The following is a 111,171-nucleotide window of genomic DNA, read 5'->3' as shown; positions in this document are numbered from 1 at the left end:
TGTTCAGCCCTGCGACAATCAGCCTCATTAAATTATGTACCAACTTGTTAATTAGCAAGCTAAGGGCTTAAACTGCGCTCATTCCACCTGCTGAGATCCCTGGCATGAACGAAACACCGCGCGCCTCTGGCGCCACAACCATCATCCTGGTCGGCTTGGGCGTGATCGTCGCCCTGCTCGGCCTGCTCCTGGCCGCTGGCGGCGTCAAGCTCGCCGGCCTGGGCGGTTCCTGGTACTTCCTGATCGGCGGCCTGGCCATGGCCATCGCCGGTATTCTCATCGCTCGCCGCAAGCCGGCCGGCGCCTGGCTGTACGCGGCGTTTCTGGTCGGTACCGTGGTCTGGGCACTGATCGACGCCGGCCTGGTGTTCTGGCCACTGTTCTCGCGCCTGTTCATGTTCGGCGCAATCGGCATGGTGGTGGCGCTGGTCTACCCGATGCTCGCCCGCGCCAATGGCGCCAGCGCCGGCCGGGGTGCATACGGCATCGCCGGTGTGCTGGCCGTGCTGCTGGTGATCGCCGCAGGCAACATGTTCGTCGCCCACCCAAGCGTTGCCCCCACCGGCAAAGGCCCGGGCATCACCCCGGTCGAGGCCGGCAAGGAGCAGAAGGACTGGGCCCACTACGGCAACACCGAAGGGGGCAGCCGCTTCGCCGCGCTGGACCAGATCAACCGCGACAACGTCAACAAGCTCAAGGTGGCCTGGACCTACCACACCGGTGACGTCGCCATCAGTGACGGCAACGGCGCCGAAGACCAGCTGACCCCGCTGCAGATCGGCAACAAGGTGTTCATCTGCACCCCGCACAACAACCTGATCGCCCTCGACGCCGACACCGGCAAAGAGCTGTGGAAGAACGCGATCAACGCTCAGTCCAAGGTCTGGCAGCGTTGCCGTGGCATGGCGTACTTCGACGCCACCGCCGCGATCGCCCAGCCGACCCAGCCGAACAGTTCGCCGATCCCTGTCGCTAGCGTGCCGGCCGGTGCCAACTGCCAGCGTCGCCTGCTGACCAACACCATCGACGGCCGCCTGATCGCCGTTGACGCCGATAACGGCCAGTTCTGCCAAGGCTTCGGCAACAACGGCCAGGTCGACCTGAAGGCCGGCCTGGGTGACGTACCGGACTCCTACTACCAGCTGTCCTCCGCACCGTTGATGGCCGGCACCACCGTGGTGGTTGGTGGCCGTGTCGCCGACAACGTCCAGACCGACATGCCTGGCGGCGTGATCCGCGGTTTCGACGTGATCACCGGGGAAATGCGCTGGGCCTTCGACCCGGGCAACCCGGAAGACCGCAAGGCGCCGGCCGATGGCCGCACCTATGTGCGCAGCACGCCGAACAGCTGGGCGCCGATGTCCTACGACCCGGCGATGAACACCGTGTTCCTGCCGATGGGCTCGTCGTCCACCGACATCTATGGGGTTGAGCGCAGCAAGCTGGACCACACCTACGGCGCTTCCGTACTGGCCCTGGACGCCACCACCGGCAACCAGAAGTGGGTATTCCAGACCGTGCACAACGACCTCTGGGACTTCGACCTGCCGATGCAGCCGAGCCTGATCGACTTCACCAAGGAGGACGGCAAATCCGTGCCTGCGGTGGTGATCGGCACCAAGGCCGGGCAGATCTACGTGCTCGACCGCGCCACCGGCAAGCCGCTGACCCAGGTCGACGAGGTACCGGTCAAGGCAAGCAACATCCCCAACGAGCCGTATTCCCCGACCCAGCCGAAATCGGTAGGCATGCCGCAGATCGGCGCGCAGACCCTGACCGAGTCGGACATGTGGGGTGCCACACCGTATGACCAACTGCTGTGCCGTATCGACTTCAAGAAGATGCGCTACGACGGCCTGTACACTGCGCCGGGTACCGACCTGTCGCTGAGCTTCCCGGGTTCGCTGGGCGGCATGAACTGGGGCAGCCTGTCCACCGACCCGGTGCATGGCTTCATCTTCGTCAACGACATGCGCCTGGGCCTGTGGATCCAGATGATCCCGTCGCAGAACAAGGGCGACGCTGCCTCCGGCGGTGAAGCACTGAACACCGGCATGGGCGCCGTACCGCTCAAGGGCACCCCGTACGCGGTGAACAAGAACCGCTTCCTGTCGGTAGCCGGCATCCCATGCCAGGCCCCGCCATTCGGCACCCTGACCGCCATCGACATGAAGACCCGCCAGATTGCCTGGCAGGTACCGGTCGGCACCGTGGAAGACACCGGCCCCCTGGGCATCCGCATGCACCTGCCGATCAAGATTGGCCTGCCGACTCTTGGCGGCACCCTGTCGACCCAAGGCGGCCTGGTGTTCATCGCTGGCACCCAGGACTTCTACCTGCGCGCCTACGACAGCAGCAACGGTAACGAGATCTGGAAAGCCCGCCTGCCGGTAGGCAGCCAGGGTGGCCCGATGACCTACGTTTCGCCGAAGACCGGCAAGCAGTACGTGGTGATCACCGCTGGCGGTGCACGCCAGTCGACTGATCGTGGCGACTACGTGATTTCTTACGCCCTGCCGTAAGGCCGCGTCGCTGCATTCGCGGGCAAGCCCGCTCCCACAGGGTCTGCGCTGATCCTGATGAGAGCGGGCTTGATCGCGAATGGCCTCCCGAAAACAACACGAGACACAGCAATGCCATCCGCTATCCGCATTACCCCAACCCTGCTTCTGGCACTGGCCAGCACCCCTGCCCTGGCCGACGGCGACCTGCTCAACCGCAGCACCATGACCGGTGACTGGGGCGGCCTGCGTCACCAGCTCGAAGAAGACGGTGTCAAACTCACCGGCGACTACAGCGGTGAAACCGCCTACAACGCCAACGGCGGCCTGCACCGCTCGGCGCGCTACTCGCAGAACATCAAGCTCGGCGCACAGTTCGACCTGTCGAAACTGTACGGCCTGGAAAACGGCGGCAAGGTCCAGCTGACCATCAACGACCGCCGCGGCAATAGCGCCTCGGAAGACCTGGTCGGCAACCGCCTGCCGATTCAGGAAAACTACGGCGGCCTGTACACCCGTCTGACCGAACTGAGCTACGAGCGCACCCTGTTCACCCCAGCACTCAACGTCAAGCTCGGCTACATGGCCATGGGCAACGACCTCGGCGGCCTCGACAGCGGCATCCTGTGCAACTTCATGAATGCCGGCTTCTGCGGCCACCCGTTGAACATGTCCGGTGGCAGCGGCTGGACCAACTACCCCAACGCCCACCTCGGCGTGCGCGTGAAGTACGACCTGTCGCCGTCCTGGCAGCTGCGCGTGGCGGCGTTCAACGTCGACCCGGAAAGCAACGGCAACTCCAGCCGCGCCTGGCACCTGGGGCCCAAGCACACCACCGGTACCGTGGTGCCGGTGGAGCTGGTGTACAAGCTGCAGGGCGAACTGCCGGGTGAGTACAAGCTGGGCTACTACTACGACAGCTCCGACGTGAAGCGCGTCGACAGCAGCAAGGAAGTGTCCGGCCGCGGCGGCCACTACCTGTTGGTCGACCAGGCGGTGTGGAACGATGCCGGCTCGCCGGGGCGCAGCCTGCACGCGTTCGGCCAGTATTCGGCAGCGAGCGAGGCCGCCTCGCCATTCACCAAGTGGTATGGCGCCGGTGTGGTGCTGTACAAGCCGTTCGAAGGCCGCCCGCGCGACACCCTGGCCCTGGGCTATGGCCGCGCCGTGCCGAATCCGCGTAGCCGCGATGTGCTGGAAGACGCCGCATTCAATGCCGGGCAGCAGTTCCCCAACATCGACAATGCCGAGCAGTTGATCGAACTGAGCTATGGCTACCAGGCTACGCCATGGCTCAACCTGCGCCCGGATGTGCAGTACATCATCGAGCCAGGAGCGTTCTCGGGCAAAGACATCGACAACGCGCTGGTGGTTGGCCTGCAGGTCAAGGCGACCTTCTGACATCGCCGGGCCGCGCTGCGGCCCTTTCGCGGATCAATCCGCTCCTACAGGAGCGGATTGATCCGCGAAGAAGCCCATACCGTCATTCCTGCCTGAGGTAATCCACCAACCTCAACAACATCGCATCACAACCCTCAAGCTGTTCGACACTGACGAACTCATCCGGCTTGTGCCCCTGGTCCATGCTACCCGGCCCACACACCACGGTCGGTATCCCCGCCTGGTCGAACAGCCCACCCTCGGTGCCGAACGCCACGGTACCGAAATCCTCCGAGCCACTGAGCAATGCCACCAATCGCGCGGCCTCGCTGTCGGCGGGCGTGGCCAGCCCTGGATACGCACTCAACGGTTGCAGGCGAATCGCACTGGCCGCATTGACCTTGCGCATGCGTGGCAGCAACTCGGCCTCGGCGTAGGTCTGCAGCTGGTCGGCCACCGCCTGTGCTTCGAACCCCGGCAGCGCGCGCACCTCGAAATCGAACGTACACTCCTCCGGCACGATGTTCAGCGCCCTGCCCCCGTTGATCACCCCGGTCTGCACCGTGGAGAACGGCGGGTCGAAGCGCTCGTCGTGATGCGCCGGCAATGCCAGCGCATCACCGATCTCGCCCAGCTTGCCGATCAGCTTCGCGGCGTACTCGATGGCATTCACCCCGTAAGGTGCGTACGCCGAGTGACACGCCGCGCCATGCACCTCACAGCGCATCGCCAGCTTGCCCTTGTGGCCCAGCACCGGCTTCAGCTCGGTAGGCTCGCCGATCAGGCACAAGCGCGGTTTGTGCGGGCGCTGTTCCAGTGCAGCAAGCATGGAGCGCACGCCCAGGCAGCCGACTTCCTCGTCATAGGAAAACGCCAGGTGCACCGGCATGCGCAGCGGTTGCGCCAGGAACGCCGGCACTGCCGCCAGCACCGAGGCGATGAAGCCTTTCATGTCAGCGGTGCCACGGCCATACAGGCGCCCGTCGCGCTCGGTCAGGGCAAAGGCCGGCAGCGTCCAGGCCTGGCCGTCCACCGGCACCACGTCAGTGTGCCCGGACAAGACCACTCCGCCGACGTCCTTGGGGCCGATCGTGGCGAACAGGTTGGCCTTGGTGCCTTCCGGGTTGTGGAACAGCTCGCACTCCACCCCCAGCCCGGCCAGGTAGTCGCGGATGAAAGCGATCAGCTCAAGGTTGGAGTCGCGGCTGACCGTGGCAAAGCCGATCAGCCGTTCCAGCAAGGCGCGGCTGCTGACTTCACTCATCGCCCGGCACCCCGTAGCTGGGGGCCGCGGTCGGGTCGAGTGCGCGGGTGACGTAGTCCTGCATCTGCGGGCGGTACGCCTGCCACAGGCCGTCGAGCACGCCGATCGGGTCTTCATCGGCCCAGTCCACACGCAGGTCCACCAGCGGCCAGGTCAATTCACCGGCAATCTTCAGCGCCGCCGAATGCACCGGGCCGGCTTCACCGCCCGCCGCCATCGCCGCATGCATGGCTGCCAACAGGCGGTCGGCCAGATGCCCGCCTGCCTGTTCAAAGGCCTGCACCATGGCTTCGATCACCTGCTGCGAGGACAACAGGTTGCCAGCGGCCGCGCACTGCTCACCGGCCACAGCGTGATGCACGCCCAACGCTTCCTTGCCGGTGAACAGTGCCACCTGGCCCTGGCTGTCGATCACCGTGACCTGGCGATACTCGCTCCAGCCATTGGCGCTCAACACCCGGTCCAGTGCGGCGGCAGGCGGCAACTGGCCCTGCTCCAGGGCATCGAGGATTTGCGGGCCGAGGGCCGGCAAGGTGATGTTCTGGGTGGACACAGCACCGACGCCTGCCCGTACCCATGGGCAGCGGGCGCCCACGGCGATGCTCGACGAACTGATGGCGATACCGACCTGGCCGGTTTCCTGGCAGCGACCGATGATGGAGAAAGTCATGGTGGAGCTCCTGTTGTTCTGTGCGATGCCCGGCATTCTGGGCGGAACCTTCAGGGCCACGAAACCAACATTTTCCTGTGCCTTGAACAGGAAAAAACTAAGGCCGGCCCACAGCGCTCGGAAAGCCCGCAGAGCCCTGGCCGAGCCCAGGCAAGACACGGCCTTCGCCGTTTTATCGGCAAGCCCCAGCTAAATACTATTTTCGCGATTTTCCAGGCATCCCTAGTCTGGCCCCAGGCAACGGCGGTCCTCCAAACCGACCTGACAAAAACCGCCTGAAAAAGGGCTCGGACATGACACTGAACAACATCGAAATCGACACCCTCGTGGTGGGCGCCGGCCAGGCCGGCGTTGCAATGAGTGAACACTTGAGCAAGCTTGGCGTGCCGCACCTGGTGCTGGAGCGCAAGCGCATTGCCGAGGCCTGGCGCACCGGCCGCTGGGATTCCCTGGTAGCCAACGGCCCGGTCTGGCACGACCGCTTCCCTGGGCTGGAATTCAGCCTCGACGCCGATGCCTTCGCCGGCAAGGACCAGGTCGCCGACTACTTCGAGCAGTACGTACGCAAGTACAACCTGCCGGTACGCACCGGCATCGAAGTCAAGAAGGTGGTACGCAACGCCGACCGCCCTGGCTTCACCATCGAGACCAACGAAGGCGTGATCCGCGCCAACCGCGTGGTAGCTGCCACCGGCCCGTTCCAGAAACCGGTGATCCCGGCGATCGCGCCGAAAGATCCCAACCTGCACCAGATCCACTCCGCCGCCTACTACAACCCCGAGCAGCTGCCTGACGGCGCCGTGCTGGTGGTGGGCGCTGGTTCCTCCGGCGTGCAGATTGCCGAAGAGCTGATGCGTGCCGGGCGCCAGGTGTACCTGTCGGTCGGTGCCCACGACCGCCCGCCGCGATCCTACCGCAACCGCGACTTCTGCTGGTGGCTGGGCGTGCTCGGCGAATGGGACGCGGAAATCGCCAAGCCGGGCCGCGAGCATGTGACCATCGCCGTCAGCGGCGCCCGTGGCGGCCACACCGTGGACTTCCGCGCCCTCGCCCACCAGGGCATGACCCTGGTCGGCCTGACCCAGTCGTTCGAAAACGGCGTAGCCCACTTCCAGGACAACCTGGTCGACAACATCAACCGCGGCGACGAGAACTACCTGGCCTTGCTGGATGCCGCCGATGCCTACATCGAGCGCAACGGCCTGGACCTGCCGGAAGAACCCGAAGCGCGCAAGCGCCTGGCCGACCCCGACTGCATGGTCAACCCGCTGCAGCAACTGGACCTGGCCCAGGCCGGCGTCACCAGCATCATCTGGGCCACCGGCTACGGCGTGGACTTCAGCTGGTTGCAGGTCGACACCTTCGACGCCAACGGCAAGCCCCAGCACCAGCGTGGCGTAGCCCGCGAGCCGGGCGTGTACTTCCTCGGCCTGCCCTGGCTGTCGCGCCGCGGCTCGTCGTTCATCTGGGGCGTTTGGCATGACGCCAAGCACGTCGCCGGCCACATCGCCACGCAACGCACCTACCTGGCCTACCGCGACCGCGAGCAGCGCAAAGCGGATGAACAAGCAAACCCGATCAGCAACGTCAGCACCTTTGGAGCCCACTGATGCCTACCCATACTCGCATCCGCATGTTCAACACCAAGGAAACCTACCCCAACCAGACCCTGGACAACGACCTGTGCCAGGCGGTGCGGGCCGGTAACACGATCTATGTGCGCGGCCAGGTTGGTACCGATTTCGAAGGCAAACTGGTGGGCCTGGGTGACCCGCGGGCACAGGCCGAGCAGGCGATGAAGAACGTCAAGCAGCTGCTCGAAGAAGCCGGCTCCGACCTCTCGCACATCGTCAAGACCACCACCTACATCACTGACCCCCGCTTCCGTGAGCCGGTGTACAGGGAAGTCGGCAAGTGGCTCAAGGGAGTGTTCCCGATCTCCACCGGGCTGGTGGTGGCCGGCTTGGCCCAAGCCGAGTGGCTGATGGAAATCGACGTGATTGCAGTGGTGCCGGATCAGCAGTGATCCGTTTGAGATAGCTGGGGGCGCGCTGCGCCCCTTTCGCGGGTAAACCCGCTCCTACAGGCCTGCGCTGAACCTGTGGGAGCGGTTTTACCCGCGACGCTTTTTCAGAACCTGGCCAGTTCTTCGCGGCAGAACTCGACGAACAACTGCGCGGGCTTGGTCAGTTGCACCCGCTTCAGGTGCGCAGCCGCCAGCCCCGACAACGCCACCGGCTCGGCGATGTCGATCATCACCAGCTTCTGCCCGTCGTAGGTGCATTCCGAATGCGGCCGGGTCACCAGCAGCGAAAAGCCGAAGCCCTGCCCCACCATCCCGCGCACCATCTCGATCGACGGCGAACTGAAGACGATGTTCGGCGTCAGGCCCATTTCATTGAACAGGCTGACGAAGTAGGTCCGGCTTGGCGCCACGTCCAGCAAGATCATCGGCTCAGGGCACAGATCACGCAGCGAAACCTGCGCCTGGCCGGCGAAGCGGTGCTTCTCGGGCAACAGCACATAAGGCTTCTGCGGCGGCATCAACGGTTCGGCCTCGATGGTGCCGTCCAGGTCGTGGTCGTAGAGAAAGGCGAGGTCGAAGGTGCCGGCAGTCAGGCCCTGGATCAGGTCCTGCTGCTCGCCATCGCGCAAGCGAATGTCCACGCCCGGATAGCGTTCGCGGAAGCCGGCGATCAGCCGCGGCAGGTACAGCGGCGCTACGGTTTCAAAGCAGCCGATGTCGATCTGCCCGGCCACCGTGTCGTTGTCGGCCAGGGCGTTCTGCTCGAACTCATGGGCCATCTGCAGCAATGACTTGGTCTTGGCATAGAAGCGCTTGCCACTGGGGGTCAGCGACACGCCCTGGGCGTGGTGGCGGATGAACAGCTGCACACCGAAGCTTTCTTCCAGGCTCTTGATCGCCGTAGAGATCGATGGCTGGGCGATGTACAGCTGGCGCGAGGCCTCGGCAACGCTGCCGGCCTCGACGGTGGTGACGAAATACTTCAGTTGTCGCAGGGTGTAGGAAGCCACAGGCACCTCGGTGGCGCCGTTCGCGGGCGCCTTGGAATTTTCCTGTCACTTTACCTTGTGGCCTGATTCAGCGGGCTGCCGGTGATGAAGGATTTGCCTAAGGCTTGAACATAGTTTTCGTATGTTGCCGGTACGGGCAATCAATAACTGAAATCATGCCCCAACTGCCCCTGCATCCATGCCAGAAACCGCCTCACCCGCGGCAGCTCGGCATGCCCCCGCGGAAACACCAGGTGATGGGCACTGACCGGGCTTGCCTGCTCGGCGCCGAACACCGGTACCAGTTGCCCACGCGCCACATAGTCCTGCGCCAGCAGCGAACTTTCCAGAATGAACCCGTAGCCATGGCTGGCTGCCTCCAGGCTCATGTACGAGCGGTCGAAGCTCAAGGCAAACGGTGCCTGTGGCAGCGATACGCCCTGCTGGGCGAACCACAACGGCCATTGCACCAGCGCCGACTCGGAGAGGATCAGGTTCTGCCCCAGCAAGTCGGCTGGCTGGTCAATCGGCTGGCGTGCCAGCAGCGCCGGCGACGCCAGCACCGTGGCGCGCTCATGGCGGATGGTGCGTACCTCCAGGCTCGGCCAGTTGGGGTAGCCATGGCGGATATCGACGTCGATCTGGTGGCGGCCAAAGTGCAGCGATTCATAGGAGCACGACAGGTTGATCTGGATATCCGGGTGGCTGGCGCGAAACTGCTCCAGCCGCGGCAACAGCCAGAGCAGGCCGAAGCTCGGCGCCGAATGCAGGCGCAGGCAGTCGAAGCCGACCGCGCTACCGGCCCGCTCGGTGGCGGTGGCCAGGCTTTGCAAGATGCCGGAAACCTCGCGCAGGTACTGATCCCCCGCCGCCGTCAAGGTCACCCCCTTGGCCGTGCGCAGGAACAACGGCCGGCCGATCAGTGCCTCCAGGTTGGCGATCTGGTGGCTGACCGCCGAAGGGGTCAAGTTGAGCTGCTCAGCGGCGCGCGCGACGTTACCAAACCGTGCGGCCTGTTCGAAGGCCTGAATCGCTTTCAGCGGCGGCAGTTGCAAGGGCTTCTTGCCCGGATCGTGATTCATCGTATTCCTTGGGTGTCACGGGCCTCGAACGCGATCACGCCCTGCCCTGTGCTGAATTTTTTTCAGCATAGGCTGAAGCGCACTGCGTTGCCCAGCCCTCGTCCGGATACCAAGCTGTGCCCACAACAACAAACATCCGGAGTACACCCATGCTGCTCGAAGGTAAAATCGCAATCGTCACCGGCGCCGCCTCTGCCCGCGGTATCGGCCGCGCCACCGCCCAGGCCTTTGCCGCCCACGGCGCCAAGGTGGCCATCCTCGACCTCGACCTGCAAGCCGCCCGCGACGCCGCCGCGCAGCTGGGCGATGGCCACCTGGGTCTGGCCGCCAACGTCGCCGACGAAGCCCAGGTGCGTGATGCGGTGGCCGAGGTCCTGGCGCATTTCGGTCGCATCGATGTGCTGGTCAACAACGCGGGTATCACCCAACCGGTGAAAACCCTGGACATCACCGGCAAGGACTATGACCGCATCCTCGACGTAAATTTGCGCGGCACGCTGCTGATGTCCCAGGCCGTGATCCCGTCCATGCGTGCCCAGCGCTCAGGCAGTATCGTCTGCATGTCGTCAGTGTCGGCGCAGCGTGGCGGCGGCATCTTCGGCGGCCCGCACTACAGCGCCGCAAAGGCCGCCGTGCTGGGGCTGGGCAAGGCCATGGCCCGCGAACTGGGGCCGGACAATGTGCGGGTCAACGCCATCACGCCCGGCCTGATCCATACCGACATCACCGGCGGCCTGATGCAGGACGAGCGCCGCCACGCCATCATCGACGGTATCCCCCTGGGCCGCTTGGGCGAGGCCCGCGACGTGGCCAACGCCGCCCTGTTCCTGGCCAGCGACCTTTCCAGCTATCTCACCGGCATCACGCTGGACGTCAACGGGGGCATGCTGATTCACTGAGGCCCCCACGCACTCTGTATCGCATCTGAGCCTCGCCACGGCAGGGCAATCGATAACAACAAGAGATCAGATCGACATGACCACCCTAACCCTCGACGCGGCCACGGCCGCGCGCAGCAATGCCTATCGCAAGACGGCCTGGCGGCTTATGCCCTTTCTCATGCTGTGCTACCTGTGCGCCTATCTCGACCGGGTCAACGTCGGCTTCGCCAAGCTGCAGATGATGGATGACCTGGCCCTGTCCGAAGCGGTCTACGGCCTGGGCGCCGGGATGTTCTTCATCGGCTACTTCATCTGCGAAGTGCCGAGCAACATCATCCTGCACAAGGTCGGCGCACGGCGCTGGATCGCCCGCATCATGATTACCTGGGGCCTGATTTCGGCGCTGTTCGCCTTCGTCGAGACAGCCTGGCAGTTATATGTGCTGCGCTTCTTCCTCGGCGTCGCCGAAGCAGGGCTGGCACCCGGCCTGCTGCTGTACCTGACCTACTGGTTCCCGTCGTACCGGCGGGCGAAGATGACCGCCCTGTGGTTCATCGCCATCCCGCTCTCGGGCATGGTCGGCGGGCCACTGTCGGGCTGGATCATGGAGCGTTTCGCCGGCATGCACGGCTGGGCCGGCTGGCAGTGGATGTTCGTGCTCGAGGCGGTGCCGACCGTGCTGGTAGGCATCCTGGTGCTCAGTTACCTCAAGGATGGCGTGCACCAGGCGCACTGGCTCAACGACGAGGAAAAGGCCCTGCTGCGCAAGGAGCTGGCCGAGGACGAGCAGCACAAGGTGCAGCATGGCTCGGTGGCCGACTTCATCCGCGACCGCCGCCTGTGGCTGCTGGCCGGCATCTACTTCTGCGTGGTCATGGGCCAGTACGCGATCACCTTCTGGTTGCCGACCCTGGTGCGCAATGCCGGCGTCGCCGACCCGCTGCACATCGGCTTGCTGACCAGCCTGCCCTACCTCTGCGCCATCGGCGCCATGCTGCTGGCCGGGCGCAGCGGTGACCGCCACCGCGAACGGCGCTGGCACCTGGCGATCCCGATGCTGGCCGGGGCCCTGGGCCTGACCCTGGCGGCAGCGTTCGCCAGCCACCTGAGCCTGTCGATCCTCAGCCTGTGCCTGGCGGCGTCCGGCATCCTCTCGGCCTCGTCGCTGTTCTGGATGCTGCCGACCACGCTGCTTGGGGGGGTGTCGGCCGCCGCCGGCATCGCCGCAGTCAACAGCTTCGCCAACCTGGCCGGGTTCTGCTCACCCTTCCTGATCGGCTGGGTCACCAGCACCCTCGGTAACAACGCCATCGGCATGTACCTGATCACCGCCGTGCTGATCGTCGGTGCAGCACTGGTGTTCCGCGTGCCGGCGAGCCTGGTCAACCGTTAATTTCCCTCGTAAGGAGCTACCCCATGAATGCCGTACCCGCTACCCCGGGTGCGCGGCCTCTGGCTGCGCGCGCCTACAACATCCGCCGTAACGCCCTGCGCATGGGCCAGGTCCAGGGCCAGGGCTATATCGGCCAAGCCCTTGGGGCCGCCGACTTGCTGGCCGTGGCCTACTGCCACGCCCTGCGCCTGGACCCGGCCAACCCCGAGTGGGAACAGCGCGACCGTTTCTACCTGTCCATCGGCCACTACGCCATCGCCCTGTACGCCGCGCTGATCGAAGCCGGGGTAATCGCCGCGGATGAACTAGAAAGCTATGGATGCGACGACAGCCGCCTGCCGATGTCCGGTATGGCCGCCTATACCCCCGGCATGGAAATCACCGGCGGCTCGCTCGGCCATGGCCTGGGCATTGCCGTGGGCGCCTGCCTGGGCCTCAAGCGCAAGGGTTCGACCAGCTGGGTCTATAACCTGCTGTCCGATGGCGAACTGAACGAAGGCTCGACCTGGGAAGCGGCGATGTCCGCCAGCCACTGGCAGCTGGACAACCTGATCGCCATCATCGACGTCAACAACCAGCAGGCCGACGGCCATTCCAGTGAAATCCTCGCCTTCGAACCCATCGTCGACCGCTGGCAGGCCTTCGGTTGGTTCGTGCAACGGGTCGACGGCAATGACCTCGACGCCCTGGTCAAGGCGTTCGACCTGGCCCGCGCCCATACCGGCGCGCAACCGCGGGTGATCGTCTGCGACACGCGCATGGGCAAAGGCGTGCCCTTCCTCGAAAACCGCGACAAGACTCACTTCATCCGTGTCGACGAACACGAATGGGACCTCGCCCTGCAAGCACTGGACGCCGGGAGCCGCGCATGAACAACCCGACCGTAGCAGCAAAACGCCTTACCACCTCGGCGATGATCGCCTCGATTGCCGCCGAAGGCCAACCGACTCGCCCTGCGCCGTTCGGCCATGCCCTCGCCAGGCTGGCCGAGCAGCGCCACGACATCGTCGGGCTGAGCGCCGACCTGTCCAAATACACTGACCTGCATATATTCGCCAAAGCCCACCCGGAGCGCTTCTACCAGATGGGCATGGCCGAACAGCTGCTGATGAGCGCCGCAGCCGGTATGGCCCGCGAAGGCTTCACCCCGTTCGCCACCACCTATGCGGTGTTTGCCTCGCGGCGCGCCTACGACTTCATCTGCATGGCCATTGCCGAAGAAAACCTCAACGTCAAGATCGTCTGCGCACTGCCCGGTCTGACCACTGGTTATGGCCCCAGCCACCAGGCCACCGACGACCTGGCGATCATGCGCGCCATGCCCAACCTGATGGTGATCGACCCTTGCGACGCCCTGGAGATCGAACAGGCGGTACCGGCCATCGCCGCCCATCAGGGCCCGGTGTACATGCGCCTGCTGCGCGGCAACGTGCCCTTGGTGCTGGACCGCTACGACTACCGCTTCCAGCTGGGCAAGGCCCAGGTGGTACGCGGTGGCCATGACGTGCTGGTGATTGCCAGCGGGCTGATGACCATGCGCGCTCTGGAGGCCGCCGAACAGCTGCACAAGGATGGCGTGGATGTGTCGGTGCTGCATGTGCCGACCATCAAGCCGCTGGACGAAGCGACGATCCTGGCCGAGGCCCGCAAGCCGGGGCGGCTGGTGGTGACGGCGGAGAACCACTCGATCATCGGCGGGCTGGGTGAAGCGGTGGCCGGCGTGCTGCTGCGCAATGGCGTGACCCCGACCTTCCGCCAGATCGCCCTGCCGGACGCGTTCCTCGATGCCGGGGCGTTGCCGACCTTGCATGACCGCTATGGCATCTCCACCGAGGCGGTGGCGCGGCAGATCAAGGGCTGGCTGTAAGCAGCAAAGTCCCAGTCGCCGGCTTCCCGGTGACTGGGACATTTCAGTCAACACACTGCTGTAGTCGCAGAACTGCACACCAACGTGCCGAGGCCCATAACCCTATTTTCGATCGTCGTCACTCGAAGGGGATGTCGGCGACTACACAATCATCGCCAATCAACCTGTACCCGTGCTCGCACGGCATTCCTACTACCGGGGCAACGCCGCGTTTCTTTCGGGATAGTTTTTCCATCGCATCAGCATCCCTGCCATCGACGGCATCCGCCTGGAATGTTTTCAAATCGTCGATCTGGCTGCCGCCGTCACTGGTATTCAACTGCTGTTGTGCTTGCGCGAGGCCCGCAGCGAGCAGAAGTACAACCATGGCCCTGAACTTCATGTGCATCACTCCTTGCTGAGATGGGGTTGCTCGCCAAGGCTATCGCCGAGCAACCTATGCCCCCATCTGGAAATGCAGCAACGTAAAGGAGCCGGGCCAGGCCTCGCTGGTGAATTGAGCCAGAGCCGTCTTTACTGCTAGGTAACGACCCGCAGGTACGGTGTACGCCTATGAAGATCGTTGTCACCAGCATCCTCGTCGACGACCAGGCCAAGGCCCTGGCTTTCTACCACTACGTACTGGGCTTCGAGCCCAGGCACGACATCCCCATGGGCCAGCATCGCTGGCTGACGCTGACTTCACCCAACGACCCGAATGGTGTCGAGCTACTGCTGGAGCCCGATGCGCACCCTGCCGCCAAGGCCTACAAGCAAGCGCTGAAACAGGACGGCATTGCGGCCACCTCCTTCGGCGTGCGCGACATCCAGGCCGAGTACACCCGGTTGTGCAAAGCTGGCGTGACGTTCATCCAGGCGCCCACCAACCTGGGCCCGGTCACTGTCGCGGTGTTCGACGATACCTGCGGCAACCTGATTCAGATCGCTCAAAAACACTGAGCGGCGCCCATGGCAGCCAATGCTGCCATTGGCTACATTGCAGCTGTGTCCCGTGCGCCACAACAAGGAAAACAGATGCGCCACGAATTCAGCGAAGTGCTCAACGACCTGGTCGACTATTTCCTGCTGGGCGATATCCAGCTGCTCGATCGTTTCAAAGAAGAAAATCACCTGTCCGATGACCTGGCCCGTGAATTCACCAGCAACGACAGTGGCGACAAAGCCGTGGCCGAAGGCGTGGTGATACCCCTGGCAGGCGTCGACAACCTGCCCTATCACATCCTGTTCACCCTCGATGGCTATCCACCCGCCCTGCTCGAACCCGGCAGCCGTCTCAAGCACCGGCGCAACGGCTATGTGCTGCACGTGGAGAACCGTGCGCTGATGCTGTACACCTGGCGCATCCTGCAGCACTTCACCCCGAAGACGCTGGGTGACCTGCTAGCCCGTTATCAGGTGCCGGGGCGGCCGATGATCGAGCTGGAAAACGGCTGGTATGACGTCGAGGTGCTGGCGGGGGCGCTGATCAGGGACGGGTTGTACGAACCGGCGTTCGAGTTCGTGTTGACCAAACGCTGGAGCCGGGGTGAGGCCAAGGCGGTGGATACCGGGTATGCCTTCACCCTGCGTGGCTATTTCGATTGATGGGTACCTGTACCGCCCCCACAGGCCCTGCACTGCACCTGTGGGAGCGGCTTCAGCCGCGAACAGGCCGGACCTGCCTATGAGATATCCCGGTCCTTGGTCTCTGGCAGGAACAAGATCCCCAACACCGCCGTCATCACCGCAATCACGATGGGGTACCACAGCCCGTAGTAGATGTCCCCGGTCGCCGCCACCATGGCGAACGCCACTGTCGGCAGGAAACCACCGAACCAGCCGTTACCGATGTGGTACGGCAGCGACATCGAGGTGTAGCGGATGCGCGCCGGGAACAATTCAACCAGCCAGGCGGCGATCGGCCCGTAGACCATGGTCACGTAGATCACCAGCAGGGTCAGCAGCAACAGCACCATCGGGTAATGGATCTTCGCCGGGTCGGCCTTTTCCGGGTAACCCGCCTCCTTCAAGGCCCCGGCCATGGTCGCGGTGAAGGCATCGCCCTGGGTCTTGAAGTCAGCAGCCGCCAAGCTGCTGCCATCGAAGCTCGGAATCACCCGCTCACCGATACGAACCTGCGCCACGCTGCCAGGTTCGGCTGCCTGGTTGGTGTAGGGGATCGCGCGCTTGGCCAGGAGGCTCTTGGCAATGTCACACGAGCTGGTGAATTTGGCCTTGCCCACCGGGTCGAACTGGAACGCGCACTGGCCAGGGTCGGCGACCACCACCACCGGGTTCTGCTCCTGGGCGACGAACACGTCCGGGTTGCCGTACTCGGTCAGCGCCTTGAAGATCGGGAAGTAGGTCAGCGCAGCGATGATGCAGCCGGCCATGACGATCTTCTTGCGGCCGATGCGGTCCGACAGGCTGCCGAAGAAAATGAAGAACGGCGTGCCGATCAGCAAGGACCCGGCGATCAACAGGTTGGCGGTCTGCGGGTCGATCTTGAGCATCTGCAGCAGGAAGAACAGCGCATAGAACTGCCCGGTGTACCACACCACCGCCTGCCCGGCCGTGCCGCCCAGCAGCGACATGATCACCACCCTGAGGTTGTCCCAGCGGGCGAACGACTCGGTCAGCGGCGCCTTGGACGCCTTGCCCTCGGCCTTCATCTTCATGAACACCGGCGACTCGTTGAGCTGCATGCGGATATACACCGAAATCGCCAGCAGCACGATCGACAGCAGGAACGGCACTCGCCAGCCCCAGGCCTCGAACACTTCGGTACCCATGACGGTGCGGCAGGCCAGGATCACCAGCAACGACAGGAATAAGCCCAGCGTGGCGGTGGTCTGGATCCACGCCGTGAAGAAGCCACGCCGGCCTTTGGGCGCATGCTCGGCCACATAGGTGGCTGCACCACCATACTCGCCTCCCAGCGCCAACCCTTGAAGCAGGCGCAACGTGATCAGGATGACCGGAGCCGCCACGCCAATCGCCGCATAGCTGGGCAGCAACCCCACCACTGCGGTAGACAGGCCCATGATGACGATGGTGATGAGAAAGGTGTACTTGCGCCCGATCATGTCGCCCAGGCGGCCGAACACGATGGCGCCAAACGGCCGCACGGCAAAACCCGCGGCAAAGGCCAGCAAGGCAAAGATGAACGAGGTTGTTTCATTGACGCCGGCGAAGAAGTGCTTGGCGATGATCGCTGCCAGCGAGCCGTACAGGTAGAAGTCGTACCATTCGAACACGGTGCCCAGCGAGGAGGCGAAGATGACCTTGCGCTCCTCCTTGGTGATGCCCCGTTGGGGCGCGCTACTGCCCGTGGAAGCGCTGTCGAGAACCGCCATGGGTTGCCTCCGTCTTGTCGTTATCGCAGGCCGGAGTACCTCACTTCCCTTTAACCGTCGCACCCAGGCCCAAGGGCTACAATGGTTGCGCGAAGCACGACGAGGTCAGCCGCCTCGGATCGCAGCAAGGTAACTGAAGCATAATCGGCTTTGCGGCAATATCCACTTGCCAGCATCGCCAGATACCCTCGCCCCAGAAACCGCTGCACTTGCGCCGCCACGAAGTCCCATAGCCCGCTATTCGTTCACCAGGCGCTGTAGCAGCCCCCCCTCATGGCGAGCGAGAATGCGTAGAACCTGGTCGACCAGCGCCCGGTCCGGCGCCTCGAGATGGAAATGGTGCCCACCGGGGTGCCAGGACACCTTGGCATGGCCCGGCAAAGCCGCCTGGCGCTGCTCGAAACCGTGGCCGCTGAATGCACCCTGCCTGCCGAACATCAGGTACAACGGGCAGCGGATTTCCCGCAACAGGTGACACGCCTCGCGTTCGGTCAGCGGCATCGGCTCGGGCAGCACCAGCCGTGGGTCGTGGCGCCAACAGTAACCGTCGGGCAATTGCAGCAGGTCGCGCTGGGCCAGCAGGCGCGCGGCACCCTCACTCAGTTCGCCGTCCAGGCGCTTGCGCCGTTGTTCGAGCGCTGTTTCCAGATTGTCGAACCGGCTGCCATGGGGCTCGCCAAACCCCTGCAACTGGCTGCGCTGGACCATCTTCTTCAGCCGATACGCGCGGGCCAGGTGCTGTACACGATCATCCTCGGCCACGGTGAACGGCGCGCCGATGCCATCGAGGAAGATCATGCTGGCGATGCCACTGGTCATGGCCGCCAGCAGCGAGGCGATGCCGGTGCCCATGCCATGGGCAAGCACGTGAAACCGGGACAGGCCCAGGCTGTCGGTGACCGCCAGCATGTCCTCGGCATGCTCCCAGAGGTAATAGCCACTGTCGTGGCGGCGGTGATCGGAACGGCCATGGCCGACCAGGTCGGGGGCCACCACGAAGCAACCTTCCAGCAATGGCCCCAGGCGCTCGAACGAGGCCGCATTGTCCAGCCAGCCATGCAAGGCCAGCACCGGGATGCCGTCTTCTGGCCCCCAGGTGCGTACCGCAATTTCAATACCATCGAGGTCCAGCAAATGATCCTTGGGACTGCACAGCGAATGCATTGGAGTTCTCCCTGACAACATGCCGTTCCCCACCTTCCCTCAGTCCCCCCTCCCGCGCTGGCCTCTCCCCGACCCTTGCATGCACAGGACCGACCCGTGCACACATCTAGCTACCACCCTCTGCTGCCGCGCAGGCTGCCGAATGACGCTTCTTTCAACAGGAGTGCCATCACCATGACGACCCCACCCACGCCCTACCATCAAGCCCAGATTGACCGAAGCCTGCCCCTCTGGGCGCGCACGCTGCATCCTGAGCATACTCGCCGCATCGTGCAGGCCCTGCGCAAGGACTACCTGGATGAAAATGGCACGCCGTACAGCTGGTACGCGGCAGCCAGCCAGGACGACCAGGCGCTTGTGCGGCAACTCATTGACGATCGCGATACGGGGCTGAAGGCATTGCGCGGCGCGCTCAAGGGTCTCAAGCAGATCCATGAGTTCTGCAAACCGTTGCTGAGCCAGCAATTGGGCCTGGATGTCGAGGTGGACCAGGCCCAATACATCCACCAGCCCTACAAGGTGTTCACTGAGCAAACAAATCCGCCCGGCCTGGAGATTTCACTGGACCAGCCCCAACCCTTCATCACCAAACCCGACGGGCCGCCGCAACCACGCTCCCTGATGGAAGCCGCGCTGCATAATTTTGCGGCGTCTGAGGACGCAGGCCCCTACGACACCCTGACCCAAGGCCCTGGCAACAACACGATGCCCCGCGGCCTAACGCCACAGATGTTCATCGATCAATGCCGAGCGCTGGACCTGGGCCAGCGCTATCAGGACCACCTGCAAGCCATTTACAAGGGGTCCCGGCAAGCAGAAATCGAACAGCGATGGATTGAAGCAAGCCGCCAGGCGCTGAAAACCCAGGCAATGATTGCCTACCTCAAAGGCCTTTTGACGCTGAAGGGGCGCGATGCGCTGACCCAGCTATGCGATAACCACCCTGCACCGCACTATGCCGACGACACGCTTCACTGCTGGCGCTTCAGCCTGTTCGGCATCCCGCTGAATGATGTCCTGCTGATCGGCCCGGAGCGCTCCGACCAGGCCAACCCTTGCATGCTGTACATTCCCCAGGATCAGGCGCAACCACTCAGGGAATTCCCCTCGTTGCAGAAGGCTGGCGCGCATTTGCGCCAACGCTTGCTGCAAAGCACGTTTCGCCGCTACCTGATCGCATTCGCTGACCAGGACAGGCAAGCCGAACTCGCCAGCAAGCTGGAAAACGCCCTGTTCGAACAAACCCCTTCTGGGCGCAAGCCCGCTGTGAACCCCAACGTGAAGTTCGACTCCGCCAAGTTGTCGCTTCCCATCTGGCCGGTGCTTTACCGCAACCACACGCGGCGCCTGAAGGCCGATGCCCGAACGATTGCGGTTCCCACCGCCGATGTCGATGCCAAGGCACGCAAGGAACGGCTTGCGCAGTGGCTTGACGCTGGCAAGACCTTGCTGAATGTGGCTGCGTTTTTCGTGCCTGGGCTGGATGCCGTCATGCTCGGCGTATTTGCCTACGACATCATGGATTCGGTGTTCACAGGCTTTGAAGCCTGGGAGGACGGCGATACCCATGAAGCGTTGCTGCAGCTGGAATCGCTGGCCATCAATGCCGCCACGATCGGGGGCTTTGCAGTCGGTGCAAAACTGCTCAAGGCGTCGGGGTTTGTCGATGCACTGAAAAGCGTCTGGAAAGATGGCCGTCAAAGCCTTTGGCAGCCTGACATGCGGCCTTATGCCAGCGGCGAACTGCTGCCTGCAGACGCACAGCCCAACGACCTGGGGCTCTACGAAATCAGTGGCAAAGACCATGTACTGCTTGAGGAACAGCTGTACGAAGTGTTCGAAGGCACCGACGGTAAATGGCGTGTCCGCCATCCTCAAAACCCCGATGCCTATAGCCCGGCATTGCGCTATCTGGGTGACAAACGTTGGCAGCTGGATCATGACGACCCGCTCGAATGGGACGAAAGCAAGCTGTTGAACGGGCTTGGCCAGTTCAGCGACGGCCTTGAACCTGCGGAACAACTCACGGCCCTGCGCATTGCCGGTGGCGATGCAGACAGCCTGCGCCACAGCCAGATCAATGGCGCTCGCCCGCCAGCGTTGCTGGCCGATACCTTGCTGCGCCTGCGTCTGGATAACGAAACCCAGAGCATCATCACCCGGGTGCGCCACGGCCTGCCACTGGCGGCCTACAAGAATTTCGCGCTGCCGGAACTGACCAACATGCCGGGGTGGCCAGCGCGTTACCGATTGAAGGTGTTCACGGGACCTGAAAAGTGGGGGGATGCCATCTACTTCGGTGCTGATGACGCGCCCGATGCGTTATCCATCGAGATCGGCCGGGAAGACCTCGACTCAGGTAACCTGAGCACCGTCGTCGTCGAGCAGATGGACGAGCAAGCCTTGCAGCAGTTGCTGCCAGGCAGTGCCCCGGAGCAACGCGCACGCGCTCTGGATGAGCAATTGGCGAAGCGTTTGACGGAACGCCGCAGCGACGTCTTCGACAGCATGCTCAAGAGCCAACAAACGCCTCCCGGCGCCGCGGAACAGACGCTCGGCCGGCAGTTTCCCGGCTTGCCCGACAGCGCACTGAAAGAGCTGGTTGCCCATGCCGGCAGCAGCGAACGGCAACGCATGGCGAGCGGCCGCGTGCCCTTGCGTGTGGCAGAAGAAGCCCGCCACCTGCAAGCCCGCGCCCGCCTTGACCGCGCCTTGCTGGGCCTGTACCGGCCCAGCCTGGCCAATGCGGACAGCCAGCTGCTGCGCCACGCCCTGCAAACTGCCCACCCGCAAGCGAGCGAAGCCCAAGTGCTGGATATCGCGCTTGCCGACCGCCCAGGCTGTGCCAAGCTGCTTGGCCAACAACCGATCAAGCCCGGGTTTCGCACACCGATGCGCCTGGCCCATGGTCGCATCGGCTACCCGCTCAGCGGTCGCGGCGCGGCCAGCCGTAGTGCAGGCGTTGCTGCTCGGCGGCTGCGCTCACTTTTCCCGACTTTGGACAGTGGCGAGATTGCGGCCTTGCAGGCCGAGTTGAGCGAGACCGGCAACCTCGGCTCCGCGATCGGGGAATTGCAGAAAGAGCTGCACAACCTTGAACATGACCTGAACGAATGGATCGGGAGTGCGCAGGGCCTGGACGATCGTCTCGATCGACAGCAATGTGCCGAGCAACTGAAAAGAGCCTGGCGTCGGGAAGGTGGCAGCAATCAGCAGACGCTCGTGCTGGAACGCATGCGCTTACCGCATCTGCCCGCAATCAGAGCCCGGATGCCGCATATCCGGGAACTGAAGCTGACCGAGCTGGAACTGCACGATCTGAGTGAACAGTTCCTGTCCTGCTTCCCCAACCTGCAAGTACTGGAAGTGACCGGCAACCCGCAGATCAATACAGAGGCGCTGTACCTGGCTCTTCGATCAGTGCCCAGGTTGCGCACGCTGGACCTGACCAGCAATGCCCTGCAAGTCCTTTCACCCACGGCACAGCAGGTGCTGTCCGCGATGCCCGACCTGCGCCAGTTGAACCTGCGCCGTAACCGGCTGACGCTTGATGAAGGCACACTGGCATTCCTCTGCAAGCTGCCTCTGGATGTCCTGAGGCTGGGCAGCAACCGCATCACACTCGATGAAGGCCTCGCTGCAAGGTTCCAGGATATGGTCCACCCGCAACAGCTGGACCTGGACTTCAACCCTTTGCAACACGCACCCGACGTCAGTTTCATGGCTCGACTCCGCCATCTGGACTTGAACAACAGCGAGTTGCTGGCATGGCCCAACGGCCTCACCACCTTGATGAGCCAACCACAGTATCAGCTGCGTTATCTGGATCTGTCGTTCAACCGCATCCACCATATCCAGGACCTCGCCACCATACTCCGCACCCCGTATGCACGCGATGTGGCCGCCCGGTTGCCTGAACGCAACTGGATGTTCAACTACAACAATATCGAGGCGGAATCATCAAGGCGTTTGCGTGCCAGCGGTGTAAATGCCTTCGAGCACCCGCCCGAGAGGCCCGAGTGGCAGAGGTTCTGGCGCGACCAGGCATCCATGCGACAGGATCAGCTATGGGCCGACCTGTTCGACCAGAATGAAAACGGTGACCTGCAGGGCGTGATCGAACGCATGACAGACTCGAAGGAGGCACAAAGCGATCCCGAGGGCCTGCGCACGCGAGTATGGTCGTTGCTGGAGCAAGCCAGCGAAGACACTGCGCTGAGAGAGCGCCTGACGGAAGTGGCGAAACTCTACCCTCCCACCTGTGGGGATGCTGGCGCCGAGGCCTTCAGCGCTTTGGAGGTCGAATTGCTGGCCAATCGGGCAGCTGCCCAGGCACAGGGCAGCGCCAAACCGCTGGTAGACTTGTATCGCCAGTTGTATCGCCGGGAAATGGTCAACCAACTGGCTGATCGCATCAGCCTCAAGCGCAATCTGCGCAAACAGGCGCTGCAGGAAAATGTCATGGACGATGAGCTGCCAGCCTACGATGTGTTGGATTACCCCGCGGCCTTTCCCGACGTGGACCTGGAAACCGGCCTGGTCGACGACATAGAAGTCCGCCTGGCCCTGCGTCAGTCCTTGGCCGAGCATCTCGATTTTCCCGAGCCCAGCAGCGGCATGCTCTTTCGAAGTACTGCAAGGATCAACCAGACGATAATCGACAACGTAGGCGCTGCCGTGCTGAAGCTCGATGCCGATACTCATGCCCGGCAACAATGGATGGCCGGGCAACCGGTCTGGGTTGACTATCTGAAAGCCAGATATGCCAGCCAGTTCGAAGCCATAACCGATTTCTGGCGGCCCGGCGTCGACTATCTGTTTCATTGCCTGGATGAACAATACGAACCGGTTCCCCGGCTTGACAGCGGCATAACCCAGGTGTTGAGCGACGCCATGCCGGACTCGCCTTTGGACGAACGCGGCATGCTACGCCGCGTACCGCTAGAGCAGAAGGCTTTCAAGGATGCCATGGACGCGTTGACGCGCGAACAGAAACAGGTTGAGGACGGTCTCTTGCTGAGCCTTACCCGGCAAGTGGAAACCCTGGACGGGTGATCACTGGCCGCGCAGGTCTTCGAAGAAGGCCTGCCGGCCATCCACCTGGCTCGATGCGCGCGGCATCGAGCCAGCCTCGCCGTTGGCAGCCTCAACGTGCCAATAACAGTGTCGCACCGCGCGGGTCACAGCCACATAGGCCAGGCGCTGCACCTCTTCCTTCTGCGCCGTGTCGAATGGCTGCGCATCACCCGCTTTGCCCAGGCCAGCCTGGCGGTACACCTGGTTCTTGTACGGCGAGCTGGTCAGGTAGTGGCAATCGCCGAGCATGAACACCGCATCGGCCTGCAGGCCTTTGGCGCTGTGGTAGGTCAGCTGACGCAGGCGCCGTTGCTCGGCCGGCAGCCGGGCTTCAGCCTGCAGGACGCTTTGCAGGTGCTCGTTCATCAGCGCTTTGTCGCTGCCCTTGCGGTACAGCATCATCACCGACTCGCCGCGTTGGTAATGCTCGATCAGCGTCTCACCCAGCGCCGCCTCATCACGGTCGAAGACCCGCACCGGGGCACCCGGCAGCTCGGCCGCCGGTCCACTGGCGCGGGCCTTCTTGCCGGCAATCGCCGGCGTACCCCTGACCAGATGCTCAGCGGCATCAATCACCTGCTGTTGGCAGCGGTAGTTGTCGACCAGCATCACCCGGGTGTTGGCGGGCGACGGGAAGGCCTTGGTGAACTCCATGAAGTACTTTGGCGAACTGCCACGCCAGCCGTAGATCGATTGCCAGTCATCGCCCACGCACATCAGCGAAGAATGCCGAGCATTACGCCCAATGTGCATGGCCGGGCCACGCCGGCGGATTTCCGCAAGGCAGGCGCGCAGCCAGCTGACGATCTGCGGCGAAACGTCCTGAAACTCGTCGATCATCAGATGCGCCAGTGGCCGCAGCAGCGGGTCGGGCAGCAGCTGCAGGTTCTCCGGGTTGTTCTCGCCGAACAGGGCGAACATGCGGTTGTAGCTCATCACCGGTGGCGACTGGTCGAGCAAGTGCGCTTCCAGGGCTTTCCAGTACAGCGCCAATGCCTCGAAGAACAGCGCGTCGGTATCGCCGGGCGGGAAGCTCATGGCCGCAACGGCCGGGTTCACTTCAAGGCCAAGGTTCTCGATGAAGTTGGCGGCACCGACAAAGGCGTCGAGCAACGGTGCCGGGGCCAACTCGCCCTTGACCTTGTACTCGAATCCCGGCCCGGCCACGGCATCACCGGCCAGCGATGCGGCCAGGCGCCGGGCCATGGCGTAGTTGTCCAGCCAGATCAGCGGCTTGTCGCAGAACGCCTGCAGCAGGGTGCGCTTGACCGCCCACTCTGCACGTACCGCCAGCTTGGCGCCGGGGCGTTGGTACTGGGCACTTTCCGCGGGGTCGAAGCCCAGCACCACCCAGGCATCGAGGCCTTCCAGGCGGCCGTGAACATGGAAGCGGCTGCCGCGGATCTCGACCGTTTCGCGGCACGGCTCGATCCCCTTGATCGGCCAGGCGCCAGCAGCGAACCACAGGTCTTCGATCACGTCGCACAGTTCTTCGTCACGCTGGGCGGCCAGCTGGGTAACCTGCACCCGCTTTTGCACGTCCGGGTGGTCCGGGTCCAGCGGCTTGAGTTGGAGGGCCTCGCGGCGCAAGGTGGCGACGATTTCGGCGAAGCGCGGGCTTTCACCCAGCAACTGGCTGTAGCACTGGTTCAACTGTTGCCGCTGGGCATCGTTCAGGCGCAGGTCGAACGGGTTGCTGTCAGCCTCTGCTTCGCGGCCGGCCGGCATCTCGTTGCCCAGGGTCTCGAACGCGCGCACCTGGCCGAAACCCGGCAAGCTGCGCACCAGTGGCAGGATCCGTGAATGGAAGGTGCGCACCAGCTCGCGCGCCTTGGCCGGTTGCAGGTCGAGCTGCCACAGGGCGAACACCTGCACCAGGCGCTTGATGAAGTCCTTGCGCGACTCGCGGGTGAAGGTGACCACGGTCATCGCGTCCAGCTCGTAGCCCAGGTAATGACGCAACAGCAAGATGCGCAGCACCAGCGAGGTCGACTTGCCTGCCCCGGCGCCGGCCACCACACAGGTGGACGGTGTGTCGCTGAAGATCAGCTTCCACTGCGCAGCACTGGGTTGGGCCTCGGCGGGCAGGCGCTGGGCAACGTCGGCCTTGAAGCGCTTTTTCAGCTCGGCGCTCAAAGGCAGACGCCAATCGTCGAACAGATTGTCGTCCTGCCCAGGCACGGTGGCGGTATCCGGGCGGGCGTCACGGATCACCAGGACCTGGCGCCCGGCCTCAAAGCCTTCCGCTCGCCCGCGCTCGAACCCTTCGCGCAGGCCATCGGCATGGCCGCTGCGCTGGCCGGTGGCGTGGCCCAGGAACCAGGAGTCGCGATGTTGGGCCTGCAGGCGGGTCAAGCCCCGGCCCAGCAGGCGGGCCGCCAGGCGGCGCAACCAGGGTAATTGGGCGGGCGGGGTCAGTTCGGCGGGGGCCTGGGTTTGCTCGTGGGCCACGGTCACTCCGTTGAAAATCAAATCAGCAGGCAATGTTCGCCGCATCTGCCGAAAATCGCCAGCGAATGCTTGCATATCAGTGTATTAGGCGATGAATCGCATAATCCACATCGCCACTATCCATCTATTTACATGATGGTTATCAGCCGATATTTACGCTTATTTTCGATGTTTATTTGGCGCATCATGGTTTCATTCCACTGACTCAAGGAGCACGACCATGCTGCAACTGCGACCGTTCGAAGGCCTCGGCCACGCCAACCACGGCTGGCTCGACGCTCACCACCACTTCTCGTTCGCCGAATACTATGACCCGGCGCGCATGCACTGGGGCAACCTGCGGGTGTGGAACGATGACCTGATCGCCGCCGGCAGCGGCTTCCCACCACACCCGCACCGCGACATGGAAATCATCACCTACGTGCGTGAAGGCGCCATTACCCACCAGGACAGCCTCGGCAACAAAGGCCGCACCGAAGCTGGCGACGTGCAGGTGATGAGCGCGGGAAGCGGCATCGTGCACAGCGAGTACAACCTCGAAGAGGTCGACACCCGCATCTTCCAGATCTGGATCGTGCCGGAGAAGGTTGGCGATGCACCGTCGTGGGGCACCCGCCCGTTCCCCAAAGGTGAGCGCGGCGAGGGCTTCGTGACCCTGGCCAGCGGCCGAGCCGGTGATGAAGACAGCCTGCAGATCCGTACCGACGCACGGCTGGTGGCGGCGACATTGCGGGCTGGCGAAACCGCTGAATACCGCTTCGATGCCGGGCGCCGGGGTTACCTGGTGCCGGCCAAGGGGCTGGTGGAGGTCAATGGACTGCGTGCCAAGGGACGGGATGGCGTGGCGATCGAGCAGGAAGACCTGTTGCGAGTGACCGCGATCGAGGACAGCGAAATCGTCCTGGTCGATGTTGCATAACTGGAAGGGGCCGCACTGCGGCCCCTTTCATATCAATCAGGCAATCGCCGCATCCACCAGCACCTGCGCCTCTTCCACCAGGCGCTTGAGGTGCGCCTCGTCGACAAAGCTCTCGGCGTAGATCTTGTAGATGTCTTCCGTGCCCGAAGGCCGCGCAGCAAACCAGCCATTGGCGGTCATCACCTTCAGGCCACCAATCGCCTGGCCATTGCCCGGCGCCTGGCTGAGGATCTGCACGATCGGCTCTCCCGCCAGTTCGGTCGACTGCACCTGCTGCGGTGCCAGTTTGCTCAGGGCGGCCTTCTGCCGGGCATCGGCCTTGGCCTCGACGCGGGTGGCGTATGGCTTGCCCAGCGCCGCGGTCAAGTCGTTGTAGGCCTGGCTCGGGTTACGACCGGTGCGGGCGGTCATCTCGGCCGCCAGCAGCGCCGGGATCAGGCCGTCCTTGTCAGTTGCCCAGACCGTGCCGTCCTTGCGCAGGAACGAGGCACCGGCACTCTCCTCACCACCAAAGCCGAGCGAGCCGTCGAACAGGCCCTGGGCGAAGAACTTGAAGCCCACCGGCACTTCATACAGCTCACGGCCCAGGCGCTCGGTGACGCGGTCGATCAGGCCGCTGGACACCACGGTCTTGCCCACCGCTGCGTCGCTGCGCCATTGCGGGCGGTTGCGGTACAGGTAGTCGATGGCCACGGCCAGGTAGTTGTTCGGCTGCAACAGGCCATCGGCGGTGACGATACCGTGGCGGTCGTGGTCCGGGTCACAGGCGAAAGCCACGTCGAAGCGATCACGCAGACCAATCAGGCCCTGCATGGCGTAGGGCGAGGACGGATCCATGCGGATCTGCCCGTCCCAGTCCACGCTCATGAAGCGGAAGGTCGGGTCGACTTCGGTGTTCACCACTTCCAGGTTCAGCTGGTAGCGCTCGGCGATCGCCGACCAGTAGCGCACCCCTGCCCCACCCAGCGGATCGACGCCCAGGCGCAGGTTGGCGCCACGAATGACGTCGAAATCGATGACGTTTTCCAGGTCGGCCACGTAGTTGGCCACGTAGTCATGGCGCTGGGTGGTGGCAGCCTGCAGCGCCTGGGCATAGGCCATGCGCTTGACCCCGGCAAGGTTCGCAGCCAGCAGTTCGTTGGCCTTGGCCTCGATCCACTTGGTCACGTCGCTGTCGGCCGGGCCGCCGTTGGGCGGGTTGTACTTGAAGCCGCCACTCTGTGGCGGGTTGTGCGACGGGGTGATGACGATGCCATCGGCCAGGCCCTGGCTGCGGCCCCGGTTGTAGCAGAGGATGGCATGGGACACCGCGGGTGTCGGGGTGTATTCGTCATCCTTGGACAGCATCACCTGCACGCCATTGGCGGCCAGCACTTCCAGTGCACTGGCTGCGGCCGGCGCGGACAACGCGTGGGTGTCGGCGCCGATGAACAGCGGGCCGTCGATGCCCTTTTCCTGGCGGTACAGGCAGATGGCCTGGGTGATCGCCAGCACGTGGTGCTCGTTGAAACTCAGGTCGAACGAGCTGCCCCGGTGCCCCGAAGTGCCGAAGGCCACGCGCTGGGCCGCCACGGCGGCGTCGGGGCGGCCGGTGTAATAGGCGGTGAGCAGGCGGGGAATATCGACCAGCACGCTGGCCGGAGCCGGCTTGCCTGCCAAAGGACTGAGCGTCATGCAAAAACCTCGAGTTCAACGGATGTTGGTGTTGGAACACGCAGTGTACTGGGAGTTGCAGTGCCGTGCGATGGGGCCACCCGGGATTATTTAACGGCCACCTGCCACCATGCCGGAAACATCTGCTGCACCCGGGGCTCGGCGAAACGTTCGTCGATCAGCACCAGCACACCGCGGTCCTGATCGCCACGAATGACACGCCCGGCAGCCTGGATGACCTTGCGCACGCCGGGGTAAAGGTAGGCGTAGTCGAAACCGGCGCCAAACTGCCGCTGCAGACGTTGCCTGAACTGTTCGTTGACCGGGTTGACCTGGGGCAGGCCAAGGGTGGCGACGAAGGCGCCGATCAGGCGCGTGCCAGGCAAGTCGACACCTTCGCCGAACGCGCCACCGAGCACGGCAAAGCCTACGCCCTGCCCGTGCGCGACGAAGCGATCAAGAAAGCCCTGGCGCGCGCCTTCATCCATGCCCGGCGCCTGCGCCCAGAGCGGGATGCCCGGATAGCGCTCGGCGACCCGCTGGGCTACCTGCTGCAGGTATTCGAAACTGCTGAAGAACGCCAGGTAGTTACCTGGCTGGCGCTGATACTGCTCGGCAATCAGCTCGGTGATCGGCGCCAGTGAGGCCTGGCGTTCGCGATAGCGAGTCGAGACCTGGCTGGCGATGCGCACTTCGAGCTGCTCGGCACGGAACGGCGCCGCCACATCCAGCCAGGCGGAGTCCGCAGGCATGCCGAGCAGGTCGGCGTAGAATGGCCTCGGGCTCAAGGTGGCGGAAAACAGCGCCACACTGCGCGCGGCCTGCATGCGCGGCGCAAGCAACCGGGCCGGGGTGACGTTACGCAGGCACAGGCTGGCCAGGCGCCGTTTGCGCGAGCCCTCGCGCAGGCTGACGTCGAACAGGAAATCCTCGCCGAACAGTTCCGCCACCCGGCTGAACTGCAGCGCCTGGTAGAAAAACTGCAGCACCTGGGCATCGACTTCGGCCGGCTTTTCATTCATGCGCTCCTGGATCAACCCGATGCAGTGCTGCAGGGCACGCAGGAAGGTCTCCGGCAACTGGTCGCTGGCCTGGTAAGGCGCGCGCTGCTCCTTGTACAGCGCGTTCCACTGCCGGTTCAGCCGGTCCAGAGCACTGCCGAGCCCTTGCGGCTTGCTTTGGCGCAAGGCGAGCAACTGGCCCTGGTCAAGGCTGGCGCTGTACATGCTGCGGCCGCGCTCCACCAGGTTGTGCGCCTCGTCCACCAGCACCGCAACCCGCCACTGGTTGAGCTGGGTCAGGCTGAACAGCAACGCGTGGGCATCGAAATAGTAGTTGTAGTCGGCCACCAGTACGTCCACCCAACGGGCCATTTCCTGGCCGAGGTAGTACGGGCACATCTGATGCGCCAATGCCACTTCGCGCAAGCCGGCGCGGTCGAGCATGGGCCGCAAGGCCGCCGCCGCGCGTGCGGCCGGGAGGCGGTCGTAGAAGCCTTGGGCCAACGGGCAGGACTCGCCATGGCAGGCTTTGTCCGGGTATTCGCAGGCCTTGTCCCGGGCGATCAGCTCGAGGGTGCGCAAGGCCGGCTGCGGCGAACCCGCGCTGATCTGGCGCAGGGCGTCAAGCGCCAGCGCCCGCCCGGGGGTCTTTGCAGTGAGGAAGAACACCTTTTCCAGCTTCTGCGGGACCATCGCCTTGAGTAGCGGGAACACGGTGCCGAGGGTCTTGCCGATGCCGGTACTGGCCTGCGCCATCAGGCAGCGGCCAGTGCTGACCGCCTTGTACACGGTTTCGGCCAGTTGCCGCTGGCCCTGGCGAAACTGCGGGTAAGGAAAGCCCAACCCCAGCAAACCCTGGTCGCGCTCGGCAAGTCGCTGCTGTTGGGCCTGGGCCCAGCCGAGAAACCGTTGGCACTGGGTGTCGAAGAAGCGCTGCAGTTCATCGGCGCGACAGGACTCGCTGATCAACGTCTGGCTGTCGCTGTCGACCTCCAGGTAGACCAGCGCCACCTCGATGGCCGGCAACTGTCGGGCCTGGCACAGTAGCCAGGCATAGACCTTGGCCTGGGCCCAGTGCAGCTGCCGGTGATTGACGGGCTGGCGGGCCAGGTCGCCACGGTAGGTCTTGATTTCTTCCAGGCGATTGGCGGCCGGGTCGTAGCCATCGGCACGCCCGCGTACCAGCAGGCCCTGGTACTCACCCTCAAGAGCAATTTCCGCCTCATAGCCTGCTGCGCGCCGGGCGACCACCCGGCGATGCCCTTCGATACCTTCCTGGGCCGTGGGGGACGGGGTAAAGCGCAGGTCCAGGTCACCGACCTTGGCGCTGAACTCGCACAACGCCCGCACTGCCACGCGGTAGCTCATGGTGCCTCGCTCCAACGCACATGACAGACCGCAACCGGCAAACCCTGTTCGGCGCAGAACTCCAGCCAGCGCAGCTGATTGTCTTGCAGGCGATCACCCGGGCCCTTGACCTCGACCATCCGATAGCGCTGCTGCTCCGGCCAGAACTGGATCAGGTCAGGCATGCCGGCGCGGTTGTTGCGAATATCCTGCAACAGGCGCAGGAAACACTGCTTCAAGTGCGCGGCGGGCAGACACGCCAATGCTTCATCAAGCAGCACTTCGTTGAGCATGGGCCAGAACACGAACGGCGATTGCAGACCTTGCTTGGCCGCGTAGCAGTCGAGAATGGCCTGGCGATGGGAGCCATCGTCCAGGCGCCCCAGGCAGGCCAGGAACTGTTCCGCACGCCGGTGCTGGAAGTCGCTGTCATGCAAGTCCTGGGGCGCTGCCTGGAACGGGTTGAAGAAGGCCCCCGGAACCGGAGCGAAGATCGCCTCCCAGCACAACAAGCCGAACAGGCTGTTGAACAACGTGTTTTCCACGTAATGCGCCTGCCCTCCCGCTTGCGCCAGGTGTTGCCGCACGGCCTCCTCGACACCCAGCCCTGCCTGCTCGCGTGGCAGCTCCAGTTCGATCAGTTCCAGGGGGGCTGCGCGCCGGCGGCGCTGCGCCGGCCCGCCGAGCTTGCGTGCCAGCCGCGGCAACATGCGATCCAGCGCTTGCACTTCCAGGGCATTGGCCGGTGCAGCCGCCAGCTCACGTGCATAGGCGTAAGCCTGCTCCCAACGCTCGCTGCGCTCGAACACGCGAACCTGGCGGATACGCGCTTGCGCATGGCTGCTGCGGGCATACACCGCCAGGGCCTGGTCCCAGTCACCCAGGCGCTCGCACTGTTGGCCCAGGGCAAACAGCAGCCGGCCATAGCGCCGCGCCAGCCACGGATTGTCGAAGCTCAGGTCGGCCAGTGACGCGAGGATCGAAGCGGGGTCTTCCCCCCGCTCCAGACGCTCGCCACATTGGTGCAGCGCCATTGCCTGATCGACCTCGCTGCGCTGCTGCAGAGCGCGTGAGTCAGGGCTGAACGCGACCTGCTCGAAACGCAGCACACCCAGGTCGGCCAGCACAAACTCCGACCAGTCTTGATACAGGTTGCCGAAAAACAGCAGCCGCATGCGATCGCACAGTGGCTGCAGGCACCATTGCACGATAACCACCGGGGCCTGGGCAAACCACTCGCGCAACGGCCTGGGGGCCAGCGACAGCGGTCGCAGTTGCTCAAGCAGGTCACTTTTGGCCGCCCGCGGGCGGCTTAACAGCCCAGCGAAACCTGCGGCGAGTTCATCCTTGCGCAACAGCGCGAACAGCTGTTCAAGGCTCAGGACCTCGGGCTCGCGCACCCAACCCAATGCCAACAGCGGTTGCAAGGCAGCCATGCAGTCGCCGATCTCGGCATAGTCCAGGCGGTCACAGCGAAACAGCTCGCCCTTGCGCATCACCATGCGCACCATCAGCGCCTGGGCCGGCTGCGCCAGTTTGGCAAAGGCATGGAGAAAGGCCCGCTCCTGCTCGTCGAGCAGGTCGGCGTAACGTGAGTCGACCCACTGCAGTACCTGGCGGAAGTTGTGCAGGTAATACAGCGGGTCAGCGACAGGGTGAGCGATCACAAGACGGGGTCAGGCAGCCAGAGTGAACACTGTTTATACATACAGACCCCCTGCACAGGCAAGCACCCTGGTTGATTGCGGCGCTCTACCGACGAACGGTGTCAACCGCCAAAGCCAGCCCCAGGCGTTGCAGCGCCTCGATCAGTGTACCGGGCTGCTCGCCCAACCAGGTCAGCAGCAGAAATTGCCGATAACGCCCGTGGACGCTGAATTGCTCCCCGGTCAGCACCTGTAGTACCGAGCCCGCTGTCGCCGCCACGGCTCGAGCGCCCACACTTTCCGGGGACAAGCGCACCCACAAGGCGTACCCGCCATCAGGCATGTCGAACGCCACCTGCGCCCCCAACACCGCCCTCAAATGCTGGCAAAGTTGCGCCATACGCCCCTGCAGCACCCCGCGCATCCGCCCCAGGTGCTGGTCGATTTCGCCCGAACTGATCATCTGCGCCAGCGCCTGCTGGCGCAGCGGGGCAAGCTGGAAGGCTCGCTGGGAGACCGCATCGGCCAACGCCGGGTGGCACCCCAACAGATAGGCATAGGGTACCTCGGCCCCCAGGGTTGCCTCCAGCGAACCCAGTACCAGTAGCCGGCGCGGGTCAACCCAGTCACGCAGCCGAGCCCCCACAGGCAAGGAAAAACACAACTCGCTGTCGAGATCGTTCTCCAGCAGCCAGACCGGGTGCAACGCCAGCAGCTCGGCGATCTGCTGCTGGGCGTGCTGGGGCATCAGGCGCCCGGCAGGAAAACCCAGGCACGAAGGCATGATCATCATGCGCACCGGCTCACAGCCCAGCAGCGTGGACAGGCTGCCGATATCCGGACTGCCGCCGCTATCGAGCGGCAGTTCGAGGACCCGCATGTCACAGCGTTGCAGTACCCGCAGGATCCGCCAGCAGCAGGGTGAAGCGACCACCACGGCACAGCCACGCAGCCCCAACGCCAGCAGCAGCGTTTCCAGCAACGCCTGCACATCCGGGCCCAGGTGCACATCCTCAGGCCGCCAGTACTGACGCGAAGCGCGCGTATAGCGTTCGGCCAGGGCATCACGCAGGCGTGGCCCGCCCAGCCCCCGCGCGGGTTGCGTACGCAGCCGCCCCAGGCGCCGCTCATGGGCGAACAGTGCGCGCAGCAGCGGCTGCGCGGGCAGCGCCTGGGCCACGTCGGCCCGGCCGGCTTGCGGGCCAACCTGGGCGAAATAGCCGGATTTTGGCACCGAATGTACCCGCCCTTCATGCTCGAGCAGGCTGTAGGCCGCTTGCACCGTGGCCAACGAAACCCCCAGGCGTCTGGACAAGGCCCTCAGCGAAGGCAAGCGCGGCTGCCCTCCCCGCTCGGCTTCGTCGATCAAGGCGACCAGATAGCGGTACACCACCTGATAGGCGAATTCACGGCCCATCAGGATGAGGCCTTGAACGGCGCAGGACGGCTCAGCAACCGCAACTGCACATCGCGCCTTGCCAGGTTGGCGAGCAAACGCCGTACTCCCGTGCCCAACCGCCCCTTGTAGACCATGCGCAACTGTGCCAACTGCAAGCCGCTGGTGTTGACGATCCAGTCCTTGACGGCATCAGGGCAGGACTTGCCCTGCAAGGCCCGATGCAGGTAGGGCAACGCGACCAGCATGTCAGCGTGACAACACTGCAGAAACCGCTCCAGACCCGCCCCCTGGTCGCAAAACGGCCGGTACAACATACAGGCGACCTGGGTCTGCTCAAGCCCGTAGCCCTTGGCCAGGCGCCTCGGCTGCAGCGCCTGCGACCCGGCTGGGTCGCCCTGGCTGAACCGGGGCGCGTCAGGCGACTGTCCGCGAGCGCCTGTTTCTGGCAGCTGCGCCAGCGCCAGAGGGTCGACAAACGCCGCCAGCGGCGGGCCTTCCTGTATACCCTCGAGGCCGCAACCCAGGATCACGTCCAGCTGGCCGTCGCTGAGCAACTGGGCCAACAGATCGTCGATCACGATGACCCGCATCGGCAATGCCCTTGAGCGGGTGCTATCGGACACCGCGATGGCCACACCCGGTGAATCGGCGGCGGCATGCAACTGGCCCAGCCCCCTGGCCAGGCTATCGACGCATTGATGCGGCGAGCCAAGGCGGGTGGCACCTGCCAGGCGCAGGCTGCGCCGGGCCCAGGCCGCAAAGCGCCGTCGCTGACCGGCGGGCACGGCGGTGACCAGTGCATCGGCACCCGGGTACTCGGCCAGTGCCCGGCGAACGGCATCGGCCAGTTCCAGGTGGGTGCGGCTCCCCAGCAACGCTTGCGGGCGCGCATCGACCAGGTGACCGAACAAGAGCAACGCTTCGCGTGTCAACGGCGACTGCCGGGCTGCGGCATCGGCGCGGCGACAGAACGGCACCACGTCGGCGCCCTCGACCATCTGCAACAGCACCCGTGGGTCGTCATGCATGAACAAGGCGCTGAAGGTGCGCTCGTGCTGCTCCAGCACGGCGCTGCTGGCTGTCGGCAAACAGGCCACCAACACCCGTAACTTGAAGGTGACCGGTGCTCGCAAGGCAATGCTCAGCTGGGCGGCCCGCAAAATCGCCAATAGCCGGGCACTACGGCGATCCGCCCCGTGTACCACCAGCAACCTGAACGTACCGATATATTCCGGCCCGCCAGCGGCCACCAGCAATCGCTGTATCAATAACTGCAGGGATGCGCGTTGCTCCTTCGACATATGGCTCAACAGGCGTTCCAGCACCTGTTGGTAGATAAAGTGCATAGCCTGGTCGTGCACAATGCTCACGGCGTTACCTCACAACTTCATTTCACAACAAAACGCGCTGCTCAGGATTTAGTACAGCGGATTTAATTTGAGGAAACTTCCTACAAAAATTCGGGAAACTTCGAAGTTGTAATACGCTGTCGTTCCACTAACGCAAAACATGAACCCTTCCATGGACTTACCCTCGCCTTCAAACGCGCACTGCTGTGCCTGTTGTTCTCCACTGCACGCTCCTTGCGCCAACTATCGATACGCCATTATCGAGCGTTGACTAAGGATTTAAAGATACAGATCTTGCTGAAAACACCATTCAGAAATCGGCAAACACAACCCGCACAGCGCGGAAACGTCACTTGACAACACTGCCACGTTGCTTGAGGCAACATCTATTTACAAAGTTCATGGCCGCAGTCCAGGTAAATATAACCAGCCATCATGCAAAAAACCGGGCATCAGCCCGGTTTTATCATTACCAAACGTGCTTCAGGCCGTAGCCATGTCCAGCACCACCCGCCCGCCACATGGGCACTCGTCCATGTACCGATGGGCCTCGACCACCTTGGCGAATGGATACACCTTGATGATCTGCGGTGTCAGCAACTGATCGGCGGTGAACTGGTTGATATCGCGCAAGGCCCGTTGCAGCGCCACCTGATCCTGGCTGATGCCCAGTTCCGGCTTGCCGGTGAAGTTGCCGATACAGTGCACGTAAAACTGGATGTTCTTCTGGAACGCCGCGCAGGCCGGAAACGGTGTCTGGTTGCCCCCCTGCAGGCCATACAGCACCAGGCTGCCGCGCGGCGCCAGCACATCGCCCAGCAGCGACATCTGCGGCCCGCCCATGCCATCGAGGACCATGTCCACGCCGCGCCCATCGGTGTACTTGCCAACCTGCATGAGCAAGTCCTGCTCCTCGGTGACGATCACCTTGTCGGCCCCCAGGCCCAGCAGGTAGTCACGTTGCTCGGGCTCGCGGGTGGCGGCGAACACCTTGAGGCCGAGCGCCTTGCCCAGTTGCACGAAGGCCGGCCCGGCACAATGGCTGGCATCGGTGACCAGCGCGGTCTGCCCGGCCTTGGCGCGTGCCAGGTCGACGTAGGCGAAATAGGCGATCAAAAGCGGCGTGTAGTGCACGCTGGCCTCGATCGGCGAGAGCAGGTCCGGATAGCGGGTGATGGCGGTGCGCGGCAGCACGATGACGTCACCATACACCGGGTGATCGTTGGCGCTGGTGGCCGGGAAACTGGCGACCCGGTCGCCCACTGCGATGTCATCGACGCCTTCGCCGACCGCAGTCACCACACCGGCCATCTCGTGGCCGATCCCTGCCGGCAGACGGGCTTGGGAAGGCGCCAGGTTCTGCCGCCAGAGCACGTCATACCAGCTTACGCCGATCGCCTCGACGCGGATCTGCACCTCGCCGACGGCAGGTGACGGTTCGGCCTGCTCCTCGCAACGGAGCACATCGGCAGCGCCGAACTTGTGGAAACGGATCATGCGGGACATCGCATACCTCGCCTGTGTGAATCTCGTATTACCACGGACTTTATCCGGGCTTTTGCGGTTAGACCATCAGTGGCTATTAATAGTCGACATGCCTGTCATCGATTGGGCACCTGACTTTCCTGTGCATTGGCCCCCGGAAATCGGTGCAGGGTAACAGCCTTTGGCCTTAAGATTCACCCCTGCCCCACTTTAGGCGAAGCGCACCGATGAATCGAAACGACCTGCGTCGCGTAGACCTCAACCTGCTGATCGTGTTCGAAACCCTCATGCATGAGCGTAGCGTGACCCGCGCTGCCGAGAAGCTGTTCCTCGGCCAGCCGGCAATCAGCGCGGCCCTGTCGCGCCTGCGCAACCTGTTCGACGACCCACTGTTCGTGCGTACCGGCCGCAGCATGGAGCCGTCGGCACGCGCTCATGAAATCTTCGCCCTGCTGTCACCGGCGCTGGATTCGATCTCCACCGCCGTCAGCCGCGCCGCCGAGTTCGACCCGGCCACCAGCAACGCAGTGTTCCGCATCGGCCTGTCGGACGACGCCGAATTCGCCTTGCTGCCGCAATTGCTCAAGCGCATCCGGGCCGAAGCCCCCGGCATCGTCCTGGTGGTACGTCGGGTCAATTACCTGTTGATGCCAACCCTGCTGGCCTCGGGCGAAATCTCCGTGGGCGTCAGCTATACCAGCGAACTGCCAGCCAACGCCAAGCGCAAGGTGCTGCGGCGCAGCAAGCCCAAGCTGCTGCGCGCCGACAGCGTGCCGGGCAGCATCACCCTCGACGACTTCTGCGCGCGGCCGCATGCACTGGTGTCGTTTGCCGGGGACCTGTCGGGCTTCATCGACGAGGCGCTGGAGGAGATAGGCCGCAAGCGCCATGTGGTGCTGGCGGTACCGCAGTTCAATGGCCTGGGGAGTTTGCTGGCGGGGACCGATATCGTCGCCACGGTGCCGGACTATACGGCCGATGCCTTGACCTCGGCGGGAGGCTTGCGGGCTGAGGACCTGCCGCTGGACGTGCGCTCGTTCGAGCTGCACATGGCCTGGCGCGGGGCGCAGGACAACGACCCGGCGGAACGCTGGTTGAGGTCGAGGATACAAATGTTCTTTGGCGATCCCGATAGTCTGTGATCAAGCGCTATTGAGTACGCGCTGTTTTTTGCGCCGTTGAATCCTGAGCTGTTCTGGCAGACGAGGTGGTGTCCAGAAGCAAGCCCATCGATCAAAGGTCGAGGGCGCCACGGTGCAAGGCGTTCAGCATGCGCGCGGCGTCAGCGCTAGCCTCGTCCAGCAGACCCAGGGGGATTTCACTCAAGGCGGGCTGAGTATCGGCAAGCCCCTCGCCAACCAGGGCCAGCGGGCATTCGATTTCCATCTGCAACGTGCGCAAGCGCCTGGTCAAGGCGGGGCTCAGCGGGGCCTGGACTTTTATTACCAGAGCCGCAGGCCGCATCGCCGCACACACGATAGGGAGCTCATCCAGCGGCTGCCCGCAACCGAGCACTTCGATACGCTGCTGCGCACTGCTCAACAGTAGCCCGGCGCACAGGACCTTGAGTTCGGCTTGCCCCTCGGTAGCGGCCAGCAACACTCGCGGCGCATCGGCCTGGTTCATTTGCAGACGCAGCAGCAAGCGTGCGCGCAAGAACGTGTCGAGAAACAGCCATTGGCTGCGCTCACCTGGCGCAGCCCCTGCAGCCAAGTCGTGCCAAACCGGCATCAGCACTTGCCGCAGGACGGTGGCCGTGGGGAAAAGTGTGCACAACTGCCCATGTATGCCTTCAAGCGCCGTTGCATCGAAAGCCTTGGAGGCGCGCGCCACGCTGGCGCGCCATTGGTCAAAGGCCGGGAGCTGCTGGGCAGGGACCTCAGGCTGGCCTGCGAGCCTTTCGCCGACCCTGCTGATCGGCACGCCGTTGCCAGTCCAACGCAAGATGTCGCGTATGCGCTGGACATCCCGCGCCGTGTACAGGCGATGGCCGCCCTCGGTGCGCTGCGGACTGATCAAGCCATGGCGCCGCTCCCAGGCACGCAAGGTCACCGGGTTGACGCCGGTCAAGCTGACCACATCGCGCATCGGTAGCAGGTCGGGTGAAGTGGCGTCAGTCATAACGGGGGCATCCAGTGGGTGAAACATTCTAAACCCATATGCGCCTTCTGCGCTGAGCCGTCTTGGTTCATGATGCAACACACGTCGCCGAAACCTTCTGCATAGAAGCTACGCTGCGCATATCGCACACGAAACGCCTGTAGGGTGGCCCCATGATAAACGCGAAACTCCTGCAACTGATGGTTGAGCAGTCAAACGATGGCATCGTCGTCGCCGAGCAGGAAGGCGATGACAGCATCCTCATCTACGTCAACCCCGCTTTCCAGCAGCTCACCGGGTACTACGCGGACGACATCCTCTATCAGGACTGCCGCTTTCTTCAGGGCGAGGATCATGACCAGGAGAGCCTTGCAGTCATCCGCAAGGCGATCCGCGAAGGCAGGCCCTGCCGCCAGGTGCTGCGCAACTACCGCAAGGACGGTAGCCTGTTCTGGAACGAATTATCGATCACGCCCGTGCGCAACGAGGCGGACCAGCTGACGTACTACATCGGCATTCAGCGCGACGTCACAGCACAGATTTTCGCTGAGGAGAAGGTACGCGAGCTGGAAGCTGAAGTGGCTGAGTTGCGTCGGCAACTGGGGCAGGCCGAGCGCTGACTGAACATCCATACCCGGTCAGGGCAACCCGCTTTCTCATGGGGTTTGCGCGGCATCGAGCCGGGCCAACAGTACCTGGCCACGCTGCCACACCGCATCGCGACGGTCGGCCGACATGTGATCGAGGCTACGATAGACCAGCGCCAGCCTCGGATTGGCCGAGAGCTGAGGCCGATGTCGGATGAGGAAATGCCAGTAAAGGGCATTGAACGGGCAGGCCTCTTCCTCGATCACCTGGTCGACCCTGTAGCTGCACGCCTTGCAGTGATTGGACATGCGCTGGATGTAACGACCACTGGCGCAGTAGGGCTTGGACCCCAGGTAGCCGCCATCGGCATGCATTACCATGCCGAGCGTGTTGGGCAACTCCACCCAGTCGAAGGCATCCATGTAAACCGCCAGGTACCATTCACAAATCGCACTAGGCACGATACCGGCCAGCAATGCGAAGTTGCCGGTCACCATCAGCCGCTGGATATGGTGGGCGTACCCCAATCGCAGGGTCTGCCCGATAGCTTGCTCCATGCAGCGCATGCGGGTGCGCCCGGTCCAGTAGAATGCCGGCAGCGCACGCTCGTTGCCCAGGTGATTGAGCCCGGCATATTCCGGCATGCGCAGCCAGTAGATGCCCCGCACATACTCGCGCCAGCCGATCAACTGGCGGATGAAACCTTCGGCTGCATTGAGCGGCACCCGCCCCTCGCGCCAGGCTTTATCGACCTCTTGGCACAGGCAACGCAGATCCAGCAGCCCGATGTTGAGCGCCGCACTGATGCGGGCATGGAACAGGAAGGGTTCGCCTTCGGCCATAGCGTCCTGGTAGTCACCGAAGGCCGCCATCCCGAAGTCCAGAAAATGTTGCCACAGCTGACGTGCCTCGGCATGGGTCACCGGGTAGTCGAAGCCGTCGATGGCTCCATAGTGGTCGCTGAAGCGCTGACGTACCAGGGCGACCACCGCTGCCGTGATCCCGTCCTGCGCGAAATGCGCAGCGAACGGCCCGCGCAGCTGGCGCGGTAACGGCTTGCGGTTGTCGCCATCAAAATTCCAGGCCCCACCTGCCGGGCTGCCATCGGCCTCCATCAACAGGCCGGTTCGCTTGCGCATGCCACGGTAGAAGTGCTCCATACGCAGTTGGCGACGCGTGTCGGCCCAGCGCGCGAAGGCTTCGCGGGAGCATAGAAAACGCGTATCCCGATGCCACACCAGGGGCAAGCCGGCATCGCGCAAAGCCTGCTCCAGGCGCCACTCCCCGCATTCGGTCAGGTGAATGTGGGTGGCACCCAAGGCGTGTTGCCAGCGCCGCAACTCGCCAACGATGCTACCGCTGTTGCCGTCAGCATCGAGCTCGACATAATGCACTTGCCAACCCCGCTCCCGCAGGGCTTGGGCAAAGTGCCGCATGGCACTGAAGATCAGCACGATCTTCATCGGATGGTGCGGCACGTACCGGGCCTCACCCTCAACTTCCGCCATCAGGATCGCATCGCGGGCAGGGTCAAGCGTGGCCAGGCTCGCTAGGTCGAACGACAGCTGGTCACCCAGCACCAGGCCCAGGCGCATCGTTCAGGCTACCACTGGCTGGCGAGCGATATCGGCAGCCGCAGCGGCGCAATCGGGCCGTCACGTTGCCCGCACATCTCATCATGCACCACCTGCTGTACCAGCATGCACGGCACGGGGGGCAGGCCGCCGAGCAAATGCCTCAGTTCAGTCGTGGAGCGCACGCGAACGGGCTGCCCGAGGGCATCGCTCAAGGTCACGGGACCTACGTCAGTCAAGGCGCGCAGGAGGTAGAAGCCCCCTTCCAGCGACAGCAGTTCAAGTTCCTTTGCCTCGCCGGTCGAAACCAGTTGAGTGAGCGCGATCAAGTTCATGGTGTGCCCTCCGGCAGACGGCGGAAGAACAGGGTGATCTGCCCTATCTCCACGCCCAGTTTGCTCATGCTCGAGCGGTTGATCAGGGTGTCGTCATCCATGAGATACATCCAGTCGTCCAGGTCTACTTGCCAGTGGTTTCCGTCAACTGGCAGGTCCAGCTGGTAACGCCATCGCAGCGCGTTGCCTGCCACTTCGCCTCGCGCCTCACCGATCACGTCCCCCGCCGTTCCGCGCCAGCGGCCGGGGCCGTCAGGCACCAGCGTCCAGGTACGTTGCTGGCGTGTGCCATCGCTATAGAGAAACTGCTCGTCGAGAATCAGACGCTCACCTTCGCGGTGACTGTCGATGCGCACGTGGAAGCGCTTGACCACCTCGCCAGAACGCTTCTGGAACATCCCCCAGGCCTGCACCGGTCGCGAGAAGAACGCAGCCAGGTCCAGTTTGGGTTGCTGCTGGGCATACTGCTCGACACCGACATTGCCACAGCTGCCCAGAAGCACACAGAAAGCCAGCAACAGCGCCTTGTACATGTTCATGGTCCTCGGTCGTTGCCAGCCAGCCCAAGCAGGCGCTGACGCAGTTGGGTATCCCTGGCGCGGGGGTCGAGCCAGATGGCGAAGAACTGGCGAGCAAAGGCCGGGTCGGCAATTTCGCGGCTGAGCTTGCCATCGACGTAGAAGCGACAGCCCTGCCCCGGCAGGTACAGGCCCGTAATGCGCGTGCCGGCATGCACGTCGACGAATGCCTGCTCAATGGCATCGGTCCACGCGGCACGTTGCTGCGGCGTCATGCTGCCCGTGTCGAGGCGGCGCATTTCCTCGAGGCTGGCCTGCACCAAGGTGTCCCTGGACAGCGAGCGGTGGTACAGCAGCTCAAGGGCGAAAGGCTGGTTCCAGTCATGAACAGGACCTACTGTCCACAATTGAGCTGTGTAGAGACGCAGGCCAAACCAGGTGAACTCACCGGCACCCAGCCGTTGCGCAGCTGGCAATTCCGCCCGCCAGTCCGCCGCCGCTGACAAGGCAACCACTAGCAGGCAAAGCGCGGTCCAGCGAGCAGGGTGCGCCATACTGACCTCGAACACGTCGAAATACTGTACAACACTAGCACAATGTACAGATATTTTACTGGTCTTGTATAGATTTTAACATCGAAGGATGCTGTACGTAGCAGCGAAGCGGACAGGGTATTTTGCTGGCATGGATCACCCTCCTGCAGCACCGTTCCAGCTGCGCGCGGGCCACGCAGTTGTGACTGTCGGCCACGGCAATGTGGTGCGGCCAGTAGCGGGCTACGGAGGATGATCGTTCCGAGGTTCACGTTGTGTTTCTCGTCGACAGGAAGACTTCGACGATGCTGAACAGCCGTGCGCGTGCAGGCCTGATACAGGATTCAGGCGCCGGCCATGGCGATACTGGCTGGCGTGATGCAGCCAGCTGTCAACCGGGGAGAACGGTCCTAGTTCGTGGGCACGAGGATCACGAAGTTCTTTTTCATGTCTTCCAGCACGGTCCATTTACCCTTGGCGCCCGGTTCGATGATGAACGTATCGCCAGCGGCCAGTGTGACGGGGGCGCAACCCTCAAGCTCGATGACGCAGCGGCCACTCAGGACATGGCAAAACTCCCAGACTTTGTAGTCGATGCGCCACGCTCCGGTAGTGGCCTCCCATTCGCCGGAAATGCGACCTTGCTGTTCATCGTGATAGTAACTGGACGTCAGCGTATGGGGGCTGCCTTCCACGACCTCTGCAAAAAAAGGAAGGTCGCGCACCGGTTGGATATCCAGTTCGCGGAACACGGTGAGTTTCTGGTTCATGATTTTTTCTCGAGCACGTGGTGGTTGGGGCGATACATCAAATAGGCGTCACCGGTGACCCTCAGCATGGGGTGCGCAACGATCTGGCAGGTTTTCACAATCTGGAAACCGTGACGCTCGTAGAAGCGGCGCGCACCGTGGTTTTCTGCATAATCGATCAAGCACAGCCCATCCAGGCCAGCGCCCTCGGCGCGCTGCTGGGCATGGCGAAGAAACTGGGCGCCCAGGCCCTGGCTGCGCCAGCCCTCATCCAGGGCCAGGCTGGAGATGTACAAGGTGCCGGGTATTTCCATTTCGGAATAAGGCGCGAGGACCGGGTCTGTCTCGACAGGCCGCTCAGGCGTCTCGTGCAAGGCATAGCTGTGCATCATGCCGATTACCCGCCCTTCGGACGTGGCCATCAGGCAGTTCTTGTAGGAGAAGTCGCCCTGCTCCCTGGCATAGCGAGACGCACCAACGCTCAGCAGTGGTTCTCCGGGTGCGGCAAGCTTGCTCCATATGTAATCGGCCATGCCCTCCGATGTCAGTTGAAAGAAGCGCGCAATATCGTGCGCTTCCGAGGCTTGGGCAGGCCTGAAGTCGATAGACATGTACAGTGCTTCCATGGAATCGGGTGGCTGGTTTCAAGGATTACGCCCTTGACAGGCAGGCAGGGTAGCCAGGTGGCACGGTTCCCATCATGCTCGGGGCGAACACCGTCAGCACAGCACGCGACGCCGGGGCTCAGTTCAAAGGGCCGCGCCTGCTTGAGTGGCTTTGGTATCGGGGGTAACCGTCTGGCAGCGCGGGGTCTTGATACCGACACCCATCGACGGGCGCCTGCGCCTGGCCGTGAGCTTCGCGGTGGCCGCGCGCGACATGGCATATCTGACACCGTGGCACGCGACACGGCCATCGCTTGCTTTCGCGCCTACCGCGAGAATCTGCGCGTCTACTCGAAAATGAGCCCGCTTGAGGTCTGGTATTCGCGCCTGGACACCCAGACGCTGCTGGAGAACGCCGCGTATGGTTCGACCGCTAGCGCATGGTGGACGCTGCGCTGAAGGTCGTGGGCATCGGTAGTGTCGGCACTTGCTGCTTCATCGTGCTGATGTTCTCCGAGGGGAATGCCCCACTGATTCCTGCAGTTCAAGGAGTCCTGTCACTCGGTGCTGGCGCCGTATGCGGGCATGAGCCAGTATCACAACCAAGGGCAACGGGTGGTCATGGGTCTGCGGTTTGACCTTGGCGCGCGCACACGCCAAGCCCGGCGACGCTGCAACCATCAGCGGTAACCTGGGCAAGGGCGACGCCTTTGACCGGTCTGTGGGCGACTTCGCCCTGCTGTATGCAGACCAGACAGCCCGCGACCATGCGGTACTGGTCAAGGCAAGGCACAGCGGACGCGTGCACGTGCTGGTCGAGGAGCAATGAGAAATGGCCGAAACCACTGCGCATAAAAGACTCCACCTGCCCATTCTGCAAGGCTTGCTGCCGTTAGACCTGAAGCAGATTCCCGCTGAAGTTGTCGCCGGCCTCACCCTGGCAGCACTGGCGATTCCAGAGGTCATGGGTTACACGAAAATTTCCGGTACGCCCGTCGTTACCGGACTCTATACCATGCTCATCCCGACGGTGTTGTTTGCCCTGTTTGGCTCGTCACGACACCTGGTAGTTGGCGCCGACTCGGCGACCGCTGCAATTCTTTCGGCGGCACTGGTTGGACTCGCAGCGACTGGCACGGATGAATACCTGGCGCTTGCCCAGTTGCTTGCACTGATGGCTGCCGGCCTGTTGATTCTGGCCCGACTGGTGCGCCTGGGATTCATGGCGGACTTTCTGTCGCGCACCGTTCTCGTAGGTTTTTTGACAGGCGTAGGCATTCAAGTCGCGCTCGGACAGCTGGATGGAATGCTTGGCTTGCCGGAAGCGGGCCATGGTGTGCTGGGTAATCTCTGGTCAACGTTGCAACGGCTGAACCAGCTCAACGGACATGCAATTGCCGTGGCCCTGCTCGTGCTGGTCGTGATTCTCGGGAGCCGGAAACTGTCCCATAAAATTCCTGGAACGCTGATTGCCGTCGTTGGTGCGATTACGCTCAGTTGGCTGCTGAACTTCGCCGCCTACATGCCAGTCCTTGGCACGGTACCTGGCGGACTTCCACACTTCGGGATACCCAATGTGCAATGGAGCCTGGACCTGCTGAGCCAGCTGCTGCCAACGGCCTTTGCCATGTTCGTGGTGATTCTCGCGCAAAGCGCTGCCACCTCGCGCGCCTATGCCAGCCGCTATAACGAGGCCTTCAGTGAAGATACCGATCTGGTCGGTTTGACGCTGGCCAATCTAGGGGCCGCGCTGTCGGGAACTTTCGTGGTCAATGGCAGCCCGACCAAGACGCAGATGGTAGATAGCGCAGGCGGGCGCAGCCAACTGTCGTTATTGGTGACCGCGCTTATTGTACTGATGGTGCTGCTGTTCCTTACGGCGCCCTTGGCTTACATGCCGGAATCCGTCCTGGCAGCCGTCGTGTTCATGATCGGCATCGAGCTGACCGACTTCAAAGGCCTGAAAAATATCTATGTGGAGCGCCGGAATGAGTTTTGGGTTGCCCTGATTACCCTCCTGACTGTGATGTTCGTCGGGGTTAAACAGGGCATCATTCTGGCGATGGTGCTGTCGATCATTGACCATCTGCGCAGAGGCTATCATCCGAAGAACGTGCTGCTGGCATCTACCGGGACAGGCAAGCTGCACCCCGAAGTCTTGTCCAGTGGCGCCCAGGCACGACCTGGCCTGCTTATCTACCGCTTCACCCACAGCATGTACTACGCCAATAGTCGCCAGTTGGCTGAAGAAGTCACCCAACTGGTCACCCAGGCAGTATCTGGATTGCGCTGGTTCTGCATCGACTGTTCGGCGGTGGATGATGTCGACTATTCGGCAGCCGAAACGATCCGCAGCCTCGCTGCCACACTGAAGGCCCAAGGCGTACGCATGGTGCTCGTCAACGTCATGCCGGATGTTGCAAGCAGTTCGCAATACAACATCAGACAACTACTGGGTGATGATGCAATATTCTCGCGGTTTGACGATCTGCTAAGTGCGTACGACCTGCAAACCAAGGCCTCCCGGTGACCTTCCCTTCACTTGCAATGTAATCGTGCATTGTCTGGCCGATAGTGTCGATACTGCTGGTAGTCATGGCCCTGCTCGGTCCGGGCAGCTCGAGACGTCAGCTACGGTCCCGCGTCCCCGCGCCAAATGACTCCGGCAACATGCGCTTGAGGGTGTTGTCCTTGATCCAGTAGTGGTGCACCAGGCCTGCACAAGCATGCAGTCCGATCAGTGCATAGCCTGCATTGCCAACCCATTCATGCCAGTCCTTCAATGTCCTGGCCAGGGCGGGGTCTGCGGACAGTGGCGAAGGCAGACTGAAGCCCCAATACGGCAACGGCTTACCGGCAGCGCCGAGCATCAGCCAAGCCAGCAGCGGTGTAGCGATCATCAAACCATACAGCGCCAGATGGGTGGCGTTGGCCATCGCCGCCTGCCAGACGGGCGGCTTGGGCACAATGGGCGGTCGCGGGCTGAGGCGCCCCAACAAGCGCAGCCAGACCAACGCAAATACCGCAATGCCCAGCAACGCATGGCCACCCAGCAAAGGGCCTTTGAGCGCATGCCCCTTGGGTAACGCCCCGCGCAATTCGACACAGGCATAAATGCCGACGAACAGAACGACCATGCTCCAATGCATGATGATGGACAGGCGACCATAGCGGTCAACTGTTGATGCGCGCTGCATATCCATGACCTCAGAAAACCGAAAGGGGTATCCATTGCCACGCAGCGCGCTGGAGCGGCCATTGCCGGCAACCGGACAATGCCACGTTGCCAAGCGAAGCTTAAGGGAGTCTGAAGTGAGCGCGCCGGCTGCCTCAGGCCAGCGGCAGCGACATGGTGGCCGCCAAGCCGCCACTGACACGGTTTTCGAGATGCACGTGGCCGCCAAGCCGGTCGATGATGGTGGTCACGATGGACAATCCAAGGCCAGCCCCATTGGGGCTGTTACGGCTGTAGAAACGCTCGAAAACGCGCGATAACTCCGCCTCCTCGATACCCGGCCCCTCATCCTCGACGATCAGTTCGAAACGACTGTCCAGACGCCTGAGCAGCACCGTGATGCGCCCACCGGGTGGCGAATGTTCCACCGCGTTGGAAACCAGGTTCTGCAAGGCGATGGTCAGCGCACCGGCATCGATGGCCAGATGATGATCCCCTTCGCCAATATCCAGCGAAGGCTCCAGGCCACGGTCCAGTATCCAGGGGGTCAGCTCGGCCATGGTATCGGTCACCACCTCGGCAAGGTCGACCTGAGCGGTAGCGCGTTGCCCCAGGCGAGGCTCGACACGGGCCAGGGTCAGCAGTTGATTGACCACCCGGGTCAAGCGGTCGACCCCGCCGATGACAAAACCCAAGGCCTTGTGGCGCTCCGCCTCTTGAGTGGCCTCGAGCGCGTTCTGCGCGTGCAGGCGCAGCACCGCCAGCGGCGTACGCATCTCATGGGCGGCATCGGCAATGAAGCGATGCTCACGCCGCAGCAAGTCCTCGATCTGCGCCAACAGGCGGTTGATGGCCGCCTGCATGGGCTCAAGCTCCGATGGCAGCGGTACCAGTTGCAGCGGTTCCAGCGAATTGGCGTGCCGCCCACGGATGACATTGGCCATGTTCTGCAACGGCCGCAGCCCCCAGCCAATGGCGGCCCAGACCAACAGCGCCAGGGCCAGGCTACCAAGCAGGAACGGGAACACGGTGTGGCGGACGATCCGGTCGATCAGGTCGTAACGTACATCGTCACGCTCGCCGACCCAGATCAACCAGTTCTTTTCCGGTACCGGCAAGACGAAACCGCGCCATTGCTTGTCGCCACTGGCAAAGTCGTAGAAACCCGGGGCGCTCGGCATCGGATCAAGCCGGGGGGCGCTCGGCGTATGCACCAGCAGCACACCACCCTCCCCCCAGACTTGAAATGCCAGCTTGCTTTCGTAAGGGTGGCCGACCCCTCTGCGGCCGGCTTGCCCCAACGCTTCGTTGAAAGCGCGGTACATGTCGTCACGCGAGTTGCCTTGCACAGGCAGGCTCATGACCCCCTGAAGCAGGCGCGCGTTCTGGGCGAGGTGCGCGTCATACACTTCGTTAATTTCATGGCGGCTGTCGTGGTAGTTGTAGAGCACCAGCAGGCCAGTGCCGGCCAACAACAGGAACATGACCCGCCAGAGTGTGCGTTGACGCAGCGAACTCATGCCTTGCCCTCGACCAGATAGCCAATACCGCGGACCGTGCGGATCAGGCCATTGAAGAGTTTCTTGCGCAGGTGGTAGATGTTCACCTCCAGCGTATTGCTTTCGGGCTCCTCATCCCAACCGTACAGCAGCTGGGTAAGGCGTTCGCGGGTGAAGACCTTGCCAGGTTGGGCCAGCAACTCATGCAGCAGTCGATACTCCTTGGGGGTCAGGATGACTTCCACACCGTTGTAGTGCACTTGCCGGGTGGCAGGGTCGAGGCTCACACCGGCATGTTCGATCAGCACCGTCGCACGCCCGGCGCTTCGCCGCAGCAAGGCACGCAACCGGGCCTTCAGCTCGTTGAGGTCGAAAGGCTTCACCAGGTAATCATCGGCGCCTGCATCCAGCCCGGTGATACGATCATCGAGGCTGTCCCGGGCGGTGAGGATCAGCACCGGCAGGCTGTTACCCCCTGCCCTCACGCGCCGCAGCAGTTCGATACCATCGAGGCGGGGCAAGCCGAGATCCAGGATCACCAGGTCGAACCCCTCATGCTGCAACGCATGCAGGCCACTCACGCCATCACGCAACCAGTCGAGCGTGTAGCCCGCCTGGCGCAAGCCGTCGCAAATGCCCTCACCCAGTGCGGTATCGTCCTCAAGCAGCAGCAGCCGCATGTTCAGTCCTGTTTGTCCTTGATGGCCTTGAGTAAAGCATCGATATCGCCACGCCGGCCCTGGTCGGCCAGCTCGCGCCCTGGCCGGGGCGGCGCCTGCAAAGCCTTCTGCAAGGCGGCGGTGGCTTCAGGGTAGCGCTTTTGCCGATACAGATGATCGCCCCAGAAGTAGTTGCTGTCGATCCCATTGGGGTTGATCTGCAGGGCCTTGCGCAGCAGCTTGTCGGCCATTTCACTGTCGCCAAAACCGATCGGCCAGCCCGGGACCTGGTCATAGAGCGTGCCCAGACTGGTATAGGCCGAGCCCTGCAGGGCGTTGGGGTCGAGTTTCATGGCCTGTTCCAGGCTGGCCTTGGCCGCCTTGACCTTGCCCAGCGCGCCCAGGCCACCGACGGCGCCCGCCCAACTGCTGTTGATGATGCCTTCCCAGATCAGAGGCTCAGGCGTGCCGGGGTATTGATGCACGAACGCCGTGGCATCAGCGGCCAGCTTTTCGAATGCATCGGCACGTTTTTCTTTGGGTAACTGGTACTGGATCTGTGCCCAGCGTTGCTGCAAATCACTCAGGTGTTGCGTGCCTGCAGTGTCCAGTGCCCAGCTGAAGGGGGCGAAGGCCAGCAAGCTGGCGATGAGCAGACGCTTCATTTGCTCGACTCCTTGGTATGGCTACCGATATAGCGGCGAATAACTGGCAATTGCTTGCGCAGCGCACGGTCGACCACCCCCGGCAGCATGCCGTTGATGCGCACGAACAGCTTCTCTGGCCAACCCAGGTACAGTTCGCTGCGCTCGGACTGCACCGCCTCGAGCACGGCACGGGCGACATCGGCGGGGTCGTCCATGCCGACTTTCAGCGCCTGGTTGAGCGCTGTCGCAGCACTGCTGTTCATGGCTGTGCGGGTCGCCCGAGGCGCGGCATACACCACGTTCACCGGGGTGTCGGCCAACTCCCGCCGCAGCGCTTCGGAGAACCCTCGCAAGGCGAATTTGCTGGCGCAGTAGCTCGCGTAGCCGGGGTAGCCGATCGAGCCGTAGGTGGACCCGACATTGACCACCAGCGCCTTGGGTTGCTCGCGCAGCAGCGGCAGGCAGGCTCGGGTCAGCTGCAGTGGCGCCTTGAGGTTGATGTCCAGCAACTCGTCCAGCGCGTGTTCGTCCAGCTGGTCGAGCAAGGCGAAGCGGTTCACCCCCGCGGCGTTGATCAGCACATTGACCCCGCCCATCTCGCGGGCCCGGCTGACGACCTGCTCGCGCCCTTGCGCGGTACGCAGGTCGGCGGTCTGCCAGCGCAGGCGATCCGGGTAGCGGTTCATCAGGCCCGCCAGCTTGCCCAGGTGCCGGCTCACCGCGAGCACCCTGGCCCCGGCCGCGCACAGTTGCTCGGCCAGCTCCAGGCCAATGCCGCCGCTGGCGCCGGTCAATACCACCACCGACTCAGGCAAGCGCATGCTGCACCTCGGCCTGGCTCGCACGCGGCAAGCCTTCGAACATCTCGGTGTACAACCGGTACACCACCTTGGCGGCATGGATCACCGCCTGATGGTCATCCACCTCGTCCAGGCGGTCCATCAGCCGCTTGTAGGTCACCATGTGGTCCTGGTCCAGCGCGCCGTGGGAGCTGAGGTAGCTGAACGCGGTGTCCGGCAGCCCCAGGCTGCTCTGGATGGCGCCTGCGGCATGGGTGGCCAGGGCGATGCTGGTGCCCTCGAGGACGTTGACCATGCCGAACAGCCCCACCGGATTGCCCCGCGCGATCAGGTCGTACAGGTAGGCGACCATCAGCTCGATCGGCATTGCCGGCCGGCCATCGCGCACCGCCTCCCAGTCACCACCGCAGGCGTTGATATCGTTTAGGATCCACTGCTCGTGGCCGTATTCCTCCTCGATGTATTCGCAGACGGCGCCGCGCAACCATTCCAGGCGCGAGGGCAAGCGCGCGCCGCAGGCCATCATCAGCGGCACGGTGTGGCGCACGTGGTAGTAGGCCTGGGTCAGGAACGCGATATAGCCGTCGCGGCTGACCTGGCCGGCCAAAGCCTCACGAATCACCGGCACCGCGAACAGGGCCTGGCGCTCGTGGCTGGTTTGCAACTGAAGGGTATCGAAAAATGACATGACGGACCTCACAACTGGATGTCGGACAACAGGGTGTGATAACGCTGCAGGATCGCCTCGCGTCGCGGGCGGCCATTGGCGGTCAGGGTGTTTTCGCCGGCCGTCAAAGGGCCTGGCAGGCGCCGCCAGACATGCACCCTGGCGTAGTCGGGCAAGGTTGCATTGCTGCGCTGCACCGCCTGCTCGATGGCTTCGTCGCTGGTACCGGGGTCAAGCGGCCAGAGCAGCGCCAGGTTGCGCGGCAGGCCTTCACCGTGCACGAACGCCTGGGCGATCACACCGCTCTGGGTCAGCTCGGCTTCCACCCATTCAGGGTTGACGTTGCGCCCGAAGCTGGTGATGAACTGGTGTTTCTTGCGCCCATCGAGATACAGATACCCATCGTCATCGAAGTAACCCAGGTCACCCGTGGCCCACCAGGCCGACGAAGCGGGTGCTTCCCCCAGGTAGCCAAGCAGTACCGAACCGCTGACCAGTACTTCGCCATCCCCGGCGATACGCACCTGAACGTGGGGCAGTGGCCGGCCGACGCTGCCCCGGCGCATCGCCCCCGGACGGTTGAGCGCCACCACCGAGGCACACTCCGACAACCCATAGCCTTCGAAGACCGGCAAGCCGATGGCCTCGGCCCGCGCCAGCAGGCCAGGCGATACCCGCGCCCCGCCGACTGCGACGAAGCGCAGAGGGCCCACCTTCATCAGGCCGCGTTCGATCGCCGTGACCAGGCCCATCAACAGCTGCGGCACCAGGATCAGGCTCTGCGCGCCGCTCAAGGCGATGGCCCCGAGCAAGCGCTTGAAGTCGACCTGGCTGGCGCCGCCCATGCCCAGTTGCGCCTGGGGGTAGAGCAGCACCCTGGCCCCGGCCATGAGTGCGGCATAGACGCCCAGGTTTTCCAGCAGTACGCCCAGCGGCAACACCGCCAGGTAGCGCTGCGGCTCGGTGGGCCGGCTGGCGAGCTCCAGTTCATGCGCGACACGCAGCATGGCATCGGCGCCCAGGCAAACGCCTTTGGGCGTGCCCGTGCTGCCGGAGGTATAGGTGACCTTGGCGGTGCCCGCAGGCAGCACCACCGGCGCTGCCAGATCGCGTGTCCAGAATGACTCCTGCTGGACGAAGCCCAGCTGGTTGAATACGCCCTCCCAGGCCGGCTGGCAAAGCACCAGGCTTGCGCCGCACTGTTCGATGCAGTGCTGCACCTGCGCCGTGCTGAAGAAGGTTGGCACGATCACGCAGGTCCGCTCCGAGACCAGCGCCGCCAAGTCCCAGAACAGCAACTCCGGGCCGTTATCCAGCGCCAGGGCCAACACGCCTGGCGGGTGCGCGCTCAAGGCCTTGGCGCGCAGCCAGACCTCGGCGAGCACCTGCTTGTAGGTGAACCGCTCGGTGTCTCCCTCCACCGCCAGGGCATCGCCGCGCTCACGGCCGAGGTCAAGCAGCAATTGCCTGAAGCGTTCCAGTTCATGCGGCATGGCCGGTCTCCTCGTCAAGCACGGGCAGCCCCAGGCGCCGGAACACACCGGCCGACTCCAGGCGCTCGAAGCCATGGCGGATATTGCCGACGAACACCTGCGGATGCTGGTCGTAATAGTGCCCCCATTGCTGCGCCGCCTCGTCCAGGCGCGCGGGGTCGGCCTGCGCCACCACCGTCGGCACCAGCCCCAGGCGCTGGAAACTGTTGATCAGGGTCGGTGCGCCAGTGAATGCCACCCACTGCAGCCCTCGGGTGGCGAGCAGCCAGGTCACGGTGGCGATCATGATCCGGGCGCTGCCGGCGCTGAGCGAGGCCAGGTTGCCAACTTCGACCATGCACTCGCGCCCCAGCGTCACGCCCGCCACCCTGGAGATCGCGTTTTCCAGGGGCTCATCCAGGTAGCCTTCGAGAAACAGCGACCCGCTGCTGGCCGGGCGCATTCCGGCCGCAGCCATCAGCCGCCCGTGGCTGTCGCGCAGGGCCAGTAGCTCTGGCAGGTAATGGTGGACATCGGCCTGGTGAACGTTTGCGAAACACTGATGAATGAAATGCTCCAGCTCGCCACGCCCCTGCTCGCCCTGCAGGTGCAGGGACAAATGGGCATGATGCTCAGCATGGGTGCCGATGGGTAATGGGAGCAGGCTGCTCCACAGGGCTTGAGTCATGAAGCTCCCCCCGAATGGGTTGGTCAGGGGGAGTATCCGTGGCGAATCTGAAGGAAATCTGAAGAGGTTTTCGAATCAACGCGATGATTTGATCAAAACCAAACGCAGGGTCCGCGCAACGCTCAATGTGGCTATATGGAACCGCTGCCTCAGAAAACCCGGCAGCTTATGGCAAGGAGCGGCTCTTCCACACCTGGATTCGGACCTGCACCCCTCGCCAGCCATGTCGCGCGCCCAAGCCCTGGCCAAGGCCACAGGCGCCACGTTGCACCTGGTGGTGCTGAGCCAACTACCATCACGCCTGATCACCCTTGACCAAATGCTGCGCAGCAGTGCCCGCAAGCAAGACGCCGAGCACCGCAAGGCTTGGCTGCACGAGCAGGCGCAAGCGCTTGGCGAACAGGGCATTACCGCCTACCCCGAAACGCTGGACGACGATGACCCGCTCAAGGATCTGATCCGTCTGGCGCAGCTGCACCGCGTGGAAATGCTGATCAAGGATATCCGCCACGAGACCGTCGTCAGCCGTGCCCTGCTCACGCCACTGGACTGGCAGTTGCTGCGCCGCTGCCCGATACCGTTGCACCTGGTGGCTCAAGCTGAGGCGGCGCTGCCTGCACGGGTGCTGGCTGCGGTGGACCTGGTCGAGCACGACGCTGCGGTGCACAGGTGCAACGACCATGTCCTGCAGGCTGCACAGGTACTTGCGCAGCGCTGCAAGGCACAACTGCATGTGCTTCAGGCCTATGAACCGAGCCCCAGCTTCATGGCCTATGCCGCTGCACCAGTGGCCTGGACCGATGAGGTGATCGAAGAAGTCACAGGCAGGGCACGGGAACGCCTGACCCGCTTCGCCGGCCATTACGGCATCAAGCCGGACCATTTGCACCTGATACGCGGGGCTGCCCGGAGTGTCGTCAGCGAATACGCCAATCAGCATGGCTTCGATGTGGTCGTCATGGGCACCATTTACCACGAAGGCTTGGCCAAGGTCATCGGCAGTACCACCGAGCAAACCCTGTACAAAGTGCATTCGAGCCTTCTGGCGATCCACGGTTGATTGAATGCCGGGTTGCCAGGCTCCGTGCCGTGGGCAAACCGGCGGCCCACCTCAATCGCGATGCCACTCGACGCTCAGGTACCGCTCACTGTCGCTGTAGCGATAGCTGCAGGTGCCGTCATAAGCGGCTTCCAGGTCATGTCCGATACGGTTGGCCAGCTACTTGCGTCTGGCTTGCTGGCGTAGTTGCTGCACCTCGTCCTGAGCCTGGATCGCCCGCCGTAGCGCCTCGTTGGCAGTCTGCTCGACCAGATCGATGCGGTAGCACACTTGATCGGCGCGCAACCGTGCAGTGGCGGCATTGTCCTCCGCCGACTCCAGGCGCGCATCGTATTCCTCGGCGCGCCACGCCGTGCAACCGGACGCGCTAACCAGCAGCAGGCCGGCCAACCCGCAAAGCACATAACGTCGCATGTCGGTACCCTCGTGCATACCCAGGACACGCTGAGTATCCGGGGCGGCGTGCGCCCGAGCCTGACATTTGTCAACCGCGAGCGGCCTGTTCACCGGGTTTGACCTTTATCAATCGCGCTGCGGGGCACAAGGGTAGAAACAAGGACTCAGGGCACTTGAGCCCTCCCCTGTCCGCTACCGGAGCCGATCATGAACGACCTTGACCTGCGAGACCTTGTGCTCGAAGAGCTGGAATTCAAACCGGATATCAATGCCGCCAGCATCGGAGTGACGGTGCAGAACGGTGTGGTCACCCTCTCCGGGCACGTCAACAGCTACGCCCAGAAAGTCAGTGCCGAGCGCACGGTCAAGGCCATGAAAGGCGTGCGCGGGCTGGCCGAGGAGAGATGGCCATGAACAAGGATCAGCCCTGGAAGCTCTACTTCCTGGCAGTCGGCCTGGCGGTGCTCGCTGCCGTGCAGTTCGGCCTGTTCAGCCAGCCGGCCGTGCAAGCCATTCCCTACAGCCAGTTCCTGCAATTGCTCGATCAGCAGAAGGTCAACGACCTGCATGTCGAGCACGAGCGTATTCTCGGCAGGCTGCAGGAGCCGATCGATGGCCACTCGGTGTTCTCCACCGTGCGCGTCGACCCGGCACTGAGCGAGCAGCTGGGGCGCTCCGGGGTGGCTTTCTCTGGCGTCGTCGAGGACAGCACGGTAGCGACCGTGGTGGGCGCGTTGATGCCGCTGCTGATGATGCTGGTGCTGTGGTACTTCCTGTTTCACGGGCTGGGGCAGAAACAGGGGCTGGGCGGGTTGATGGGGGTGGGCAAGTCGCGCGCGCGGGTCTATTTCGAACATGACACCCAGGTGACCTTCGCCGACGTGGCCGGTATCGACGACGTCAAGGGCGAGCTGACCGAGATCGTGTCCTTCCTGAAAAACAAGGCGTGGTATGCGCGCCTGGGCGCACACGTGCCCAAGGGCACCTTGCTGGTAGGCCCACCGGGCACCGGCAAGACCCTGGTCGCCAAGGCCATCGCCGGGGAAGCGGCAGTGCCATTCTTCTCGATTTCCGGCTCGGAGTTCGTGGAGATGTTCGTGGGCGTGGGCGCCGCGCGGGTGCGTGACCTCTTCGAGCAGGCCCGCCAGGCTGCACCGTGCATCATTTTCATCGACGAGCTCGATGCTCTGGGCAAGATGCGCGGGGTCGGCAGTTTTGGCGGCAATGACGAGAAAGAACAGACCCTCAATCAGTTGCTCGCCGAGCTCGACGGCTTCGACCCGCGTGAAGGCGTGGTGCTGTTGGCAGCGACCAATCGCCCGGAAGTGCTGGACCCGGCGCTGCTGCGTGCCGGGCGCTTCGACCGGCAGATCCTCATCGACCGGCCCGACCGCAAGGGCCGCCTGGCGATCCTGAAAGTCCACCTGCACAAGATCATCTACAAGAACGACCTGGACTGCGAGCGGATTGCCGAAATCACCCCGGGCCTGACGGGCGCCGACCTGGCCAACCTGGTCAACGAGGCTGCCATCGTCGCTACCCGGCGCTCCAGCCAGTGGGTCGAGTTGGAGGACTTTACCGCTGCGGTCGAGCGCCTGGTGGCGGGTGTCGAGCGCAAAGGCAGCGTCTTGCGCAGTGACGAACGCCAGGTGGTGGCCTACCACGAAATGGGCCATGCCCTGGCCGCCAGCAGCCTGCCGGCCATGGACCCGGTGCACAAGGTGTCGATCATTCCCCGCGCTGCGGGTTCACTGGGTTACACCCTGCAGCGGCCGACCGATGACCGCTTCCTGATCAGCGCGCAGATGCTGCGCGACCGCCTGGTCGTGCTGATGGCCGGGCGCGCCGCCGAGCACCTTGCGTTCGGCCAGGTCTCCACGGGCGCCGCCGACGACCTGGGGCGCGCCACCGACATTGCCCGCCAGCTGGTCACCCGCTTCGGCATGAATCCGGTGTTGGGCCAGGCGGTACTGGAGCGGCAACAGGCCGGTTTTCTGGGCGACTCGATACTGCACCAGGCGCACAAGGACTACTCCGAGCAGACTGCGCGCGAGATCGACCTGGCCATCCGCGGTTTGCTGGAAGAAGCCTATGGCCGTGCCCGCTCTTTGCTGGAGCAGCGCCGCAGCGACCTGGATGCAGGCGCGCGCCTGTTGCTGGCCAAGGAGACCATCACCCCCGAAGAGTTCCCGGCGTTGCGACCACAGGCCGCTGAGCCCGCCACCTATGTGCTGGTCAATGCCACGAAGTGAACCGTCAATCCTGGCCAGGGTACCTGCCATGCTCTCTGTGACACTGATCAACATGCTGGTGGTGATCCTGGTGGTGATCATTCATTACGAATGCCTGCTGCGCCTGAATGACTGGCTGCCTCGGCTCAAGGTCTGGAGCCGCTTTCGCATCGTGGCAGGCGTATTCGGTGCACTGCTGGCCCACGCCGTGGAGGTGTGGTGCTTTGCCCTGGCCTATTACCTGATGGCCAATGCTCCAGGCTGGGGCACGCTCAGCGGCAATTTCGACGGGAGTTTCCTCGACTGCGTGTATTTTTCCTTCACCACCTATACCACGATAGGTTTCGGTGACATCGCGCCTACCGGCCACCTGAAGTACCTCACCGGCCTGCAGGCCCTGACGGGCCTGGTGCTGATCACCTGGACCGCGTCTTTCCTGTTCCTGGAAATGCAGAAGTACTGGAAGGCCAAGTAAGGTAACGGTCCAGGTTGTCGCGCCCAAGCGCGCTCAAAGGTCTTCGCCGCGAAGATCTTCCTCCCGCCGGCTCTGTTGGCGGATCAGCAGTGACAGCTCGTGCAGGTGGTCCGACAGCAGGCCCACCAGGTCGTCCGCCGTGGCGATTCCGACCAGCAGGCCGAAATCATCGACTACCGGAATGCGTCGGATATTGGCGCGGCGCATATTGAGGATCACCTCGAACAGGTCCTCGTTCTGGTTGGCGGTGATCAGAGGCCGGGGCAGCACATCGACTGCCTGCAGGTCTTCCTGATCCGGTGGGTTGCGCGCAATGATGCGCAACGCCAGGTCGCGATCGGTGATCAGGCCGATAGGCCGACAACGCTCGCGGTCGACATGTTCGGCCAGCACCAGATCGCCGACATGGTACTGATTCATCATGCGCGCCGCGGCATAGATGGAGATACCGGGCGGTGCGGTGACCACGTCCCGGTTGCAGTATTTGCCAATGGACATCATGTTCTACCTCCACAGGCGGAGCTTCCTTGCTCCTCGATACAGTAAAAAGGGGTGATCATTTACCACTCTTGATCGGAATCACCTTTTCCGGATGGATGGCTTCGGCGCGTTTGGGCAGGTGCACCAGCAGCACGCCCTTGTTGAACTGGGCGTTGATCTTCTCGGCGTCGACTTCACGGGGCAGCTGGAAGACCCGTTCGAAGCTGCCGTAATGGCGCTCGGACAGGTGATATTCCTTGCGTTTTTCGTCCACTTCTTCGTGTTTCTCACCGCGGATCACCAGGTTGCCATTGGCGAGCTTGATCTCGATGTCCTTGTCATCCACGCCGGGCAACTCGGCACTAATGCGGTACTCCTCGGCCAGCTCGCTGATGTCCATGGCCGGCATGCCGTGGCTGAACAGGTCACGCCGCCAGAAAGGCTCTAGATCGAACGGTGTGTGGCTGAACGGCATGCGCATCGGCCGCCGTCCGAAATCCTCGAACAGGCTGTCGATCTGACGGCGCAATTGCTGGAAGGGTCGCCACAGCTCCGAGGGTTCGACGCTGGGCGGCGAAGCGTTGGCGGGCTGGGTGGCGACCGGGGTAACAGGCACTTTTTTGGCAACTTCTGACATGGCGACCTCCTAGAATGAGTAATGCCTCCCAGGGAGACCCCTCGAATGTGCGCCGTCGGGCAAAGCACCGTTTGATCTTTATCAACCACGAGGCGCCCCCTGCGCCAGCCGGTTTGATCCTGATCAAGATGCCGCAGCGGCCACGACCTAGGCTGGTATCAGCAAGATATGCTTACAGTGCGAGGCAGCCATGAATCAGGATGGCGGTGCCAGTGTCCGCTTGCTGCAAACGTTGCCAGGCCCAGGTATCCAGCAGTTCGTGCGCCTGGCCCTGTGCCGCCAGCCGTGCAGCGAGGCAATGGCAGGCCAGTACTGCCTGCTCGGCCGTGGTACCGAATGCTGGCCGTGCAGCTACGTGACCCTGCCTGGTGTCGCCGGGCAATTCATCGTCAGCATCCATCATGCACAGCCATTGGGTAAGCTGGGGGAACAGTTCGATTATTCCGGGCCGCTTGGCAGCGCCTGGCCGCTGCCCCTGCAAAGCGAACGGTTGCTGGCCATCAGTCGCGCCGACGGCCTGCTGCCCTTGCTGGGCGCGCTGGATGAGATCCGCTGCTGGCTGCCCCGGGTCCAGGTGCAGCTGTCACATGACGGCATTGCCGCCGAACTGCTGCCAGAGGAGTGCCAAACCTGGCTGGCAGCGCTTTCGCCAGTGCCGCGCGACAACAGCGGTGGCGGATGGCAAACCCGGCGCTTGCTGACCCACTTTGCCCCGGACACGGTGTACTGTTGCGCACCGTCACAGGTGGCGCGCCAGGTGGCCCGGCTGTGCTGGCAAACAGGCGTGGCACCGCAGCGCATCTGGATACGCACGGCTCATCTGCCACGCCCGATCGGGGCGGGGCACCTCGCCGGAGGCTGGCCGGTGCAACGCTATGACCGGCTGCTTGCTGCACTCAAGTGGGCTCCTCCAGGCGAGTCAGGTTGACCAGGCCTTGCATGTCGGTGAGCCTGACCTCACGCCCGGCGCACTGCATGAAACCTGCATGGATGAAGCGGCTGAACAATCGGCTGACCGTTTCCAGCGTGAGGTCCAGGTAGTTGGCGATATCGCCGCGGGACATGGGCAGGGTGAACATATCTGCCCGCAGCCCGCGTGCCTGGTAGCGCGTGGACATGCCCAGCAGAAAGATCGCCAGCCGCTGATCGGCACGCCCGTGACAGCAGCGCAGGTGCTCGTCCTTGCCCTGGATCCCCAGGCTGGGCATGTGCAGCAACTGGTAGCGCAGCCCCGGGATCTGGCCGGACAGGTCCACCAGCTGATCCAGCCTGATCGAGCACACCAGCGAGAGTTCCAGGGCAATGGCAAAGCTTCGGTAATGACCGGCACCGATAGCGTCCAGCCCGAGCATCTCGCCCGGCAGGAGGAAGCCGGTGACCCGCTCGCTGCCCTCGGCATCGAGCATAAAATTCTTGATCGCCCCGGAGCACAAGGCAAATACGTGCTCCATGGGTTCGTTGGCCTTGAACAGGTACTCACCCCGCTTCAACGGCCGGTTACGGCGGACAATTCGCTCCAGCTTGTCCACTTCGTCGGCACTGAGGCTGGCGGGCAGGCAAAGCCGACTCAACGAGCACGCAAGGCACTTCACATGGGGCCTTGCCCCCATTTCCGCAGAGCCTGACATGACGATGCCTCCGCTTTTTTTGCAGGCGGGCATCTATTCAAGTTAGCGGCTCCACTGAACGCTGGCCGTCCGTCCGACCAAGGGTGGCACGCTACCTGATGCGACTTGATGAAGATCAAGCCGCCCCTTGCCCGTGCCCGCATGCTCAAGCATCGAACGCTTCGTTGCAGCCCGACTGTTTGCCGGGGCGCTATCTGCCAAAAAGGTGAAAGAGCATGCAAATCAGTAAGTTGCTGGTAATTGTGGGCGACGAGGATCGTTATGATCCGGCTATCGAACAGGCGGTGGAGCTGGCGCTGGCCATCGGCGCCTCGGTGACTTTGGCCATCCAGCCAGCGCCTGCTGCGCAGGCCAGGCACACTGACAACCTGAGCCGGCAGAAAAGCCTGGCCAAAGGTTTCCTCGACCGCGGCATGCACGTGGAGCCCGAGGTCAGGCGAATCAAGCCCTCGGCCAAAGCGCTGGTCAAGCTGGCCAGGGCATGCGACGCCGACCTGGTGATCCTGCAAGCTCAAGTGAACGGGGACGTCAGTTTCGACCTCGAACTCATGCGGCTTGCGCCCTGCCCCGTGTTGTTCGCACGGGAACGAGCAGCGCCTGGCCAAGCCAAGCTGTTCGTCGCGGCGCCAGCCAGTTGCGAAGACCTGGACGACGGCGTCGCGAACGCCGAGGTCGTCGAAACCGCGAGGCTCATAAGCCATGCGCGCAAGGCGAAGATGCATCTGTTCTCCGTCTATGACCAGGCCGCCTTGCTGCGTCACAGTGAGCACTACAGCCTGGCGGAAATCCCCTCGTACGAAACCCTGGCAAGCGCATGCAAACGTTTCGCTGCGCAGCTGGGGGTACCTAACGTTCATCACCACCTTATCGTCGGCTCATGCGCACACACCCTCTGTGCCTATGCCAACCGCTGCGGCTACGACACCGTGGTGATCACCAGCCCTCACCGCGCCTGGCAGTTCGCGACCCTCGAATACCTGCTGGCCAGCCTCACCTGCAGCTTGCTGGTGGTCCACGCCAAGGCGCGCCAGCAGCAGTTGGCCATACCGAGATCGCAGGCATCGCGCGACCCGCTTGTTCTGTCGCTGTGACAGGTGATGAGTGAAGCAATTGACAAGTGTCAAGTCAGCGAATGGCCCGCTGCCGACACTGAACTTCCTGGTTCATTCGACATAGAGGACATTGCCATGGCGCCCGCCGAGACTTCCCGTGTGCACACAACGCCTTCGTTCCCCAAGCCTTCGGGTGAACACTGGATCGAAGCCCTTGAAAACGGCGTTCACGTGTTGATCAGGCCCTTGCAGGCCCAGGACCGTGAACGCGAAAAAGCCTTCATCGAACGGCTATCGCCCGAATCACGGCATTTCCGCTTCCTGTGCCAGCTCAGGGAGCCCGGTGAAGCCATGCTCGACCAGCTGATGAAGGTCGACCAGGATCGCCAGGCGGCCTACGTCGCCCTCGCCCACGTGGATGGCGAATTGCAGGAAGTGGGCATTTCCCGCTACGCCACCGCCAGCGGCAAGGACGAGTGCGAATGTGCCGTTACCGTCATGGACAGCTGGCAGCACCATGGCCTGGGTCGCCTGCTGCTCAAGCATCTGATCGATCATGCCCGAGCCAAGGGCTTGCGGCAGATGTATTCGGTCGACGCGGCAGCCAACCATGCGATGCGCGACCTGGCCAAGGCGGCGGGGTTCACCACCGCCGCCGACCCGGATGACCCCAGCCAGGTCATCCACCGGCTCTCGCTGATCTGACCCTGGGCCGCCGCACTCTGATGCCCATTGGCTGCACGGGCAAAACCGCCTGCTGCCCACCGACCACCGCGTGGAATTTCGCGGCCTGGATGTCTCTACCTCCCGCGCCGCGGTGGGCGCCTGTCATTGCAGCATCCGCTTGGGGGCAGTGAGGGTTTCAAGGCGTGACTGCACGTCCCTCCTCGGGCAACAGGTCGAACTGCGCGAGGCAACGCTGCTCATCCGCGGGGGTCACCGCCTTCAGGCCGCTCACCTCCTGCAGGGGCGTTTCGAACAGGGCCAGGCGCAGCACCCCGTTGCGCTCCAGAAAGGTCTGAGCCATGCACGTGCACACGGGTTTGCCGACCAGCGCCGCGAGCTTCTCATCCTCGGGCACGTCGACCTGGGCCTGCAGGTTGGCCGTGCAGTTTTCCACGATCTGCGCCACGGAGCGCCCGGCCAGCCACACGGTGCCAGTACCGAGCAGGACCAGCAGCAGCAACACACTCATCAACCGGTTCGATTCCTGGGTAATCGAACGGAGCAACGCCAACCTGGCCTGCCACCCCGTATCCTGGCCATTGAAAATGGCCTTGCCGACCGTGCGTCTGAAGCCCCGCTGCACCGCCCACCCCAGCGCGACACTCAACGCCAGCAGGCTCAGGAGCACCGCCGGATCGCGCATGGGCATGCGCCAGCTGGGGCTCGATGCGCGGTACACCGACGCGGCGACGAGCAATGCCACGATGGCCACGATCCAGCCCAGGCTGCCCTTGGGCCTGTGCATCCAGGCCCGCAGTTTCGCCCTTGCTTGCGTACTCATGATTCACCTCCCGCGCCTGGCTAGCGCACCGGGTCGATGGCGACGGTTTCCTGATATTCCGGCACGCAGACCTGCCAGCCGAGTTCGAGGCTGATGCGCCGGCGCAAGGTGTCGGCAGCGTGCGGCTCGCCATGAATGACATAGGTCTGCCGCGGCGGCCGGGCAAAGCCACGCAACCACTCCATGATTTCATCGGCGTCGGCATGCGCGGAGAGGTTCTCCATGGCATGCACCTGCGCCCTGATCGGCACGTCTTCGCCGTGCAGGCGCACGCTGCGCGCACCGGCGACGATATCGGCCCCCCGCGTGCCGCCGGCCTGGAAGCCCGAGAACAGGATGCTGTTGCGTGGGTTGGGGGCCAGTGCCTTGAGGTGGTGCAGCACCCGGCCACCGGTGGCCATGCCGCTGGCGGCAATGATCACCGCAGGCTCGCGCAGCTGGTCCAGGTGCCTGGACTCATCGACCGTACGCACGATATGCGTGCCTTGGCACATGGCGGCGCATTCGGCTGCAGTCAGCCGATGTTCGCTGCGGTACTGCTGGTAAAGGGCGGTGGCGTCGGTGGCCATCGGGCTGTTCAGGTAGACCGGGATATCCGGGATCAGCCGGTCGCGCTTGAGCGTGTACAGGTAATACATCAGCAACTGGGCGCGGCCGACGGCAAACGATGGGACCAGGGTGATGCCATGGCGCAACAGCGTTTCATTGATGACCTTGGCCAGGTACTGTGCGGTCGACTCGTCAGGGTGCTGGCGATCACCGTAGGTTGACTCGATCAGCAGTACGTCGGCCGTCCTGACCAGCTCAGGCGCACGCATGATCGGGTCCTGAGGGCGCCCCAGGTCCCCCGAGAACAGCACGGTCTGGCCTTCGGCGCTGATCTGCACCGTCGCCGCACCGAGGATATGCCCGGCGGTGCGCATCAGCAGCTGCATGCCATCGGCGATCGGCAACGGCTGATGCAGTTCCACTGGCTGCAACAGGGCCAGGGCCTGCCTGGCATCCTGCTCGGTATAGAGGGGGCGCGCTGGCGTGTGCTTGGAGTAGCCATGGCGATTGGCATGCTCGGCCTGCTCCTCCTGCAAGCGCGCACTGTCCAGCAACAGGATCTGCGCCAGGGCACAGGTGGCCGGGGTGGCGTAGATCGGCCCGCGGTAGCCCTCCCGCGCCAGCACCGGCAGATAGCCGCTGTGGTCAAGGTGGGCGTGGGTCAGCACCACCGCATCGAGCGCACGCAGGGCCGGTGACAGCGGCTCCCAGTTGCGCAGGCGCAGTTGCTTGAAGCCCTGGAACAGCCCGCAGTCGACCAGTACCCGCGTGCTGTCGCGGGTCAGCAGGAATTTGCTACCGGTCACGGTTCCGGTGCCGCCAAGAAAGGTCAATTGCATGGCTCAAGGCTCCCACTGTTCGGCTACGTCGGGGTGCACCGCAAGGACACTGCAGGGCGGGTGGCTGACGATCCGTTCGGTGGTATCGCCCAACAGCTTGTCCAGCCCTTTGGGCTGCACGACGCCCATCACCAACGCATCGATATCCAGCGCAGCCACCTGTTCACGGATGACCTGCACCGGCCCGCCTTCCATGAAATGCCTGCGCTCCGGCGCGACGCCCTCGGCGTCGGCCAAGGCCTCGAAGGGTTCCTGCAGCGCTGCGCGCATCTCGTCGATCCAGGCCTGGGTGACATGCATGTCGGCGGCAAACACGCCCGCCAGGTTGTAGGCCGACACCAGGTGCAAGGGCGCATCGCACTGCAGCGCCAATGCCTGGGCGGCGCGGATGAGCCCACGGTTGAAGTGTTCCTGCAGCGCAGGCGTCTCGCTGAACGCGGTATCCACGCAAACCAGGATCCGCCGCGGCAGCGTCACGGCGTCGCGCGGCACGAAGTGGGTGATGACCTTCACGCTGCGCATCAAGGCACAGTCCAGCGGCGTGCCGAACAGCCGCGCCAGGGCCGAGGCATTTTCGCTGTCCTTGAGCAGCATGTCAGGCTGCAGTTCGCTGATGTAGTCAATGGCCGTGCTTCGGATATCGTCGGCGTTCAGGCTATCGACCGTCAGCGTGATGCCACTGCCACGATGATGCTCGACCAGGCTCTCCAGCCTTGCCCGATAGCGTTCGTACTGGCGCTTGATGTCGGCTTCGTTGAGGCGCTCCTCGCGCAGCAGGTGCTCCTCGGTCGGTTCGAACAGCCCCAGCACATGCACGCTGGCGCCACTGACGTGCGCCAGGGCCAGGGCCCTGCGCAGCGCCGCTGAATGCGCATCGACCTCGGTGAGCAGCACCAGCAGTTGTCGGTATTGACCCATGATGAACCTCCGCGCTTGCGCAACTGGGGAGTGATGCAGGCGATGTTCCGCGCCCAGCCGCGCTGGCGCTTGATGCAGATCAGAAAACCGCCATCGGCGCTGAACTTGACCATTGTCAGAACCGAACCGGTCGGCCACGTTACAACGGCTGCACCAGTTACCGATCGGGCCAGCGGGAGGCAGCATGAACGAGCAGCAGATCGAACAGGCGCAAGCCGGTGAACATTGGGTCGAAACGCTTGACGACGGTGCAGCCGTGCTGATCCGCCCGCTGCGCGAGGACGACCACGAACGGGACAAGCGCTTTCTGAGCACCATCGCCTACGAGGCCAGGCGCTTTCGTTTCATCGCCGGGCTCAGTGGTGCAATGCCCAGCCTCGACCCGCGCTGGATGCCGGTCGATCAGCATCAGCGCATGGCCTACGTCGCACTCGCCCATGTGGACGGCAAGTTGCAGCAGGTCGGCGTCAGCCGTTATGCCGGCATGGCGGGCAGCCTGAGCTGCGAATGCGCGGTGGCGGTAAGCGAGGGCTGGCAGCGCAAAGGCCTGGGCCGGCGCCTGCTGCAGCACCTGATCGAGGCGGCACGGCGCAATGGCTACCAGAGCATGGTATCCCGGGACCTGGCGAGCAACTACGCCATGCACCGCCTGACCAAGGCGCTAGGCTTCACCTCGCGTTACCTGGGCGGCGACGTCAGCGAAATCATCCATGAGCTGGACCTCAACGCCTGAGCGACAAGGCCCTGAAGGGCCTTGTGCGTCATCCCTGTGAATGCTCGGGCGAGATCACCAGCACACTGCTGGACAACCGGTGCATGACACGCTCCGCGGTACTGCCGATGAACCAGCCGATACCATGGTGGTGATAGCTGCCCATCACCAGCACGTCGATGTCATGGCTATCCATGAACAAGGCCAGGACCTTGGCTGGATCGCCCACGTGCATGTGGCGGTGCTCGCTGGCGATGCCATTGCGCTCGGCCAGCGCCTGGAAGGCCTCACTCTGGGCTTCGTGAAGGGTCTGGGCGAGGTTGGAGTCGAATACGAACGAATGCTCGCGGCTACCGCCGGCGTCCAGGTACATCGACCCCAGGTCGTAGACGTAGAGCAAGTCGATCTGGGCGTTGCACTGCAAGGCCAGTTTCAGTGCCTCGCTGATGATCTGGTCATTGAAGCCTTCATACTGGTCTTCGGGCCTGGACAGGTCGACGGCCGCCAGTATCCTGCGCGGCAAGGCGTGGCTGGCCTTGTGTACCAGGTGCAACGGTATGCGCGTATCGCGCAACAGCTGGACATCCAGCGAGGTGAACATGGCGCGTATCCACCAGGGCTCGTGCTCGAACTCCTTGATCAGCATGGCAAACGGTTGCTCGCGCAAATGCACCAGGATCTCGTTCAGCGGATGCAGCACCCAGACCACTTCGGTGGTGACCGTGATGCCGGTGCGCCGCATTGGTAGCGCCTGGCTTTCCAGCCACTCGCGGTGCTGGCGCACATAACCATCGCGCATCACCGCCAGGGCCTGGTCATTGACCAGGCCCGCCGTGGCCAGCCCCTCGACGTAGTCGAAAGCGACGATGTGCAACGCCATGCCCTTGGCCTTGGCCAATGCTGCAGCGCGATCATAGACCGGGGTTCGGCGCATCAGGGGCGACGCGATCAGCAAGAGTCGTTGCGGGTTGTCCATGGCACACCTCTGCAGTTGGGAAGCGTGCCTCGATGATCTGCCATCGTTTTGAGCGCGACTTGATGTTTATCAACTCACGCTCCGTGTCGACGAACGGTGATTCAGCCCAAGCGGGAACTTGATGCGGATCAACCTTTCATGGCAAATCCGGCGCACGCTGACCTTGGACCAACAAAAAATTACTGAGCCTCGGTACACCTGCCCTGGCCCTCATGTAATCGCCAGGGAGGCCTTCGTTTTGCAGTGCCCGCAGTTGTCTGGCGGATCGAGGCTCCGATGAACGTCTACGTCGAGAAAAACACCGAACACAACCGCTGGTGGGTACGCCTGGATGACTGCCGGGTGAGCTTCAATACGGCCACTGAAGCCGAACAATTCGCCGAGCGATTGCTTGCCCGCATCAACGCCCCCCACTCGCTTGACAGGCTAGCCCCCTCCTTCAGCCGCACTGGCTCGGCTGAACGCCGATGCGCGAAGGGGGCCTGACGATGTCTGGGCAACTGAAGGTCACGCTGCTCGATCAACCCGATGCGTCGCACGCGGCCACCCCCATACACCTGAGGCCGCTGACGTCCCTGTGCAAGGACTGCCGCGTCAGCGGCCTGTGCCTGCCCACCGGCTTGCCGCTTAACGACAACAGTTGCCTGGGCACGCTGATTGGTCCCCGTATGCGTATTCGCAAGGGCGCCGCGCTGTTCAATGCCGAGGTCCCTCTCACCACGCTCTATGCGGTGCGCTGCGGCAGTTTCAAGACCAGCCTCAACACCATCGAAGGCCAGGGCGTGGTGATCAATTTCTGGATGCCGGGTGACGTGCTCGGCCTCGATGCCATTGCCACCGAACGCCATGTCTGCGACGCCATAGCCCTGGAAGACAGCGAAGTTTGCCCGGTGTCCTACCGCCGCCTGCAAACCCTGGCGCGGGCCTATCCCGACCTGCAGCAAAGCCTGAATCGCTTGATGAGCAGGGAAATCGTACGTGAGCACCAGCGCGTACTGATGCTGTGCAACCTCACCGCCGAACAACGGCTGGCCAACTTCCTGGTGGGGCTGTCCAGATGCTTCGTCAGCCGCGGTTACTCGGCCCATGGCTTCATGTTGCGCATGTCTCGCGAGGACATGGCCTCGTACCTGGGTTTGCGCCTGGAAACCGTGTGCCGCTCTGTCGCCCGCCTGCGCGCACTGCACATCGTCAGCCTGCGAGGCAGGCTGGTGGAGATACTCGACATGCCTGCGCTGATGGCGCTGCAGCAGGGCGGCGCTGACAGCGTAAGCGCGGACAAGCCGAAGCCACCCTGCCAGACCCCGTGAATGTGGGCCATGGCGACGCGGCCCGGGGCATTGGCCTGCTCAGCCCTTGTGTGACGTGCTGCCCTGTCACAGTGATTCAAGTGGGCTCAGGCTGAAAGCGTTCGCCAGGGACGCGATGGTAGTCCGCGCCAGCTATGGCTTTTAGAAATGCACGGTCGGCGAGCCGCCGTAGGTCCCGCCACTCGCGCCAGCCAATGAGTCCCAATCGGTCCATCTCGTCGGCCTGGCCAAGCAGCGCTTCGTGGTGGCTGCTTGGGCAATGACGCCTGCGCTCGACATCGTCATACACCATGAACCAACGGTTCACTGCAACCAGACGGCGCTGTTCCTGGCTGATCTGCTGGTTGATCGCGTTCATCTCGCCTGCCCTCGCACGCTTTGACTGTCGAGCACGCAGCTGTGAATAGGTTCAGCCGGGACAGGTCAACGGTGTGACCGCCTGGCACCTCAGTGCATGCTGGGGCTGGCTAAACGCTGGACAATCCATTCTTTACGCTTTGACTCGACCTGCATGTGTGTTCTGCCGTGTCCATGATCACCACTGAACAACTTGGTCTGAACTTTGCCCGCCCATGAGGCTTCCCCTGCATACCCCCACGATTTTTTGTGATGCAGGAGCGAACAGCATGAGAGCACTGACTTACCACGGCGCTAACGATGTCAGGGTCGATACCGTCCCTGACCCGATCATCACCGAAGCGGACGACATCATCCTGAGGGTGACCGCCACCGCCATCTGCGGATCCGACCTTCACCTCTATCACGGCAAGATCCCGGCAACGGAGCACGGCGACATCTTCGGCCACGAGTTCATGGGCATCGTCGAAGAGGTCGGCAAAGACGTGACCAACCTGCAGGTTGGCGACCGCGTCGTGATCCCGTTCGTCATCGCATGTGGCAGCTGCTTCTTCTGCCAGCACGATCTGTTTGCCGCCTGCGAAACCACCAACACCGGGCGGGGAGCGATCCTCAACAAGAAGGGGATTCCACCCGGCGCAGCACTGTTTGGCTACAGCCACCTGTACGGCGGCGTGCCGGGAGGCCAAGCCGATTATGTCAGGGTGCCGAAGGGTAATGTCGGGCCGTTCAAAGTCCCGACGAGCCTCGCTGATGACAAGGTGCTGTTCCTCTCCGACATCCTGCCCACCGCCTGGCAAGCTGTGGTCAATGCCCAGATCGGCCAAGGCTCGTCGGTGGCGATCTATGGTGCGGGGCCGGTGGGGCTGCTGAGTGCCGCCTGCGCACGGATGCTGGGCGCTCACACCATTTTCATGGTGGATGACAACGACTACCGGCTGGCCTATGCCCAGGATGCCTACGGCGTCATCCCGATCAATTTCGAAAAGGATGACGACCCTGCCGACAGCATCATCCGCCAGACACCCGGTATGCGCGGCGTCGACGCGGTCATCGATGCCGTCGGGTTCGAAGCCAAGGGCAGCACCACGGAAACCGTCATGACGGCCCTGAAGCTGGAGGGCAGCAGCGGCAAGGCGCTGCGTCAGAGCATTGCAGCGGTGCGGCGTGGCGGCGTGGTCAGCGTGCCAGGTGTGTATGCCGGGTTCATCCACGGCTTCCTGTTCGGCGATGCGTTTGACAAGGGCCTGACCTTCAAGATGGGGCAAACCCATGTCCAAAAGTACCTTCCCGAGCTGCTCGAGCATATCGAAGCGGGACGGCTGCAGCCGGAATTGATCGTGACCCATCGCCTCGCGCTGGAAGAGGCAGCCTTGGGCTACAAGATGTTCGATCAAAAAGAGGATGACTGCCGCAAGGTGATCCTGGTTCCAGGGGCGGCATCCGGGACGCTCGGCCCCGACCACATTTAACTTCACAGGAGCTTGCAGCATGATTGATCAAGCGACAGGAATGAAGCCAGGTGAGCGCTATTGTGTCGAAAACATCGAGCGGGCCCATCAGTTCCCCGGCTTCTTTCAGGATGGCAAGTATTACCTGGGCCCGGAGCTGTTGACGGCGGTTGGATGGCTGGAGGGTGACCGGTTCATCTACGACAGTCTGGATGCTCAGGGAGAGCCCATATTCCCCGATCGGGTGGCCGGCACCATCAGCAACCTGACGTTGAACCTGGTGGACGGCACCACTCTCCAGCTGTCGCCCATTGAGGACAGTGAGCCCTTCACGGCGCCGATCAACCCCTCCGTCGCACCCGACCAGCCACCGCCACTGACCGGCTCGCCGATCAAGGGCCCGCTGCGTGGCAAGGTGGTTGTGATCACCGGCGCGTCCAGCGGCATAGGGCGAGCCGCTGCCCATGCCTTTGCCTGTAAAGGCGCTCGTCTGGTGCTGGCGGCACGGGATGAGGAAGCGCTGTTCGAAACGCTGGACGAATGCACCGATTGCGGCACCGACGCGGTGGCCGTGACCACCGACATGACCCAAAGCGACCAGGTACAAGCCTTGGCAGCCCGCGCTGCCGAATTTGGCGATGGGCGCATAGACATCTGGGTGAACAATGCAGGTGTGGGAGCGGTGGGCAGTTTCGAGGAGACACCGCTTGAAGCGCACGAGCAGGTGATCCAGACCGATTTGCTGGGCTACCTTCGAGGGGCTCACGTTGCACTGCCCTACTTCAAGCAGCAAGGCAGCGGCATACTGATAAACACCCTGTCATTGGGCAGCTGGCTTGCCCAACCCTACGCCGCCGCCTATTCGGCCAGCAAGTTCGGCTTGCGCGGGCTCACCGAGGCACTGCGGGGCGAGCTTACCGAGTTCCCCGATATCCACGTCTGCGACATCTACCCCGCCGTGATGGATACCCCCGGCTTCCGCGACGGTGGCAACTACACCGGTCATGCCCTCAAACCGCCGGGGCCAATCTACGACCCGGAGCGAGTGGCCAAGGCCATGGTGGCCTGCGCGATCGCTCCTCGCGCCAACACGACCGTCGGCGCAAGCGCCCGCATCGCCCATTTGGCCAGCTACCTGGTGCCCGGGCTGCCGGCACTGTCCGGGTGGCTTGCGCGCAGGGGCCTGCAGCGCAGTCCCAGCGCAGAAAAGTCCGCAGGCAATCTGTTCGAGCCGCCCAGTGGCCGTCGAAGTGTCGAAGGCGGATGGCGAACGCCAAAAGATAAAACCCCGCTGCTGCTCAGCGCAGCGGTTATCGGTTTCCTTGCAGGCTTCGTCATTACCCGTTCGCAACGCCGGCGCGGCTGAATGATCCCGACGAACTGACCCTACCATTGAGAACGGAGAATCAACGATGAGCACACCATTGAACGGCAAGCGCGTGGCCTTTCTGGTCACCGATGGTTTCGAACAGGTCGAGCTGACCGGGCCGCGTGACGCCTTGATAGAAAGCGGAGCTGTGGTCGACATCCTGGCTGACAAGGAAGGAACGGTACGCGGCTGGAACCACGACAAGCCTGCGGACGCGTTTGAGGTGGATGCCACCTTTGACAGTGCCCACCTCGATCTTTACGACGCGATCGTGTTGCCTGGCGGCGTACAGAATTCCGACACGATCCGGCTGATTCCGGGGGCACAGAAGCTGGTGAAAAGTCACCACTCGGCCGGCAAGCCGCTGGCGGTGATCTGCCACGGTGCCTGGCTGCTGGTGTCGACGGGCCTGACACAGGGCAAGCGGATGACCAGTTACAAGACATTGCAGGACGACATCCGCAACGCAGGCGGCAACTGGGTGGATGAGCAAGTGGTGGTGGATGGCAACCTGATCAGCAGCCGCCAGCCGGACGATATCCCGGCCTTCAATGAACAATTGATCAAGGCCCTGGCCAGCTGAGCCCCTTCTGCATTCGGCCCCTTGTCGTGCAGGGTTTGCATCGACAACGGGGCCTTGCCCTGCCGCTTCAAGCCAGCTGAATGTAGACCGAGTAGCTGCCCAGCACGATCCAGAAACAAAGAAATATCCACGGCGTGCGCAAGGAAAACAGCAGCGATTTGCGGTGGCCTGCCTGCGAAGTCTCGACCTCGCAAAACAGCGGTGACTCGTCGTAAGCCAGCCCCATCAACGGTTCACTGCGCAGCAGATGGCTCTGTTTCAGCTGCCAGTGTTCAATGATGCGATAAGCAGCACGAATGCCTGGCCACGCGTTGAGCGAACTCAGCACGCCGAGCAACGCGAGAAAGGCGGGTACGACCAGGGTGAACATCTCACCCCACCCTTGGTTGAGGTTGCCCATCGAAGACACGAACGCGATGACCAGGAACGACTGGGCCGCCAGGTAGGCGTCTGTCCGGTTGGCCAGGATGCTGGTCTCGTACTGGATTTCCTTGCGGTAGAAATCCAGGCGCTCCTTGGGCGAACCGAACATCCTGGCGTTACGCTCCTCCTGCTCGTGCTCGGGTGTGCTGGGCGTGATGATACGGGGCACTCGATTCCTCCTGGGTCAGCGACGGCGTACTGAGAAGACTGGTATCTCTCAGGTAGAGCTGAGCCCTTTGTCGAAAATTCAGTGCAATTCGCAGAACACTCCGTCCGTCGCGGCGACAACCAATTACGTCCAACACTTTGCTCGGTGCTGTTTCAAACGGAGACATCCGTTCGTTAATGCAGGAGCTATGACCATGAGTGAATACCCCACCCCGCCCTTCCCTTCACAACCGCAAGCGGTGCCCGGATCGCAGCGCCGGATGGATCCGTATCCGGACTGCGGCGAACAGACCTACACAGGGCATGACCGGCTTGCCGGCAAGGTCGCCTTGATCACGGGTGCCGACAGCGGTATCGGCCGCGCTGTAGCCATCGCCTACGCTCGCGAAGGCGCTGATGTCGCCATCGCCTACCTCGATGAGCATGACGATGCTCAAGAGACCGCCCGCTGGGTAGAGGCCGCGGGTCGCAAATGCCTTTTGCTCCCCGGTGACCTGGCGCAGAAGCAGCACTGCTATGACATCGTCGACAAGACCGTCGAGCAGTTCGGCCGCATCGATGTGCTGGTCAACAATGCTGCGTTCCAGATGTCGCACGAAAGCCTCGATGAAATCGACGACGATGAATGGCTGATGACCTTCAACGTCAACATCACGGCCATCTTCCGCATCTGCCAACGGGCGTTGCCCTCGATGCCCAAAGGCAGCTCGATCATCAATACCAGCTCGGTGAATTCGGATGATCCTTCGCCGCAACTGCTGGCGTACGCCACGACCAAAGGTGCCATCGCCAACTTCACGGCTGGCCTGGCCCAGCTTCTGGGCAAGCAGGGCATACGGGTGAACTGCGTGGCGCCGGGCCCGATCTGGACGCCTTTGATCCCCGCGACCATGCCGGATGAGGCGGTCAAGAATTTCGGTTCCAGCTACCCCATGGGGCGGCCTGGCCAACCGGTCGAAGTCGCGCCGATTTACGTTCTGCTTGCCTCGGATGAGGCCAGCTACATCAGCGGGTCACGCTATGCCGTCACGGGCGGCAAACCGATCCTCTAGCCCAAAAAAGGGCTCGCCTCGCGGCGAGCCCTGCCCGCTACCCTTTGCTGTGTTCGGGTGAGGTCGGCCCCGTGCCGCGCTTGATCCCACGCGGGCCAGCGACGCCCCATATGGCAAGCCCGACGACGGGCAGCACGATAAGTATCAGCGACCACATCACCTTGACTGCGTCAGATTTGTCGCTGCGAAACACACTGACAATCGCCCATAGATCGACCAGCAGAATGATGGCCGCCACGGCAATCCAGAAATACGTTGCGAGATCGCCCATTTGCTTGTCTCCATTTTCCATTTGAGTAGCCGCAGCGTTTTGATACCGGTTTATGAAGGTCCGCTGCCCCTAAACAAGTGAAGGCAGCAAGCCGGACAAAGTTCAGGCCAGGTGTCAGGCTTGGGACAGGCGGGGCGAACAAGGGCTGAACCATTAGCGCAACGGCTGCGTCAACAGCAAAAGAACAAGCGAGTCGAAACCCTCATGACGTCCGATCCTGTACTGGCCGCGATTGGCTATCTCAAAGACCATCAGTTGATCCTTTCCACTGCTGAATCGTGCACGGCAGGTTGCATGGTGGCCATGTTGGCCGCAGTCCCCGGCACCGGCGAGGTGCTGGAAAGCGGTTATGTCGTGTATTCGCCCAGTGCAAAAAAGCGCTTGTTGGGCGTCAGTGGCGAAACGATCGAGCGCTACGGACTGACCAGCGAGCCGGTGGCCTGGGAAATGGCCCTGGGTGCGTTGCGAGACAGCGATGCCAATGTGGTGATTGCCACCACCGGCGTCGCCGGGCCCGGCCCTGAGTCCGGGGTGCCACCCGGGACGATGTGCTTTGCCTGGGCCTTTGCCGGCGAGCCTGTCGCGGTCTTTACCCGTACCCAGCGCTTCTTTGGCGAGAGGACGGATGTGATGCGCCAGGGCGCGCAATTCGGCCTCACGCGCCTGGCTCACTACCACCAACGCTGGCTTCGCGGCGAACGTGCCTGAGGGCCAGTGAAATGGCGGACGATGAACTGTGGTCCAGGCGTCACCCCGTCCAAGAGAACATGCGGATGCAGCAGCGCGTCTGGCGCTTCGAACGTGTGGGTTGGTATGTGCTGCTGATCATCGTCGTGCTTGCCTTGGCTGGGCTGTTTGGTAACGGCCCGTTGAGCGATGCCGAGGCGGTAAGCCAGGATGGCCGCGTGAAGGTCGAGTACCAGCGCCTCAGCCGCAGCGGTACGACCGACAGCCTGTTCATCACCGTCCAAGGCGTACCGGGCAAACCGGTCATGGTCGAACTGGCGGGGTCACTGCTTCGCCAAGCCAGCATCGAGACGATGCAGCCCGAGCCGCAGGTCTCGATGTCCCATGGCCCCGCCCTGCTCTTGCAACTGGGTACGACCAGTGATGGCGTGGCCACCCTGTACCTGACGCTACGCAGCGAGCACGTCGGAACTTTGCAGGGCGTCGTGAGGGCAGGCTCGCAGACTGAAGTCCATTTTTCCACATTCCTCTACCCCTAGGAGTGCGTCATGGATTCGATCCTCCGCGCAGCCGGGATGTACCTCGCCCTGATGCTGCTGTTCCGCATAGCCGGGCGGCGCTCGCTGGCCGACCTGACCACCTTCGATTTCGTCTTGCTGCTGATCATTGGCGAGGCTACCCAGCAGGCGCTCCTGGGCGAAGACTTTTCGTTCACCAATGCCATACTGGTGATCGCCACATTGATCGTGCTGGATGTTGGCCTGTCGCTGGCCAAACTGAACGCCCGCCCGCTTGCACGCTTGCTGGATGGCCACGCAACCCTGGTGGTCGAGCATGGGCAATTTCTGCACCAGCGAATGCGCCGGGCCCGGTTGACCGAGGACGACATTCTGGAATCAGCTCGTGACAGCCAAGGACTGGAATCGGTGCAACAGATCAAGTTTGCGATCGTGGAGCGAAACGGAAAAATATCGATAATCGCAAACGAATGACCGCCTCCGGTTATCGCATCAATATCGCTTGATGGGGTTCTATGGTAGGCACCGCTGCGACATTACGACACGTGCCAAGCCAGAGCCTCATTTTTTCTGCATCGAAGATCTGGCCCTCCTCCATCATCGAGGCAATGAGCGCCTGGGACATTCGGTAACACCCACAGCGGGGGCAGTTTCGCTCTTCCCAGCCGACCGTACATTGGACAGACACCGCACTTCCTGCGCAGATAAGGCAGCTCATAAAGCCCCCGTGTTTATTGTGGTTGGAAATAACTTCGATCGGTCAAAATCTATGAGAATTCCATGCCAATATTGCGTGAAGACGAGCGGCTCTGGCTCAATCAAGAATATTCGCCAGGGCGACGGATCGGCCCTGGCCACTGCAACGATCAGTCAAGAGTGGGTTGAGAACTTCTTGACGTCCACTGGCGGAGCGACAAACTCCGGGCCTTCCCCGGCAGCTCGCCATTTCACATTGGAAATGCCATAGCGCTCTGCCATGGGCCGGCTGACCTTCTTGATCTTGTGCTGGCCAAAACGAGGAATGATGCCGACCCCGGCATCACAGCTCGCCCAATGCCACGCTTCGGCGTTATCCATCTTGTCCAGCCGGATGATGAATGTGCGGTATTCACTCCTGAGCGCATACTCGATCACGAAAAGTTGCTGACCTGCCATCGGACTCTCCTTTTACGATTCACGATCTAGGAGCAGCGCATGCAAGAAAAGATTCAGTGAAAGTGCACGACCGGATACGTCGCATATTATCCAGCGTCCGATACTGGCCGAGCGCGTCATACCCAGGATCGAAGTGGCCGAACACCCCGTCCAGCCAGTGCGCTGATCAATTGCATTGAACCCCGCCGCTTGTGGCCCACTCCATCGAAGGCAACCGTGATTTTTCCCAGCCCCCTGAAGAGGTGTCCCATGAACGCGATCGAACTGCTGATCCAGGACCATCAACTGGTGAAGAAACTGCTCGAGGAACTGTCCTCGACCACTGAACGTGCGGTGAAGAAACGGGCCGAGCTGCTGGAACGCATCAAGCAGGAAGTCACCATCCATACGGCCCTGGAAGAAGAGATCCTGTACCCGGCGATCAAGCAGGCTGGCGGCAAGGAAGAGGCAAAGATGTACTACGAGGCCAAGGAGGAACACCGCACGGTCGACTCGCTGGTCCTGCCCGACCTGCTGGAGACCGAGACCGGAAGCGTGGAATTCGCCGGCCGGGTCAAAGTGATGAAAGAGCTGCTGGAACACCATATCGAGGAAGAAGAGAGCGAGTTGTTCCCCACCGCTCGCAAGCTGCTGGGCAAGCAGCAACTGGAGGACATGGGCCAGGCCATGGAAGCCCAGAAGAAACTGCTCAAGGGTGAACAGCGCGCCGCCTGACCAACCCCCAGCGCGCCCCTCCGGGCGCGCTGGCCCAGGCTTACCGGGTGGGCAACTCAGCGCTGGGCAATTCACATCGAAACGCAATCGCTTGGATGTCGCAGGATGAATGACTGGATCGACTTTCTCGAATGGCCCGCCATGGCCCTCACCGTGCTGGCTGCCTGGTGCATCGGCTCACGGCGCCCAGGCCGACGCAAGCTGGGGTTCTGCTGCTTCATTGCCAGCAATGTGCTGTGGGGAGTGTGGGGCTGGCAGGCACAGGCCTGGGCGTTGATCATCCTTCAGGTCTGCCTGTGCGTGATGAACCTGCGGGGTTGGAAAAAGAACACGGCGATGCAAACGGGCTGAACGCCCGGCCCCATCGCCGGGCCTTCAGCCACACGCTTACGGCCCTGCTGCTTCGACCCTTGCCACCTCGCCCTCGCTAGCTAAACGCCGGGCATAGCCAACGCCTCAGACCAGTGCCCGGCTCATGGTTTCGCCGGGGCGCTGATGATAGACCCGTTCACATAGCATCGATCCGTCTGCCCGATAGACGCCGATGAACAGCTGGGTGGCGCCTGTCCGTGACAAACGCGACTGCACCTCAAGGCAGACCCCGTTGTCGAGTGCTTCCTCATGGGTCTGGTGGTGCAAGATCGGGTCGCACCACTGCCGATAGGTTTCGCCTCGTCGTTTCATCTGCTTGTCCTCTGCACGGTTGTCAGCGGTAGATCACCTGCCGTGCGCCAACACTCCAAATCAAATGCCAGTGTCGGACGGCCGGCCAGATGCGCTGATCCCGGCCACGAAACCTGGAATTTGCCGAAACCGAGAAATCCGATCGACCTGTGGGGCCCGTTGGGCGTCCCAACAAGAGAACCTGGCTAATCAATCGGGCAAACCAGAGGTGAGGCTCACATGAACGAACGCATCATCGCCTTTTTCACCGATACCACCGTATTCGGTATTTCCATCCTCAACCTGCTGCTGGCACTGACCGTGGCCATCCTGACCTTCCTGGTCTCCCGCGCCGCGATCAGTTTTTTGCTGCACCGGGTGAGGCGCTGGTCCGAGCATGACGGCGCGTTGAGCCAGGTGCTGGCCAAGGTGCTGTCAGGCACCAGCAATTTCCTCCTGTTCCTGGCCTCGCTGCTGGTGGGGTTGGGCATGCTCGACCTGCCCGAGCGCTGGCTGACCCGGGTCGGCAGCCTGTGGTTCGTGGTCGCTGCATTGCAGATCGGCCTTTGGGCCAACCGCGCCATCGGCCTGGGCCTGGGCCACTACTTCGCCCGCCACCGCGCCGCTGGCCTGAACCAGGGCAGCGCACTGGCCACGCTGTCAGCCTGGGGCGCGCGGGTGCTGCTGTGGTCGGTGGTGCTGCTGGCAATGCTGTCCAACCTGGGTGTGAACATCACCGCGTTCGTCGCCAGCCTGGGCGTGGGAGGCATCGCGGTGGCGCTGGCCGTGCAGAACATCCTCGGCGACCTGTTCGCTTCGTTGTCGATCGCCGTGGACAAGCCCTTCGAGGTCGGCGACTTCATCGTCATCGGGCCGCTGGCCGGTAGCGTCGAGCACGTCGGCCTGAAGACCACACGCATCCGCAGCCTCGGCGGCGAGCAGATCGTCATGGCCAACGCCAGCATGATCAGCAGCACCATCCAGAACTACAAACGCCTGCAGGAGCGACGCATCGTCTTCGAGTTCGGCCTGTCCTACGACACGCCCACCGAGGCGGTGAAGAAAGCGCCGGGCATTGTCGAAGAGGCCATCAAGGCCCAGGAACAGGTGCGTTTCGACCGCGCCCACCTGCGCGGTTTCGGCAAGGAGGCGCTGGAATTCGAATGCGTGTACATCGTCAAGGACCCTGGCTACAACCTGTACATGGACATACAGCAGGCAATCAACTTCAGGCTGCTCGAACGCTTCTCGAAAATCGGCGCCAAGTTCGCAGTCCCGGTGCGCGCGATCAAGGTCACCGCATTGCCACACGAGGCCGACGTGCAGGGCCAGGGGCGCGACAGCCTCGGTATCAGAGGGGCCTGACTCCGTGGCCTCCGCTCGTCGGCGCCATCGCACAGGTTGCCCCGCAGGCAGGCCCAACCAGAGGTAAACCCCTTAATGGAGACAGACCATGAAGATCATCAAGCCTCATTCGTTGTTACTGGCGCTGTGTCTTGGCGCCAGCGCCCCGCTGGTACTGGCGGCGACTGACCTGAACGACCAACGCGCCCCAGGTACGCAGACCCAGGACAGCGGCCACATGAATGGCAACGGCGGGGCCACCGGCTCCGGTACGCCTGGGGATGGCATGGGTACCGGTTCTGGGGGTACCGATAGCAATGGCACGGACAATACCGGGGGTGACGGCACTACCAACGGCTCAGGTACCGGCAGCGGTACCGGCGGTGGCAACGGCAGTGGCGGCTCGGGCACTGGCGGCTCAGGTGGCGCATCAGGTGGCAGTAGCTCCGGCGGTTGACGGCAATGGGATTGCAGACACGACAAGATGGGCCAGCGAGCAGCGAGCGCCTGTCAGCCCGCTGAGCCCATGCCGGTCAGGAAGCCGTCACCACCCGCCTGGCGTCCCTGCGCACGGCTTGCGGAGGGACGCCATAGCCGCGCATGAAGGCCTCGCGCATGTGCCGCCGATCCCTGAAGCCGGCCTCCTTCGCCACCACGTCCAGGCTGTGCCTGCTCTGCTCGATCAGCAGCCTGGCCGCTTCAAGCCGCAAGCTCTCCACGGCCTTGGCCGGTGACTGTCCGGTCTCGGCGGTGAATACACGCGTGAACTGCCGGGGGCTCAAATGCACGGCTTCGGCGAGCTCCTCGACACTCAACGGCCGACTCAGGTGCTTGCGCGCATAATCCAGGGCGCTCTGAATCCGATCCGACTTTGGCGAAAGGGTCAGCAGCTCGGAATGTTGCGATTGCCCACCCGAGCGGCGTTGATGCATCACCAGCTTGCGTGCCACTGACCTGGCCATGTCGGTTCCCAGGTCCTTTTCCACCATGCCAAGCGCCATATCCAGAGCGGCGGTCATGCCAGCCGAGGTCCAGATCTGCCCATCGACAATGAAGATCCGATCGTCCTCCACTTCAATTTTCGGATGCAGCTCACGCAGCTTTTTTGCATAAGCCCAGTGCGTCGTGGCTCGCCGGTTATCCAGCACGCCCGCCTGGGCCAGGATGAAACAACCGGTACACAGGCCTGCGGTACGTCGAGCGCCGTCGACGAAGCCTCGCACGCTGGCCAGCACTTGCTCACTCGGCGGCGTCAGCGGGGTCAAGGTCCCGGTGATCATCCAGGTGTCGGCCAGACCAGGCGCGCCCAACGGGAGCGTGTCCATGTACATCCCCAGCGAAGAGCGCACCGTGCCACCCTCGATGGAAAAGTTCTGGATCTTGTAAACCGCTTCGCCCGCGACGATGTTCGCGAACTCGAATACCGACTGCGTCGCCAGCGACATGATCTGGAACCCTTCGGTGATGAGGTAGCCGACCCGGTGCATGATTAGCGCTCCTTGTTCAATGTCTTGAAAACGTACCATATACGTCGTTCAAGACAAAAGCGACCTGTTCCATCATGGCGCTACACCCAACCAGGAGCACCACCATGACACAGCCATTCAAAGGCACCGCCCTCATCACCGGCGCTTCCACCGGCATTGGTTCGATCTACGCGGAACGTTTGGCACGCCGAGGTTACGACCTGGTGCTGGTCGCACGGAACCGCGAACGCCTCAACACACTGGCCAGCCGGCTCACCACGCAAACCCGACAGAACGTGGAGGTGTTCCCGGCAGATCTGGGCAACGCCGCTGACCTGGCCAGGGTGGAACGCAAACTGCGTGAGGACGCCAGCATCAGCCTGCTGGTGAACAACGCGGGCATCGGCACTCACACCAGCCTGCTGGAAAGTGATGTCGAGCGCATGGCCGAAATGATCAGCCTCAACGTCACCGCCCTCACCCGCCTCACCTATGCGGCCGTCCCAGGCTTCGTGGCGCGCAAGCAAGGCGCCATCATCAACATCTCGTCGATCGTCAGCCTGGCGCCGGAGCTGCTCAACGGCGTGTACGGCGCCAGCAAGGCCTATGTCACCGCCTTTACCCAGTCGCTGCACAAGGAGCTTGCGGACCAGGGCATCAGGATCCAGGCAGTCCTGCCCGGGGCCACAGCGACCGACTTCTGGCAGATCGGCGGCCTGCCGGTCGAGAACCTGGACCCCGCCATCGTCATGTCGGCCCAGGACCTGGTGGACGGTGCCTTGCAGGACTTCGACGACGATGTGCTGATTTCCATCCCCTCGCTGCATGACCTGCAATCGTTCGAACGCTATGAAGCCAGCCGAAAGGCCCTGCTCGGTCAGCTGTCCAGCAACCAGCTTGCTCCTCGCTACAACGCCAGGTGATCCCCCGTTCACCGGGTGAAGCCAGCCAGACGTGGCTGCTTCACCCCGATTTTCATCCCAAGCGATAAAGGCTTACTCCATTCAGGTTGTGTCTTGAATGAATCGAAACCCATAGCCTGCACGTACTTTTCACATCACTGGAGGTAGTGCCCATGAAAGCCGTCGTTTATAACCAGCCCGGTTTGCCTATCCATGACCCGCAATCGCTCTACGACGCGGAACTCCCCGCGCCCAAACCGGGTGCCCGGGACCTGCTGGTGGAGGTCAAGGCGATTGCCGTAAACCCTGTCGATACGAAAATCCGCGCAAGCCGTGGCGGTGAGCTGCCGCAGGTTCTGGGCTGGGATGCAGTTGGCGTCGTCCGCGAGACAGGCGCAGAGGTGACGTTGTTCCAACCGGGTGATGAGGTGTTCTACGCCGGCGCCATCGATCGCCCCGGCAGCTACAGCGAGCTGCATGTCGTCGATGAGCGCATCGTCGGGCGCAAACCGCGCAGCCTGGACAACGCAAGCGCCGCGGCCTTGCCGCTGACCTCCATCACCGCATGGGAATTGCTGTTCGACCGCCTGGGTATCGAAGAGAACGCGGGCAAAGGCCAACGTCTGCTGGTTATCGGAGCTGCCGGTGGTGTCGGTTCGATCCTCGTTCAGTTGGCCCGCAAGCTCACGCAACTGACCGTCATCGGCACCGCCTCACGGCCTGAAACCCAAGCGTGGGTGAAGGAACTGGGCGCCCATCACGTCATCGACCACGCCCAGTCGATCCCGCTCCAGCTCGAAGCGCTCAAGCTCAACCCGGTCGACTATGTAATCAGCCTGACGCACACCGACAGCTACCTTACCCAGTTGGTCGAAGTGCTGCGGCCCCAAGGCAAGCTCGCACTGATCGACGACCCCGCGCAGCTGGATGTGATGCCGCTCAAACGCAAGTCGCTTTCGTTGCACTGGGAGCTCATGTTCACGCGATCGCTGTACAAGACCGAGGACATGATCAAGCAGCACCAGCTGCTCGAGCGTGTTTCGCAGCTGGTTGACCTGGGTGACATCAAAACCACCCTCGGCGAACATTTCGGTACGATCAGCGCCGAGAACCTCAAGCGCGCCCATGGCTTGATCGAAAGCGGTAAAGCCAAAGGGAAAATCGTGCTGGAAGGTTTCTGACCCGCTACGCACATAGCCAAAAGTGGGGCTGTCGCGAGCGCGGTCAGCCCTCCCACAGGCGCGATCGGTTACCTGAAAGCGTCGCGCAGCAGCGAACGCCCGCGCCTCGATGGAAGGCGCACGATAAAATTGTACAAAAATATTCGGCTGTATAGATTTTTCCAGGCGCTTGCACTATACCTTGTACAATAATTACATTTTGTACAGGTATTGCGCATGTCCGACTACCTGCAACATTTCACCGAACGCTTTGCCACGCTGGGTCCAGACAATCTCGAGCTGCTCGGCGAGTTGTACAGCGACGATGTGAATTTCCGCGATCCACTGCATCACATCAGTGGGCTCTCGGCCTTGCGTGGCTATTTCGCACAGCTCTATGCCAATGTCTCCGAGGTCGGCTACCGCTTCGAAGGGCTCGATGAGCCAACGCCGGGGCACGGCTACATCCGCTGGATCATGCACTACCGCCATCCGCGCCTGGCCGGCGGCCAGCCGATCAGCCTGCAGGGCTGTAGTCACCTGCGCTGGCGTGGGCGGGTGTACTTTCATCAGGACTACTTCGACGCTGGCGCCTTGCTCTATGAACATGTTCCGATCCTGGGCGGCGCGGTTCGCTGGCTCAAGGGCAGGCTGGCATGAGCCGCTGCTGGTTGACCGGTGCCAGCAGCGGCATCGGCGCAGCACTGGCGCAGCGCCTGCTGGAGCAAGGCCACCAGGTAGCGCTTGGGGCGCGGCAAGCCGAGCGGCTGGCAGGCCTGGCCGAACAGTTTGCCGGCCAGGTGCTGTTGGCCGTCGGCGATGTCGACCAGCCTGAGCAGGTAGCACGTATCGCCGCACAGATCGAGCAGGCCTGGGGTTCGCTGGACCTGGTGATCCTCAATGCCGGCACCTGCGAATACCTCGAGCCGGGGCAATTCGACCCGGCGCTGGTCGAGCGGGTCATGCGCACCAACCTGATCGGCACCAGCCATTGTCTGGCGGCCGCCCTGCCCTTGCTGCGCCGCAGCGAGCGGCCACATCTGGTGGTGATCGGCAGCTCGGTCAGCTGGTTGGCCTTGCCGCGGGCCGGTGCCTATGGGGCGTCCAAGGCAGCGCTGCGCTACCTGGTCGAATCCCTGCGCCTGGACCTGTCCCGCGAGAACATCGATGTCACCCTGGTCAGCCCCGGCTTCGTCGATACCCCGCTGACCCGACGCAACGACTTCCCCATGCCCCAGCTGTGGAGTGCCGAGCGCGCCGCCAGGCACATTGTCGCGCGCCTGCCCCGTCGCCCGCTGGAGATCACATTCCCCGCCACCTTCACCCTGTTGCTGCGCCTGCTCGGCGCATTGCCGGCACGCTGGCGCCTGAAGCTGGGCCAGCGCCTGGCGCGACAACCCGAGGACTGACCCATGCGCATCGCCATCATCGGCAGCGGTATCGCTGGCCTCACCTGCGCCCACTTGTTGTCACGCCAGCATGCCGTCACCGTTTTCGAAGCGGCCGACCGGGTGGGCGGGCACACCCATACCGTCGATGTGCAGTGGCGCGACCAGCAGTTTGCGGTGGACACCGGCTTCATTGTCTTCAACGACTGGACCTACCCGCAGTTCATCCGCCTGCTGCACCACTTGGGCGTCGGCTCGCGGGTGACCGAGATGAGCTTTTCGGTGCACGACCCGCGTAGCGGCTTCGAATACAACGGGCACGACCTGCTCAGCCTGTTCGCCCAACGGCGCAACCTGCTGTCGCCCGGCTTCTGGGGCATGCTGCGCGATGTGCTGCGTTTCAACCGCCAGGCCCTGGCCGACCTGGACCAGCAGCGCATCGATGGCGCGACCACCTTGGGCAGCTACTTGCGGGATAACCGCTACGGCCAGCGCTTCATCGAGCATTACATCGTGCCCATGGGCTCGGCCATCTGGTCGATGTCACGGGCCGACATGCTGCATTTCCCGTTGCAGTTCTTCGTGCGCTTCTGCCGTAACCACGGCCTGCTGTCAGTCAACCAGCGCCCGCAGTGGCGGGTGATCGAGGGCGGTTCCCGCAGCTACCTGGCGCCACTGTGCCAGCCCTTTGCCGAGCACATTCGCCTCAACTGCCCGGTGCAACGGGTAAGCCGCGACGATGAGGGTGTTAACGTGACCTGGGCCGCTGGCAGCGAGCGCTTCGACAAAGTGGTCTTCGCCTGCCACAGCGACCAGGCGCTGGCGCTGCTGGACGCCCCCAGCGAACAGGAACAGGCGATCCTGGGTGCCATCCGCTACGCCAGCAACGACGTGGTGCTGCACACCGACACCCGCCTGCTGCCCCGCCGGCGCAGGGCCTGGGCCAGCTGGAACTACCGCCTGGGTGGCAGCGAACAGGCCCCCGCTGCACTCACCTACGACATGAACATCCTGCAGGGCATCGATGCACCGGTGACGTTCTGCGTCAGCCTCAACCAGACAGCACTGATAGACCCGGCACAGATACTCGCCCGCTTCGAGTACGCACATCCCCAGTACAGCCTCGCCGCCGTAGCCGCCCAGGCCCGCCAGGGCGAACTGCAGGGCCCGCTGCACAGCTACTACTGCGGCGCCTATTGGGCCAACGGCTTTCACGAAGACGGCGTGCTCAGTGCACTGAACGTCGCCAGGCACTTCGGAGAGCAGCTGTGAACAGCAGCCTGTGCCACGGCTGGCTCAGCCACCGGCGCCTGACGCCCAGGCCGCACGCGTTCCGCTATCGCATCGGCCTGTTCTACCTGGACCTCGACGAACTGCCGCGCCTGCTGAGCCTGTCCCGTTGGCTCGGGCGTTCGCGCCTGGCGCCGTTGTGCTGGCGCGAAACCGACTACCTGCCGGCGCTGACTCGCCAGGGCAAGCCCTTGGGCGAGGCCGTGCGCCTGCTGGTCGGCCAGGCCACCGGGCAAGTGCCCGAAGGCGCCGTGCACCTGCTGACGCAACCGCGCTGCTGGGGGCTGTCGTTCAACCCGGTGAGCATCTATTTCTGCCACGACCGCCAAGGGCAGGTCACCAGCGTGCTGCTGGAGGTACGTAACACACCCTGGCGCGAGCGCTTCCACTACGTGCTTCCAGTACAGGGCGACCTGGCCCGCCCATTTACCGTGGCCAAGGCCTTCCATGTCTCGCCGTTCATGCCCATGGACATGGACTATCGGCTGCGCTTCGCCGTCGATGGGCAACGCGTGCGTGTGCACATGGAAAACTGGCAAGCCGGGCGGCTGGTGTTCACCGCGGACCTCGCCGTGCAGCGCCAGCCGCTCGACCGCGCCAGCCTGCAGCGGCACCTGCTGGCCTTCCCTTGGATGAGCCTGCGCACCGTCGCCGGTATCTACTGGCAAGCCCTGCGCCTGCTGCTCAAACGCTCCCCTGTCTACGACCACACCGCCAGCCAGCACGACCTGTCGCTTGGCCATGCCATACACGAGGACCCCGATCATGCCCGACCCGACCCTGAGCGTTAGCAAATCAGCCAGCATCGCGCCGCTGTTCGGCGGGCTGGCAAGGCGTGCGGTACTGGCACAGCTGCGCCACCTGAGCCGTGGCCACCTGCGCCTGATCAGCCAGGGCCGGCAATGGACCTTCGGCGACGTCGCCAGCCCGCTCTATGCGGAAGTGGAGATTGTCGACGACGCAGCCTGGGGCCTGGTGGCCGGCAATGGCTCGATCGGCGCAGGCGAAGGCTACATCCACGGCTACTGGCGCAGCCCGGACCTGGCCGCGGTGACCCGCCTGTTCGTCGCCAACCTCGAAGTGCTGGACGCCATGGAAGGCGGCCTGGCGCGCCTGGCCCGCCCGGCCCTGCGCCTGCTGCACCACTTCAACCGCAACAGCCGGCGCGGCGCGCGGCGCAACATCCTGGCCCACTATGACCTCGGCAATGCGCTGTTCGAACGGCTGCTCGATCCGACCATGATGTATTCCGCTGCGCAGTTCGACAGCGCCGAACAAACCCTGGAACAGGCGCAGTCGAACAAGCTCCGGCAGATCTGCCAGAAGCTCGAACTCAAGCCCGGCGAGCACCTGCTGGAAATTGGCAGCGGCTGGGGTAGCCTGGCCATCCACGCGGCCTTGCAGCACGGTTGCCGGGTGACCACCACGACCCTCTCTGCCGCGCAATACGCCCACACCCTGCAGCGGGTCAAGGCGCTGGGCCTGGATCGGCAAGTCACCGTGCTGCACGAAGACTACCGCGACCTGCGCGGGCGCTTCGACAAGCTGGTGTCCATCGAGATGATCGAGGCGGTCGGCCACCGCTACCTGCCCACCTACTTTCGACAATGCGCCACGCTGCTCAAGGACGACGGCCTGATGCTGCTGCAGGCCATCACCATCCGCGACCAACGCTACGCCCAGGCCCGTCGCTCGGTGGACTTCATCCAGCGCTACATCTTCCCCGGTGGTGCGCTGCCTTCGTTGAGCGTCCTGCTCGACACCGCCAGCCGCCAGACGGAGCTGAACCTGGTGCACCTGGAGGATTTCGGCCTGGACTATGCGCGCACCCTGCGCCATTGGCGCGACAACTTGCGCCATTCACGCACGGAACTGGCCAGGCTCGGTTATGACGACACCTTCCAGCGCCTGTGGGAGTTCTACCTGTGCTATTGCCAGGGCGGCTTCGAGGAACGGACCATAGGCGTCGCCCAGTTGTTGTGGGCCGGCCCCCAGGCGCGGCGGGCACCGCTACCGGATGCCTGAACATGGGCCGCCGTGTCTGGTTGCTCGGCAACGCGTTGTGGCTGCAAGCCGCCTGGTGGCTGTGTGTGCTGGGGGCGCATAAGCCGTGGCTGTTGCTGATGGTGGTGAGCGGCCTGCTGCTGCACCTGCGGCTGAGCCCAAGCGGCGAGCTGCGCGTGTTGCTGTGGGTGGCGCTGGCCGGCTGCCTGCTGGACAGTACGTTGGGCCTGCTCGGTGTGTTCAGTTTCGCTCAGTGGCCGCTGCCACTGTGGCTGGCACTGCTGTGGCTGGTGTTGGCCAGTGGCATGCGCCACAGCCTGGCAGGGCTCGGCCAACCCGCGTGGCGGGCGGTGCTGCTGGGCCTGTTCGGTGGCCCGCTGGCCTATCTGGCTGGCGCCCGGCTGGCCGGTATCGAGCTGCCACTCGGGCGCCTGGAGACCGCGCTGATCCTGGCACCGGTCTGGGCACTGGCGCTGCCACTGGCCTTGCGCTTCGCAGCACGGGGCTGATCAGCAAAGCGTCCGCTTCGGCCGCATCCTTTCAGCTGGCTAGGCGTGCAGCCACAGCTGTCGCCATCTCCCTGAACACCCGCGCCGCAGCGCTCTGGTAGGCACCTTTGCGTTGCATCAGCACGGCCGTGCGCTGCAGGCGGACCGGGTCGAGCGCAATGGCTGCCAGCTCGTCATGGGCCAGCGCGACCGTGGCAGGCAGCAGGGTCGACAGCGTCGTACGACGCACGATCTCGGTCACCGCGCTGATGGTGTTGGCCTCCATCCGCACCTGCGGGTGAATGCCATGTTGCTGGCAAAAACGGTCGATCTGTTCGCGGGTGGCAAACTCACCGCTGAGCAGCACCAGCGATTCTGCGCTCAAGGCCTCCAGCCCGATGGACGTTGCCTTGGCCAAGGGGTGGTGGCGGTTGACCACCAGCGCCAGCGTCTCGACCAGCAGCGGGCTGGCCTCGATGTCCTCGGCCTGGCCCCCCTCGAAGGCGATCCCCACGTCCAGCTCATCCGCGAGCAGCAGTGCCTCCATGCGCTCCTGGGACATCTCGCGCACGTTCAGGGTGATGTTCCCATAACGCGTGTGGAAGGCTTCGACCAAGGGGCCGACCAGGTAGGTGGTAAATGTCGGTGTCACCGCGACCCGCAGCGAACCGCGGCTGAGGTCGCTGACGTCGTGGATGGCGCGCCTGGCCTCCTCCAGCTCCTGCGCGGCACGGCGTGCATAGGCCAGGTAGACTTCCCCGGCATCGGTCAGCCGCGTGGTGCGCCCCGAGCGATCGAACAGCTGGGCGCCAAGGCTTTCTTCCAGCTGACGGACCTGTTGCGACAGCGCCGGCTGGGAGACATGCAGGGCCGCGGCGGCCTTGGTGAAGCTGTGATGCGCCGCCACGGCGAGGAAGTACTGGATGTGTCGGGCAAGCATGGTCTCTCACATAATCTAATCTGATCGACACGATCATAAATCAGACTTTTACCTTATGCCACGTGCCCCCTAACCTCTGCCCGACCGGCTCGCCGCGCCACAGCGGCGGGCCTCACCCGGTATGAGGAGCAACACCCCATGGATATCATCTTTCGAAACGTGCGCATCGATGACGCACAACCGCTGCAGGACGTGGCCGTACACAACGGCAGGATCGTGGAAATCGCACCGGCGATTGCCGCACGCGCGGCGCAGGAAGTCCAAGGCAACGGCAACGTACTGATTCCAGGGTTCGTCGAAGGCCACCTGCACCTGGAAAAGGCCAACGTCATGCAGCGCAAGGCCAATCGCTCCGGCACCCTGAAGGAAGCGATCGAGGTCACCGCCGCGCTCAAGCCGACGCTCACCCGCGAGGACATCCTCGAGCGCTCGACTCAGGTGCTGCGCGCCCTCGTGCAGGCAGGCAGCACCCATGTCCGCGCCCACGCCGAGTTCGACCCGGTGCAGGGCTTTACCGGCCTCGACGTGGTACTGGAACTGCGTGAGAAGTTTCGCCAGATCATCGACATCCAGGTGGTTGCCTTCCCCCAGGAAGGCATCCTTAAACTGCCAGGCATGCGGGCCATGATGGTCGAGGCCATGGAGAAAGGCGCCGATGTCGTGGGTGGCATCCCCTACAACGACGTGTCGCCCTTCGATCACATCGACTTCGTGTTCGACCTGGCCAAGCGCTACGGCAAGGACATCGACTTGCACCAGGACTTCGCCGATGACGCCGAGCAGATGACCATCGAGCATGTGGCCCGCCGCACCCTCGCCGAGGGCTACCAAGGCCGCGTCTGCGTCGGCCACCTGACCAGCCTGGCCGCGGTCGAACCCGAGCGGCAGGCGCGTATCATCGAGCTGCTGCGCGAAGCCGACATCAGTGTGATGTGCCTGCCGGCCACCGACCTGCACCTGGGAGCTCGAGGCGACAACTACAACGTACGGCGTAGCCTGACCCCGGTGCGGGCGTTGCGCGATGGGGGCGTGAACGTGTGCCTGGCCACCAACAACATTCGCAATGCGTTCACCCCGTATGGTACCGGCGACCTGCTGAACATCGCACAACTGGCCCTGCCGGCCTGCCACCTGGGCGGTGCCGACGACCAGGCTACGGTGCTGTCGATGCTCACCACCGGCCCGGCCAAGGCCCTGGGCTTGCAGCATTATGGCCTGGCCGTGGGCAAGGACGCCGACCTGGTGCTGATGGATACCCAGGCGGTCAGCGATGTGATTCTCGACCTGCCAGCGCGGCTGATGGTGCTCAAGCGGGGCAACGTGGTGGCGACCACGGAGCATCGGCGCTCCGTGGTTTTCTAGCCGCTCGCCCTAGCGGAGCATCGCTCAGCTGAGCGTCTGCGTAACCCTGGCGCCAGCGGCCTGCAGAGCATTTTCATATGACTGGAGCATATTTTTACTAATTTCCCCCGCCGCAGCTGTGGCGCACCATCCCCCAGGTGAGTGACAACCGCCTTCCAGTCATTTCCACCCAGCGCCTCGCGATACGCACTCACCACAACAACAAGAAAACCACTGCGCACACCGCTGCGCAGTGGGCTCGGGCCGACTGGCTCAACTGCCTCGACAAAACAACACAACCACAAGCAATGAGGGAGTTTTCCATGCGTATCATCGCCGCATCGCTCAGCTTTGCACTGCTTTCAGGTTTCAGCCTGTGCGCCGTAGCCAATGAAGCCAGCCTCACCATCATCTCCTTCGGCGGGGCCACCAAGGCGGCCCAACAGTCGGCGTACTTCCAGCCGTTCGAGAAGAGCGGTGCTGCCAGGGTGGTGGCGGGTGAGTACAACGGCGAACTGTCCAAGATCAAAGCCATGGTGGACGTTGGCCATGTCTCCTGGGACGTGGTGGAGGTTGAAAGCCCCGAACTGATCCGCGGCTGCGAAGCGGGCCTGTTCGAACATATGGACCCCGGCATTCTCGGCGAGCAGTCCGGCTACCTGTCCGGGACTGTCAGCGAGTGCGGCGTAGCCAGCTATGTCTGGTCGATGGTGCTGGCCTACAACCCTCAGAAGCTCAGCGTCGGGCCCGCCTCCTGGGCAGACTTCTGGGATACCACGCGCTTCCCAGGCAAGCGCGGCCTGCGCAAGGGCGCCAAGTACACCCTCGAAGTCGCGCTGCTCGCCGATGGCGTTTCCCGCGCGGACCTGTACCAGGTACTGAGTACACCCGAGGGCGTCAACCGCGCGTTCCACAAGCTGGACCAAATCAAGCAGAGCATCCAGTGGTGGGAAGCCGGTGCGCAGCCACCCCAGTGGCTGGTGGCAGGCGATGTGGTGATGTCCGCCGCCTACAACGGGCGCATCGCTGCTGCACAGAAGGAAGGCTCACCACTGCGCATCGTGTGGCCGGGCAGCCTGTACGACCCCGATCACTGGGCGATCGTGCGCGGCACTGCCAACAAGGACCTGGCAGAGCAATTCATCAGGTTCGCGAGCCAGGTCGGGCCGCAGAAGACTTTCTCCACGCAAATCCCCTACGGCCCGGTACGTACGGAAGCGCTGGCGCAGCTGCCTGAGGGCGTCCAGCAACAGCTGCCTACCGCACCGGGCAATATGGCCGAGGCGCAGCTGGTGAACGCCGAGTTCTGGGTCGACCATGGCGAAGAGCTCGAGGAGCGCTTCAACGCCTGGGCCGCTCGTTGAACTGACCGGAGCCGGCGGCCCCCGCCGGCTCCTCGGCATCGAGGAAGGGCTGATCAACAGCCTGGGCATCGATAGCCAGGGCGCGCCGCAGGGTATGCCTGGGGACCGCGCTGGCTGCGCCACAGCCACCGAGCGCCTGTCTGTGGAGCCGTATCCAGCGCAGCCTGAACGAACTGAAAGTGATATGACCGATAGCCGGGGCCGGCGCTTCGGCTAACTACTCCCTGGCAACCCTCAAATGAAATAAATCAACAGTTGCTTGACCAGGGAGAACGATCGTTCTACTCTGGCTACATGAACAAGCCAATGACCGATACACGCGAAAAAATCCTCACGACTGCCGAGAAGCTGATTTACGAAAACGGGATTCACGCCACGGGCATGGACCTTTTGGTAAAGACTTCAGGCGTAGCCCGTAAGAGTATCTATCGCTATTTCGCAACCAAAGACGATGTCGCCGCAGCGGCACTCAATGCACGCGATGTACGCTGGATGCAGTGGTTCAGGAGTGAGTGCGAAAAAGCCCCAACGCCGCAAGCGCGCATTCTTGGCATTTTTGATGTGCTTGGAAGTTGGTTCGAGTCTGACGGTTTTCGGGGCTGCGCATTCATCAATACCGCCGGCGAGGTGGGCGACGCAGACGACCCTATTCGGCAGATCGCAAAACTGCACAAGCAAAAGCTTCTGGATTACACACTGGAGCTGACCCGCCAGTTGCAGGTCAACGATCCGATCAAGTTGGCCAGGCAACTCTTCGTGCTGATAGAGGGCACGATAACCGTCGCCCGCGTGATGGGTGATTTTACGGCGCTCGACAGTGCACGGGATATCGCCAGGTTACTGCTTGAACAACAGTGCGTAAGCGCCTGACACCCCGGCAATACCCACTCGACTGATTCATCCAATAGATTGGAGGCACCACCATGTCCAACGAACAGGCTCGCCCGCCACTTCCTCCTTTCACTCGCGAGTCGGCGATTGAAAAGGTCCGACTCGCTGAAGACGGTTGGAATACTCGCAATCCTGAAAAAATTGCGCTTGCTTATACATTGAACACCCAATGGCGTAACCGAGCCGAATTTGCAAACAATCGCGAAGAAGCTCAGGCGTTCCTGACCCGCAAGTGGAAGAAGGAACTGGACTACCGCCTGATCAAGGAGCTGTGGGCCTTCACCGATAACCGCATCGCCGTCCGCTACGCCTATGAGTGGCACGACGATTCGGGTAACTGGTTCCGCTCCTACGGCAATGAAAACTGGGAGTTTGAAGCCGACGGCCTGATGCAACGCCGATTCGCCTGCATCAACGACATGCCCATCAAGGAAAGCGAGCGTAAGTTCCACTGGCCGCTGGGGCGCCGTCCGGATGACCACCCAGGCCTGACTGAACTGGGCCTTTAATTCATGCCGAACCTGATCCTGCTTTGATGCAGGATCAGGTTTTTGTTCAGCTGGCGTTTATCATCCCCGTTCCAGGTTCTTTGCAATCCATAAGCCCCCATTGGCCCTCAAACAGCCAATGGGGGCTTTCTTTTCAGTGTCCCCTCTCCCGCTGCCTGACATGGCCACCCTGCCGAGGGCATTCGCCTTCGCCGTAGCAACCGATGCACGCCCAGTTCATCGAGCCCGCATGTCCCACCCATAAGATAATCTGATCCGTTTCATAATAATTGAGACTTTTACCTTATTACATGCACTGCTTAATCTTTGTCTCACACCCAGCGACATAGAGACAGCAACCATGAAAGCGATCATCGACGGATTTCTGAAGTTTCAAAAAAACGCCTTCCCTGAGCGGGTCAAACTGTTCAAGGACCTGGCCAATCAACAGGCCCCCAAGGCGCTCTTCATCTCCTGCTCGGACAGCCGACTGGTGCCTGAACTGGTCACCCAGCGCGAGCCAGGTGATCTGTTTGTCATCCGCAACGCCGGCAACATCGTGCCGTCGTATGGGCCAGAGCCAGGTGGCGTGTCGGCCTCCGTCGAATACGCGGTCGCCGGGCTAGACGTTGCAGACATCGTGATCTGCGGCCACTCCGACTGCGGCGCGATGACGGCCATTGCCAGCTGCAAGTGCCTCGATCACATGCCCGCGGTGGCTGGATGGTTGCGCTATGCCGACTCGGCCAAGGTCGTCAACGAGGCCCGCCAGCACGTGGACATGCCGAGCAAAGTCGCCTCCATGGTGCGCGAAAACGTCATCGCGCAACTGGCCAACATCCAGACCCACCCATCCGTACGCCTGGCGCTCGAAGAAGGCCGCGTGACCTTGCATGGCTGGATCTATGACATCGAGAGCGGACGTATCGACGCCTTTGATGGCAGTACCGGCACCTTCGTGTCGCTTGCAGAAAACCCGGAAGTCCACGCTGTTTCCCAACACGCCAGGCACGTTGCCTGAAAACTGTACCTGCACCTCTACTTACCCAGGAGATTCACCATGATCCAGACTCAAGCCACCCGTACCGCTCGCCAGGAACTGACCGAAGTGATCATTCAGGCCAAGGCTCGCAAGGACTTGTCATTTGCACAGATCGTTGACGGCACTGGCCTGTCCGAAGCCTTTGTCACCGCTGCCCTGCTTGGCCAGCACCCTCTGCCGGAAAGCGCCGCGAAGGTGGTGGGCGAAAAACTCGACCTCGATGCCGATCAAGTGGCACTGCTGCAATCGATGCCGATCCGCGGCAGCTTCTTCGACGGCGTGCCGAGCGACCCTACCATCTACCGCTTCTACGAAATGATGTCGGTGTATGGCACCACCCTCAAAGCGCTGGTCCACGAGAAGTTCGGTGACGGCATCATCAGTGCCATCAACTTCAAGCTGGACATCAAGAAGGTCGAAGATCCCGAGGGTGGCCACCGTGCCGTGATCACCCTGGATGGCAAATACCTGCCCACCAAGCCTTTCTGATGCAGCCCAGCCCGGCACCTGACGGCGCCGGGCCACCCTCCAACCTTCATGACGACTGAGCACCGCTCGGGTGCTCTGGCGTTCTTGCGCCTCACTTCAGGTGATTACCATGAAACTGTTATCCCTATTGCTCCTGGGCTGCCTGGGTTCTGTTGCGCTGGCCGATGAACCGGTTACCCAGGCCACACAGGTTGCGGTCGAACCCTATCGCTACGCTCAACACCTGGATATCGCGCACGTGGTGGCTGTGACGCCGGTGCCCGATGTCTGCGACGTGGTGCCGATGCAGCTGACCTACGATGACTCCAATGGCGAGCGGCATGTCATGGAGTACCGCATCATGGGAAATGGTTGTTCCAACAACTGATGCTTGGCTAAGACAGTTCGGTGCGCTGGCCGCGCTTGTCCATCAAGGTCAGCTGCCCTGAACGCAGCAGATGCGCATGACCGAAACCGTGCTCCCCGTGAACGGGCGTGATGCCACAGAATCCACCTTGGTGAAACGTGGACGCGCTATCTACCCGCCTGCTGCGCATCGAAGCGTCCGCCCCTTGCCTACAGTCGAAACGATTGCCGCATCGCCCGCGCCAGCAAAGTCACGGCGGCGTCCCCGCCCGATGCCGGGCTGCGCACGAAAAGGATGTCATGGTCGGGAATAGCCGGTAGCCCGTCGAGGATCTGCATGCGCTCGGTGACCTTGGCCCGGTCGATCACACTGATGGCCAACCCGGCCTCCACACAGGCTTTGACGGCCTGGTTGGAGTGGCTTTCAAGGACGATCCGCGAGCGGCGTCCCGAGGCCTTGAGTGATTCGGTCATGGCCTCACGATAGGGGCATTGCAGCGCATGGGCAGCCAGCGGCAACGGGTCATGAAGTACCGCCGCCGCGTTCATCGGCCCGACCCAGACCGGCGTGGTCGACAGCAGTCGCTCGGCATTGGGCCCGAGCGTGCCTTCGGCCTGGGCGACAACTGCTGCCTGCAGTTTGCCGCGCCGGACCAGATCCCTCAGGGCATGGCTCGGCCCGGTCCTCAGTTCGAGCACCACATTCGGCCAGGCCGCGCTGAACATCGGCAAGATGTCGCGAATCACATGGGCTGCGTATTCGTCAGGGACACCGAGCGTGATACGCCCGGCCAGATCCGGCCCGTGCAGCTCTGCCAGCACCTGATCGTGGGTGCGTAACAGCTCGGCAGTCGAATTAAGCAGCCGTCGGCCCAGGGCCGTCAACGATATGGACTGGTTGTCGCGATTGAGCAGCCTGCCGCCGGCGACGGCCTCCAGGCGTTGAATGTGAACGCTGACCGCCGCCGGGCTTTTGTGCAGCTGCTCGGCCGCAGCGCTGAATTTGCCAACACGCACCACGGCATGGAAGGTACGCAGGAGGTCGATATCGAGCGTGGTCGCCATAGTTCAATATCCGTAAAGAACTACTGCAGTTAATTTTGATTTATCAGATTACTCCGATTTCGTAGTGTCGGGGGTATGAACCAGCACCTGCCGACTCCGCCTTCCATGCAGACCCGTCGCCCCTGGCGGCGGGCCTTGCCGCTGCCCTTGCTTGAAGCCGCACTGCTGCTGACCTGGAGTTCCGGGTTCATCGGCGCACGCTTTTCCATCGATCATGCCCCCGCCCTGCTGGTAGTGTTCTGGCGCTGCCTCGTGGTCAGCCTCCTGTTGTCCCCGTTCGTCTGGCGCACCCTGCGCCAGACGCCGTTTGCCGTGTTGCTGAGGCACGCGGGCATCGGCCTGCTGGCCATGGCGGGCTACCTCACCGGCGTGACGCAGGGCATTGCCCTGGGTGTGCCCGCCGGCCTTGCCGCGTTATGCGCCGACCTGTTGCCGCTGGGCATGGCGCTGCTCGCGGCGCTGCTGCTGGGCGAGCGCCTGCCGCTGCAGGTGTGGGTCGGCCTGGTCGTCGGGCTGCTGGGGATGCTGTGGGTGACCCACGATGCGCTGACGCTGGGCACAGCACCGATGTGGGCCTATGGCCTGCCCGTGGCCGGCATGTGCTCGCTGGCGGTCGCCACGTTGTGGCAAAAACGCAGCACGGTGCAGGCCATGGGCCTGTTGCCGAACCTTTGGCTGCAGTGTTTCGTCTCTAGTTTCGCCTTCGCGGCCCTCGAAGGCAGCCAACGCAGCCTGGCACCGGTTGCCAGCGCAGGCTTTGCACTGAGCGTGTCGTGGACCGTAGTTCTGTCGACGCTTGGTGGCTATGGCTTGTACTGGGTCTGCCTGCGCAGGTCCTCGGCCACCCGCGTCGCCAGCGTGCTTTATCTCAGCCCACCGATCACCCTGCTCTGGGCCTGGGCGATGTTCGATGAGCCATTGTCCTGGCAGATGGCAGCGGGGATGGCGCTATCGGCGGTCGGGATCTGCCTGGTGGTACGCGCCGAGGCCCGACGATCCAGCCGCGATGAGCGCGAGCCCAACCACCCTACCCCTCGCTGAGGTGATGACGCCACTGACAGCAATGAACCTTGCCCGTGCAGTTTCGTAAGGCGCGCGCCGGGATGAGATTCCCTAGAGTGTGGCCCATCGGCCAAGGCACGAGCGGGCAATAGCCAGGCTCCATGAAACCTGGCCTGCCCGCGTTTCGAACCGGAGTTGCCACACAGGATGCCCGTCATGTCTCGAATCGAAAGTGAAGCCACCGAACCCCGGCGCTGGTTGATGTTCGCCATCTTGCTGGTCGGCGCGTTTCTACCGCCGCTGGATTTCTTCATCGTCAACGTTGCGCTGCCCTCGATACAGGCGGACCTGGGCACAGGCCCCTCTGCCGAGCAGTTGGTGATCGCGTCCTATGCCACGCTCTATGCCGTGACGCTGATCACCGGCGGGCGCCTTGGCGACCTGTATGGACGCGGGCGGATGTTTTTCATCGGCCTGCTGGGCTTCGCCGCTGCTTCGCTGCTGTGCGGAGTGGCGACTGCGCCCTGGGTACTGGTGCTCGGGCGCGCCTTGCAGGGCGTGAGCGCCGCCGTGATGGCGCCGCAGGCACTCGCCTCGGTGCAGACGATTTTTCCGGCAGCGCAAAGGCCATTGGCCCTGAGCCTGTACGGGGCCGTGTTTGGCCTGGCGTCAGTGATCGGCCAGGCGCTGGGTGGCGTGCTGATCGCGCTCGACCTGTTCGGCATGGGCTGGCGCGCGATATTCCTGGTCAACCTGCCGATCGCATTGCTGGTGATTGCACTCGGTATTCCCGTGCTCAAGGACACCCGTGTGCTGCGGGCGAGCAAGCTGGACCTGGTGGGTACGGCGTTGTCGATACTGGCCCTCGGCGCTCTGGTCGTGCCGCTGATCGAGGGGCGCGAAGCGGGATGGCCGTGGTGGGCGTGGCTGTCACTCGCCGCTGCGCCTGTACTGGGGGCGTTGTTCTGGCGCTATGAGGCGCGCTTGCACCGCGCCGGCGGAACCCCTTTGCTGGCGCCGGCCGCTCTGCAAGCCCCCGGGCTGGGCCGGGCGTTATCCATAGCGCTGTGCTTCTACGCGATCGGCGTGTTCTTCCTGCTGTTTTCGATCTATCTGCAAGGCGCATTGCAGATGAGCGCACTGGATGCCGGCCTGGTCTTCCTGCCGTTCGGTGCCGGCTTCCTCATCGGCCCGCTCTCGGTTCCCCTTCTCAGGCGCGTGCTCGGCGGTTACGTGAACCCGTCAGGCATGGCGCTGGAGGTCATTGGCTTGCTCTGGCTGGGTTGGCTGGTGTCAGTGACCCCGCCTGGCCTTGCCCCGCCCTTCACGTTCCTGGCGGTCAGCCTGTTCCTGATCGGGCTGGGACAGGGCCTGGCGTTGCCGACGTTGATGCGCCTGGTCACGGGCCGGGTCGCGCCGGCGTATGCCGGGATGATCGCAGGCATCACCAGCGCGACCTTGCAGATCAGTACCTCGCTGAGCGTGGCCGTCATCGGCGGCGTGTTCTACACCGTGCTGGGGGACCCGGTAACGGAAGCTCGTATCAGCCACGCCTTCGTGGTCGCCGTTCTGTACATGGCCGCCTGCCTGGCCGTAGGGGTTGCGCTGAGCCTGACATTAGCGCGGCAGCCGGCACCGCTGGCGGAGGCAGCGGCGATGCGCCCGAGCTGAGCGCCGCAACCTGCTACCCTGCGCCGATCATGCTGGAGGCAAGGTTGGCCAGGGCGCGCAGCCGGTCCAGCTGACGCATGTCGCGGTGATAGCCCATCCAGATGTCCCGCCCCGGTGGTGGCTGATGCTCGTCCAGCAGCCGCAGGCCGGGCACCGAGTCGCCGAGCACCCGTGGCAACACAGCAACCCCAAGCCCTTGCGCGCACATCTGTGCCTGGACCGTCCGGCTGCTGCTGGTGAACACGGTGCGAGACTGCGGGTAGCGCTGCTGCAGCCAGTGCACATCCGGGTAATGGGCCTGGGCAACGTTCATCAGGATCAACCCCAGCCCCTCGCCGTCCGGGTGTGGCGCCGGGGCATGCACTGAGGTGTAGAGCCCGTAAGGCAAGGTCGTCAGTTTGCGCTGGACAATGTCAGGCTCGGTGAAGGGCACGATCCGGAAAGCGATGTCGGCATCGCGACGGGCGAGGTCGAACAGCCGATGCCCGGCAATGACTTCGGGCACGATCAATGGATACCGTCGTGCCAGTTCGGCCAGCACCGGCGACAGCACATGACAGGCGAACCAGTCGGCCGAGGAAATGCGCAACAGCCCTTCAGGCTGATCGCCATGCCCCGCCAGACGACGTTCGATGGCCAGCGCACTGTGCTCCATGGCGAGCGCCAGGTCGAGAATCCGCTCACCATTATCGGTGAGTACCAGCCCCTGGGCAGTGCGCAGGAAGAACGCTTGTCCACTGGCCTGTTCGAGCACCTGCAAGCGCCGCCCGACGGTCGGGTGACTGACCCCTAACGCCTTGGCGGCCCCTCCCAGCGAGCCACTGCGGGCGATCGCCAGGAAGATCCGCATGTCACTCCAGTCCATACTGCCCTCTCGTGCCAGAATGAGCGATGAGGTTGCAACAATGATGGCGTGGCTGCAATCCCAAAGCGGGCTTTCCGGCGAGGCTGGTAGTGACCACAGAGGCTCGGGCAGATATCCACTTTAGGTCGAAAGCTGGCCCACACGACAGGCCGCTATCAACCCATGGCGCCCGTTCGTGAACGTCCGCTTACGACCCATAGCAGACGTTCAGGCCAAATATGCTTGCCTAACACATATGGAAATCCGTATATTTGATTTTCCATATGTACAGGTATAGTCATGATTACCCCGCCAGATGTGTTCAAGAGCCTGTCCGACGAGACCCGTGTCCGCGCCACCCTGCTGATCGCTAGCCTTGGTGAGCTATGTGTCTGCGAACTGATGTGCGCGCTGAACGACAGCCAACCCAAGATAAGCCGCCACCTCGCGCAGCTGCGCAGCAATGGCATTCTGTTGGATCGTCGCCAGGGGCAATGGGTGTATTACCGCCTGAACCCGGATCTGCCCGCTTGGGTGCATGAAATGTTGCAGGTGACCTTGCGGGCTAATTCACAGTGGTTGGCAGACAACTCTCTTCGGCTGAAGAACATGGACGGCCGCCCCGTTCGTGACGCTGCCTGCTGCTGATCATCACCGAGCGAGATCTTCATGCTGGTCGCCATTGCCGTCTTTGTTTTCACCCTCATTCTGGTTATCTGGCAGCCGAAGGGGCTTGGCGTTGGCTGGAGTGCCGCGCTCGGTGCCCTCATCGCCTTGGCGGCGGGTGCCGTTTCGCTGCACGACATCCCGACCGTGTGGGCGATTGTCTGGAACGCCACCGCCACCTTCATCGCCGTCATCATCATCAGCCTGTTGCTGGACGAGGCCGGTTTCTTCGAGTGGGCCGCGCTCCACGTGGCGCGCTGGGCAAACGGCTGCGGCTACCGCCTGTTCGCCTTCTGCGTGCTGCTCGGTGCTGCCGTGTCGGCGCTGTTCGCTAACGATGGTGCGGCGCTGATACTCACGCCCATCGTCATGTCGATGCTTCTCGCGCTGCGTTTTTCTCCTGCCGCGACGCTGGCTTTCGTCATGGCCGCCGGCTTCATTGCCGATACGGCGAGCCTGCCGCTGGTAGTCTCCAACCTGGTGAACATCGTCTCGGCCGACTACTTCAGGCTGGGTTTCAGCGAGTATGCCTCGGTGATGGTGCCGGTGAACTTCGCCAGCGTGGCCGCAACGCTGCTGGTGCTATTCCTGTTCTTCCGCCGTGACATCCCGAAGCAATACACGGTCGGGGCCTTGAAGGTCCCAAGCGAGGCGATTCATGACCGCGCAACCTTCAACGTCGGTGGCTGGGTGCTGGTGGTGCTGTTGATCGGCCTGTTCGCCCTGGAACCACTGGGTATCCCGATCAGTGCGGTAGCCGCAGCCTGTGCGGCAATCCTCTTTGCCGTCGCCGCTCGCGGGCATCGCATCTCGACCCGCAAGGTACTGCGCGAAGCGCCCTGGCAGGTGGTGATCTTCTCTCTTGGCATGTACCTGGTGGTCTACGGGCTGAAAAATGCCGGCCTCACCGACATGCTCACCCAGCTGCTGGATCGCCTCGCGCAGCAAGGGCTTTGGAGTGCCGCCATTGGCACCGGGTTGATTGCTGCATTGCTGTCCTCGGTCATGAACAACATGCCCAGCGTGCTGGTTGGCGCTCTGTCGATCCAGGCCAGCGAGGCGCAAGGGCTGGTGCGTGAGGCGATGATCTACGCCAACGTCATCGGCTGCGACCTCGGCCCGAAAATCACGCCCATCGGCAGCCTCGCCACGCTGCTCTGGCTGCACGTGCTGGAGCGCAAAGGCGTGCGCATCACCTGGGGTTACTACTTCAAGGTCGGCATCCTGCTGACGCTGCCGGTTCTGTTGATCACCCTTTCGGCCCTGGCATTGCGCCTGAGCCTCTGACATCCGCCACGAAGCGGAGGAGCCCCCATGCGAGTCCTGTTCATGTGCACGGCCAACAGCTGCCGCAGCATCCTTTCCGAAGCCATGTTCAATCACTTGGCGCCTCACGGATTTGAAGCCGTCAGTTCCGGCAGTTTTCCGAAGGGCCAAGTGTTGCCTCGCAGCCTGACCACCTTGCAGCATGCCGGTATCTCAACCGATGGGCTGTGCAGCAAGGGCAACGACGCGTTCGTCGACTGCCCTCCTGATATCGTCATCACGGTGTGCGACAAGGCAGCCGGCGAAGCTTGCCCGGTGTATTTCGGCCCTGCACTGAAGACGCACTGGGGGTTGGAGGATCCGTCCGATGTCGTGGCTGACGAGGCGTCGGTGGACGCAGCATTCTGCGCCACGCTGGCCCGCATCGAGGCTCGCTGCCAGGCCTTCTTCGCACTGCCTTTCGATCACCTCGACCGTGATCAGCTCAAGCATGAGCTGGATCGCATCGGTACGCTTTGAGCAGGAGCAAACATGTCCGAGCAATTGCCTAATCTCGACCTCGCGCTGTTCGATGTGCCACCAGCAGCAACCCGTTCCAGCGAGCACAAACCACGCATTCTGTTGCTATACGGATCGACTCGCGAGCGCTCGTTCAGCCGCCTGCTGATCGAAGAAGCAGCGCGCCTGCTGGAGCACTTCGGAGCCGAGACTCGCATTTTCAATCCCTCTGGCCTGCCGCTACCTGACGACGTGCCGGTGGAGCATCCGAAGGTGCAAGAGCTGCGTGATCTGGTGCAGTGGTCGGAAGGCCAGGTCTGGTGCTCGCCTGAGCGTCATGGAGCGATGTCTGCCGTGTTCAAGGCGCAGATCGACTGGGTTCCCCTGGCGCTGGGTGCGCTTCGCCCCACCCAAGGCAAGACCTTGGCAGTCATGCAGGTATGTGGCGGCTCGCAGTCGTTCAACGTCGTCAACCAGCTGCGTGTGCTTGGCCGCTGGATGCGGATGTTTACCATCCCGAACCAGTCCTCGGTACCCAAGGCCTACCTGGAGTTCGACGACTCTGGGCGGATGAAGCCTTCGCCGTATTATGACCGCGTGGTGGATGTTATGGAGGAGCTAGTGAAGTTCACCATGCTGCTGCGTGACCGCCAGGAATTCCTGGTGGATCGCTATTCGGAGCGGAAGGAAAACGCCGAGCAGCTATCTGCTCGTGTGAACCAGCGCTCGATCTAAGCGCTATGCCCGGAATGTCCGCTATGGGTCGAAAGCAGCCGGTCACTTAGACCGCTTTCTACCCGAAGCGGACCGTCGCTACGCCTTGCCTTTTGGGCTGGCGCTATCCACCCTGATGGTGGGTCTATTTAGATAACGATGTGCTGAGGGTAAATTTGCACGCTTTCAAATTGCTCTGAGTTATCGTGCAGACGTAGTCTGAACTCTTCACTTAGGCAGATCTCCAACACCCTCTCATCAATCACGCTGTAGCTGGTCACGGAGACGTTCAGGAGCCTTTGGAAATTACTGCTAGTCCAATTGACGTCTTCATCCCAAGTTGCAATTAGCTCGTCGCCATGAAATACCTCTATCAGGCTCTGGACAGCGATGCAGCTGCCTGAGCCAAATAGCAACTGAACGTCGTATCGCCCCATGCGAATCTGCCGTATTTCCTCTCCTAGGATACCTTCGATCTTCAGATCCTTGGCAAAGCCGTACATCTCATCTCCTCCTGTGTACGTGCCGAGCCGATGAGTTCGGACTGGATCGCAAGCATACCTACATTGAGGTGGCCGCGCAGAGTCATTACCGGGATGGCTGCGAATTGTGTGGCCGCTCCTTGCCGATTTCTGCCCTTCGTGAACGGCAGCTTCGGGTCGGAAGCAGCCGCTCACCAACGGCCGATTTCGACCCATAGCCGACGTTCGAGAAGGGCGGAAATCGGCCAATAGCGTTCAGTTATGTGTAGTCATCTGCGTTAGCCCATCAACTCGATCATCACCTGATCAACGCGTTGGGTCATATTGAGCCCTGAGAAGCGCTCAGACTTGCAACAGCGTCTTGATTGCCCGGCGCTCGTCCATCGCCTTGTAGCCCTCAGCCACATCGCTGAGCGGCACCGTCAGATCGAAGACCTTGCCGGGGTTGATCTTGCGCGACAGGATCAGATCCAGCAGATGCGGCAGGAAGCGCCGCACCGGCGCGGGGCCGCCGAGCATGCCGGCCTGGGTGAAGAACAGCTTCTGGCCGTCGAACTGCACGCCGTGTGGCACGCCGACATAGCCGATCATCGAGCCCGGGCGCGCCACGGCCAGCGCCTGCTTCATCGAGTCGGCGGTGCCGACACATTCGAGCACCGCATCGGCACCGATCTGGTTGGTGAGCTGCTTGATCTTGGCGATACCCTCATCACCACGGGCCGCCACGATGTCGGTCGCGCCGTACTCCAGCGCCAGGTCCTGGCGCGCCTTGTGTCGGCTCATCGCAATGATGCGTTCGGCGCCCATCTGCTTGGCCGCCAGCACACCCATCAGGCCGACCGCGCCGTCACCGACCACCACCGCCGTGCAACCCGGCTGTACGCGGGCCGCGTCGGCGGCATACCAGCCGGTGCCGAGCACATCAGAAGCCGCCAGCAGGCTGGGGATCAAATCAGCAACGGGCTGCTCGTCGAGCGCCACCAGGGTACCATCGGCCAGCTGTACGCGGGCGTACTCTGCCTGCGCGCCGGTCATGAACTCGCGCTGCATGCACGACGACTGGAAGCCGAAGCGGCAATGCGGGCAGGTGTTGTCCGACAGGCAGAACGAGCCGACCACAAATTGCCCTGGCTTCACCGAGGTAACAGCGCTGCCGACTTCGACCACCGTGCCGCAGTATTCGTGGCCCATGTTCAGCGGAGCTTCCACCTGATTGAGCCCACGATAGGGCCACAGGTCAGAGCCACAGACGCAGGTGGCGGCGAGCTTGATGATGGCGTCGGTCGGTTTGAGGATCGTCGGCTCGGGCATCTCTTCGATGCGCACATCACCGGGGGCATAGAGCTTGGTTCCCAACATAGCTGTGGTCTCCGTGGAGCTGAAAGGATGATTAGTAGAACGGTGAGCTCAGACGACTGAAGCTACTCACTCACCGCTCTGGTACTGCGCATCGCTGACCTGCTCCAGCCAGTCGACTACCTTACCGTCCTGGGCTTCGGCAATGGCGATGTGGCTCATCGCAGTTTCTGCCGTGGCGCCGTGCCAGTGCTTGGCACCCGGCGGAATCCACACCACGTCACCGGGGCGAATCTGCTGCACGGGCTCGCCCCATTGCTGCACCAGGCCGACGCCGGTGGTGACGATCAGCGTCTGGCCGAGCGGATGGGTGTGCCAGGCGGTGCGGGCGCCTGGCTCGAAGGTGACGGTGGCGCCGCCGATGCGTGCCGGTGCCGAGCCCTGGAACGGTGAGTCGACCCGCACCGTGCCGGTGAAATACTGGTCCGAACCGACCTGGGACGGCTGCGAGCCGACGCGGTTGATCTCGATCATGGGAAGCTCCTCGGCCAAGGCCAGTGGGGCGGCCAGCAGTGCGGCCACCATCAAAGGATTTTTCATCGCCTCACTCTCCCGCAGGAAAATCGGTGGAAGCCGCCAGTTCCGTCTGTGTCTCGAAGTCGGCGACGCGCTTGCGCAAGGTCTCCAGCGTGCTCTGCAGCGCCTGCGCGCCAAGCACCATGCGCAGTGGCGCGGGTTCGATCTCCACGCTTTCTATGATGCGCGCGGCCATGCGGGCGGGGTCGCCGGGCGCCAGGCCGTTATCCGGATCGAGCATGCGCAGGAAGGCATGCGCCGGCGTGGCGTCGTATTCCGGCATCAGCTCGGCGACCTGGGCGCTGCCGTAGCGGAACTCGGTGCGCGCACCGCCCGGCTCGACGATGGTCATGCCGATGCCGAATGGTGCCACTTCCTGGGCCACCGACTCGACGAAGCCCTCGATGCCCCACTTGGTCGCGTGGTACAGCGAGTTACCAGCGAAGGCGACCTGGCCGCCGTAGGAGGAAATCTGGATCACCCGGCCGCCGCCCTGGGCACGCAGATGCGGCAGCGCGGCGCGGATCAGCTGGATCGAGCCGGTCAGGTTGGTGGCGATCATGCGCTCGATCTGCTCGTCGCTCAGCTCCTCGGCGGCGCCGAACAGGCCGTAGCCGGCATTGCTGATCAGCACGTCGATGCGCCCGAAGCGGGCGAAGGCGCCCTCCACCACCCGGCGCACGGCGGGCACGTCGGTGACGTCCAGTTGCTCGACGCTGAGTGTCTCGGGATAGCGCGTAATCAGATCAACGACCTTGGCGGTGTCGCGCACGGTGCCCAGCACGCGGTCGCCACGGGCCAGCAGTTGCTCGCTCAACTCGCGGCCGAAACCGCTACTGATGCCAGTAATAAGCCAGGTACGTGGGTTCATCTGCTTGTCCTCTGTCGATCTCGATTCGCTGGTGCTGCGGGCAGCGCCAGGGCATGGGAACCACTTTAGGGGCAGATCGAGCTCATGATTAGAGGGTAAAAAACGCTTGGAGCCATGAGCTCTGCTCATCAATCGCGGCGGTAACGCAGTGCCTCGATCAGCACCGCCATGGCCTTGGAGGATTGCCGGCGGCTGGGGTAGTACAGGTGATAGCCGGGAAAGCTCGGGCACCAGTCCTCCATCACGGCTACCAGGCGGCCTTCGGCGACATGCTCGGTGACCAGGTCGCTGGGCAGGTAAGCCAGGCCGAAACCGGCCAGCGCGGCCTTGAGAATCTGCGTGCTGTTGTTGAAGGTGAGCTGGCCGTCGACGCGTACCTTGTGCTCGCGGCCGTCCTTCTCCAGCTCCCAGGCCATCAGGCCACCGTGGGTCGGCAGGCGCAGGTTGAGGCAGTCGTGCTCGGCCAGTTCCTGCGGAGTGGTCGGTGCCGCGCGCCCTGCCAGGTAGGCCGGCGAGGCGACCACCGCCATGCGCATGTCCGGGGCGATGCGCACGGCGATCATGTCCTTGGCCACCTGGTCGCCTAGGCGCACGCCGGCGTCGAAACGCTGGGCGACGATATCGGTCAGGCCGTAGTCGATGGTGATCTCGACCTTGATCCCCGGATACTGCGGCAGCAGTTTTTCCAGCGCCGGCCACAGCACGGTGTTGGCCGCGTGCTCGGCGGCAGTCAGGCGCAGGCTGCCGACCGGCTCGCCGCGCAGGCTCTTCAGTTCGGCCAGCTCGGCCTCGATCTCCTCGAAGCGCGGCGCCAGGGTTTGCAGCAGGCGGTCGCCTGCATCGGTGGGCGAAACGCTGCGCGTGGTGCGGGTCAACAAACGCAGGTCAAGACGTGCTTCGAGGCCACGAATGGTGTGGCTCAGAGCTGACTGCGAGACACCCAGCTGGGCGGCTGCGCGGGTGAAACTGCCTTCCCGGGCCACGACGACGAAGGCCATCAGGTCATTGTAGTTCTCACGCGGCATGCTGCGATCCTTGTCCAATGGAATGCGGCAGATAATGCCTCCACCGCCACTCCGATGCACCCTTTGCCCCACTCAAAGCCAAGCGGATGACTTGGTCAGTGGCAACAGGGTATGTCGGACAGGACCTGCGTTCAGGGCTGCTGCTCGGCCACTCGCAGCGCATCGCCATTGGCGATGCCATCCGGCGGGCTGTCGATCACCCGATCCGATTCGGCAAGCCCCTCGGCCAGAGCCACCATGTTGCCCAGGTCGCGGGCGATGGTGACTTGCTTGAGGCGTGCCTTGCCCTCGGCATCCAGCGTGGCGATCTGCACGCCCCGCTTGTCGATGATCAGCGCGCTGGGCGGCAATCCCAGTGCCGCCTGCCCCTGGGCAGCGTCGAACTGCACCGTGGCATAGGCGCCGGGCAACAGCTCACCAGCGGCATTGTCCACCGACAGCTGTATGCGCATGGTGCCGGAACCGGCGTCGATGGCCTGGGCCAGCGATTGCACGGTGGCGGTATACGCCTTGCCCGGCCGTTCCGGCACCCGCAGCTGGGCTCGATTGCCAGCCTGCAGGCCGGCGACCATGCGCTGCGGCACATTCACATACACACGCAGGCGGCTCACGTCAGACACCACGAACAGCTCGCTACCGGGGGTCATACCGACATTGATCAGCGAGCCCACATCGGTATTGCGTGCGGTGACGATGCCGGTGAACGGCGCCTCCAGGTGCTTGAACTGCTGCAGCGCCTGCACCCGCTCGACATTGGCCTGCGCGGCATTCACCGCCGAACGCTTGGCCGCCTGGTCGGCGGTGCGCTCCTCGACCTCCTGACGCGACACCGCGTTGCTGTTGAGCAGCGACTGCCAGCGCCGCGCGGTGATGTCGGCCAGGTTCGCGTCGGTGCGCGCCCGCTCCAGCTCGGCGCGGGCCTGCAGAAGCTCCTGGTCGAGATCGGGAGTCTCGATCTCGGCGAGCGCCTGCCCAGCCTTGACCGGCTGGCCGATATCGACCTGCCAGGACTTCAGATAACCGCTGACCCGTGCATAGATCGGCGCCCGCGACCAGGCCTCGATGCGCCCTGGTAACTCCATGGTCTGAGCGCTGATTGGCGTTGGCGCGACCAACGCCACGGCGCGCACGCTCTGCTGGGCGGCGCTGTCGCGCAATTGCTCGGCGCGGCTACAGCGCGTGCTCAGGCCGCCAACCACGATGGCCACGGCCAGCACGAACAGGCCGAGCAGCGGCAGGTGGCGGCGAATGGGGGATTGGCTAGTCATGTCAGGACACTCCGAGAGTCGGTTGCGCAGCGGCAGCGGCGCGGGAAGAGGTACGGCCGTGCACCAGGCTGAACAGCACCGGCACGAACACCAGGGTGGCGAAGGTGGCGAACAGCAGGCCGCCGATCACCGCGCGGCCGAGCGGCGCGTTCTGCTCGCCGCCCTCACCCACGCCGAGAGCCATCGGCAGCATGCCGATGATCATGGCCAGGGCCGTCATCAATACCGGACGGAAGCGCACGAAGCCGGCCTCCAGCGCGGCGGCGGTGGCGTCGCCCAGCTCCGCCAGGCGCTCGCGGGCGAAGCTGATCACCAGCACGCTGTTGGCGGTGGCCACGCCCATACACATGATCGCCCCGGTCAGCGCCGGCACCGACAGCGTGGTATCGGTGGCGAACAGCATCCAGACGATACCTGCCAGCGCCGCCGACAATGCCGAGACGATCACCGCAGGGTCGAGCCAGGACTGGAAGTTGACCACGATCAGCAGGTAGATCAGCACGATGGCGCCGAGCAGGCCCAACAGCAGGCCGGAGAAGGCCTTCTCCATAGTTTCCACCTGCCCCATGAGGTGCACCGCGGAACCACGCGGAACCTCTCCGGTGGTCTCGGCCAGCACCTGACGAATGTCGGCGGCTACCGCCGCCAAGTCACGGTCCTGGGTGGCGGCGTGGATCTGCACCATCGGCTGGATGTTGTACTGGCTGACCAGCGCGTTGCCGAGGTTGCGCTGGAAGCTGGCCACGCCGCCCAGGGTGGTTTCAGCGGCATTGTCGCCATTGCCCACCGGCAGGTTGGCCAGCGCCGACAGCGAATCGAGCTGGTACTGCGGCGCCTGGATGACGATGGGATAGCTCACGCCGTTGCTCGGGTTGAGCCAGTGAGTCGGTGCCACCTGGCTGCTGCCGGCGAGATTCACCACCAGGCTGTTGGTCACGTCACGGGTGGTCAGCCCCAGCTGCTGGGCCTGGGTGCGGTCCAGCGCCACGTCGAACACTGGCGCCTTGTCCGACTGCTGGATGCGCGCATCGACCACGCCGGGAATGGCGCGGATGCGTTTGAGCAGTTGGCGGGCATAGGCGAAGTTGCCCTCGATGTTGGCGCCACGCACCTGGATGTCGATGGGCGCCGGCGCGCCGAAGTTGAGGATCTGGCTGACGATGTCCGCCGGTGGGAAGGAGAAAGTGGTGTCTGGGAACTGCTCGGGCAGCACCTCACGCAGCCGGCGCACGTACTCGGCGGTGGGCGCATGACCGTCGCGCAGGGCGATCTGGAAGTCGCCGTCCTGCGAACCCATCACCCCGGTGTTGTTGTAGGTGGTGTTGGTCGGGCTCGGCGGCAGGCCGATGTTGTCCACCAGCGTCTCGATCTCCTCGGCCGGAATCACCTGGCGAATCGCATCCTCGATGCGTGCGAAGCGGCTGGCGGTCTCCTCGACCCGCGTGCCCACCGGCACGCGCACATGCATCAGCACCTGGCCGGAGTCCACCGAGGGGAAGAAGTTGCTGCCGAGAAACGGCACTAGGCCGAACGACAGCAGCACCACCGCCATGAAGCCCACCAAAAATGCCTTGCGCCGTGCCAGGGCTCGCTCCAGCACGCCGCAATAGCCGGCGCGCAGGCATTCGAAACGCTGCTCGAAACGACGCTGGAAGCGCACCAGCGGGTTGCGTGACTCGCTGTCGTGCCCCGCTTCGTTGTGCGGCTTGAGCAGATAGTTGGCCAGGGTCGGCACCAGGGTGCGCGAGAGGATGAAGGAGCAGACCATGGCGAAGATCACCGCCTCGGCCATCGGCACGAAGAGGAAACTCGACACGCCTTCGAGGAAGAACATCGGCACGAAGGCGATGCAGATGCACAGCAGCGAGACGAAAGCCGGCGTGACGATCTGTTGGGCGCCGTCGATGATCGCCGACTCCACGTCCTTGCCCTGCTCCAAGTGCCAGTTGACGTTCTCGATGGTCACCGTGGCGTCGTCCACCAAGATGCCGATGGCCAGCGCCAGGCCGCCCAGGGTCATCAGGTTGAGGGTTTCACCGATGGCCGCCAGGGCGATGATCGAGCCCATGATCGACAGCGGAATGGACACCGCGATGATCACCGTCGAGCGCCAGCTGCCGAGGAACAGCAGGATCATCACACTGGTCAGCGCGGCGGCGATGGCGCCTTCCAGTACCACGCCCTTGACCGCGGCGCGGACGAACACCGACTGGTCGTTGATCGGCACCACGTTGAGCGCCTCCGGCAGCGCATCGCGCATGTCGTCGAGCTTCTGGCGGATGCCGTCGACGATCGCCAGGGTCGAAGCCGAGCCGTTCTTGAGCACCGACATCAACACCGAACGACCGCCATCGACATGCACGATGTTGCTCTGCGGCGCGCTGCCGTCGCGCACGTCCGCCACGTCACCGAGGTAGATGGTGGCGCCATCGACCACCTTGACCGGCAACCGGGCGATGTCGTCGATCAGCGACGGTGCGCTGTTGAGCTTGAGGGTGTACTCCAGCTCGTCGATCTTCTGCGTACCGATCGGCGTAAGCACGTTGTGTGCCGCCAACGCGGCGGAGATGTCCTGGGCGGACAGGCCACGGGCCTGCAGCGCCTCCTGGCGCACGTCGATCTGCACCTGGCGCTGCTTGCCACCGTAGGGCAACGGGATCACCGCGCCGGGCACGGTGATCAGCTGAGTGCGCACGGTGTTCATCGCCAGGTCGAACAGGTTCTGCTCGCTCAGGCCCTTGCCGGCCAGCGCCAGCTGCACGATGGGCACCGTGGCGGCGTTGTAGTTGAGGATCAGCGGCGGCTGGATGCCCGCCGGCATCTGCCGCAGCGCTACCTGGGACACCGCAGTGACCTGAGCATTGGCTACGGCGATGTTCACGCCCGGCTGGAAGAAGATCTTGACGATGCTGATGCCCGGATAGGTATTGGCCTCGATGTGCTCGATGTCGTTGACCGTCGAGGTCAGCGTGCGCTGGAACACCGTGGAAATGCGCCCGGCCATGTCATCCGGCGGCAGGCCGGTGTACTGCCAGGCAATTGCGATCACCGGAATGCGGATCTCGGGAAAGATGTCTGTTGGGGTACGGGTCATGGTCAGCACTCCGCCGATCAGCAGCAGCAACGCCATGACGACGAAGGTGTAGGGGCGACGCAGGGCGATGAGGACGACGCGCATCAACATGGCTGGGCTCCGGTCATGTTGGTGGAGGCAGGGATTCACTACCGGCTGGCGCAACGAACGCACAGCAGTGGCAGCAAAAATCTAACCGTGCCCAATCCAAATGATTAGCGGCCCTGACACGCATGCCGATATG

At 63.3% G+C, this 111,171-nt stretch carries 109 protein-coding genes and 3 pseudogenes; 59 read left to right on the top strand and 53 right to left on the bottom strand.

The genetic code is table 11. The annotated features are described in order from the left end of the window. Positions 1 to 104: 104 nt before the first annotated feature. Entirely contained in the window at positions 105 to 2,522 is a 2,418-nt protein-coding gene (locus HU738_RS12585) for a glucose/quinate/shikimate family membrane-bound PQQ-dependent dehydrogenase (RefSeq protein ID WP_186602655.1), read from the top strand. A gap of 111 nt (positions 2,523 to 2,633) precedes the next feature. Continuing rightward, positions 2,634 to 3,902, top strand: coding sequence for a carbohydrate porin (locus HU738_RS12580; RefSeq protein WP_186602656.1), 1,269 nt, complete (start codon positions 2,634 to 2,636; stop codon positions 3,900 to 3,902). Between the two features lie 82 nt (positions 3,903 to 3,984). Here HU738_RS12580 and argE read toward each other — a convergent pair whose 3' ends face one another. Both argE and HU738_RS12570 read right to left on the bottom strand, forming a co-directional pair. Further along, on the bottom strand, positions 3,985 to 5,145 hold the full coding sequence (gene argE, locus HU738_RS12575; protein ID WP_186602658.1) for an acetylornithine deacetylase: 1,161 nt from the start codon (positions 5,143 to 5,145) through the stop codon (positions 3,985 to 3,987). Continuing rightward, a complete protein-coding gene (locus HU738_RS12570; RefSeq protein ID WP_186602661.1) occupies positions 5,138 to 5,815 on the bottom strand; it encodes a DUF1028 domain-containing protein in 678 nt (225 codons plus the stop codon). The genes argE and HU738_RS12570 overlap by 8 nt, the downstream gene beginning before the upstream one ends. A 293-nt stretch (positions 5,816 to 6,108) precedes the next feature. Here HU738_RS12570 and HU738_RS12565 point away from each other — a divergent pair, with 293 nt between their 5' ends. Further along, positions 6,109 to 7,425: a flavin-containing monooxygenase gene (locus HU738_RS12565; RefSeq protein WP_186602663.1), complete on the top strand. Its 1,317-nt coding sequence runs from the start codon at positions 6,109 to 6,111 to the stop codon at positions 7,423 to 7,425. Continuing rightward, the gene (locus tag HU738_RS12560) at positions 7,425 to 7,841 is read left to right on the top strand and encodes a RidA family protein (protein ID WP_186602665.1); all 417 of its coding nucleotides are present in this window, start codon (positions 7,425 to 7,427) and stop codon (positions 7,839 to 7,841) included. The genes HU738_RS12565 and HU738_RS12560 overlap by 1 nt, the downstream gene beginning before the upstream one ends. Before the next feature lie 104 nt (positions 7,842 to 7,945). On the opposite strand, the gene HU738_RS12555 is transcribed toward HU738_RS12560, so the two are convergent. Then, complete coding sequence (locus tag HU738_RS12555) at positions 7,946 to 8,851, bottom strand: LysR family transcriptional regulator (RefSeq protein ID WP_176506696.1); 906 nt, start codon at positions 8,849 to 8,851, stop codon at positions 7,946 to 7,948. Between the two features lie 140 nt (positions 8,852 to 8,991). Beyond that, a complete protein-coding gene (locus HU738_RS12550) occupies positions 8,992 to 9,912 on the bottom strand; it encodes a LysR substrate-binding domain-containing protein (RefSeq protein ID WP_176506697.1) in 921 nt (306 codons plus the stop codon). A gap of 149 nt (positions 9,913 to 10,061) precedes the next feature. Between HU738_RS12550 and HU738_RS12545 the strand changes: the two genes are divergently transcribed. The 4 genes from HU738_RS12545 (at position 10,062) to HU738_RS12530 (ending at position 14,053) form a co-directional block, all read left to right on the top strand. Continuing rightward, the gene (locus HU738_RS12545; RefSeq protein ID WP_176506698.1) at positions 10,062 to 10,811 is read left to right on the top strand and encodes an SDR family NAD(P)-dependent oxidoreductase; all 750 of its coding nucleotides are present in this window, start codon (positions 10,062 to 10,064) and stop codon (positions 10,809 to 10,811) included. Between the two features lie 76 nt (positions 10,812 to 10,887). Next, positions 10,888 to 12,186, top strand: a complete 1,299-nt coding sequence (locus HU738_RS12540; protein ID WP_186602666.1) for an MFS transporter — start codon at positions 10,888 to 10,890, stop codon at positions 12,184 to 12,186. 23 nt (positions 12,187 to 12,209) lie between these two features. After that, positions 12,210 to 13,058 (top strand): transketolase, encoded by an 849-nt coding sequence (locus HU738_RS12535; protein WP_186602668.1) that lies wholly within the window; start codon positions 12,210 to 12,212, stop codon positions 13,056 to 13,058. Next, positions 13,055 to 14,053: a transketolase family protein gene (locus HU738_RS12530; RefSeq protein ID WP_186602670.1), complete on the top strand. Its 999-nt coding sequence runs from the start codon at positions 13,055 to 13,057 to the stop codon at positions 14,051 to 14,053. Before HU738_RS12535 ends, HU738_RS12530 begins: the two co-directional genes overlap by 4 nt. Before the next feature lie 118 nt (positions 14,054 to 14,171). On the opposite strand, the gene HU738_RS12525 is transcribed toward HU738_RS12530, so the two are convergent. Then, positions 14,172 to 14,435, bottom strand: coding sequence for a hypothetical protein (locus HU738_RS12525; RefSeq protein WP_186602672.1), 264 nt, complete (start codon positions 14,433 to 14,435; stop codon positions 14,172 to 14,174). Between the two features lie 170 nt (positions 14,436 to 14,605). On the opposite strand from HU738_RS12525, the gene HU738_RS12520 reads away from it, so the two are divergent. Then, positions 14,606 to 14,992 (top strand): VOC family protein, encoded by a 387-nt coding sequence (locus HU738_RS12520; RefSeq protein WP_186602673.1) that lies wholly within the window; start codon positions 14,606 to 14,608, stop codon positions 14,990 to 14,992. A gap of 75 nt (positions 14,993 to 15,067) precedes the next feature. After that, positions 15,068 to 15,637, top strand: coding sequence for a hypothetical protein (locus HU738_RS12515; RefSeq protein ID WP_176506704.1), 570 nt, complete (start codon positions 15,068 to 15,070; stop codon positions 15,635 to 15,637). A gap of 77 nt (positions 15,638 to 15,714) precedes the next feature. Here HU738_RS12515 and HU738_RS12510 read toward each other — a convergent pair whose 3' ends face one another. Together HU738_RS12510 and HU738_RS12505 are read right to left on the bottom strand one after the other, a co-directional pair. After that, positions 15,715 to 17,388 (bottom strand): MFS transporter, encoded by a 1,674-nt coding sequence (locus tag HU738_RS12510; protein WP_186602675.1) that lies wholly within the window; start codon positions 17,386 to 17,388, stop codon positions 15,715 to 15,717. A gap of 237 nt (positions 17,389 to 17,625) precedes the next feature. Beyond that, a complete protein-coding gene (locus HU738_RS12505) occupies positions 17,626 to 18,552 on the bottom strand; it encodes an alpha/beta fold hydrolase (RefSeq protein WP_186602677.1) in 927 nt (308 codons plus the stop codon). A 174-nt stretch (positions 18,553 to 18,726) separates the two neighbouring features. Here HU738_RS12505 and HU738_RS12500 point away from each other — a divergent pair, with 174 nt between their 5' ends. After that, positions 18,727 to 23,607 carry an NEL-type E3 ubiquitin ligase domain-containing protein gene (locus tag HU738_RS12500; RefSeq protein ID WP_189660591.1) on the top strand — a complete coding sequence of 1,627 codons (4,881 nt, stop codon included), beginning with the start codon at positions 18,727 to 18,729 and terminating at the stop codon, positions 23,605 to 23,607. Here HU738_RS12500 and HU738_RS12495 read toward each other — a convergent pair whose 3' ends face one another. Then, a complete protein-coding gene (locus HU738_RS12495) occupies positions 23,608 to 26,112 on the bottom strand; it encodes a UvrD-helicase domain-containing protein (protein ID WP_186602679.1) in 2,505 nt (834 codons plus the stop codon). A 187-nt stretch (positions 26,113 to 26,299) separates the two neighbouring features. On the opposite strand from HU738_RS12495, the gene HU738_RS12490 reads away from it, so the two are divergent. Continuing rightward, a complete protein-coding gene (locus HU738_RS12490) occupies positions 26,300 to 26,998 on the top strand; it encodes a pirin family protein (protein ID WP_176506708.1) in 699 nt (232 codons plus the stop codon). Positions 26,999 to 27,034: 36 nt separating this feature from the next. Here HU738_RS12490 and pgm read toward each other — a convergent pair whose 3' ends face one another. The 6 genes from pgm to HU738_RS12460 form a co-directional block, all read right to left on the bottom strand. Then, positions 27,035 to 28,672 carry a phosphoglucomutase (alpha-D-glucose-1,6-bisphosphate-dependent) gene (gene pgm, locus HU738_RS12485; RefSeq protein WP_186602681.1) on the bottom strand — a complete coding sequence of 546 codons (1,638 nt, stop codon included), beginning with the start codon at positions 28,670 to 28,672 and terminating at the stop codon, positions 27,035 to 27,037. An 86-nt stretch (positions 28,673 to 28,758) separates the two neighbouring features. Beyond that, positions 28,759 to 31,020, bottom strand: coding sequence for an ATP-dependent DNA helicase (locus HU738_RS12480; RefSeq protein WP_186602683.1), 2,262 nt, complete (start codon positions 31,018 to 31,020; stop codon positions 28,759 to 28,761). Further along, a complete protein-coding gene (locus HU738_RS12475) occupies positions 31,017 to 32,666 on the bottom strand; it encodes a VRR-NUC domain-containing protein (protein ID WP_186602685.1) in 1,650 nt (549 codons plus the stop codon). The genes HU738_RS12480 and HU738_RS12475 overlap by 4 nt, the downstream gene beginning before the upstream one ends. A gap of 85 nt (positions 32,667 to 32,751) precedes the next feature. Continuing rightward, positions 32,752 to 34,062: an aminotransferase class I/II-fold pyridoxal phosphate-dependent enzyme gene (locus HU738_RS12470; protein ID WP_186602687.1), complete on the bottom strand. Its 1,311-nt coding sequence runs from the start codon at positions 34,060 to 34,062 to the stop codon at positions 32,752 to 32,754. Continuing rightward, a complete protein-coding gene (locus HU738_RS12465) occupies positions 34,062 to 35,414 on the bottom strand; it encodes a hypothetical protein (protein WP_186602689.1) in 1,353 nt (450 codons plus the stop codon). Before HU738_RS12465 ends, HU738_RS12470 begins: the two co-directional genes overlap by 1 nt. Positions 35,415 to 35,876: 462 nt before the next feature. Beyond that, positions 35,877 to 36,899: a zinc-dependent alcohol dehydrogenase family protein gene (locus HU738_RS12460; protein WP_054887706.1), complete on the bottom strand. Its 1,023-nt coding sequence runs from the start codon at positions 36,897 to 36,899 to the stop codon at positions 35,877 to 35,879. A gap of 206 nt (positions 36,900 to 37,105) precedes the next feature. Between HU738_RS12460 and HU738_RS12455 the strand changes: the two genes are divergently transcribed. Continuing rightward, complete coding sequence (locus tag HU738_RS12455) at positions 37,106 to 38,020, top strand: LysR family transcriptional regulator (protein WP_225923451.1); 915 nt, start codon at positions 37,106 to 37,108, stop codon at positions 38,018 to 38,020. A 91-nt stretch (positions 38,021 to 38,111) separates the two neighbouring features. On the opposite strand, the gene HU738_RS12450 is transcribed toward HU738_RS12455, so the two are convergent. Continuing rightward, on the bottom strand, positions 38,112 to 38,999 hold the full coding sequence (locus HU738_RS12450; RefSeq protein WP_186602691.1) for a MerR family transcriptional regulator: 888 nt from the start codon (positions 38,997 to 38,999) through the stop codon (positions 38,112 to 38,114). Positions 39,000 to 39,151: 152 nt separating this feature from the next. On the opposite strand from HU738_RS12450, the gene HU738_RS12445 reads away from it, so the two are divergent. Continuing rightward, positions 39,152 to 39,598 (top strand): PAS domain S-box protein, encoded by a 447-nt coding sequence (locus HU738_RS12445; RefSeq protein ID WP_186602693.1) that lies wholly within the window; start codon positions 39,152 to 39,154, stop codon positions 39,596 to 39,598. Positions 39,599 to 39,634: 36 nt separating this feature from the next. Here the strand turns inward: HU738_RS12445 and HU738_RS12440 are convergent, their stop codons facing one another. From HU738_RS12440 to HU738_RS12415, 6 genes are all read right to left on the bottom strand, one after another. After that, positions 39,635 to 41,161 carry a cryptochrome/photolyase family protein gene (locus HU738_RS12440; protein WP_186602695.1) on the bottom strand — a complete coding sequence of 509 codons (1,527 nt, stop codon included), beginning with the start codon at positions 41,159 to 41,161 and terminating at the stop codon, positions 39,635 to 39,637. An 8-nt stretch (positions 41,162 to 41,169) separates the two neighbouring features. Beyond that, positions 41,170 to 41,475, bottom strand: a complete 306-nt coding sequence (locus HU738_RS12435) for a DUF6482 family protein (protein ID WP_152958277.1) — start codon at positions 41,473 to 41,475, stop codon at positions 41,170 to 41,172. Beyond that, positions 41,472 to 42,008, bottom strand: coding sequence for a DUF3833 domain-containing protein (locus HU738_RS12430; RefSeq protein WP_176506755.1), 537 nt, complete (start codon positions 42,006 to 42,008; stop codon positions 41,472 to 41,474). Before HU738_RS12430 ends, HU738_RS12435 begins: the two co-directional genes overlap by 4 nt. A gap of 2 nt (positions 42,009 to 42,010) precedes the next feature. Next, entirely contained in the window at positions 42,011 to 42,547 is a 537-nt protein-coding gene (locus HU738_RS12425; RefSeq protein ID WP_186602697.1) for a chalcone isomerase family protein, read from the bottom strand. 389 nt (positions 42,548 to 42,936) lie between these two features. Further along, a complete protein-coding gene (locus HU738_RS12420; RefSeq protein ID WP_186602699.1) occupies positions 42,937 to 43,296 on the bottom strand; it encodes a cupin domain-containing protein in 360 nt (119 codons plus the stop codon). Beyond that, positions 43,293 to 43,886 (bottom strand): GNAT family N-acetyltransferase, encoded by a 594-nt coding sequence (locus tag HU738_RS12415; RefSeq protein WP_225923450.1) that lies wholly within the window; start codon positions 43,884 to 43,886, stop codon positions 43,293 to 43,295. The genes HU738_RS12420 and HU738_RS12415 overlap by 4 nt, the downstream gene beginning before the upstream one ends. 434 nt (positions 43,887 to 44,320) lie before the next feature. On the opposite strand from HU738_RS12415, the pseudogene HU738_RS26200 reads away from it, so the two are divergent. From HU738_RS26200 to HU738_RS12405, 3 genes and pseudogenes are all read left to right on the top strand, one after another. After that, positions 44,321 to 44,371 (top strand): annotated as a pseudogene (locus tag HU738_RS26200) (hypothetical protein); the annotation flags it as partial. Between the two features lie 94 nt (positions 44,372 to 44,465). After that, a pseudogene (locus HU738_RS25985) lies at positions 44,466 to 44,709 on the top strand (DUF2252 family protein). A gap of 3 nt (positions 44,710 to 44,712) precedes the next feature. After that, positions 44,713 to 46,410 (top strand): SulP family inorganic anion transporter, encoded by a 1,698-nt coding sequence (locus HU738_RS12405; RefSeq protein ID WP_186602703.1) that lies wholly within the window; start codon positions 44,713 to 44,715, stop codon positions 46,408 to 46,410. Positions 46,411 to 46,507: 97 nt separating this feature from the next. Here the strand turns inward: HU738_RS12405 and HU738_RS12400 are convergent, their stop codons facing one another. The 8 genes from HU738_RS12400 to HU738_RS12365 form a co-directional block, all read right to left on the bottom strand. Then, positions 46,508 to 47,077, bottom strand: coding sequence for a cytochrome b (locus HU738_RS12400; RefSeq protein WP_186602705.1), 570 nt, complete (start codon positions 47,075 to 47,077; stop codon positions 46,508 to 46,510). Positions 47,078 to 47,210: 133 nt separating this feature from the next. Next, positions 47,211 to 48,575, bottom strand: coding sequence for a sensor histidine kinase (locus HU738_RS12395; protein WP_186602706.1), 1,365 nt, complete (start codon positions 48,573 to 48,575; stop codon positions 47,211 to 47,213). Further along, positions 48,572 to 49,234 (bottom strand): response regulator, encoded by a 663-nt coding sequence (locus tag HU738_RS12390; RefSeq protein ID WP_054887717.1) that lies wholly within the window; start codon positions 49,232 to 49,234, stop codon positions 48,572 to 48,574. Before HU738_RS12390 ends, HU738_RS12395 begins: the two co-directional genes overlap by 4 nt. A gap of 2 nt (positions 49,235 to 49,236) precedes the next feature. Further along, positions 49,237 to 49,878 (bottom strand): hypothetical protein, encoded by a 642-nt coding sequence (locus HU738_RS12385; protein WP_054887718.1) that lies wholly within the window; start codon positions 49,876 to 49,878, stop codon positions 49,237 to 49,239. Next, positions 49,875 to 50,681 (bottom strand): SDR family oxidoreductase, encoded by an 807-nt coding sequence (locus HU738_RS12380; RefSeq protein ID WP_186602707.1) that lies wholly within the window; start codon positions 50,679 to 50,681, stop codon positions 49,875 to 49,877. The genes HU738_RS12385 and HU738_RS12380 overlap by 4 nt, the downstream gene beginning before the upstream one ends. Continuing rightward, complete coding sequence (locus HU738_RS12375; protein ID WP_186602708.1) at positions 50,668 to 51,348, bottom strand: iron-containing redox enzyme family protein; 681 nt, start codon at positions 51,346 to 51,348, stop codon at positions 50,668 to 50,670. Before HU738_RS12375 ends, HU738_RS12380 begins: the two co-directional genes overlap by 14 nt. A gap of 8 nt (positions 51,349 to 51,356) precedes the next feature. Beyond that, positions 51,357 to 52,820, bottom strand: a complete 1,464-nt coding sequence (locus HU738_RS12370) for an AMP-binding protein (RefSeq protein WP_186602709.1) — start codon at positions 52,818 to 52,820, stop codon at positions 51,357 to 51,359. Beyond that, positions 52,810 to 53,487, bottom strand: coding sequence for a thermostable hemolysin (locus HU738_RS12365; RefSeq protein WP_186602710.1), 678 nt, complete (start codon positions 53,485 to 53,487; stop codon positions 52,810 to 52,812). Before HU738_RS12365 ends, HU738_RS12370 begins: the two co-directional genes overlap by 11 nt. A gap of 223 nt (positions 53,488 to 53,710) precedes the next feature. Here HU738_RS12365 and HU738_RS12360 point away from each other — a divergent pair, with 223 nt between their 5' ends. Beyond that, positions 53,711 to 54,547 carry a universal stress protein gene (locus HU738_RS12360; RefSeq protein ID WP_186602711.1) on the top strand — a complete coding sequence of 279 codons (837 nt, stop codon included), beginning with the start codon at positions 53,711 to 53,713 and terminating at the stop codon, positions 54,545 to 54,547. Positions 54,548 to 54,706: 159 nt separating this feature from the next. Here HU738_RS12360 and HU738_RS12355 read toward each other — a convergent pair whose 3' ends face one another. Next, the gene (locus HU738_RS12355) at positions 54,707 to 54,961 is read right to left on the bottom strand and encodes a hypothetical protein (RefSeq protein ID WP_054887798.1); all 255 of its coding nucleotides are present in this window, start codon (positions 54,959 to 54,961) and stop codon (positions 54,707 to 54,709) included. Positions 54,962 to 55,150: 189 nt separating this feature from the next. Between HU738_RS12355 and HU738_RS12350 the strand changes: the two are divergent. The 3 genes and pseudogenes from HU738_RS12350 to HU738_RS12340 all read left to right on the top strand — a co-directional run. Beyond that, positions 55,151 to 55,345, top strand: a pseudogene (locus tag HU738_RS12350) (BON domain-containing protein); the annotation flags it as partial. Positions 55,346 to 55,353: 8 nt separating this feature from the next. Beyond that, positions 55,354 to 57,195, top strand: a complete 1,842-nt coding sequence (gene ftsH / locus HU738_RS12345; RefSeq protein ID WP_186602712.1) for an ATP-dependent zinc metalloprotease FtsH — start codon at positions 55,354 to 55,356, stop codon at positions 57,193 to 57,195. 28 nt (positions 57,196 to 57,223) lie between these two features. Then, entirely contained in the window at positions 57,224 to 57,649 is a 426-nt protein-coding gene (locus tag HU738_RS12340; protein ID WP_186602714.1) for a potassium channel family protein, read from the top strand. A gap of 33 nt (positions 57,650 to 57,682) precedes the next feature. On the opposite strand, the gene HU738_RS12335 is transcribed toward HU738_RS12340, so the two are convergent. Together HU738_RS12335 and HU738_RS12330 are read right to left on the bottom strand one after the other, a co-directional pair. Continuing rightward, positions 57,683 to 58,147 carry a CBS domain-containing protein gene (locus HU738_RS12335; RefSeq protein ID WP_186602716.1) on the bottom strand — a complete coding sequence of 155 codons (465 nt, stop codon included), beginning with the start codon at positions 58,145 to 58,147 and terminating at the stop codon, positions 57,683 to 57,685. Positions 58,148 to 58,205: 58 nt separating this feature from the next. Beyond that, positions 58,206 to 58,766 (bottom strand): Hsp20/alpha crystallin family protein, encoded by a 561-nt coding sequence (locus tag HU738_RS12330; protein WP_186602718.1) that lies wholly within the window; start codon positions 58,764 to 58,766, stop codon positions 58,206 to 58,208. 190 nt (positions 58,767 to 58,956) lie between these two features. Here HU738_RS12330 and HU738_RS12325 point away from each other — a divergent pair, with 190 nt between their 5' ends. Further along, positions 58,957 to 59,694: a ferredoxin reductase domain-containing protein gene (locus tag HU738_RS12325; RefSeq protein WP_186602720.1), complete on the top strand. Its 738-nt coding sequence runs from the start codon at positions 58,957 to 58,959 to the stop codon at positions 59,692 to 59,694. Here the strand turns inward: HU738_RS12325 and HU738_RS12320 are convergent. Then, complete coding sequence (locus HU738_RS12320; RefSeq protein WP_186602722.1) at positions 59,663 to 60,394, bottom strand: helix-turn-helix domain-containing protein; 732 nt, start codon at positions 60,392 to 60,394, stop codon at positions 59,663 to 59,665. The two genes, HU738_RS12325 and HU738_RS12320, sit on opposite strands and share 32 nt — an antisense overlap. A gap of 215 nt (positions 60,395 to 60,609) precedes the next feature. Here HU738_RS12320 and HU738_RS12315 point away from each other — a divergent pair, with 215 nt between their 5' ends. After that, complete coding sequence (locus tag HU738_RS12315; protein WP_186602723.1) at positions 60,610 to 61,485, top strand: universal stress protein; 876 nt, start codon at positions 60,610 to 60,612, stop codon at positions 61,483 to 61,485. 96 nt (positions 61,486 to 61,581) lie between these two features. Beyond that, positions 61,582 to 62,151, top strand: a complete 570-nt coding sequence (locus HU738_RS12310) for a GNAT family N-acetyltransferase (protein ID WP_099813579.1) — start codon at positions 61,582 to 61,584, stop codon at positions 62,149 to 62,151. A 157-nt stretch (positions 62,152 to 62,308) separates the two neighbouring features. Here HU738_RS12310 and HU738_RS12305 read toward each other — a convergent pair whose 3' ends face one another. From HU738_RS12305 to HU738_RS12295, 3 genes are read right to left on the bottom strand one after another with little or no spacing between them, the layout of a single operon-like run. Further along, on the bottom strand, positions 62,309 to 62,917 hold the full coding sequence (locus HU738_RS12305; RefSeq protein WP_496198493.1) for a hypothetical protein: 609 nt from the start codon (positions 62,915 to 62,917) through the stop codon (positions 62,309 to 62,311). Between the two features lie 56 nt (positions 62,918 to 62,973). Further along, positions 62,974 to 64,341: an MBL fold metallo-hydrolase RNA specificity domain-containing protein gene (locus HU738_RS12300; RefSeq protein WP_186602725.1), complete on the bottom strand. Its 1,368-nt coding sequence runs from the start codon at positions 64,339 to 64,341 to the stop codon at positions 62,974 to 62,976. 3 nt (positions 64,342 to 64,344) lie between these two features. After that, entirely contained in the window at positions 64,345 to 65,259 is a 915-nt protein-coding gene (locus HU738_RS12295) for a universal stress protein (RefSeq protein WP_186602727.1), read from the bottom strand. 184 nt (positions 65,260 to 65,443) lie between these two features. Between HU738_RS12295 and HU738_RS12290 the strand changes: the two genes are divergently transcribed. After that, positions 65,444 to 65,992 carry a GNAT family N-acetyltransferase gene (locus tag HU738_RS12290; RefSeq protein WP_054887741.1) on the top strand — a complete coding sequence of 183 codons (549 nt, stop codon included), beginning with the start codon at positions 65,444 to 65,446 and terminating at the stop codon, positions 65,990 to 65,992. Positions 65,993 to 66,020: 28 nt separating this feature from the next. Here the strand turns inward: HU738_RS12290 and HU738_RS12285 are convergent, their stop codons facing one another. Continuing rightward, positions 66,021 to 66,947 carry a universal stress protein gene (locus HU738_RS12285; RefSeq protein WP_186602729.1) on the bottom strand — a complete coding sequence of 309 codons (927 nt, stop codon included), beginning with the start codon at positions 66,945 to 66,947 and terminating at the stop codon, positions 66,021 to 66,023. 276 nt (positions 66,948 to 67,223) lie between these two features. On the opposite strand from HU738_RS12285, the gene HU738_RS12280 reads away from it, so the two are divergent. Next, the gene (locus tag HU738_RS12280; RefSeq protein ID WP_186602731.1) at positions 67,224 to 67,433 is read left to right on the top strand and encodes a hypothetical protein; all 210 of its coding nucleotides are present in this window, start codon (positions 67,224 to 67,226) and stop codon (positions 67,431 to 67,433) included. 2 nt (positions 67,434 to 67,435) lie between these two features. Then, positions 67,436 to 68,257, top strand: a complete 822-nt coding sequence (locus tag HU738_RS12275) for a helix-turn-helix domain-containing protein (RefSeq protein ID WP_186602733.1) — start codon at positions 67,436 to 67,438, stop codon at positions 68,255 to 68,257. A 76-nt stretch (positions 68,258 to 68,333) separates the two neighbouring features. On the opposite strand, the gene HU738_RS12270 is transcribed toward HU738_RS12275, so the two are convergent. Beyond that, a complete protein-coding gene (locus HU738_RS12270) occupies positions 68,334 to 68,615 on the bottom strand; it encodes a hypothetical protein (protein ID WP_186602735.1) in 282 nt (93 codons plus the stop codon). 268 nt (positions 68,616 to 68,883) lie between these two features. On the opposite strand from HU738_RS12270, the gene HU738_RS12265 reads away from it, so the two are divergent. The 3 genes from HU738_RS12265 to HU738_RS12255 are packed head-to-tail and all read left to right on the top strand — an operon-like array spanning position 68,884 to position 72,017. Next, the gene (locus HU738_RS12265) at positions 68,884 to 70,086 is read left to right on the top strand and encodes a zinc-dependent alcohol dehydrogenase (protein WP_186602737.1); all 1,203 of its coding nucleotides are present in this window, start codon (positions 68,884 to 68,886) and stop codon (positions 70,084 to 70,086) included. A gap of 19 nt (positions 70,087 to 70,105) precedes the next feature. Continuing rightward, positions 70,106 to 71,431, top strand: a complete 1,326-nt coding sequence (locus tag HU738_RS12260; RefSeq protein WP_186602738.1) for an SDR family oxidoreductase — start codon at positions 70,106 to 70,108, stop codon at positions 71,429 to 71,431. 46 nt (positions 71,432 to 71,477) lie between these two features. After that, positions 71,478 to 72,017 carry a type 1 glutamine amidotransferase domain-containing protein gene (locus tag HU738_RS12255; protein WP_186602739.1) on the top strand — a complete coding sequence of 180 codons (540 nt, stop codon included), beginning with the start codon at positions 71,478 to 71,480 and terminating at the stop codon, positions 72,015 to 72,017. A 67-nt stretch (positions 72,018 to 72,084) separates the two neighbouring features. On the opposite strand, the gene HU738_RS12250 is transcribed toward HU738_RS12255, so the two are convergent. Next, on the bottom strand, positions 72,085 to 72,609 hold the full coding sequence (locus HU738_RS12250) for a hypothetical protein (RefSeq protein WP_186602740.1): 525 nt from the start codon (positions 72,607 to 72,609) through the stop codon (positions 72,085 to 72,087). Positions 72,610 to 72,802: 193 nt separating this feature from the next. Here HU738_RS12250 and HU738_RS12245 point away from each other — a divergent pair, with 193 nt between their 5' ends. Then, a complete protein-coding gene (locus HU738_RS12245; protein ID WP_186602741.1) occupies positions 72,803 to 73,660 on the top strand; it encodes a glucose 1-dehydrogenase in 858 nt (285 codons plus the stop codon). A gap of 37 nt (positions 73,661 to 73,697) precedes the next feature. On the opposite strand, the gene HU738_RS12240 is transcribed toward HU738_RS12245, so the two are convergent. Then, positions 73,698 to 73,931, bottom strand: a complete 234-nt coding sequence (locus HU738_RS12240) for a PLD nuclease N-terminal domain-containing protein (protein ID WP_054887750.1) — start codon at positions 73,929 to 73,931, stop codon at positions 73,698 to 73,700. Between the two features lie 204 nt (positions 73,932 to 74,135). On the opposite strand from HU738_RS12240, the gene HU738_RS12235 reads away from it, so the two are divergent. Genes HU738_RS12235 through HU738_RS12225 form a run of 3 tightly spaced genes read left to right on the top strand, consistent with a single transcriptional unit; the run spans position 74,136 to position 75,610 of the window. After that, entirely contained in the window at positions 74,136 to 74,639 is a 504-nt protein-coding gene (locus HU738_RS12235) for a CinA family protein (protein ID WP_176506727.1), read from the top strand. Between the two features lie 11 nt (positions 74,640 to 74,650). Beyond that, positions 74,651 to 75,157 carry a hypothetical protein gene (locus HU738_RS12230; RefSeq protein WP_186602742.1) on the top strand — a complete coding sequence of 169 codons (507 nt, stop codon included), beginning with the start codon at positions 74,651 to 74,653 and terminating at the stop codon, positions 75,155 to 75,157. Positions 75,158 to 75,166: 9 nt separating this feature from the next. Beyond that, on the top strand, positions 75,167 to 75,610 hold the full coding sequence (locus HU738_RS12225; RefSeq protein WP_186602744.1) for a DUF421 domain-containing protein: 444 nt from the start codon (positions 75,167 to 75,169) through the stop codon (positions 75,608 to 75,610). A 396-nt stretch (positions 75,611 to 76,006) separates the two neighbouring features. Here the strand turns inward: HU738_RS12225 and HU738_RS12220 are convergent, their stop codons facing one another. After that, positions 76,007 to 76,291: a DUF6555 family protein gene (locus HU738_RS12220; RefSeq protein ID WP_176506729.1), complete on the bottom strand. Its 285-nt coding sequence runs from the start codon at positions 76,289 to 76,291 to the stop codon at positions 76,007 to 76,009. A 249-nt stretch (positions 76,292 to 76,540) separates the two neighbouring features. Between HU738_RS12220 and HU738_RS12215 the strand changes: the two genes are divergently transcribed. Further along, positions 76,541 to 77,005 (top strand): PA2171 family ribosome-binding persister protein, encoded by a 465-nt coding sequence (locus HU738_RS12215; protein ID WP_054887754.1) that lies wholly within the window; start codon positions 76,541 to 76,543, stop codon positions 77,003 to 77,005. 105 nt (positions 77,006 to 77,110) lie between these two features. Then, on the top strand, positions 77,111 to 77,356 hold the full coding sequence (locus HU738_RS12210; protein WP_054887755.1) for a hypothetical protein: 246 nt from the start codon (positions 77,111 to 77,113) through the stop codon (positions 77,354 to 77,356). Positions 77,357 to 77,461: 105 nt separating this feature from the next. On the opposite strand, the gene HU738_RS12205 is transcribed toward HU738_RS12210, so the two are convergent. After that, positions 77,462 to 77,689 carry a hypothetical protein gene (locus HU738_RS12205; RefSeq protein ID WP_186602745.1) on the bottom strand — a complete coding sequence of 76 codons (228 nt, stop codon included), beginning with the start codon at positions 77,687 to 77,689 and terminating at the stop codon, positions 77,462 to 77,464. A gap of 219 nt (positions 77,690 to 77,908) precedes the next feature. Here HU738_RS12205 and HU738_RS12200 point away from each other — a divergent pair, with 219 nt between their 5' ends. Continuing rightward, complete coding sequence (locus tag HU738_RS12200; protein WP_186602746.1) at positions 77,909 to 79,033, top strand: mechanosensitive ion channel family protein; 1,125 nt, start codon at positions 77,909 to 77,911, stop codon at positions 79,031 to 79,033. Positions 79,034 to 79,121: 88 nt separating this feature from the next. Continuing rightward, positions 79,122 to 79,469, top strand: coding sequence for a hypothetical protein (locus HU738_RS12195; RefSeq protein ID WP_186602747.1), 348 nt, complete (start codon positions 79,122 to 79,124; stop codon positions 79,467 to 79,469). A gap of 76 nt (positions 79,470 to 79,545) precedes the next feature. On the opposite strand, the gene HU738_RS12190 is transcribed toward HU738_RS12195, so the two are convergent. Next, entirely contained in the window at positions 79,546 to 80,499 is a 954-nt protein-coding gene (locus tag HU738_RS12190) for a GlxA family transcriptional regulator (protein ID WP_054887759.1), read from the bottom strand. A 104-nt stretch (positions 80,500 to 80,603) separates the two neighbouring features. Here HU738_RS12190 and HU738_RS12185 point away from each other — a divergent pair, with 104 nt between their 5' ends. From HU738_RS12185 to HU738_RS12150, 8 genes are all read left to right on the top strand, one after another. Beyond that, positions 80,604 to 81,401: an SDR family NAD(P)-dependent oxidoreductase gene (locus tag HU738_RS12185; protein WP_186602748.1), complete on the top strand. Its 798-nt coding sequence runs from the start codon at positions 80,604 to 80,606 to the stop codon at positions 81,399 to 81,401. Positions 81,402 to 81,553: 152 nt separating this feature from the next. After that, positions 81,554 to 82,561 (top strand): zinc-binding alcohol dehydrogenase family protein, encoded by a 1,008-nt coding sequence (locus HU738_RS12180; protein WP_186602749.1) that lies wholly within the window; start codon positions 81,554 to 81,556, stop codon positions 82,559 to 82,561. A gap of 216 nt (positions 82,562 to 82,777) precedes the next feature. Next, the gene (locus HU738_RS12175) at positions 82,778 to 83,200 is read left to right on the top strand and encodes a nuclear transport factor 2 family protein (protein WP_186602750.1); all 423 of its coding nucleotides are present in this window, start codon (positions 82,778 to 82,780) and stop codon (positions 83,198 to 83,200) included. Beyond that, complete coding sequence (locus tag HU738_RS12170) at positions 83,197 to 83,949, top strand: SDR family NAD(P)-dependent oxidoreductase (RefSeq protein WP_186602752.1); 753 nt, start codon at positions 83,197 to 83,199, stop codon at positions 83,947 to 83,949. The genes HU738_RS12175 and HU738_RS12170 overlap by 4 nt, the downstream gene beginning before the upstream one ends. Positions 83,950 to 83,952: 3 nt before the next feature. Further along, positions 83,953 to 85,200, top strand: a complete 1,248-nt coding sequence (locus HU738_RS12165) for an NAD(P)/FAD-dependent oxidoreductase (protein ID WP_186602753.1) — start codon at positions 83,953 to 83,955, stop codon at positions 85,198 to 85,200. Next, positions 85,197 to 86,009: a DUF1365 domain-containing protein gene (locus HU738_RS12160; protein ID WP_186602756.1), complete on the top strand. Its 813-nt coding sequence runs from the start codon at positions 85,197 to 85,199 to the stop codon at positions 86,007 to 86,009. The genes HU738_RS12165 and HU738_RS12160 overlap by 4 nt, the downstream gene beginning before the upstream one ends. Further along, positions 85,984 to 87,243, top strand: a complete 1,260-nt coding sequence (locus HU738_RS12155) for an SAM-dependent methyltransferase (protein WP_186602757.1) — start codon at positions 85,984 to 85,986, stop codon at positions 87,241 to 87,243. The genes HU738_RS12160 and HU738_RS12155 overlap by 26 nt, the downstream gene beginning before the upstream one ends. A 2-nt stretch (positions 87,244 to 87,245) precedes the next feature. Continuing rightward, positions 87,246 to 87,731 (top strand): DUF2878 domain-containing protein, encoded by a 486-nt coding sequence (locus HU738_RS12150; RefSeq protein WP_186602758.1) that lies wholly within the window; start codon positions 87,246 to 87,248, stop codon positions 87,729 to 87,731. A 31-nt stretch (positions 87,732 to 87,762) separates the two neighbouring features. Here the strand turns inward: HU738_RS12150 and cynR are convergent, their stop codons facing one another. Beyond that, complete coding sequence (cynR, locus tag HU738_RS12145) at positions 87,763 to 88,650, bottom strand: transcriptional regulator CynR (RefSeq protein ID WP_186602759.1); 888 nt, start codon at positions 88,648 to 88,650, stop codon at positions 87,763 to 87,765. 138 nt (positions 88,651 to 88,788) lie between these two features. On the opposite strand from cynR, the gene HU738_RS12140 reads away from it, so the two are divergent. The 7 genes from HU738_RS12140 (at position 88,789) to HU738_RS12110 (ending at position 94,632) form a co-directional block, all read left to right on the top strand. Continuing rightward, a complete protein-coding gene (locus tag HU738_RS12140) occupies positions 88,789 to 90,012 on the top strand; it encodes an amidohydrolase family protein (RefSeq protein WP_186602760.1) in 1,224 nt (407 codons plus the stop codon). 302 nt (positions 90,013 to 90,314) lie between these two features. Further along, positions 90,315 to 91,355 carry an ABC transporter substrate-binding protein gene (locus HU738_RS12135; protein WP_202884329.1) on the top strand — a complete coding sequence of 347 codons (1,041 nt, stop codon included), beginning with the start codon at positions 90,315 to 90,317 and terminating at the stop codon, positions 91,353 to 91,355. Positions 91,356 to 91,649: 294 nt separating this feature from the next. Beyond that, complete coding sequence (locus HU738_RS12130; protein ID WP_186602762.1) at positions 91,650 to 92,225, top strand: TetR/AcrR family transcriptional regulator; 576 nt, start codon at positions 91,650 to 91,652, stop codon at positions 92,223 to 92,225. Positions 92,226 to 92,278: 53 nt separating this feature from the next. Beyond that, complete coding sequence (locus tag HU738_RS12125; protein WP_054887770.1) at positions 92,279 to 92,755, top strand: nuclear transport factor 2 family protein; 477 nt, start codon at positions 92,279 to 92,281, stop codon at positions 92,753 to 92,755. Positions 92,756 to 93,095: 340 nt separating this feature from the next. Beyond that, positions 93,096 to 93,755 (top strand): carbonic anhydrase, encoded by a 660-nt coding sequence (locus HU738_RS12120; RefSeq protein ID WP_186602763.1) that lies wholly within the window; start codon positions 93,096 to 93,098, stop codon positions 93,753 to 93,755. A gap of 39 nt (positions 93,756 to 93,794) precedes the next feature. Next, positions 93,795 to 94,265, top strand: a complete 471-nt coding sequence (gene cynS / locus HU738_RS12115; RefSeq protein WP_054887772.1) for a cyanase — start codon at positions 93,795 to 93,797, stop codon at positions 94,263 to 94,265. 109 nt (positions 94,266 to 94,374) lie between these two features. Then, entirely contained in the window at positions 94,375 to 94,632 is a 258-nt protein-coding gene (locus HU738_RS12110) for a DUF2790 domain-containing protein (protein WP_186602765.1), read from the top strand. 188 nt (positions 94,633 to 94,820) lie between these two features. Here HU738_RS12110 and HU738_RS12105 read toward each other — a convergent pair whose 3' ends face one another. Further along, positions 94,821 to 95,675, bottom strand: coding sequence for a LysR family transcriptional regulator (locus HU738_RS12105; protein ID WP_186602767.1), 855 nt, complete (start codon positions 95,673 to 95,675; stop codon positions 94,821 to 94,823). A gap of 75 nt (positions 95,676 to 95,750) precedes the next feature. Between HU738_RS12105 and HU738_RS12100 the strand changes: the two genes are divergently transcribed. Both HU738_RS12100 and HU738_RS12095 read left to right on the top strand, forming a co-directional pair. Then, positions 95,751 to 96,716, top strand: coding sequence for a DMT family transporter (locus tag HU738_RS12100; protein WP_186602769.1), 966 nt, complete (start codon positions 95,751 to 95,753; stop codon positions 96,714 to 96,716). 177 nt (positions 96,717 to 96,893) lie between these two features. Then, positions 96,894 to 98,348: an MFS transporter gene (locus HU738_RS12095; RefSeq protein WP_186602771.1), complete on the top strand. Its 1,455-nt coding sequence runs from the start codon at positions 96,894 to 96,896 to the stop codon at positions 98,346 to 98,348. 13 nt (positions 98,349 to 98,361) lie between these two features. Here HU738_RS12095 and HU738_RS12090 read toward each other — a convergent pair whose 3' ends face one another. Then, positions 98,362 to 99,213 carry a LysR family transcriptional regulator gene (locus HU738_RS12090; RefSeq protein ID WP_186602773.1) on the bottom strand — a complete coding sequence of 284 codons (852 nt, stop codon included), beginning with the start codon at positions 99,211 to 99,213 and terminating at the stop codon, positions 98,362 to 98,364. Positions 99,214 to 99,492: 279 nt separating this feature from the next. Between HU738_RS12090 and HU738_RS12085 the strand changes: the two genes are divergently transcribed. The 4 genes from HU738_RS12085 to arsH are packed head-to-tail and all read left to right on the top strand — an operon-like array spanning position 99,493 to position 102,357. Beyond that, a complete protein-coding gene (locus HU738_RS12085) occupies positions 99,493 to 99,840 on the top strand; it encodes a metalloregulator ArsR/SmtB family transcription factor (RefSeq protein WP_186602775.1) in 348 nt (115 codons plus the stop codon). 21 nt (positions 99,841 to 99,861) lie between these two features. Beyond that, positions 99,862 to 101,145 (top strand): arsenic transporter, encoded by a 1,284-nt coding sequence (locus HU738_RS12080; RefSeq protein ID WP_186602777.1) that lies wholly within the window; start codon positions 99,862 to 99,864, stop codon positions 101,143 to 101,145. Positions 101,146 to 101,172: 27 nt separating this feature from the next. Further along, a complete protein-coding gene (locus HU738_RS12075; RefSeq protein WP_176510401.1) occupies positions 101,173 to 101,643 on the top strand; it encodes an arsenate reductase ArsC in 471 nt (156 codons plus the stop codon). Between the two features lie 12 nt (positions 101,644 to 101,655). Beyond that, entirely contained in the window at positions 101,656 to 102,357 is a 702-nt protein-coding gene (arsH, locus tag HU738_RS12070) for an arsenical resistance protein ArsH (protein WP_176510402.1), read from the top strand. Positions 102,358 to 102,485: 128 nt separating this feature from the next. Here arsH and HU738_RS12065 read toward each other — a convergent pair whose 3' ends face one another. From HU738_RS12065 to HU738_RS12035, 7 genes are all read right to left on the bottom strand, one after another. Then, positions 102,486 to 102,839 carry a hypothetical protein gene (locus tag HU738_RS12065; protein ID WP_186602779.1) on the bottom strand — a complete coding sequence of 118 codons (354 nt, stop codon included), beginning with the start codon at positions 102,837 to 102,839 and terminating at the stop codon, positions 102,486 to 102,488. Between the two features lie 321 nt (positions 102,840 to 103,160). Then, complete coding sequence (locus HU738_RS12060; RefSeq protein ID WP_186602781.1) at positions 103,161 to 104,177, bottom strand: zinc-dependent alcohol dehydrogenase family protein; 1,017 nt, start codon at positions 104,175 to 104,177, stop codon at positions 103,161 to 103,163. A 66-nt stretch (positions 104,178 to 104,243) separates the two neighbouring features. After that, positions 104,244 to 104,648 carry a (R)-mandelonitrile lyase gene (locus tag HU738_RS12055; RefSeq protein ID WP_202884331.1) on the bottom strand — a complete coding sequence of 135 codons (405 nt, stop codon included), beginning with the start codon at positions 104,646 to 104,648 and terminating at the stop codon, positions 104,244 to 104,246. 70 nt (positions 104,649 to 104,718) lie between these two features. Next, entirely contained in the window at positions 104,719 to 105,561 is an 843-nt protein-coding gene (locus HU738_RS12050) for an SDR family oxidoreductase (RefSeq protein WP_186602785.1), read from the bottom strand. A gap of 128 nt (positions 105,562 to 105,689) precedes the next feature. Further along, on the bottom strand, positions 105,690 to 106,586 hold the full coding sequence (locus tag HU738_RS12045) for a LysR family transcriptional regulator (protein WP_186602787.1): 897 nt from the start codon (positions 106,584 to 106,586) through the stop codon (positions 105,690 to 105,692). Between the two features lie 131 nt (positions 106,587 to 106,717). Beyond that, positions 106,718 to 107,854: an efflux RND transporter periplasmic adaptor subunit gene (locus tag HU738_RS12040; RefSeq protein ID WP_186602789.1), complete on the bottom strand. Its 1,137-nt coding sequence runs from the start codon at positions 107,852 to 107,854 to the stop codon at positions 106,718 to 106,720. A gap of 1 nt (position 107,855) precedes the next feature. Further along, on the bottom strand, positions 107,856 to 111,035 hold the full coding sequence (locus tag HU738_RS12035; protein ID WP_202884332.1) for an efflux RND transporter permease subunit: 3,180 nt from the start codon (positions 111,033 to 111,035) through the stop codon (positions 107,856 to 107,858). Positions 111,036 to 111,171 lie beyond the last annotated feature (136 nt).

The organism is Pseudomonas vlassakiae (assembly GCF_014269035.2).
Classification (GTDB): domain Bacteria; phylum Pseudomonadota; class Gammaproteobacteria; order Pseudomonadales; family Pseudomonadaceae; genus Aquipseudomonas; species Aquipseudomonas vlassakiae.
This window is presented reverse-complemented; position numbering and strand designations above follow the sequence as displayed.

What these genes read in the sequence shown, in the direction of transcription:
- HU738_RS12585 (WP_186602655.1), top strand. Translation starts at nt 105, where the DNA reads ATGAACGAAACACCGCGCGCCTCTGGCGCCACAACCATCATCCTGGTC.
- HU738_RS12580 (WP_186602656.1), top strand. Translation starts at nt 2,634, where the DNA reads ATGCCATCCGCTATCCGCATTACCCCAACCCTGCTTCTGGCACTGGCC.
- argE (WP_186602658.1), bottom strand. Translation starts at nt 5,145, where the DNA reads ATGAGTGAAGTCAGCAGCCGCGCCTTGCTGGAACGGCTGATCGGCTTT.
- HU738_RS12570 (WP_186602661.1), bottom strand. Translation starts at nt 5,815, where the DNA reads ATGACTTTCTCCATCATCGGTCGCTGCCAGGAAACCGGCCAGGTCGGT.
- HU738_RS12565 (WP_186602663.1), top strand. Translation starts at nt 6,109, where the DNA reads ATGACACTGAACAACATCGAAATCGACACCCTCGTGGTGGGCGCCGGC.
- HU738_RS12560 (WP_186602665.1), top strand. Translation starts at nt 7,425, where the DNA reads ATGCCTACCCATACTCGCATCCGCATGTTCAACACCAAGGAAACCTAC.
- HU738_RS12550 (WP_176506697.1), bottom strand. Translation starts at nt 9,912, where the DNA reads ATGAATCACGATCCGGGCAAGAAGCCCTTGCAACTGCCGCCGCTGAAA.
- HU738_RS12545 (WP_176506698.1), top strand. Translation starts at nt 10,062, where the DNA reads ATGCTGCTCGAAGGTAAAATCGCAATCGTCACCGGCGCCGCCTCTGCC.
- HU738_RS12540 (WP_186602666.1), top strand. Translation starts at nt 10,888, where the DNA reads ATGACCACCCTAACCCTCGACGCGGCCACGGCCGCGCGCAGCAATGCC.
- HU738_RS12535 (WP_186602668.1), top strand. Translation starts at nt 12,210, where the DNA reads ATGAATGCCGTACCCGCTACCCCGGGTGCGCGGCCTCTGGCTGCGCGC.
- HU738_RS12530 (WP_186602670.1), top strand. Translation starts at nt 13,055, where the DNA reads ATGAACAACCCGACCGTAGCAGCAAAACGCCTTACCACCTCGGCGATG.
- HU738_RS12525 (WP_186602672.1), bottom strand. Translation starts at nt 14,435, where the DNA reads ATGAAGTTCAGGGCCATGGTTGTACTTCTGCTCGCTGCGGGCCTCGCG.
- HU738_RS12520 (WP_186602673.1), top strand. Translation starts at nt 14,606, where the DNA reads ATGAAGATCGTTGTCACCAGCATCCTCGTCGACGACCAGGCCAAGGCC.
- HU738_RS12515 (WP_176506704.1), top strand. Translation starts at nt 15,068, where the DNA reads ATGCGCCACGAATTCAGCGAAGTGCTCAACGACCTGGTCGACTATTTC.
- HU738_RS12510 (WP_186602675.1), bottom strand. Translation starts at nt 17,388, where the DNA reads ATGGCGGTTCTCGACAGCGCTTCCACGGGCAGTAGCGCGCCCCAACGG.
- HU738_RS12505 (WP_186602677.1), bottom strand. Translation starts at nt 18,552, where the DNA reads ATGCATTCGCTGTGCAGTCCCAAGGATCATTTGCTGGACCTCGATGGT.
- HU738_RS12500 (WP_189660591.1), top strand. Translation starts at nt 18,727, where the DNA reads ATGACGACCCCACCCACGCCCTACCATCAAGCCCAGATTGACCGAAGC.
- HU738_RS12490 (WP_176506708.1), top strand. Translation starts at nt 26,300, where the DNA reads ATGCTGCAACTGCGACCGTTCGAAGGCCTCGGCCACGCCAACCACGGC.
- pgm (WP_186602681.1), bottom strand. Translation starts at nt 28,672, where the DNA reads ATGACGCTCAGTCCTTTGGCAGGCAAGCCGGCTCCGGCCAGCGTGCTG.
- HU738_RS12480 (WP_186602683.1), bottom strand. Translation starts at nt 31,020, where the DNA reads ATGAGCTACCGCGTGGCAGTGCGGGCGTTGTGCGAGTTCAGCGCCAAG.
- HU738_RS12470 (WP_186602687.1), bottom strand. Translation starts at nt 34,062, where the DNA reads ATGGGCCGTGAATTCGCCTATCAGGTGGTGTACCGCTATCTGGTCGCC.
- HU738_RS12460 (WP_054887706.1), bottom strand. Translation starts at nt 36,899, where the DNA reads ATGTCCCGCATGATCCGTTTCCACAAGTTCGGCGCTGCCGATGTGCTC.
- HU738_RS12455 (WP_225923451.1), top strand. Translation starts at nt 37,106, where the DNA reads ATGAATCGAAACGACCTGCGTCGCGTAGACCTCAACCTGCTGATCGTG.
- HU738_RS12450 (WP_186602691.1), bottom strand. Translation starts at nt 38,999, where the DNA reads ATGACTGACGCCACTTCACCCGACCTGCTACCGATGCGCGATGTGGTC.
- HU738_RS12445 (WP_186602693.1), top strand. Translation starts at nt 39,152, where the DNA reads ATGATAAACGCGAAACTCCTGCAACTGATGGTTGAGCAGTCAAACGAT.
- HU738_RS12440 (WP_186602695.1), bottom strand. Translation starts at nt 41,161, where the DNA reads ATGCGCCTGGGCCTGGTGCTGGGTGACCAGCTGTCGTTCGACCTAGCG.
- HU738_RS12435 (WP_152958277.1), bottom strand. Translation starts at nt 41,475, where the DNA reads ATGAACTTGATCGCGCTCACTCAACTGGTTTCGACCGGCGAGGCAAAG.
- HU738_RS12430 (WP_176506755.1), bottom strand. Translation starts at nt 42,008, where the DNA reads ATGTACAAGGCGCTGTTGCTGGCTTTCTGTGTGCTTCTGGGCAGCTGT.
- HU738_RS12425 (WP_186602697.1), bottom strand. Translation starts at nt 42,547, where the DNA reads ATGGCGCACCCTGCTCGCTGGACCGCGCTTTGCCTGCTAGTGGTTGCC.
- HU738_RS12420 (WP_186602699.1), bottom strand. Translation starts at nt 43,296, where the DNA reads ATGAACCAGAAACTCACCGTGTTCCGCGAACTGGATATCCAACCGGTG.
- HU738_RS12415 (WP_225923450.1), bottom strand. Translation starts at nt 43,886, where the DNA reads ATGTCTATCGACTTCAGGCCTGCCCAAGCCTCGGAAGCGCACGATATT.
- HU738_RS12405 (WP_186602703.1), top strand. Translation starts at nt 44,713, where the DNA reads ATGGCCGAAACCACTGCGCATAAAAGACTCCACCTGCCCATTCTGCAA.
- HU738_RS12400 (WP_186602705.1), bottom strand. Translation starts at nt 47,077, where the DNA reads ATGCAGCGCGCATCAACAGTTGACCGCTATGGTCGCCTGTCCATCATC.
- HU738_RS12395 (WP_186602706.1), bottom strand. Translation starts at nt 48,575, where the DNA reads ATGAGTTCGCTGCGTCAACGCACACTCTGGCGGGTCATGTTCCTGTTG.
- HU738_RS12390 (WP_054887717.1), bottom strand. Translation starts at nt 49,234, where the DNA reads ATGCGGCTGCTGCTGCTTGAGGACGATACCGCACTGGGTGAGGGCATT.
- HU738_RS12385 (WP_054887718.1), bottom strand. Translation starts at nt 49,878, where the DNA reads ATGAAGCGTCTGCTCATCGCCAGCTTGCTGGCCTTCGCCCCCTTCAGC.
- HU738_RS12380 (WP_186602707.1), bottom strand. Translation starts at nt 50,681, where the DNA reads ATGCGCTTGCCTGAGTCGGTGGTGGTATTGACCGGCGCCAGCGGCGGC.
- HU738_RS12375 (WP_186602708.1), bottom strand. Translation starts at nt 51,348, where the DNA reads ATGTCATTTTTCGATACCCTTCAGTTGCAAACCAGCCACGAGCGCCAG.
- HU738_RS12370 (WP_186602709.1), bottom strand. Translation starts at nt 52,820, where the DNA reads ATGCCGCATGAACTGGAACGCTTCAGGCAATTGCTGCTTGACCTCGGC.
- HU738_RS12365 (WP_186602710.1), bottom strand. Translation starts at nt 53,487, where the DNA reads ATGACTCAAGCCCTGTGGAGCAGCCTGCTCCCATTACCCATCGGCACC.
- HU738_RS12360 (WP_186602711.1), top strand. Translation starts at nt 53,711, where the DNA reads ATGTCGCGCGCCCAAGCCCTGGCCAAGGCCACAGGCGCCACGTTGCAC.
- HU738_RS12355 (WP_054887798.1), bottom strand. Translation starts at nt 54,961, where the DNA reads ATGCGACGTTATGTGCTTTGCGGGTTGGCCGGCCTGCTGCTGGTTAGC.
- ftsH (WP_186602712.1), top strand. Translation starts at nt 55,354, where the DNA reads ATGAACAAGGATCAGCCCTGGAAGCTCTACTTCCTGGCAGTCGGCCTG.
- HU738_RS12340 (WP_186602714.1), top strand. Translation starts at nt 57,224, where the DNA reads ATGCTCTCTGTGACACTGATCAACATGCTGGTGGTGATCCTGGTGGTG.
- HU738_RS12335 (WP_186602716.1), bottom strand. Translation starts at nt 58,147, where the DNA reads ATGTCCATTGGCAAATACTGCAACCGGGACGTGGTCACCGCACCGCCC.
- HU738_RS12330 (WP_186602718.1), bottom strand. Translation starts at nt 58,766, where the DNA reads ATGTCAGAAGTTGCCAAAAAAGTGCCTGTTACCCCGGTCGCCACCCAG.
- HU738_RS12325 (WP_186602720.1), top strand. Translation starts at nt 58,957, where the DNA reads ATGAATCAGGATGGCGGTGCCAGTGTCCGCTTGCTGCAAACGTTGCCA.
- HU738_RS12320 (WP_186602722.1), bottom strand. Translation starts at nt 60,394, where the DNA reads ATGTCAGGCTCTGCGGAAATGGGGGCAAGGCCCCATGTGAAGTGCCTT.
- HU738_RS12315 (WP_186602723.1), top strand. Translation starts at nt 60,610, where the DNA reads ATGCAAATCAGTAAGTTGCTGGTAATTGTGGGCGACGAGGATCGTTAT.
- HU738_RS12310 (WP_099813579.1), top strand. Translation starts at nt 61,582, where the DNA reads ATGGCGCCCGCCGAGACTTCCCGTGTGCACACAACGCCTTCGTTCCCC.
- HU738_RS12305 (WP_496198493.1), bottom strand. Translation starts at nt 62,917, where the DNA reads ATGCACAGGCCCAAGGGCAGCCTGGGCTGGATCGTGGCCATCGTGGCA.
- HU738_RS12300 (WP_186602725.1), bottom strand. Translation starts at nt 64,341, where the DNA reads ATGCAATTGACCTTTCTTGGCGGCACCGGAACCGTGACCGGTAGCAAA.
- HU738_RS12295 (WP_186602727.1), bottom strand. Translation starts at nt 65,259, where the DNA reads ATGGGTCAATACCGACAACTGCTGGTGCTGCTCACCGAGGTCGATGCG.
- HU738_RS12290 (WP_054887741.1), top strand. Translation starts at nt 65,444, where the DNA reads ATGAACGAGCAGCAGATCGAACAGGCGCAAGCCGGTGAACATTGGGTC.
- HU738_RS12285 (WP_186602729.1), bottom strand. Translation starts at nt 66,947, where the DNA reads ATGGACAACCCGCAACGACTCTTGCTGATCGCGTCGCCCCTGATGCGC.
- HU738_RS12280 (WP_186602731.1), top strand. Translation starts at nt 67,224, where the DNA reads ATGAACGTCTACGTCGAGAAAAACACCGAACACAACCGCTGGTGGGTA.
- HU738_RS12275 (WP_186602733.1), top strand. Translation starts at nt 67,436, where the DNA reads ATGTCTGGGCAACTGAAGGTCACGCTGCTCGATCAACCCGATGCGTCG.
- HU738_RS12270 (WP_186602735.1), bottom strand. Translation starts at nt 68,615, where the DNA reads ATGAACGCGATCAACCAGCAGATCAGCCAGGAACAGCGCCGTCTGGTT.
- HU738_RS12265 (WP_186602737.1), top strand. Translation starts at nt 68,884, where the DNA reads ATGAGAGCACTGACTTACCACGGCGCTAACGATGTCAGGGTCGATACC.
- HU738_RS12260 (WP_186602738.1), top strand. Translation starts at nt 70,106, where the DNA reads ATGATTGATCAAGCGACAGGAATGAAGCCAGGTGAGCGCTATTGTGTC.
- HU738_RS12255 (WP_186602739.1), top strand. Translation starts at nt 71,478, where the DNA reads ATGAGCACACCATTGAACGGCAAGCGCGTGGCCTTTCTGGTCACCGAT.
- HU738_RS12245 (WP_186602741.1), top strand. Translation starts at nt 72,803, where the DNA reads ATGAGTGAATACCCCACCCCGCCCTTCCCTTCACAACCGCAAGCGGTG.
- HU738_RS12240 (WP_054887750.1), bottom strand. Translation starts at nt 73,931, where the DNA reads ATGGGCGATCTCGCAACGTATTTCTGGATTGCCGTGGCGGCCATCATT.
- HU738_RS12235 (WP_176506727.1), top strand. Translation starts at nt 74,136, where the DNA reads ATGACGTCCGATCCTGTACTGGCCGCGATTGGCTATCTCAAAGACCAT.
- HU738_RS12230 (WP_186602742.1), top strand. Translation starts at nt 74,651, where the DNA reads ATGGCGGACGATGAACTGTGGTCCAGGCGTCACCCCGTCCAAGAGAAC.
- HU738_RS12225 (WP_186602744.1), top strand. Translation starts at nt 75,167, where the DNA reads ATGGATTCGATCCTCCGCGCAGCCGGGATGTACCTCGCCCTGATGCTG.
- HU738_RS12220 (WP_176506729.1), bottom strand. Translation starts at nt 76,291, where the DNA reads ATGGCAGGTCAGCAACTTTTCGTGATCGAGTATGCGCTCAGGAGTGAA.
- HU738_RS12215 (WP_054887754.1), top strand. Translation starts at nt 76,541, where the DNA reads ATGAACGCGATCGAACTGCTGATCCAGGACCATCAACTGGTGAAGAAA.
- HU738_RS12210 (WP_054887755.1), top strand. Translation starts at nt 77,111, where the DNA reads ATGAATGACTGGATCGACTTTCTCGAATGGCCCGCCATGGCCCTCACC.
- HU738_RS12205 (WP_186602745.1), bottom strand. Translation starts at nt 77,689, where the DNA reads ATGAAACGACGAGGCGAAACCTATCGGCAGTGGTGCGACCCGATCTTG.
- HU738_RS12200 (WP_186602746.1), top strand. Translation starts at nt 77,909, where the DNA reads ATGAACGAACGCATCATCGCCTTTTTCACCGATACCACCGTATTCGGT.
- HU738_RS12195 (WP_186602747.1), top strand. Translation starts at nt 79,122, where the DNA reads ATGAAGATCATCAAGCCTCATTCGTTGTTACTGGCGCTGTGTCTTGGC.
- HU738_RS12190 (WP_054887759.1), bottom strand. Translation starts at nt 80,499, where the DNA reads ATGCACCGGGTCGGCTACCTCATCACCGAAGGGTTCCAGATCATGTCG.
- HU738_RS12185 (WP_186602748.1), top strand. Translation starts at nt 80,604, where the DNA reads ATGACACAGCCATTCAAAGGCACCGCCCTCATCACCGGCGCTTCCACC.
- HU738_RS12180 (WP_186602749.1), top strand. Translation starts at nt 81,554, where the DNA reads ATGAAAGCCGTCGTTTATAACCAGCCCGGTTTGCCTATCCATGACCCG.
- HU738_RS12175 (WP_186602750.1), top strand. Translation starts at nt 82,778, where the DNA reads ATGTCCGACTACCTGCAACATTTCACCGAACGCTTTGCCACGCTGGGT.
- HU738_RS12170 (WP_186602752.1), top strand. Translation starts at nt 83,197, where the DNA reads ATGAGCCGCTGCTGGTTGACCGGTGCCAGCAGCGGCATCGGCGCAGCA.
- HU738_RS12165 (WP_186602753.1), top strand. Translation starts at nt 83,953, where the DNA reads ATGCGCATCGCCATCATCGGCAGCGGTATCGCTGGCCTCACCTGCGCC.
- HU738_RS12155 (WP_186602757.1), top strand. Translation starts at nt 85,984, where the DNA reads ATGCCCGACCCGACCCTGAGCGTTAGCAAATCAGCCAGCATCGCGCCG.
- HU738_RS12150 (WP_186602758.1), top strand. Translation starts at nt 87,246, where the DNA reads ATGGGCCGCCGTGTCTGGTTGCTCGGCAACGCGTTGTGGCTGCAAGCC.
- cynR (WP_186602759.1), bottom strand. Translation starts at nt 88,650, where the DNA reads ATGCTTGCCCGACACATCCAGTACTTCCTCGCCGTGGCGGCGCATCAC.
- HU738_RS12140 (WP_186602760.1), top strand. Translation starts at nt 88,789, where the DNA reads ATGGATATCATCTTTCGAAACGTGCGCATCGATGACGCACAACCGCTG.
- HU738_RS12135 (WP_202884329.1), top strand. Translation starts at nt 90,315, where the DNA reads ATGCGTATCATCGCCGCATCGCTCAGCTTTGCACTGCTTTCAGGTTTC.
- HU738_RS12130 (WP_186602762.1), top strand. Translation starts at nt 91,650, where the DNA reads ATGAACAAGCCAATGACCGATACACGCGAAAAAATCCTCACGACTGCC.
- HU738_RS12125 (WP_054887770.1), top strand. Translation starts at nt 92,279, where the DNA reads ATGTCCAACGAACAGGCTCGCCCGCCACTTCCTCCTTTCACTCGCGAG.
- HU738_RS12120 (WP_186602763.1), top strand. Translation starts at nt 93,096, where the DNA reads ATGAAAGCGATCATCGACGGATTTCTGAAGTTTCAAAAAAACGCCTTC.
- cynS (WP_054887772.1), top strand. Translation starts at nt 93,795, where the DNA reads ATGATCCAGACTCAAGCCACCCGTACCGCTCGCCAGGAACTGACCGAA.
- HU738_RS12110 (WP_186602765.1), top strand. Translation starts at nt 94,375, where the DNA reads ATGAAACTGTTATCCCTATTGCTCCTGGGCTGCCTGGGTTCTGTTGCG.
- HU738_RS12105 (WP_186602767.1), bottom strand. Translation starts at nt 95,675, where the DNA reads ATGGCGACCACGCTCGATATCGACCTCCTGCGTACCTTCCATGCCGTG.
- HU738_RS12100 (WP_186602769.1), top strand. Translation starts at nt 95,751, where the DNA reads ATGAACCAGCACCTGCCGACTCCGCCTTCCATGCAGACCCGTCGCCCC.
- HU738_RS12095 (WP_186602771.1), top strand. Translation starts at nt 96,894, where the DNA reads ATGTCTCGAATCGAAAGTGAAGCCACCGAACCCCGGCGCTGGTTGATG.
- HU738_RS12090 (WP_186602773.1), bottom strand. Translation starts at nt 99,213, where the DNA reads ATGGACTGGAGTGACATGCGGATCTTCCTGGCGATCGCCCGCAGTGGC.
- HU738_RS12085 (WP_186602775.1), top strand. Translation starts at nt 99,493, where the DNA reads ATGATTACCCCGCCAGATGTGTTCAAGAGCCTGTCCGACGAGACCCGT.
- HU738_RS12080 (WP_186602777.1), top strand. Translation starts at nt 99,862, where the DNA reads ATGCTGGTCGCCATTGCCGTCTTTGTTTTCACCCTCATTCTGGTTATC.
- HU738_RS12075 (WP_176510401.1), top strand. Translation starts at nt 101,173, where the DNA reads ATGCGAGTCCTGTTCATGTGCACGGCCAACAGCTGCCGCAGCATCCTT.
- arsH (WP_176510402.1), top strand. Translation starts at nt 101,656, where the DNA reads ATGTCCGAGCAATTGCCTAATCTCGACCTCGCGCTGTTCGATGTGCCA.
- HU738_RS12065 (WP_186602779.1), bottom strand. Translation starts at nt 102,839, where the DNA reads ATGTACGGCTTTGCCAAGGATCTGAAGATCGAAGGTATCCTAGGAGAG.
- HU738_RS12060 (WP_186602781.1), bottom strand. Translation starts at nt 104,177, where the DNA reads ATGTTGGGAACCAAGCTCTATGCCCCCGGTGATGTGCGCATCGAAGAG.
- HU738_RS12055 (WP_202884331.1), bottom strand. Translation starts at nt 104,648, where the DNA reads ATGATCGAGATCAACCGCGTCGGCTCGCAGCCGTCCCAGGTCGGTTCG.
- HU738_RS12050 (WP_186602785.1), bottom strand. Translation starts at nt 105,561, where the DNA reads ATGAACCCACGTACCTGGCTTATTACTGGCATCAGTAGCGGTTTCGGC.
- HU738_RS12045 (WP_186602787.1), bottom strand. Translation starts at nt 106,586, where the DNA reads ATGCCGCGTGAGAACTACAATGACCTGATGGCCTTCGTCGTCGTGGCC.
- HU738_RS12040 (WP_186602789.1), bottom strand. Translation starts at nt 107,854, where the DNA reads ATGACTAGCCAATCCCCCATTCGCCGCCACCTGCCGCTGCTCGGCCTG.